General features: G+C 59.9%; 104 protein-coding genes, 2 tRNA genes and 3 pseudogenes (1 of these 109 cut by a window edge). 57 read left to right on the forward strand and 52 right to left on the reverse strand.

From position 1 onward, the window contains the following. From hutU to hutC, 3 genes are all read right to left on the reverse strand, one after another. A protein-coding gene (gene hutU / locus J2Y39_RS20005) for a urocanate hydratase (protein WP_310219330.1) crosses the window boundary here: on the reverse strand, window positions 1–930 show its 5' portion. 759 nt of this gene lie to the left of the window's left edge; the window shows 930 of its 1689 coding nt (coding positions 1–930); it begins with the start codon at window positions 928–930; its stop codon lies beyond the left edge, outside the window. A 472-nt stretch (window positions 931–1402) separates the two neighbouring features. After that, complete coding sequence (locus tag J2Y39_RS20010) at window positions 1403–1975, reverse strand: HutD family protein (RefSeq protein ID WP_310219332.1); 573 nt, start codon at window positions 1973–1975, stop codon at window positions 1403–1405. After that, the gene (gene hutC, locus J2Y39_RS20015) at window positions 1972–2682 is read right to left on the reverse strand and encodes a histidine utilization repressor (RefSeq protein WP_162803449.1); all 711 of its coding nucleotides are present in this window, start codon (window positions 2680–2682) and stop codon (window positions 1972–1974) included. Before hutC ends, J2Y39_RS20010 begins: the two co-directional genes overlap by 4 nt. 146 nt (window positions 2683–2828) lie before the next feature. Here hutC and J2Y39_RS20020 point away from each other — a divergent pair, with 146 nt between their 5' ends. Further along, window positions 2829–4193 carry a formimidoylglutamate deiminase gene (locus J2Y39_RS20020; protein ID WP_310219334.1) on the forward strand — a complete coding sequence of 455 codons (1365 nt, stop codon included), beginning with the start codon at window positions 2829–2831 and terminating at the stop codon, window positions 4191–4193. Window positions 4194–4314: 121 nt separating this feature from the next. Here the strand turns inward: J2Y39_RS20020 and J2Y39_RS20025 are convergent, their stop codons facing one another. Next, a complete protein-coding gene (locus J2Y39_RS20025) occupies window positions 4315–4884 on the reverse strand; it encodes a lipocalin family protein (protein WP_016772094.1) in 570 nt (189 codons plus the stop codon). Window positions 4885–4913: 29 nt separating this feature from the next. Next, entirely contained in the window at window positions 4914–5168 is a 255-nt protein-coding gene (locus J2Y39_RS20030) for a hypothetical protein (protein ID WP_016772095.1), read from the reverse strand. A 294-nt stretch (window positions 5169–5462) separates the two neighbouring features. Between J2Y39_RS20030 and J2Y39_RS26590 the strand changes: the two are divergent. After that, window positions 5463–6485 (forward strand): annotated as a pseudogene (locus J2Y39_RS26590) (cache domain-containing protein); the annotation flags it as partial. A gap of 93 nt (window positions 6486–6578) precedes the next feature. Further along, window positions 6579–7343 (forward strand): methyl-accepting chemotaxis protein, encoded by a 765-nt coding sequence (locus J2Y39_RS26595; protein WP_371915145.1) that lies wholly within the window; start codon window positions 6579–6581, stop codon window positions 7341–7343. Window positions 7344–7450: 107 nt separating this feature from the next. On the opposite strand, the gene J2Y39_RS20040 is transcribed toward J2Y39_RS26595, so the two are convergent. The 5 genes from J2Y39_RS20040 to J2Y39_RS20060 form a co-directional block, all read right to left on the reverse strand. Continuing rightward, window positions 7451–8053, reverse strand: a complete 603-nt coding sequence (locus tag J2Y39_RS20040) for a DUF924 family protein (RefSeq protein WP_252883024.1) — start codon at window positions 8051–8053, stop codon at window positions 7451–7453. Between the two features lie 3 nt (window positions 8054–8056). Then, window positions 8057–9067, reverse strand: coding sequence for a class 1 fructose-bisphosphatase (locus J2Y39_RS20045; protein WP_016772098.1), 1011 nt, complete (start codon window positions 9065–9067; stop codon window positions 8057–8059). A 291-nt stretch (window positions 9068–9358) separates the two neighbouring features. Next, a complete protein-coding gene (locus tag J2Y39_RS20050) occupies window positions 9359–10723 on the reverse strand; it encodes a DUF3999 domain-containing protein (RefSeq protein ID WP_310219337.1) in 1365 nt (454 codons plus the stop codon). Further along, on the reverse strand, window positions 10720–14301 hold the full coding sequence (locus J2Y39_RS20055; RefSeq protein ID WP_310219338.1) for a DUF2339 domain-containing protein: 3582 nt from the start codon (window positions 14299–14301) through the stop codon (window positions 10720–10722). Before J2Y39_RS20055 ends, J2Y39_RS20050 begins: the two co-directional genes overlap by 4 nt. 251 nt (window positions 14302–14552) lie before the next feature. After that, entirely contained in the window at window positions 14553–17003 is a 2451-nt protein-coding gene (locus J2Y39_RS20060) for a glycogen/starch/alpha-glucan phosphorylase (protein WP_041477535.1), read from the reverse strand. Window positions 17004–17262: 259 nt separating this feature from the next. On the opposite strand from J2Y39_RS20060, the gene J2Y39_RS20065 reads away from it, so the two are divergent. Further along, window positions 17263–17700 carry a YkgJ family cysteine cluster protein gene (locus tag J2Y39_RS20065; RefSeq protein WP_016772101.1) on the forward strand — a complete coding sequence of 146 codons (438 nt, stop codon included), beginning with the start codon at window positions 17263–17265 and terminating at the stop codon, window positions 17698–17700. A gap of 214 nt (window positions 17701–17914) precedes the next feature. Here J2Y39_RS20065 and typA read toward each other — a convergent pair whose 3' ends face one another. Further along, a complete protein-coding gene (gene typA / locus J2Y39_RS20070) occupies window positions 17915–19735 on the reverse strand; it encodes a translational GTPase TypA (protein ID WP_016772102.1) in 1821 nt (606 codons plus the stop codon). 139 nt (window positions 19736–19874) lie between these two features. Then, on the reverse strand, window positions 19875–21329 hold the full coding sequence (gene thiI / locus J2Y39_RS20075) for a tRNA uracil 4-sulfurtransferase ThiI (protein WP_024011233.1): 1455 nt from the start codon (window positions 21327–21329) through the stop codon (window positions 19875–19877). Window positions 21330–21656: 327 nt separating this feature from the next. On the opposite strand from thiI, the gene glnA reads away from it, so the two are divergent. The 5 genes from glnA (at window position 21657) to ntrC (ending at window position 27274) form a co-directional block, all read left to right on the forward strand. Next, a complete protein-coding gene (gene glnA / locus J2Y39_RS20080) occupies window positions 21657–23063 on the forward strand; it encodes a type I glutamate--ammonia ligase (protein WP_016772104.1) in 1407 nt (468 codons plus the stop codon). A 329-nt stretch (window positions 23064–23392) separates the two neighbouring features. Then, a complete protein-coding gene (locus J2Y39_RS20085; protein WP_310219341.1) occupies window positions 23393–23905 on the forward strand; it encodes a DUF4124 domain-containing protein in 513 nt (170 codons plus the stop codon). Beyond that, window positions 23902–24525 (forward strand): DUF4124 domain-containing protein, encoded by a 624-nt coding sequence (locus tag J2Y39_RS20090; protein WP_310219343.1) that lies wholly within the window; start codon window positions 23902–23904, stop codon window positions 24523–24525. Before J2Y39_RS20085 ends, J2Y39_RS20090 begins: the two co-directional genes overlap by 4 nt. Window positions 24526–24755: 230 nt before the next feature. Beyond that, complete coding sequence (gene glnL / locus J2Y39_RS20095; protein WP_024011230.1) at window positions 24756–25841, forward strand: nitrogen regulation protein NR(II); 1086 nt, start codon at window positions 24756–24758, stop codon at window positions 25839–25841. Next, complete coding sequence (ntrC, locus tag J2Y39_RS20100) at window positions 25838–27274, forward strand: nitrogen regulation protein NR(I) (RefSeq protein WP_016772108.1); 1437 nt, start codon at window positions 25838–25840, stop codon at window positions 27272–27274. The genes glnL and ntrC overlap by 4 nt, the downstream gene beginning before the upstream one ends. A 545-nt stretch (window positions 27275–27819) precedes the next feature. Here the strand turns inward: ntrC and J2Y39_RS20105 are convergent. The 4 genes from J2Y39_RS20105 to J2Y39_RS20120 form a co-directional block, all read right to left on the reverse strand. Next, window positions 27820–30291: a hypothetical protein gene (locus J2Y39_RS20105; protein WP_310219347.1), complete on the reverse strand. Its 2472-nt coding sequence runs from the start codon at window positions 30289–30291 to the stop codon at window positions 27820–27822. Window positions 30292–30539: 248 nt separating this feature from the next. After that, a complete protein-coding gene (locus J2Y39_RS20110) occupies window positions 30540–33005 on the reverse strand; it encodes a hypothetical protein (RefSeq protein ID WP_310219349.1) in 2466 nt (821 codons plus the stop codon). A gap of 119 nt (window positions 33006–33124) precedes the next feature. Then, window positions 33125–35116 carry a leucine-rich repeat domain-containing protein gene (locus J2Y39_RS20115; protein ID WP_310219350.1) on the reverse strand — a complete coding sequence of 664 codons (1992 nt, stop codon included), beginning with the start codon at window positions 35114–35116 and terminating at the stop codon, window positions 33125–33127. A 187-nt stretch (window positions 35117–35303) separates the two neighbouring features. Then, window positions 35304–35744 carry a hypothetical protein gene (locus tag J2Y39_RS20120; protein ID WP_310219352.1) on the reverse strand — a complete coding sequence of 147 codons (441 nt, stop codon included), beginning with the start codon at window positions 35742–35744 and terminating at the stop codon, window positions 35304–35306. Here J2Y39_RS20120 and J2Y39_RS20125 point away from each other — a divergent pair. Beyond that, window positions 35743–36198 (forward strand): tRNA (cytidine(34)-2'-O)-methyltransferase, encoded by a 456-nt coding sequence (locus J2Y39_RS20125; protein WP_016772113.1) that lies wholly within the window; start codon window positions 35743–35745, stop codon window positions 36196–36198. The genes J2Y39_RS20120 and J2Y39_RS20125 overlap by 2 nt on opposite strands. Window positions 36199–36293: 95 nt before the next feature. On the opposite strand, the gene secB is transcribed toward J2Y39_RS20125, so the two are convergent. The 3 genes from secB to J2Y39_RS20140 are packed head-to-tail and all read right to left on the reverse strand — an operon-like array spanning window position 36294 to window position 37506. Next, a complete protein-coding gene (gene secB, locus J2Y39_RS20130; protein WP_016772114.1) occupies window positions 36294–36779 on the reverse strand; it encodes a protein-export chaperone SecB in 486 nt (161 codons plus the stop codon). 57 nt (window positions 36780–36836) lie between these two features. Further along, window positions 36837–37091 carry a glutaredoxin 3 gene (grxC, locus tag J2Y39_RS20135; protein WP_016772115.1) on the reverse strand — a complete coding sequence of 85 codons (255 nt, stop codon included), beginning with the start codon at window positions 37089–37091 and terminating at the stop codon, window positions 36837–36839. Between the two features lies 1 nt (window position 37092). Continuing rightward, complete coding sequence (locus tag J2Y39_RS20140; RefSeq protein ID WP_016772116.1) at window positions 37093–37506, reverse strand: rhodanese-like domain-containing protein; 414 nt, start codon at window positions 37504–37506, stop codon at window positions 37093–37095. Between the two features lie 153 nt (window positions 37507–37659). On the opposite strand from J2Y39_RS20140, the gene gpmI reads away from it, so the two are divergent. The 5 genes from gpmI to J2Y39_RS20165 all read left to right on the forward strand — a co-directional run bounded on the left by gpmI (window position 37660) and on the right by J2Y39_RS20165 (window position 44349). Then, complete coding sequence (gpmI, locus tag J2Y39_RS20145) at window positions 37660–39189, forward strand: 2,3-bisphosphoglycerate-independent phosphoglycerate mutase (RefSeq protein WP_016772117.1); 1530 nt, start codon at window positions 37660–37662, stop codon at window positions 39187–39189. A 254-nt stretch (window positions 39190–39443) separates the two neighbouring features. After that, window positions 39444–40730 carry a murein hydrolase activator EnvC gene (locus tag J2Y39_RS20150; RefSeq protein WP_150637972.1) on the forward strand — a complete coding sequence of 429 codons (1287 nt, stop codon included), beginning with the start codon at window positions 39444–39446 and terminating at the stop codon, window positions 40728–40730. Between the two features lie 31 nt (window positions 40731–40761). Then, window positions 40762–42081, forward strand: coding sequence for a S41 family peptidase (locus tag J2Y39_RS20155; protein ID WP_039756590.1), 1320 nt, complete (start codon window positions 40762–40764; stop codon window positions 42079–42081). Between the two features lie 2 nt (window positions 42082–42083). Next, entirely contained in the window at window positions 42084–42860 is a 777-nt protein-coding gene (locus J2Y39_RS20160) for a divergent polysaccharide deacetylase family protein (protein WP_252883016.1), read from the forward strand. 115 nt (window positions 42861–42975) lie between these two features. Beyond that, the gene (locus tag J2Y39_RS20165) at window positions 42976–44349 is read left to right on the forward strand and encodes a Vps62-related protein (RefSeq protein WP_310219355.1); all 1374 of its coding nucleotides are present in this window, start codon (window positions 42976–42978) and stop codon (window positions 44347–44349) included. Here J2Y39_RS20165 and J2Y39_RS20170 read toward each other — a convergent pair. From J2Y39_RS20170 to J2Y39_RS20200, 7 genes are all read right to left on the reverse strand, one after another. Further along, window positions 44330–45085: an ABC transporter substrate-binding protein gene (locus tag J2Y39_RS20170; RefSeq protein ID WP_252879264.1), complete on the reverse strand. Its 756-nt coding sequence runs from the start codon at window positions 45083–45085 to the stop codon at window positions 44330–44332. The two genes, J2Y39_RS20165 and J2Y39_RS20170, sit on opposite strands and share 20 nt — an antisense overlap. A gap of 73 nt (window positions 45086–45158) precedes the next feature. Continuing rightward, complete coding sequence (gene hisF / locus J2Y39_RS20175) at window positions 45159–45929, reverse strand: imidazole glycerol phosphate synthase subunit HisF (protein ID WP_016772122.1); 771 nt, start codon at window positions 45927–45929, stop codon at window positions 45159–45161. Between the two features lie 93 nt (window positions 45930–46022). Continuing rightward, window positions 46023–46772 (reverse strand): 1-(5-phosphoribosyl)-5-[(5-phosphoribosylamino)methylideneamino]imidazole-4-carboxamide isomerase, encoded by a 750-nt coding sequence (gene hisA, locus J2Y39_RS20180; RefSeq protein WP_076565146.1) that lies wholly within the window; start codon window positions 46770–46772, stop codon window positions 46023–46025. A gap of 42 nt (window positions 46773–46814) precedes the next feature. After that, window positions 46815–47075: a DUF2164 domain-containing protein gene (locus J2Y39_RS20185; protein WP_056787227.1), complete on the reverse strand. Its 261-nt coding sequence runs from the start codon at window positions 47073–47075 to the stop codon at window positions 46815–46817. Continuing rightward, complete coding sequence (hisH, locus tag J2Y39_RS20190; protein WP_056787225.1) at window positions 47076–47714, reverse strand: imidazole glycerol phosphate synthase subunit HisH; 639 nt, start codon at window positions 47712–47714, stop codon at window positions 47076–47078. Then, window positions 47714–48307 carry an imidazoleglycerol-phosphate dehydratase HisB gene (hisB, locus tag J2Y39_RS20195; RefSeq protein ID WP_016772125.1) on the reverse strand — a complete coding sequence of 198 codons (594 nt, stop codon included), beginning with the start codon at window positions 48305–48307 and terminating at the stop codon, window positions 47714–47716. The genes hisH and hisB overlap by 1 nt, the downstream gene beginning before the upstream one ends. Before the next feature lie 273 nt (window positions 48308–48580). After that, complete coding sequence (locus J2Y39_RS20200) at window positions 48581–50245, reverse strand: OFA family MFS transporter (RefSeq protein ID WP_252868633.1); 1665 nt, start codon at window positions 50243–50245, stop codon at window positions 48581–48583. A gap of 228 nt (window positions 50246–50473) precedes the next feature. Here J2Y39_RS20200 and J2Y39_RS20205 point away from each other — a divergent pair. The 12 genes and pseudogenes from J2Y39_RS20205 to J2Y39_RS20260 all read left to right on the forward strand — a co-directional run. After that, window positions 50474–50691: pseudogene (locus J2Y39_RS20205) on the forward strand (acetyl-CoA sensor PanZ family protein); the annotation flags it as partial. A gap of 78 nt (window positions 50692–50769) precedes the next feature. Continuing rightward, window positions 50770–52986 (forward strand): AsmA family protein, encoded by a 2217-nt coding sequence (locus J2Y39_RS20210; protein ID WP_310219358.1) that lies wholly within the window; start codon window positions 50770–50772, stop codon window positions 52984–52986. Further along, window positions 52983–54050 (forward strand): A/G-specific adenine glycosylase, encoded by a 1068-nt coding sequence (gene mutY / locus J2Y39_RS20215; RefSeq protein ID WP_310219359.1) that lies wholly within the window; start codon window positions 52983–52985, stop codon window positions 54048–54050. The genes J2Y39_RS20210 and mutY overlap by 4 nt, the downstream gene beginning before the upstream one ends. After that, a complete protein-coding gene (locus J2Y39_RS20220; protein WP_095181067.1) occupies window positions 54047–54319 on the forward strand; it encodes an oxidative damage protection protein in 273 nt (90 codons plus the stop codon). The genes mutY and J2Y39_RS20220 overlap by 4 nt, the downstream gene beginning before the upstream one ends. 91 nt (window positions 54320–54410) lie before the next feature. Then, window positions 54411–54486, forward strand: a tRNA-Phe gene (locus J2Y39_RS20225). A 403-nt stretch (window positions 54487–54889) separates the two neighbouring features. Beyond that, window positions 54890–55864 (forward strand): 2,3-diaminopropionate biosynthesis protein SbnA, encoded by a 975-nt coding sequence (gene sbnA, locus J2Y39_RS20230; RefSeq protein WP_310219360.1) that lies wholly within the window; start codon window positions 54890–54892, stop codon window positions 55862–55864. 5 nt (window positions 55865–55869) lie between these two features. Beyond that, window positions 55870–56901, forward strand: a complete 1032-nt coding sequence (gene sbnB / locus J2Y39_RS20235; RefSeq protein WP_041477521.1) for a 2,3-diaminopropionate biosynthesis protein SbnB — start codon at window positions 55870–55872, stop codon at window positions 56899–56901. Then, the gene (locus tag J2Y39_RS20240; RefSeq protein WP_310219361.1) at window positions 56895–58676 is read left to right on the forward strand and encodes an FAD/NAD(P)-binding protein; all 1782 of its coding nucleotides are present in this window, start codon (window positions 56895–56897) and stop codon (window positions 58674–58676) included. The genes sbnB and J2Y39_RS20240 overlap by 7 nt, the downstream gene beginning before the upstream one ends. Further along, complete coding sequence (locus J2Y39_RS20245) at window positions 58673–59287, forward strand: glutathione S-transferase family protein (protein WP_095181070.1); 615 nt, start codon at window positions 58673–58675, stop codon at window positions 59285–59287. Before J2Y39_RS20240 ends, J2Y39_RS20245 begins: the two co-directional genes overlap by 4 nt. 15 nt (window positions 59288–59302) lie before the next feature. After that, window positions 59303–60727 carry an L-lactate permease gene (locus tag J2Y39_RS20250; RefSeq protein ID WP_310219362.1) on the forward strand — a complete coding sequence of 475 codons (1425 nt, stop codon included), beginning with the start codon at window positions 59303–59305 and terminating at the stop codon, window positions 60725–60727. A 27-nt stretch (window positions 60728–60754) separates the two neighbouring features. After that, window positions 60755–62233, forward strand: a complete 1479-nt coding sequence (locus J2Y39_RS20255) for a PLP-dependent aminotransferase family protein (protein ID WP_310219363.1) — start codon at window positions 60755–60757, stop codon at window positions 62231–62233. 22 nt (window positions 62234–62255) lie between these two features. Further along, window positions 62256–62603: a hypothetical protein gene (locus tag J2Y39_RS20260; protein WP_310219364.1), complete on the forward strand. Its 348-nt coding sequence runs from the start codon at window positions 62256–62258 to the stop codon at window positions 62601–62603. A 12-nt stretch (window positions 62604–62615) separates the two neighbouring features. Here J2Y39_RS20260 and J2Y39_RS20265 read toward each other — a convergent pair whose 3' ends face one another. Beyond that, a complete protein-coding gene (locus tag J2Y39_RS20265) occupies window positions 62616–62906 on the reverse strand; it encodes a YceK/YidQ family lipoprotein (protein ID WP_252868627.1) in 291 nt (96 codons plus the stop codon). 17 nt (window positions 62907–62923) lie between these two features. Next, window positions 62924–63208, reverse strand: a complete 285-nt coding sequence (locus J2Y39_RS20270; RefSeq protein ID WP_133337418.1) for a hypothetical protein — start codon at window positions 63206–63208, stop codon at window positions 62924–62926. Window positions 63209–63240: 32 nt separating this feature from the next. On the opposite strand from J2Y39_RS20270, the gene J2Y39_RS20275 reads away from it, so the two are divergent. The 5 genes from J2Y39_RS20275 (at window position 63241) to vapC (ending at window position 65878) form a co-directional block, all read left to right on the forward strand. Then, window positions 63241–64182 (forward strand): alpha/beta fold hydrolase, encoded by a 942-nt coding sequence (locus J2Y39_RS20275; protein WP_310219365.1) that lies wholly within the window; start codon window positions 63241–63243, stop codon window positions 64180–64182. Window positions 64183–64211: 29 nt separating this feature from the next. Then, entirely contained in the window at window positions 64212–64625 is a 414-nt protein-coding gene (locus tag J2Y39_RS20280; RefSeq protein WP_016772137.1) for a hypothetical protein, read from the forward strand. Window positions 64626–64631: 6 nt separating this feature from the next. After that, window positions 64632–65084: a hypothetical protein gene (locus tag J2Y39_RS20285; RefSeq protein ID WP_310219366.1), complete on the forward strand. Its 453-nt coding sequence runs from the start codon at window positions 64632–64634 to the stop codon at window positions 65082–65084. 165 nt (window positions 65085–65249) lie between these two features. After that, the gene (gene vapB / locus J2Y39_RS20290) at window positions 65250–65480 is read left to right on the forward strand and encodes a type II toxin-antitoxin system VapB family antitoxin (RefSeq protein WP_024011210.1); all 231 of its coding nucleotides are present in this window, start codon (window positions 65250–65252) and stop codon (window positions 65478–65480) included. Beyond that, window positions 65480–65878, forward strand: coding sequence for a tRNA(fMet)-specific endonuclease VapC (gene vapC / locus J2Y39_RS20295; RefSeq protein WP_016772140.1), 399 nt, complete (start codon window positions 65480–65482; stop codon window positions 65876–65878). Before vapB ends, vapC begins: the two co-directional genes overlap by 1 nt. Window positions 65879–65956: 78 nt before the next feature. Here vapC and gabP read toward each other — a convergent pair whose 3' ends face one another. Next, entirely contained in the window at window positions 65957–67348 is a 1392-nt protein-coding gene (gabP, locus tag J2Y39_RS20300; RefSeq protein ID WP_150637946.1) for a GABA permease, read from the reverse strand. Between the two features lie 543 nt (window positions 67349–67891). Between gabP and J2Y39_RS20305 the strand changes: the two genes are divergently transcribed. From J2Y39_RS20305 to J2Y39_RS20330, 6 genes are all read left to right on the forward strand, one after another. Continuing rightward, the gene (locus tag J2Y39_RS20305; RefSeq protein WP_236168220.1) at window positions 67892–68665 is read left to right on the forward strand and encodes an ABC transporter ATP-binding protein; all 774 of its coding nucleotides are present in this window, start codon (window positions 67892–67894) and stop codon (window positions 68663–68665) included. Between the two features lie 13 nt (window positions 68666–68678). Continuing rightward, complete coding sequence (locus J2Y39_RS20310; RefSeq protein WP_095181077.1) at window positions 68679–69431, forward strand: ABC transporter substrate-binding protein; 753 nt, start codon at window positions 68679–68681, stop codon at window positions 69429–69431. Window positions 69432–69508: 77 nt separating this feature from the next. Continuing rightward, window positions 69509–70204, forward strand: coding sequence for an ABC transporter permease (locus tag J2Y39_RS20315; protein WP_016772144.1), 696 nt, complete (start codon window positions 69509–69511; stop codon window positions 70202–70204). After that, the gene (locus J2Y39_RS20320; protein WP_016772145.1) at window positions 70201–70890 is read left to right on the forward strand and encodes an ABC transporter permease; all 690 of its coding nucleotides are present in this window, start codon (window positions 70201–70203) and stop codon (window positions 70888–70890) included. The genes J2Y39_RS20315 and J2Y39_RS20320 overlap by 4 nt, the downstream gene beginning before the upstream one ends. Next, window positions 70871–72127, forward strand: a complete 1257-nt coding sequence (locus tag J2Y39_RS20325) for a methyltransferase (RefSeq protein ID WP_252868625.1) — start codon at window positions 70871–70873, stop codon at window positions 72125–72127. The genes J2Y39_RS20320 and J2Y39_RS20325 overlap by 20 nt, the downstream gene beginning before the upstream one ends. 408 nt (window positions 72128–72535) lie before the next feature. Beyond that, a tRNA-Thr gene (locus tag J2Y39_RS20330) sits at window positions 72536–72611 on the forward strand. An 85-nt stretch (window positions 72612–72696) separates the two neighbouring features. On the opposite strand, the pseudogene J2Y39_RS20335 reads toward J2Y39_RS20330, so the two are convergent. Beyond that, window positions 72697–72798, reverse strand: a pseudogene (locus J2Y39_RS20335) (helix-turn-helix domain-containing protein); the annotation flags it as partial. Window positions 72799–72817: 19 nt separating this feature from the next. Here J2Y39_RS20335 and J2Y39_RS20340 point away from each other — a divergent pair. Both J2Y39_RS20340 and J2Y39_RS20345 read left to right on the forward strand, forming a co-directional pair. Beyond that, entirely contained in the window at window positions 72818–72862 is a 45-nt protein-coding gene (locus tag J2Y39_RS20340; RefSeq protein WP_252869526.1) for a hypothetical protein, read from the forward strand. 309 nt (window positions 72863–73171) lie between these two features. After that, window positions 73172–73990: a lipopolysaccharide biosynthesis protein gene (locus J2Y39_RS20345; protein WP_252868624.1), complete on the forward strand. Its 819-nt coding sequence runs from the start codon at window positions 73172–73174 to the stop codon at window positions 73988–73990. Here J2Y39_RS20345 and J2Y39_RS20350 read toward each other — a convergent pair. The 3 genes from J2Y39_RS20350 to J2Y39_RS20360 form a co-directional block, all read right to left on the reverse strand. Beyond that, window positions 73981–74661 carry an RES family NAD+ phosphorylase gene (locus J2Y39_RS20350; protein ID WP_252887135.1) on the reverse strand — a complete coding sequence of 227 codons (681 nt, stop codon included), beginning with the start codon at window positions 74659–74661 and terminating at the stop codon, window positions 73981–73983. The two genes, J2Y39_RS20345 and J2Y39_RS20350, sit on opposite strands and share 10 nt — an antisense overlap. After that, entirely contained in the window at window positions 74658–75065 is a 408-nt protein-coding gene (locus tag J2Y39_RS20355) for an MbcA/ParS/Xre antitoxin family protein (RefSeq protein ID WP_252887134.1), read from the reverse strand. The genes J2Y39_RS20350 and J2Y39_RS20355 overlap by 4 nt, the downstream gene beginning before the upstream one ends. A 219-nt stretch (window positions 75066–75284) precedes the next feature. Next, window positions 75285–75575: a type II toxin-antitoxin system RelB/DinJ family antitoxin gene (locus J2Y39_RS20360; protein ID WP_056787159.1), complete on the reverse strand. Its 291-nt coding sequence runs from the start codon at window positions 75573–75575 to the stop codon at window positions 75285–75287. 468 nt (window positions 75576–76043) lie between these two features. On the opposite strand from J2Y39_RS20360, the gene J2Y39_RS20365 reads away from it, so the two are divergent. Next, the gene (locus J2Y39_RS20365; RefSeq protein ID WP_310219367.1) at window positions 76044–76970 is read left to right on the forward strand and encodes a LysR family transcriptional regulator; all 927 of its coding nucleotides are present in this window, start codon (window positions 76044–76046) and stop codon (window positions 76968–76970) included. Here the strand turns inward: J2Y39_RS20365 and J2Y39_RS20370 are convergent. The 9 genes from J2Y39_RS20370 to J2Y39_RS20410 form a co-directional block, all read right to left on the reverse strand. Then, on the reverse strand, window positions 76887–77204 hold the full coding sequence (locus tag J2Y39_RS20370; protein ID WP_024011198.1) for an AzlD domain-containing protein: 318 nt from the start codon (window positions 77202–77204) through the stop codon (window positions 76887–76889). The genes J2Y39_RS20365 and J2Y39_RS20370 overlap by 84 nt on opposite strands. Next, complete coding sequence (locus tag J2Y39_RS20375) at window positions 77183–77899, reverse strand: AzlC family ABC transporter permease (RefSeq protein ID WP_016772152.1); 717 nt, start codon at window positions 77897–77899, stop codon at window positions 77183–77185. Before J2Y39_RS20375 ends, J2Y39_RS20370 begins: the two co-directional genes overlap by 22 nt. Beyond that, window positions 77896–78273 (reverse strand): GNAT family N-acetyltransferase, encoded by a 378-nt coding sequence (locus J2Y39_RS20380; RefSeq protein WP_008080517.1) that lies wholly within the window; start codon window positions 78271–78273, stop codon window positions 77896–77898. Before J2Y39_RS20380 ends, J2Y39_RS20375 begins: the two co-directional genes overlap by 4 nt. A gap of 79 nt (window positions 78274–78352) precedes the next feature. Beyond that, the gene (locus tag J2Y39_RS20385; RefSeq protein WP_041477502.1) at window positions 78353–79099 is read right to left on the reverse strand and encodes a 2OG-Fe dioxygenase family protein; all 747 of its coding nucleotides are present in this window, start codon (window positions 79097–79099) and stop codon (window positions 78353–78355) included. A 231-nt stretch (window positions 79100–79330) separates the two neighbouring features. Continuing rightward, on the reverse strand, window positions 79331–80635 hold the full coding sequence (locus tag J2Y39_RS20390; protein ID WP_150741768.1) for an OprD family porin: 1305 nt from the start codon (window positions 80633–80635) through the stop codon (window positions 79331–79333). Between the two features lie 463 nt (window positions 80636–81098). After that, window positions 81099–81311 (reverse strand): hypothetical protein, encoded by a 213-nt coding sequence (locus J2Y39_RS20395; protein ID WP_056787152.1) that lies wholly within the window; start codon window positions 81309–81311, stop codon window positions 81099–81101. Between the two features lie 245 nt (window positions 81312–81556). Beyond that, window positions 81557–82663 carry an agmatine deiminase gene (aguA, locus tag J2Y39_RS20400; RefSeq protein ID WP_310219372.1) on the reverse strand — a complete coding sequence of 369 codons (1107 nt, stop codon included), beginning with the start codon at window positions 82661–82663 and terminating at the stop codon, window positions 81557–81559. Then, the gene (gene aguB, locus J2Y39_RS20405) at window positions 82663–83541 is read right to left on the reverse strand and encodes an N-carbamoylputrescine amidase (protein ID WP_041477498.1); all 879 of its coding nucleotides are present in this window, start codon (window positions 83539–83541) and stop codon (window positions 82663–82665) included. Before aguB ends, aguA begins: the two co-directional genes overlap by 1 nt. Window positions 83542–83846: 305 nt before the next feature. Beyond that, complete coding sequence (locus J2Y39_RS20410; RefSeq protein ID WP_310219375.1) at window positions 83847–86759, reverse strand: aminotransferase; 2913 nt, start codon at window positions 86757–86759, stop codon at window positions 83847–83849. A 161-nt stretch (window positions 86760–86920) separates the two neighbouring features. Between J2Y39_RS20410 and rfbC the strand changes: the two genes are divergently transcribed. From rfbC to J2Y39_RS20430, 4 genes are read left to right on the forward strand one after another with little or no spacing between them, the layout of a single operon-like run. After that, window positions 86921–87466 (forward strand): dTDP-4-dehydrorhamnose 3,5-epimerase, encoded by a 546-nt coding sequence (gene rfbC / locus J2Y39_RS20415; protein WP_056787145.1) that lies wholly within the window; start codon window positions 86921–86923, stop codon window positions 87464–87466. Between the two features lie 42 nt (window positions 87467–87508). Then, window positions 87509–89317, forward strand: a complete 1809-nt coding sequence (locus tag J2Y39_RS20420) for an ATP-binding protein (protein WP_310219377.1) — start codon at window positions 87509–87511, stop codon at window positions 89315–89317. Beyond that, complete coding sequence (locus J2Y39_RS20425; RefSeq protein ID WP_041477494.1) at window positions 89314–90696, forward strand: sigma-54 dependent transcriptional regulator; 1383 nt, start codon at window positions 89314–89316, stop codon at window positions 90694–90696. The genes J2Y39_RS20420 and J2Y39_RS20425 overlap by 4 nt, the downstream gene beginning before the upstream one ends. Continuing rightward, complete coding sequence (locus J2Y39_RS20430) at window positions 90693–91148, forward strand: thioesterase domain-containing protein (RefSeq protein ID WP_056787139.1); 456 nt, start codon at window positions 90693–90695, stop codon at window positions 91146–91148. The genes J2Y39_RS20425 and J2Y39_RS20430 overlap by 4 nt, the downstream gene beginning before the upstream one ends. A gap of 203 nt (window positions 91149–91351) precedes the next feature. Here the strand turns inward: J2Y39_RS20430 and cysQ are convergent, their stop codons facing one another. Both cysQ and nudE read right to left on the reverse strand, forming a co-directional pair. Further along, on the reverse strand, window positions 91352–92179 hold the full coding sequence (gene cysQ, locus J2Y39_RS20435) for a 3'(2'),5'-bisphosphate nucleotidase CysQ (RefSeq protein ID WP_095181090.1): 828 nt from the start codon (window positions 92177–92179) through the stop codon (window positions 91352–91354). 7 nt (window positions 92180–92186) lie between these two features. Beyond that, the gene (gene nudE, locus J2Y39_RS20440; protein WP_016772166.1) at window positions 92187–92756 is read right to left on the reverse strand and encodes an ADP compounds hydrolase NudE; all 570 of its coding nucleotides are present in this window, start codon (window positions 92754–92756) and stop codon (window positions 92187–92189) included. Window positions 92757–92844: 88 nt separating this feature from the next. Between nudE and yrfG the strand changes: the two genes are divergently transcribed. Beyond that, window positions 92845–93507: a GMP/IMP nucleotidase gene (gene yrfG / locus J2Y39_RS20445; RefSeq protein WP_310219380.1), complete on the forward strand. Its 663-nt coding sequence runs from the start codon at window positions 92845–92847 to the stop codon at window positions 93505–93507. Between the two features lie 98 nt (window positions 93508–93605). On the opposite strand, the gene lysM is transcribed toward yrfG, so the two are convergent. Further along, window positions 93606–94046, reverse strand: coding sequence for a peptidoglycan-binding protein LysM (lysM, locus tag J2Y39_RS20450; protein WP_056787132.1), 441 nt, complete (start codon window positions 94044–94046; stop codon window positions 93606–93608). 137 nt (window positions 94047–94183) lie between these two features. On the opposite strand from lysM, the gene J2Y39_RS20455 reads away from it, so the two are divergent. The 4 genes from J2Y39_RS20455 (at window position 94184) to J2Y39_RS20470 (ending at window position 99166) form a co-directional block, all read left to right on the forward strand. After that, entirely contained in the window at window positions 94184–95071 is an 888-nt protein-coding gene (locus tag J2Y39_RS20455; protein WP_310219383.1) for a LysR family transcriptional regulator, read from the forward strand. Window positions 95072–95163: 92 nt separating this feature from the next. Then, the gene (gene fdhD / locus J2Y39_RS20460) at window positions 95164–96003 is read left to right on the forward strand and encodes a formate dehydrogenase accessory sulfurtransferase FdhD (RefSeq protein WP_016772170.1); all 840 of its coding nucleotides are present in this window, start codon (window positions 95164–95166) and stop codon (window positions 96001–96003) included. Continuing rightward, window positions 96000–98348, forward strand: coding sequence for an FdhF/YdeP family oxidoreductase (locus J2Y39_RS20465; protein ID WP_016772171.1), 2349 nt, complete (start codon window positions 96000–96002; stop codon window positions 98346–98348). The genes fdhD and J2Y39_RS20465 overlap by 4 nt, the downstream gene beginning before the upstream one ends. Before the next feature lie 332 nt (window positions 98349–98680). Then, on the forward strand, window positions 98681–99166 hold the full coding sequence (locus tag J2Y39_RS20470; RefSeq protein WP_039756448.1) for a glycine zipper domain-containing protein: 486 nt from the start codon (window positions 98681–98683) through the stop codon (window positions 99164–99166). Between the two features lie 55 nt (window positions 99167–99221). On the opposite strand, the gene J2Y39_RS20475 is transcribed toward J2Y39_RS20470, so the two are convergent. From J2Y39_RS20475 to J2Y39_RS20485, 3 genes are all read right to left on the reverse strand, one after another. Further along, window positions 99222–99641 carry a thioesterase family protein gene (locus tag J2Y39_RS20475; protein ID WP_071174077.1) on the reverse strand — a complete coding sequence of 140 codons (420 nt, stop codon included), beginning with the start codon at window positions 99639–99641 and terminating at the stop codon, window positions 99222–99224. Window positions 99642–99743: 102 nt separating this feature from the next. Then, a complete protein-coding gene (locus tag J2Y39_RS20480; RefSeq protein WP_056787124.1) occupies window positions 99744–100970 on the reverse strand; it encodes a 3-hydroxyacyl-CoA dehydrogenase in 1227 nt (408 codons plus the stop codon). Between the two features lie 124 nt (window positions 100971–101094). Then, entirely contained in the window at window positions 101095–103029 is a 1935-nt protein-coding gene (locus J2Y39_RS20485) for an ATP-dependent DNA helicase RecQ (RefSeq protein WP_056787121.1), read from the reverse strand. Window positions 103030–103300: 271 nt separating this feature from the next. Here J2Y39_RS20485 and J2Y39_RS20490 point away from each other — a divergent pair, with 271 nt between their 5' ends. From J2Y39_RS20490 to J2Y39_RS20500, 3 genes are all read left to right on the forward strand, one after another. Beyond that, window positions 103301–104443, forward strand: coding sequence for a hypothetical protein (locus J2Y39_RS20490; RefSeq protein ID WP_310219386.1), 1143 nt, complete (start codon window positions 103301–103303; stop codon window positions 104441–104443). A gap of 325 nt (window positions 104444–104768) precedes the next feature. Continuing rightward, entirely contained in the window at window positions 104769–105215 is a 447-nt protein-coding gene (locus J2Y39_RS20495; RefSeq protein WP_056787116.1) for a hypothetical protein, read from the forward strand. After that, window positions 105215–105487, forward strand: coding sequence for a type II toxin-antitoxin system mRNA interferase toxin, RelE/StbE family (locus J2Y39_RS20500; RefSeq protein ID WP_056787114.1), 273 nt, complete (start codon window positions 105215–105217; stop codon window positions 105485–105487). Before J2Y39_RS20495 ends, J2Y39_RS20500 begins: the two co-directional genes overlap by 1 nt. Window positions 105488–105664: 177 nt before the next feature. Here J2Y39_RS20500 and J2Y39_RS20505 read toward each other — a convergent pair whose 3' ends face one another. Together J2Y39_RS20505 and hslO are read right to left on the reverse strand one after the other, a co-directional pair. Next, window positions 105665–107206, reverse strand: a complete 1542-nt coding sequence (locus J2Y39_RS20505; RefSeq protein WP_016772179.1) for a phosphoenolpyruvate carboxykinase — start codon at window positions 107204–107206, stop codon at window positions 105665–105667. Window positions 107207–107387: 181 nt separating this feature from the next. Further along, window positions 107388–108290 carry an Hsp33 family molecular chaperone HslO gene (gene hslO, locus J2Y39_RS20510; RefSeq protein ID WP_056787111.1) on the reverse strand — a complete coding sequence of 301 codons (903 nt, stop codon included), beginning with the start codon at window positions 108288–108290 and terminating at the stop codon, window positions 107388–107390. Between the two features lie 107 nt (window positions 108291–108397). On the opposite strand from hslO, the gene J2Y39_RS20515 reads away from it, so the two are divergent. Next, on the forward strand, window positions 108398–109198 hold the full coding sequence (locus J2Y39_RS20515) for a phosphatase PAP2 family protein (RefSeq protein WP_095181097.1): 801 nt from the start codon (window positions 108398–108400) through the stop codon (window positions 109196–109198). Between the two features lie 97 nt (window positions 109199–109295). Here J2Y39_RS20515 and J2Y39_RS20520 read toward each other — a convergent pair whose 3' ends face one another. Beyond that, window positions 109296–109703, reverse strand: coding sequence for an RNA-binding S4 domain-containing protein (locus J2Y39_RS20520; RefSeq protein ID WP_016772182.1), 408 nt, complete (start codon window positions 109701–109703; stop codon window positions 109296–109298). Window positions 109704–109819: 116 nt separating this feature from the next. Here J2Y39_RS20520 and J2Y39_RS20525 point away from each other — a divergent pair, with 116 nt between their 5' ends. Genes J2Y39_RS20525 through rimK form a run of 3 tightly spaced genes read left to right on the forward strand, consistent with a single transcriptional unit; the run spans window position 109820 to window position 111997 of the window. Continuing rightward, window positions 109820–110599: an EAL domain-containing protein gene (locus J2Y39_RS20525; protein WP_095181098.1), complete on the forward strand. Its 780-nt coding sequence runs from the start codon at window positions 109820–109822 to the stop codon at window positions 110597–110599. Window positions 110600–110633: 34 nt separating this feature from the next. After that, on the forward strand, window positions 110634–111095 hold the full coding sequence (locus J2Y39_RS20530; RefSeq protein ID WP_172667902.1) for an ATP-dependent zinc protease: 462 nt from the start codon (window positions 110634–110636) through the stop codon (window positions 111093–111095). Beyond that, window positions 111092–111997, forward strand: a complete 906-nt coding sequence (gene rimK / locus J2Y39_RS20535; protein WP_024011184.1) for a 30S ribosomal protein S6--L-glutamate ligase — start codon at window positions 111092–111094, stop codon at window positions 111995–111997. The genes J2Y39_RS20530 and rimK overlap by 4 nt, the downstream gene beginning before the upstream one ends. Window positions 111998–112126: 129 nt before the next feature. Here the strand turns inward: rimK and J2Y39_RS20540 are convergent, their stop codons facing one another. Continuing rightward, a complete protein-coding gene (locus tag J2Y39_RS20540) occupies window positions 112127–113440 on the reverse strand; it encodes an ATP-binding protein (RefSeq protein WP_016770645.1) in 1314 nt (437 codons plus the stop codon). Window positions 113441–113469 lie beyond the last annotated feature (29 nt).

A 113469-nucleotide genomic window follows, 5' to 3' on the forward strand; every position in this document is an offset into this window, starting at 1 on the left:
GTGCACAGCCATCGACTGCTTCGCGGCTTTGATCACAGCGGCTGGTTCGGTCATGGCGCGGGCGCGGTATTCGTCCCAGCTCCAGCCGGCCGGCAGGTAACCGTTGAGCGGATCGTGGGCGCTGGTCTGGTCGGTGACCATGTCCGGGCGCACGCCGCGCTTGACCAGTTCCGGGAGAATTTCGGCAGCGTTACCGAGCAGGGCGATGGAAATCGCTTTGCCTTCTTTGGTGTATTTGTCGATGCGCGCCAGTGCGTCGTCGAGGTCTTTGGCTTGCTCATCGACGTAACGGCTCTTCAGGCGGAAATCGATGCTGACCTGCTGGCATTCGATGTTCAGCGAGCAGGCACCGGCCAGGGTGGCGGCCAGCGGTTGTGCGCCGCCCATGCCACCGAGGCCGGCGGTGAGCACCCAGCGGCCCTTGAGGTCAGCGTTGTAATGCTGGCGTCCGGCTTCGACGAAGGTTTCGTAGGTGCCCTGAACGATGCCCTGGCTGCCGATGTAGATCCAACTGCCGGCGGTCATCTGGCCGTACATGGCCAGGCCTTTGGCGTCGAGTTCGTTGAAGTGCTCCCAGCTCGCCCAGTGCGGCACCAGGTTGGAGTTGGCGATCAGCACGCGCGGCGCGTTGCTATGGGTCTTGAATACGCCGACCGGCTTGCCCGACTGCACCAGCAGGGTTTCGTCGTCATTCAGGTTGGTCAGGCTCTCGACGATCTTGTCGTAGCACTCCCAGTTGCGCGCAGCGCGGCCGATGCCACCATAGACCACCAACTCTTTCGGGTTCTCGGCGACTTCCGGGTCGAGGTTGTTCATCAACATGCGCAGCGGTGCTTCGGTCAGCCAGCTCTTGGCGGTCAGCGTGTTACCGCGTGCGGCGCGGATCTGCACGTCACGAAACTTGTTGCTGTTCTGGGTATTGTCAGTCACGAAAAAGACTCCTCAGCGATCAATTCAAACCAACCCTGGCAGTGGGCCGCAGCCTGCGCGCTGTGCTGCGCGACAAGCGAATCAGTGGACGCTGCGGAGAGTCTCGACCGACTCATACGCATACGTCTTTACTTGTACATACAAGCATATGCAATCAAGCGGCCAACTTGATGGATGAGTGTTCAGGAAAAATCAGGGGTAGGGCTGGAGAGCGCCTGAATCGAGGGTTCTGGCGTGAATGAAATTTTCTTCGCAGTTATTTTGGGGAGGTTGGGATTGGCTACGACAGCGTGGTTTTGCGCCACGCTGGGGCGTTCGGTAACAAGTTGGTGCGCGGAAGGGAAACAAGAGTGGGGATGGCTTTGGTGGCGAGGGGATTTATCCCCGCTGGGCTGCGCAGCAGACCGCTTTTTTTAATCAGGAATGGGGCCGCTTCGCGACCCAGCGGGGATAAATCCCCTCGCCACAGGGGTCAGTTTTGGAGAAGTTCGACTATGCAGCAAGCGCCATGGGTGGAGACTTCGACCAGCCCACTGTTACCGTCCAGTTGCAGGCAATCATGCCGACCGAGCTGTGAAACGCCGTCGCCAACACGCACGTCCATCAGCTCACTGACACTGAACACCAGCAGCGTCGATGCCGAGCTGAAGAACCGCTGCTCGCCGGCCAACCACTGCAACCGCGCGCTGTAACGTTGCGGCGCGTAGATCAGATTGAAGTCGCGAATCGCACCGCCGAGCAAGGTGCAGGACACCTGACTTTCGCCGCTGAAAGCAAACGGGTCCAAGGGTAACAGTGGACGGGTAGCGTCACCGTCGACGCACAGGGTCATGCCGTCGCCCTGCAACACGGTGATCACTCGCTGGTAACCGGCGAATGTCGAGAAACCGCCCGATTCGGTGATGTCGGCAATTGACAGGCGCCAGCCGAAACCGTCCAGGCCAGCGCCGGCATCACGGGTGATTTCCTCGGTGCTGCCGCCGCCGTTTTTCCACGGCATGCGCGGGTAGCCTTCGGCGCGTAGAACCTTCACTTGATAATTCATTTATGAAAGCGCCCTTCCAGACGATGGCGGGAACCGGGGTGGATCAAACGTGCCGCCGTCACCGGTTGACGCCCCGACCACGTACGCCGACGAATCAGCAGGCACGGTTCACCCTTTTCGATCTGCAGCAACTTGCACTCCGACGGCTCGGCAAGGATGGCTTCGACCACGTGCTCGCCCTCGGTCAGCGGCGCGACCTGGTTGAGATAGGCGTAGGGCGTTTGCAGAGTGAAATCCTGCTTGAGGTATTCCGGGGCGACCAAAGCGTTGACGAAACGGTCTTCGATTTGCACCGGAATGTCGTTTTCGTAGTGCACGATCAGCGAGTGGAAGACCTTCTGGCCTTCGCGCATATCCAGCGCCAGCGCGCGTTCGGAACCGGCGGCCTCTTCTTCGAGGGTGATGACCTGGCAAGTGTGGCGATGCCCGCGCGAGGCGATTTCGTCGGCAATGTTGTGCACTTCGAACAGCGCGGACTGGCTCTTCGGTTCGGCGACAAACGTGCCCACGCCTTGCATGCGCACCAGCAGGCCGTCGGCGGTCATCTCGCGCAGGGCGCGGTTGATGGTCATGCGGCTGAAGCCGAGCTGGCTGACCAGCTCGCTTTCGGAAGGCACGCGGTAGTGCGGCGGCCAATTACCGCTGTCGATCTGCTGGGTGATCATCTGTTTGACGCGGGCGTACAAGGGCGCCGGACTGTCGCCCATGTTCGCGGCCAACGGAGAAACTGGAGGCGGAGTCGGCACGGTTGATCCCTGTTCATTGGATGAAAGTGACTAGCTTGCCGGAGTTTACCGGGCAGGCAAACGTCTGTATATGTATATACAAATAACACACGATGGGGTGCCGAACGATGTCCGCCTTCTTTGCCGAACGCGCACTGCTGCCTAACGGATGGGCCAACAATGTACGTCTCGAGGTCAGCGCCGATGGCCTGCTGACCCGAATCCAGGCCGATTCCAGCGCAGACGAAGCCGAGCGGCTGCGCGGGCCGTTACTGCCGGGGATGCCAAATCTGCACTCCCACGCCTTCCAGCGTGCCATGGCTGGACTGGCCGAAGTGGCCGGCAACCCCAACGACAGTTTCTGGACCTGGCGCGATCTGATGTATCGCCTCGTCGGAAAAATCAACCCGGATCAGCTCGGCATCATCGCCCGTCAGCTGTACATCGAAATGCTCAAGGCCGGTTACACCTCGGTCGCCGAATTTCACTACGTGCACCACGACAGCAACGGCCAGCCGTATGCCGATCCTGCCGAACTGGCTTTGCGTATCAGCCAGGCCGCCAGCGAAAGCGGCATCGGTCTGACCCTGCTGCCAGTGCTCTACAGTCATTCCGGATTCGGCGGGCAGACGCCAAACGATGGCCAGCGTCGCTTTATCAACAGCACTGAAAACTATCTGAATCTGCAAGCGCGGTTGCAGCCATTACTGGCGCAGCAAAAGGCGCAATCGCTGGGCCTGTGTTTCCACTCGCTGCGGGCGGTGACGCCACAACAAATCAGCGAAGTGTTGGCGGCCAGTGACAAACAATGCCCGGTGCACATACACATCGCCGAACAGCAAAAGGAAGTCGACGACTGCCTGAGCTGGAGCGGTCGTCGTCCGTTGCAATGGCTTTACGAGAACACTGAAGTCGATCAGCGCTGGTGTCTGGTCCACGCCACTCACGCCAATCCGCAAGAAATCACGCTAATGGCCAACAGTCGCGCGATCGCCGGGCTGTGCCTGACCACTGAAGCGAATCTGGGCGACGGAATTTTTCCGGCGGTGGACTTTCTTGCCCAGGGCGGGCGCATGGGCATTGGCTCCGACAGCCATGTGTCGCTGAGCGTGGTGGAAGAATTGCGCTGGCTGGAATATGGCCAGCGCTTGCGTGATCAGCGGCGCAATCGCTTGTATGGCGCGCAGCAGCCGATGGTCGGTCGCACACTATATGACGCCGCGCTGGACGGCGGCGCGCAAGCGTTGGGGCAACCGATTGGTGCGCTGAAAGTGGGCAAGCGCGCGGACTGGATTGTCCTCGATGGCAACGATCCGTATCTGGCGACGGCCATTGGCGACGGGATTCTCAATCGCTGGTTGTTCGCCGGCGGCGATCGCCAGGTGCGCGATGTGCTGGTCAATGGTCAATGGGTGGTGCGCGATGGCCGGCATGCTGGCGAAGAGGAAAGCGCCCGAGCCTTCACCCAGGTCCTGCGCGATCTCTTGGGCTGACCCAAAACCAAACTGTGGGAGCGAGCCTGCTCGCGAACGCGGTGTATCAGTCAATATTCATGTCGACTGATACACCCTCTTCGCGAGCAGGCTCGCTCCCACATTTGATTTGTATAGCGGCTTAATTGGAGGTCTTGGCCATCTGCCGATCCGACGCCCGCCAGATCAGGCGTGTGGTGTCGTAACCCTGCTGACGCGCCTTGCTCAGCAATTCTTCCCGCACTACACCGTTGACGGTCGGTGTGCGTGACAGCAGCCACAAGTACTTGCGACTCGGATCGCCGACGATGGCGGTCTTGTAATCGTCGCTGACATACAACACCCAGTACTCGCCCTTCGCCACACCCGGCACCAGGCGCGAGAACCAGTTATCGAATTCGACCCAGAGCTTGTCGGTCTTGCCCGGCACTTGTGGATAAGCCGTGCCCTTGGCTTCTTCCCACTGCCACTCCGGGGTCAGGCAACGGTTGAGCACGCCGACATTACCGTCAGGCTTGAGGGTGTAATGGGCTTCGGATTGCGCGCAGTGGCGCTGGAAGTACATCGGCAAGCGTGCCAGTTCATACCAGGTGCCCTGATAACGCTTGAGATTGACGCTGTTGACGGTCTTGGGCGCCAACGGGTCGACGCCGGAAGTGGCGCAGCCAGCCAGTACCAGGCCAGCAAAAAGGATCAGCAATAACCGCTTCATTTTTTTCTCCGTGGGCGCGAAGCCCCGGTTTACTTCAGGCCTTGGCCGGAAAACATCAGCACTTTGTCACCGGCGTATTGCACGCTGATAAAGCTGTTCTTGTCGCCCCAGGTGCAGCTGGACATACCGAGCGCGCCCGAGCAATCGGTGGGCTTGCCGAGAAGGGTTTCCACTTCGGACTTGGCCATGCCGGCCGAGAGCTTGGAGTAGTTTTCCTGATTGACCTTGCTGCATGCGGCCAACAGCACGCAAAACGACAGCAGGGCGATAGATCGCAGCGACATGGTGAAACTCCTGGAACGAGGGGGGATGGCATGGTGCCAACCAGAAGCTTAGAAGAGAAAAGTGTCATCTGGTTCCGTGACCGAACGCCTATTTATCAGCCCGCCCGTCCGGCTTTTGTCGGTAAATCAAAAACTTTGTGAAGCCGTCGAGCATTTCGTCGACTTTCCCTGCAAACGCCTAATCTTTGGCGCGGCGCGGTCGAAAATAAGAGCAGCGCAACGCTGCCGAATATGGCAAATTGCCGCCCTTTCCTGACCAGCCCCTTCGCGGTAGTTCATTCGATGACCAGAAACATGAAATTCAGCCACAAGATTTTGCTGGCTGCTGCCCTTGTGGTGGCCGTTGCGTTCGCCTGTTTCATCCTCTTCAACGACTATCGCCAGCGTCAGGCATTGAGCAGCAGCACCGAAGCGACCATGCAGGAACTGGGTAGCCTGACCACCAGCAACATCCAGACCTGGCTGGAAAGTCGCATTCAACTGCTGCAATCGCTGTCGCAGCAAGTCGCCGTCGACGGCAACGCGCCCGCCAGCCTCAAGCGCATCATCGACCTGCCCGCCTACACCGGCAATTTCCAGCTCAGCTATTTTGGCGGTGCCGACGGCGTGATGTTCTCGGTGCCGGCCGGCAACCGTGCGCCGGACTACGATCCACGCGCGCGCGGCTGGTACAAAGCGGCCAACAGCGCGCAGCAGACCATCGTCACCGAACCGTACATTGCCGCTTCGTCGGGCAAACTGGTGATCACCGTCGCCACCCCGGTGCAGCGTCAGGGCCAAATGCTCGGCGTCGCCGGTGCCGACATCGATCTGACCAGCGTCAGCGCGATCATCAACTCGCTGAACTTCGGCGGCCACGGTCATGCATTTATTGTCAGCGCCGAAGGGAAAATCCTGATTCACCCGGACAGCAAGCTGGTGCTCAAAACACTGGCCGAGGCTTATCCGAACGGTGCGCCCAAAGTCAGCCCGGGCCTGAAAGAAGTCGAGTTCGACGGCAAGACCCAGTTGATCTCATTCACCCACGTCAACGGCGTGCCATCGGCTGACTGGTACGTGGCGCTGGTGCTCGACAAAGACACCGCGTTCTCGATGCTCAGCGAATTCCGCACCTCGGCACTGATCGCCATGGTCATCGCCGTGTTGATCATCATCGGCCTGCTCGGCATGCTGATTCGCGTGCTGATGCAACCGCTGCTGACCATGGGCCGTGCGATGCATGACATCGCTGAAGGCGAAGGCGATCTGACCAAACGTCTGGTGATTCACGGCAATGATGAATTCGGCGCGCTGGGTACGTCGTTCAACCGCTTCGTCGAACGCATTCATACGTCGATCCGCGAAGTGTCCTCGGCCACCGGCCAGGTCAACGAAGTCGCCCTGCGTGTGGTCGCTGCCTCGAACTCGTCGATGTACAACTCCGACCAGCAGGCCAGCCGCACCAACAGCGTCGCCGCCGCGATCAATCAGCTCGGCGCCGCCGCCCAGGAAATCGCCCAGAACGCCGCGCTCGCCTCGCAGCATTCCAGCGATGCGCGCAGCCTCGCGGTCGACGGCCAGCAGGTGGTGGATAAAACCATCCACGCCATGCAACAACTGTCGGCGAAGATCAGCGATTCCTGCGGCAATATCGAAACGCTGAACAGCAACACGGTGAACATCGGCCAGATTCTCGAAGTGATCACCAGCATTTCCCAGCAGACCAACCTGCTCGCACTCAACGCCGCCATTGAAGCCGCGCGTGCCGGTGAGGCCGGACGCGGTTTCGCCGTGGTCGCCGACGAGGTGCGCAACCTCGCGCACCGCACCCAGGATTCGGCGCAGCAAGTGCAGAAGATGATCGAAGAGCTGCAGGTCGGCGCACGCCAGGCGGTGAGCATCATGACCGAGAGCCAACGCGAGAGCGAAAGCAGCGTCGGCATCGCCAACCAGGCCGGCGAGCGTCTGGGCAGCGTGACCCAGCGCATCGGCGAAATCGACGGCATGAACCAGTCGGTGGCCACCGCGACTGAAGAGCAGACTGCTGTGGTCGAGTCGATCAACGTTGATATCAACGAGATCAACACGCTGAATCAGGAAGGCGTGGAAAACTTGCAGGCGACGTTGCGCGCGTGTTCGGACCTTGAGCAGCAGGCGGCGCGGTTGAAGCATCTGGTCGGCAGCTTCAGGATCTAAGCTGCAGCCTCAGGCCTCTTCGCGAGCAGGCTCGCTCCCACAGTGGAATGCATTTCAATTGTGGGAGCGAGCCTGCTCGCGAAAGCGGCATAAGCCGCACTGAAGATTCAGAATCTTGAGCCGGGCCTGGACAGGAACTCCAATTCCTCAGACGTAGACTCCCGCCCCAACACCGCATTGCGATGCGGAAACCGGCCAAACCGGGCAATCACCTTCCGATGCCGCTCGGCATAGTCCAGGTTATCGGCAAACACCGCCCGCTCCGACTCTGGCTGTTCAGCCACCAATTCAATAAATCTGGAAACGGCTTCGTTCTGCACCGCGAGGTTTTCGCAGTGCTCGAACACCAGATAAATGAACACACGCTGAATCGGTTTCAACTGCCGATCGAAATCCGCTGCAATGCCTTGAGCGACGAGCTTCTGAGCGCGCAGATCACCGGAAAAGGCTTTGGGAGTGTCGCGATAGATCATGCGCGGCAGCTGATCGAGCAGCAGCACTACCGCCAGCCAGCCTTCGGGACATTGCGTCCACTCAGTCAATTCGCCGGCCAGGGCCTGATCGACAAAGACCCCGAAACGCGTCTGCGCTTCGAGGTCCTGGCTGTTTCGCTTGCCGAACCACAACTTGCCCTTTTCGGCCGCCACTTCGTTGGCTGATTCGGCGTGTCCGAACCACCAGTCGAGCAACGGCTGCCAGGGCGCGTGCATGGTTTATTCCTTGTGGTAGGCCGTGGCGCGGGCGACTTCTTCTTTCGAACCGAGGAACACTGCAACGCGCTGGTGCAGGCCTTCCGGCTGGATGTCGAGAATGCGCTGGTGACCGTCGGTGGACGCGCCGCCGGCTTGTTCGACGAGGAACGACATCGGGTTGGCTTCGTACATCAGGCGCAGCTTGCCCGGCTTCGACGGCTCGCGGCTGTCGCGCGGGTACATGAACAGACCGCCGCGGGTCAGGATGCGGTGGACGTCAGCGACCATTGCCGCGACCCAGCGCATGTTGTAATTCTTCTTCAACGGACCTTCTTCACCGGCCAGCAGCTCGCCGACATAGCGCTGTACCGGGGCTTCCCAGTGGCGCTGGTTGGACATGTTGATGGCGAATTCCTGGGTGGTTTCCGGGATGGTGATGTCTTCGTGAGTCAGTACGAAGCTGCCCATTTCGCGGTCCAGGGTGAAGCCTTTGACGCCGTCGCCCAGGGTCAGCACCAGCATGGTCTGCGGGCCGTAGATGGCGTAACCGGCGGCCACTTGCTGGGTGCCTGGCTGCAGGAAGGCTTTTTCGTTCAGCGGCTCGTTCTGGCTCAGGTATTCGTTCGGGCAACGCAATACCGAGAAGATCGTGCCGACCGGGGCGTTGATGTCGATGTTCGACGAGCCGTCCAGTGGGTCGAAGACCAGCAGGTATGCGCCTTTCGGGTATTTGCCCGGGATCTGGTAGGCGTTGTCCATTTCTTCGGACGCCATGCCGGCCAGGTGACCGCCCCATTCGTTGGCTTCGAGCAGGATCTCGTTAGAGATCACGTCGAGCTTCTTCTGCACTTCGCCTTGCACGTTCTCGGTGCCCATGCTGCCCAGAACACCACCCAGGGCGCCTTTGGACACGGCGTGGCTGATCTCCTTGCAGGCACGCGCCACCACTTCGATCAAAAAGCGCAGATCGGCAGGAGTGTTGTTGCTGCGGGTCTGCTCAATCAAATAGCGACTCAAGGTAACGCGGGACATGGACGGCTCCGGTGGAATGGGGGGCGGAAAACCCGCGCAGTTTACAGGGAGTCTGAAAACCTAGCGAGCGAAGACGCCGGCTAACGTGCGCCTGGGTGTATTTGCCTGTATGAGACGTGATTGTTGGTGGAGAGTTCAGGTGTCGGATTCAGCGTAGTTCGGTTCGGCATGAGCGATTGAAGATTTTCAGTGTTTGCCCGGGCGCCTTCGCGAGCAGGCTCGCTCCCACAATGGAATGCATTGCCCTGTGGGAGCGAGCCTGCTCGCGAATGGCGCAAAGCGCCGCCATGCTCAGGTATTGGCTGGCGGCTTGCGCAACAGGCTGAACGCCATTGCCCCGAGAAACACCACACTAAGCAGCAACACCGCCCACAAGCCGAACTTCTTCCAGTTGGTCCCGGCCACCGCAGCCGTCGTCGCCGTTGAGGTTTGCGTGGCCTTCGCTTCGTCCTGCACCGTCGCCTTGCCCAGGCTCGCCAGCTTTTCTGGCTTGAAATCCGGAATCAACGTTGCCAGCGGCAGGTTCGCCGTTTTCACCGTGGCATTGCCCAAGGCCAGGCTGTACGGCCCTTCGCCCCGGGCGAGGAAGATCACCTGCGTGGCGCGCACCGCGTATTTCAGGTCCGGCACCTGCTCACCCAACCCGCCACCGCGCTCATCCACGGTCAGCTTGAGTTGCTGCACGGTCTGCCCGGACAGCGGGATTTCGTTCTGCACCACGTCCTGATTGTTCTGGCTCAGGCGATACAGCAAACCACTGCTCAGTGGCTGCCATGGCAAGCTGCTCTCGCGCCGGCCGGCCAACGTGACTGGCGCCAGACTGTTCGGCTGTTTCAGCTCGATCTGCACCCGCTCGACATTCAGCCCCATCGGCAACTGCCAGATGTATTCCCCGGACTTGGTGCTGCTGCCGGCCACGCTGGGCGACCAGACCAAAGGCAGCGGCAGGTTGCGCGGGTCGCTGCTTTTCAATTGCGCCGAAGTCAGGACGGGCGCCGAACCCGGCGACTCCCACAGCAGGCGCACATAGCGCGCGGTCTGCCCCGGCAGGGTCACTTCGTGCTGTTCGATGCGCTCATCGGAAAAGGTCAGCCGTGCCACCTGGCCCTCGCCCCATGACTGCCAGTGCTGCAGATCGTCGCTGGCCTCGATGCTGAAACGCTGGAAACCGTCGCGCTCGCTGGTCCAGTCGAGGATCAACTGCTGCAACGGTGCCTTGATCGCACTGGCATCGAGCAGCCAGCCGCGCAGCACTTCTTCGCCCGCCTCCAGTTGCGAGGACGGTTGCACTTCGACCAGGGTGCCGTTGGTGGTCGACTGCACGCGCACATTCGGCGCGCGCTCGCTGGCGTCGGCGGCGTTGTACAGCGGGAACCATTTGACCTCGTGCAGCTTGCCGTCGTCGCGGGTCTGCGCCGATTCGCGAGCCAAGGCGTAGGCCTGCGCTTCGCCGGCGGCGTTGAACACACGCAGGTCGCTGAGATCGGTCTGGCGCGCCTGCAATTGCGCGCTCAGCGGCAGGTCGAGGCGATACCACGGGCCATTGCCGCTCACCGTCAACGGCAACTGCGTGGCGAAGTCCGCCGGTTTTTCCTGAGCGCCAGCGACCATCACCACGCCCAGCGCCAACCAACCCAGATTCAGCATGCGACTCAAGATGCAACTCCTTCGGTTTCCGGCGCGGGTTTGTCCGCCGCCGGTTCAGCCTCGACGCGTTTGGGTGGCAGCGGCGCAAAGTAGCCGACCACCAGCAGCAACATGCCAACGCCGATAAACGAGACGATCCGGGCGAGGCCGCCACGGTTGCTCAGTTCGACAAAAATCAGCTTGGCCACCACCAGCGCGATCAGCGCCGCGCCGATCAGCCAGACTTCGCGGCGATGGCGCAGATGGCCGCCGATCATCAGCCCCAGCGCCATCAACGTCCAGACGATCGACAGGCCGGCCTGCACCAGCATCGACGCGAGCAGTTGATCAAGCTCGAACGGGATGCCGGCCCAGTGATGCGCGGCGCGGGTGACCAGTGCGGTGCAGAAGGCAAACAGCGACACACCGGCGATCAGTTGCGTAGCCTTGTCGGCATGATCCTGACGGATCGACAGCTGCGCGACGGCGCTGCGCGACCAGGCATAAACGCCGAACAGCGCAAACAGCAGACCCAGCTCCAATGGGTTGAGCAGCGGCACGTAAGGCAATGGTTCGGCATTGCCATCGCTGACGCCATTGGCCAGCCAGAACCACGCCAGCATCAGCACCGCCAGCGGTGCCGCCGCATACAAGCGGTACTCCCGAGCAAATGCGGCCACCGGCCACGGCCAGTTGCGCGGTGCAGCCATCAGCAACAGATAGAGGCTCGGCAGAATCGCCCAGCCCAGCCAGCGCCACGCGTTGTACTGCTCAGACAACAACAGCAGGCCGTAACGCAACTCCAGCGCCAGCACCCCAATCAACAGCCAGCAACCGAACACATGGGCCGCGCTCAATGCGCGCGCCGGCAACATCGAAGCCAGGCGGCGCAGGCTGAAGAAGTGCACAGCGAACAGCGCCGGCCACGCCAGCCAGCCGAAGTCGGCGGCCGGGTGGTAGCGCGAATGCCAAGCGCCGAGCAAAACCAGCGCCGCCGCCGGAATCAGTAAGGTGCAGAGCAACCCCAGCGCCGGCCATTTCAGACGCAGCGACAACAGCGTCCACAGCGCAACACTGATCGCAGCGACCAGCAGCAACAATGTGCCTTGCAGGTTCGGCGAAGCGAATCGCAGGATCTCGCTGACCCACGCCAGCGTCCACCAACCGGCGCCCCAGACCAGCAGCACTTGCGACAAGCGCTGCAAACTCAAGGCATCAAAAGCCGTGGCATGGTTGCCCAATTGCAAGCGCCACGCGCCGATCAGCGCGGCCAGCCCCAGCACCTGTGGCGTCCAGAAGCCGCCATGGGCCAACGGTTTCAACTCTTCGCTAGACAACGGCCCGAGCCATTCAGGCCCGGCGAGCAGAAACGCAGCGCCGCCGACCACCTGCAACAGCAGCCCGAAAACGAAACTCAGACGCTGTTGCAGGTACAGGCTCAGCCAGATGATCAGCAAACCGCTGGCCGCCCACACTGCACTCGCGGTTTGCCACGGCAGCACGAACAGCACCGCCAGATTGATCAGCACCAAGCCGGCCAGCAGCACCACCGACAAGCCGCGCAGCAGGCGCACATCGCCGCGCACCATCTCATCGCGAGCCGCGAGCAGCATGCCGCCAATCAAGGCCAGTCCGATCAAGGACGCACTGAGCAAACCGCTCCAGCCAGCGCTGAACACCGCCGCCGAATCTTCACCGGCAGTTTGCAGGCGCAGCAGGAACAACGCGCCGCCCAGCAACTGCACGGCAAACGCGGTAAACAGGAATGTGCGTGATTGAATCCGCAGCCCCACGAACAAAGTCGCCAACCCGGCCAAGGCCCAACTGATCGCCGTGCCCTGGATGAACAGGAACAACGGTGCCAGCAGATACAGGAACGTCAGGCCCAGACACGCCAGCACTGGCAGTCCTTGCCTTTCCCACGGCAATGTTTGCTCGGGCGTAGCCTTGCGCAGTTGGAAGAAACTGAACAGCAGCGCGGCGCCAAGCATCAGCGCGCCCAGCGGTGCGCCGTCGAGCAGGCTGCTCTCGCCGAGTTGCAGCTGGCTGAGAAACGCCAGTGCCGAACCCAGTTGCAGCAGTAAGGCAAAGGCCCGGGCAAACGGTCGATGCTGACGCAAGCCGAGCCAGAAAATCCCCGCGCCTTCCACGGCCCACGCCGCAGACGTCCAGCGCGCATCGAGCCCCAGCGGAATCGCCAGGCTGGCAAAAATCACCCCCAGCGCCAGGCAGGTTTCGCCCAGCAGCATCGCCCGCCCGCCCATCAAAACTTTGGCCAGTGCCATATAGATCATGCCCAGCGCCAGAGCACTGAACGCCGCCGCGAATTCGAGATGCTGCACCAGCGCAAACTGCAGACCGAAGCCAATGATCGGCGGGCCGAACAGCATGGTGCCGTCGACGTAATCGCCCTTGCGGGCCGACCATTGCAGCAACGCCTCGCGGTCAGCGTCCGGCGGGGCATCCGCCATCTCGCGCAATTTGCGCCGGGCGAACAGCAGGCCGATGGCGAGGTACATAAGGAAAAACACAATCAGAAACGGCTCGGTGCTCCACAGCAGTTCCGGGGTGTAGGAACGCAGACCCCAGGCGAAACCGATACCGAAGGTCCCGACAAAACCGATCAGGTTGAGCAGGCGCCAGGCCTTGAACCAGGCGATGGAGAGAATGCCGGCGTTGAGCAAGGCGAAATAACTGAACAGTGCGACGTGATTGCCTTCGCCGGTAGAAGTCAAAATCGGCGCGGCGAAACCGCCCAACGCTGCCGCTGCGGCCAACCCCAGTGCATCCTGAGTGATCGCCAGAATGGCCGAGAACACCGTCACCGCGACCAGCAAACCGAGTGCAGCGGACGGATCAAGCAACGGATGCAGACGCATCGCCGCAAACACCGTCAGGTACAACACCGCGATTCCGGTGCCTTGCAGCATCAACGCATAGTTGCTGTTGCGTCGGCGCAGCCACCAGCCCAGCGCAAGCAAGGCGAACGCCGCTGCCGCAACACCGGCGTAACGCAACTCGATCGGCACCACCATGCCTTCGGTGGCGTAACGCAGTAAAAATGCCAGACCGAAAAACAGCAGCACCACACCGACGCGCAGCACGGTGTTGCCGCCAAACAGCCAGTTGCGTGCAGCGCTGATGCCGCGTTCGATCAGGTTCGGGCCACGGGGTTCGGCGGTTTTTTGCGGTGGTGCAACGGGAGCCGGTTCGGCGCGCCAGGCATCGGCCGGCAGCGGCTGGCTGGTTTCGCGGGCGACGGCGGAGACCGGTTCGAGTTCGGGGGGCAGTTCCCAGATCAGTTCAAGGGTCGGGGCAGCCTGCTCAGCCACGTCGACGGGTGCGGCGACTGGCTCGGCTTCAGGTGGCGGCGCGGGCGTATGCGAGGGCGAACCCTCCAGCACAAACAGCCGCTGGGCCACGCCTTGCAAGGCTTCGCGCACCTGCTCGAGTTGACGCTGTTGCTCCGCCGCCTGCGAGCCGAGGCGCGCAATGCGTAGCGCCTGGCCGATGACCAGCCCCAGCAGCGCACCCAACAGCGCGCCGCTGAATGACTCGTCGAGCAGTCCACCGAGCACCAGCCCGATCAACATGAACATCCATTGCATGGTCGATATCCCTAAGCAGCCCCGGGGCGGGGCGAGTCCGGCGATGGCTTCAGTCTAGGCACAAACCGTGTGGGAGCGAGCCTGCTCGCGAAGGCGGATTGTCAGCCAACATTTCTGTTTAAGTCGACGATCGCTTCGCGAGCAGGCTCGCTCCCACAGGGTACGGCGGTGATTGATGCCTTTTAACCGGCGCTCAGTATATCGATCCGGCCCAACAAACGTTGGGCCTTGCGCAGATTTGTCGGGGAAAGTTACTCCAGCGCTTTCCAGATATCCGTGGCGTACTCGCGAATCGTCCGGTCGGAAGAGAACCAGCCCATCCGCGAGGTGTTGAGCACCGCCGAACGCCACCAGTTCTGCGAGTCGTGCCAGTGCGCATCGACACGCTTCTGCGCTTCCCAGTAGGAATCGAAGTCGGCGCAGACCAGGAAGCGGTCATAGTCGATCAACGAGTCGATCAGCCCGGTATAACGCGAGGTATCGTCCGGCGAGAACACACCGCTGCGAATCGCTTGCAGCACATCGTTCAAACGATGGGAGGCGGCGATGTCGGGTACGGCGCTGAACTCGTGGTTCTGCTTGCGCGCTTCAACCTGTTGCGCGCTGAGACCGAAGATGAACATGTGCTCGGCACCGATGCGCTCGCACATTTCCACGTTGGCACCGTCGAGGGTGCCGATGGTCAGCGCGCCGTTGAGGCCGAACTTCATGTTACTGGTGCCCGACGCCTCGAAACCGGCGGTGGAAATCTGCTCGGACAAATCCGCCGCCGGGATGATGCTTTCGGCCAGGCTGACGTTGTAGTTGGGCAGGAACACCACTTTCAGCAGGCCGCGCACGGTCGGGTCGTTGTTCACCACCCGGGCGATGTCGTTGGTCAGTTTGATGATCAGCTTGGCCTGGTGGTAACTCGCCGCCGCTTTACCGGCGAAGATCTTCACGCGCGGCACCCAGTCGACTTCCGGCTCGGCTCGAATCGCCTGATACAACGCCACGGTGTGCATCAGGTTGAGCAACTGACGCTTGTATTCGTGAATACGTTTGACCTGCACGTCGAACATCGCTGCCGGGTTGACCGCGATCCCGAGGCGCTCGTGAATCAGATAGGCCAGCGCCTTCTTGCTGTGCAACCGCTGCTCGGCGAAGGCTTTGCGGAACGCGGTTTTCTCGGCGAACGGTTCAAGTTCGAGCAGGCGCTCTTCGGGATGGTCGAGCACATCCGGGCCGAGGGCGTCGATCAGCATCGAGGTCAGTTCCGGGTTGGCCTGATACAGCCAGCGGCGGAAGGTGATGCCGTTGGTTTTGTTGTTGATCCGCTCCGGATAGAGCTTGTGCAGTTCGGCGAATACGGTTTTGCGCATCAACTGCGTATGCAGACCGGACACGCCGTTTACGCTGTGGGAACCGAGGAACGCGAGGTTGCCCATGCGCACCCGGCGGCCGTTGTCTTCTTCGATCAGCGACACCGCGCGCAGCACGTCGAAGTCGTGAATGCCCTTGGCCCGCAGCGAATCGATGTGCTGTGCGTTGATCAGGTAAATGATCTGCATGTGCCGTGGCAGCATGCGTTCCATCAGCCCGACCGGCCAGGTTTCCAGCGCTTCCGGCAGCAGCGTGTGGTTGGTGTACGACAGCGTGTCGACGGTGACTTGCCATGCTGCGTCCCACGCGACGTCGTAGACGTCGACCAGTTGGCGCATCAGCTCGGCCACTGCAATCGAGGGGTGAGTGTCGTTGAGCTGGATCGCCGCGTGATCACCGAGGGTCAGCACCGAGGTGTGCATGTTGCGGTGACGGCGCAGCAGATCCTGCAGCGAAGCGGCGACGAAGAAGTATTCCTGACGCAGGCGCAGCTCTTGCCCGGCTTCGGTGCTGTCGGCCGGATAAAGGACGCGGGAGATACTCTCGGCGCGGGCCACTTCCGCCACGGCGCCCAGGTGGTCACCGGCGTTGAAGCGCTCCAGGTGCAGATCTTCCATGGCGCGGGCACGCCACAGACGCAGGGTGTTGACGCTCGCCCCGCGCCAGCCGACCACCGGCGTGTCATAAGCAATTGCGCGCACGGTTTCCGCTGGCGACCAGACCTGACGAGTCTTGCCGGAGGCATCGGTGACGGTTTCGACGCTGCCGCCGAAGCCGATCGGGTACGCCACTTCCGGCCGTTCAAATTCCCAAGGGTTGCCGAAATCCAGCCAGTGTTCGGTCTGTTCCTGTTGCCAGCCATCGACAATCGCCTGACGAAACAAGCCATGCTCATAACGAATGCCATAGCCATGGCCGGCGATGCCGAGGGTCGACATGCTTTCCATGAAGCACGCCGCGAGACGACCGAGGCCGCCATTGCCCAGCGCTGCATCGGGCTCCAGCAGACGAATGCGTTCCAGATCGACGCCCAGTTCGGTCAGCGCTTCACGGGCGACGTCGAGCAGGCCGAGGTTGCTCAGGCTGTCGTAGAGCAAACGGCCGATGAGAAATTCCAGCGAGAGGTAATAAACCCGCTTCTGGCCTTTGCGGTAGATCTGCCGGGTGTGATCCATCCAGTGTTCGACCATGTGATCACGCGCGGCCAGGGCAATGGCTTCGAACCAGTCATGGTCGAAGGCATGATCGGGGTCTTTGCCCACGGCGTAGGTGAGTTTGGTCAGGACGGCGTCGCGGAATGCGGCCACCTCTGCTTCGCGAACTAGTGGTTCTTGAGTCATCAACAGGACCTCGAGCGAGCGGGAATTTTCTGAGCCTAGACGGTCTGACCGGCGCTAACGGCTCTGGTTCGGCAGTATTTGCGCGGACTGTGCGCCAGTGCGACATAACCCTGGCGGATGAGCCAATGAATGCAGGGGCCGTGCCGTCCTGTCGGGCAAAATGCGGCCGCTGCGAAAATATCCGGCGAAAGGTTGTTCAAAATTCCACCGCTCCCGGTATTATCGCGCGCCCTGATGCATACACGCCTGGTAACTCCCGATGATGAAGCCCAACCTGATCGCCGCCGCCGAGATTGATCGTCTCGATACGTGGGCCAAATATTCGGCACCGATGTGCGGCTCGTGCATGTCCAGCTGCTGCACGCTGCCGGTCGAAGTGAAGATCAAGGATCTGGTGCGTATCGGCGTGGTCGACGAGTTCGAACTGGGCGATCCGCCGAAGAACATCGCCAAGCGCCTGCAAAAGGAAGGTCTGGTCGAGCGCTTCAATCAGAAGTCAGGAATCTTCACCCTCCAGCGCATGAGCAACAACGACTGCTATTACCTGGATCGTAAAACCCGCCTGTGCACCATTTATGACAAGCGCCCGGACACTTGCCGCAACCACCCGAAGATCGGCCCGCGGCCGGGGTATTGCGCTTATAAGCCGAAAGAAGTCGAGCGGGTGCAGAATTTCCGGGCCATCGACAAATTTTGATCGCTGCTGAAGTTTACGGCGGCTGATCGGCCGCCTTCGCGAGCAGGCTCGCTCCCACAATAGAGATCAGTGAACACAGATTTTCTGTTCACCCGAAATCCCTGTGGGAGCGAGCCTGCTCGCGAAGAGGCCAGCGCAAATACCGAATAAAAGCCAGACAAACAAAAACGCCCCCGGTCTCGCGACCGGGGGCGTTTTCTATTCCAGGGCTGGATTACGCCTTGGCTTTCTTCGCAGCGCGGGTACGCTCGCTTTCGTCGAGGATCTTCTTGCGAAGACGGATCGACTTAGGCGTAACTTCGCACAGCTCGTCTTCCTGGATGTATTCCAGAGCCTGTTCCAGGGTGAAGCGAACAGGTGGGACCAGAGCGATGGTTTCGTCTTTACCCGAAGCACGCATGTTGTCGAGCTTCTTGCCTTTGGTTGGGTTGACACCCAGGTCGTTGTCGCGGCTGTTCTGACCAACGATCTGACCGTTGTAGATCTCCTGGCCGTGTTCTACGAACAGCTTGCCACGAGCCTGCAGGGTTTCCAGCGAGTAGGTCAGAGCCTTGCCGGTTTCAACCGAAACCAGAACGCCGTTCTGACGGCCGGACATGTGGCCCGACTTCACTGGAGCGTAACGGTCGAAGATCGAGGTCAGGATGCCAGCACCGTTGGTCAGGGTCAGGAACTGGTTACGGAAACCGATCAGACCGCGAGCAGGGATGTTGTATTCCAGACGAACACGGCCCTTGCCATCCGGCACCATGTTGCTCAGGTCGCCCTTACGCAGACCCATCTCTTCCATGACCTTGCCCTGGGATTCTTCAGGGATGTCGATGGTGACGTTTTCGAACGGTTCCTGCTTCACGCCGTCGACTTCACGGATGATCACTTCAGGGCGGCCCAGGGCCAGCTCGAAGCCTTCGCGACGCATAGTTTCGATCAGTACCGAGAGGTGCAGCTCACCACGGCCGGAAACCTTGAACTTGTCAGCCGAGTCGCCTTCTTCAACGCGCAGTGCAACGTTGTACAGCAGCTCTTTGTCCAGACGATCCTTGATGTTACGGGAGGTCACGAACTTGCCTTCTTTACCGCAGAATGGCGAGTCGTTTACCTGGAAGGTCATGGAAACGGTTGGCTCGTCAACGGTCAGCGGCTTCATCGCCTCGACGGTGTTGATATCGCACAGAGTGTCCGAGATGAACAGCTCGTCGAAGCCGCTGATGCAGACGATGTCGCCGGCTGCTGCTTCGTCAACGTCGATGCGGTGCAGACCGTGGTGACCCATCAGCTTCAGGATACGACCGTTGCGACGCTTGCCGTCAGCGCTGATAGCGACAACCGGGGTGTTCGGCTTGACGCGACCACGAGCGATACGGCCAACACCGATAACACCCAGGAAGCTGTTGTAGTCCAGAGCGGAGATCTGCATCTGGAACGGGCCGTCACGGTCAACGGCCGGAGGCGGAACGTGGTCGACTACTGCCTGGTACAGCGGAGTCATGTCTTCCGCCATGGCGGTGTGGTCCAGACCGGCAATACCGTTCAGGGCCGAAGCGTAAACAACCTGGAAGTCCAGTTGTTCTTCGGTCGCACCGAGGTTGTCGAACAGGTCGAAGATCTGGTCCAGAACCCAGTCCGGACGCGCGCCTGGACGGTCAACCTTGTTGATGACCACGATTGGACGCAGGCCGGCTTCGAAAGCCTTCTTGGTCACGAAACGGGTTTGCGGCATAGGGCCGTCTTGAGCGTCAACCAGCAGCAGAACGGAGTCGACCATCGACATTACGCGTTCAACTTCGCCGCCGAAGTCGGCGTGGCCCGGGGTATCCACGATGTTGATGTGGTAGCCGTTCCAGTTGATGGCGGTGTTCTTCGCCAGAATGGTAATACCGCGCTCTTTTTCCTGGTCGTTGGAGTCCATCACGCGCTCGTCGTTGAGCTCGTTGCGCTCCAGGGTGCCGGATTGACGCAGGAGTTTGTCTACCAGGGTGGTTTTACCGTGGTCAACGTGGGCAATGATGGCGATGTTGCGTAGATTTTCGATCACTTGTGTATCTCGATCAGAGGATTCGGTTTGCTGACAAGTCATGGCAGCGATTAGCAGTAGTGTCCGGCATGGCCGTTACAGCTTGACGGCGGTGTCGGGGGGCCGGTGACGCAGGCCACAGGCAAACAGCCCCGGGCACTTAGCTCGGTCGATAAACGCGCACATTGGCATGCCCCTCACTGAGCAAATGGTGGGCATGCAGGCGACTCATCACGCCTTTGTCGCAATACAGCAGGTACTGGCGAGTAGGGTCCAGTTCCTTGAAACGTGCGTTCACTGCATAGAACGGCATCGTCTGTACCTCTATGCCGGCGAGCTCCAGCGGGTCATCCTCGGCGGCATCCGGGTGGCGGATGTCGATGACGATCTGACCGGCCAGCGCTTCGCTGACTTCTTCAATTTGCAAATCCTGGCCCAACTCGTCGATTACCCGATCGATCGGCACCAGTTTGGCGTTGGCGAGCGCGCGCTCGAGTACCGCCATGTCGAATTCTTTCTCTTCGTGCTCAACCCGGCCACGCTTGGCGGCGGTCTTGGGGTTGACCGAAATCACGCCGCAGTATTCCGGCATGTGCCGGGCGAAATCGGCGGTGCCGATCTCGTTGGCGGTGTCGATGATGTCCTGCTTGTGCGCGACGATCAGCGGCCGCAGCACCAGCTTGTCGGTCACGCAGTCGATCACCGACAGGTTCGGCAGCGTCTGGCTCGACACCTGGGAGATCGCTTCACCGGTCACCAGTGCATCGATGTGCAGGCGTTCGGCGATCTCGGACGAGGCGCGCAACATCATACGCTTCAAAACCACGCCCATATGACTGTTATCGACTTTGCCGAGAATTTCGCCCAGCACTTCCTCGAACGGCACACTGACAAATAGCACGCGTTGCGAGCTGCCGTACTTCTTCCAGATGAAGTGCGCGACTTCCATTACGCCCAATTCGTGGGCACGCCCGCCGAGATTGAAGAAGCAGAAGTGCGCCATCAGGCCGCGACGCATGATCTGATAAGCCGCCACGGTCGAATCAAAGCCGCCGGACATCAATACCAGCGTCTGCTCCAACGCACCCAGCGGGTAGCCGCCGATGCCGTTGTGCTGGCTGTGAATCACGAACAACCGTTTGTCGCGAACTTCGATACGGACTTCGATTTGCGGTGCTTTAAGGTCGATTCCGGCCGCACCGCACTCGCGACGCAGCTTGCTGCCGACGTATTTTTCCACGTCCATCGAGCTGAAGGCATGCTTGCCTGCGCGCTTGCACCGCACCGAGAAAATCTTCCCGGCCAGTGCATCGCCGTAGTGCTGTTTGCACTTTTCGGTGATGTCGTCGAAGTCGCCCAGCGGGTACTCGTCGATCTGCAGAAAATGCGCGATACCCGGCATGCAGGTCAGGCGCTCGCCCATCTCTTTCAAGGCTTTGGGGTCGGTAACGCGGGTTTCCAGCTCGAGATTGTCCCACACGCCGTTCACCACCACGGCCGGGTCCAGGTCACGGAGCACGGTGCGGATGTTCTTGGCCAACTGGCGGATGAATTTCGTCCGGACAGGTCGGCTTTTGATGGTGATCTCGGGGAAGACTTTTACGATAAGTTTCATGAAAACAGCGCGCGAACGGCCAGCCGAAAAAGGGGGGCGCGGATTATAGCGGAAATTGCTCAAGGTTTAACCAGTTAATGTGCAGAAGGTTTTACTTGCACCAAAACAGGTCATTTATGAATTTAAACGCAACATTAAGGGGCGGGATTTGTCGATTCAGAACCTCGCACGCCTTAATAAGCGTGAATTTGGGGCAAAAAACCCATGCTGGGGCACTGGCATGCAATTTGCTCCCTTGTGAGGCAGGTTGCCTTGGCAGAGTATTCGCGCCGGCATCACCATTATTAAGGGCATCCACTACCCGCCCTAATTCACCCGGAGGACACTATGTCGAAGTCGGTTCAACTCATCAAAGATCATGACGTCAAGTGGATTGATCTGCGCTTCACGGACACCAAAGGCACTCAGCACCACGTGACCATGCCGGCTCGCGATGCGCTGGATGACGACTTCTTCGAAGTCGGCAAGATGTTCGACGGTTCCTCCATCTCCGGCTGGAAAGGCATCGAAGCCTCCGACATGATCCTGATGCCGGTCGACGAAACTGCCGTGCTCGATCCGTTCACCGAAGACCCAACCCTGATTCTGGTGTGCGACATCATCGAGCCTTCGAGCATGCAGGGCTACGATCGCGACCCACGTGCGATCGCCAAGCGCGCCGAAGAGCACCTGAAAGCCACCGGTATCGGTGACACCGTATTCGCCGGTCCGGAGCCTGAGTTCTTCATCTTTGACTCGGTGAAATTCAAGTCGGACATCTCCGGCTCGATGTTCAAGATCTACTCCGAGCAAGGTTCGTGGATGTCCGACCAGGACATCGAAGGCGGCAACAAGGGTCACCGTCCAGGCGTGAAAGGTGGCTACTTCCCGGTTCCACCATTCGACCACGACCACGAAATCCGTACCGCCATGTGCAACGCACTGGAAGAAATGGGTCAGTCGGTTGAAGTTCACCACCACGAAGTGGCAACTGCCGGCCAGAACGAAATCGGCGTCAAGTTCAACACCCTGGTGAAGAAGGCCGACGAAGTTCAGACCCTGAAATACGTTGTGCACAACGTTGCTGACGCTTACGGCCGCACCGCGACCTTCATGCCGAAGCCACTGTACGGCGACAACGGTTCGGGCATGCACGTACACATGTCGATCTGGAAAGACGGCAAGAACACCTTCGCAGGTGAAGGCTATGCCGGCCTGTCCGATACCGCTCTGTACTTCATCGGCGGCATCATCAAGCACGGTAAGGCCCTGAACGGCTTCACCAACCCGGCGACCAACTCGTACAAGCGTTTGGTGCCAGGCTTCGAAGCTCCGGTAATGCTGGCCTACTCGGCTCGCAACCGTTCCGCTTCGATCCGTATTCCTTACGTGTCGAGCCCGAAAGCCCGCCGTATCGAAGCACGCTTCCCGGATCCGGCTGCCAACCCGTACCTGGCCTTCGCAGCACTGCTGATGGCCGGTCTGGACGGTATCCAGAACAAGATCCACCCAGGCGATGCCGCCGACAAGAACCTGTACGACCTGCCGCCTGAAGAGGCGAAAGAGATTCCACAGGTTTGCGGCAGCCTGAAAGAAGCCCTGGAAGAGCTGGACAAGGGCCGCGCGTTCCTGACCAAGGGCGGCGTGTTCTCCGACGACTTCATCGACGCTTACATCGCGCTGAAATCGGAAGAAGAAATCAAGGTTCGCACCTTCGTGCACCCACTGGAATATGAGCTGTACTACAGCTGCTGATCCGGTAGCGCTGCGTAAAGCGGCGTGACACAAGAGGCCTCCTTCGGGAGGCCTTTTTTATTGCCCGGCGCAACGCATTTTCCATGTGGGAGCGAGCCTGCTCGCGAAGGCGGTGGGTCATTGATCGTTCCCACGCTCCGCGTGGGAGTGCAGCCCGTGACGCTCTGCGTCACTGGACGCGGAGCGTCTCAGGAGGCATTCCCACGCAGAGCATGGGAACGATCCATGTTTTGGCTACCAGTCTTTTCAATTCCAGTTATTAACGGTTTTGGCCAACCGCCCCACCTGTCCTATGCTGCTACCCACAGTTTCCAACCCCGGTCGATTTCATGGGTCGCACGCTTCTCTACATTCTGCTGCTGATCGCCCTGCCCGCCGCTGCGCAGATCTACAAGTACACCGACGCCAACGGCAACACTGCTTACAGCAATCAGCCGCCGGACGGCGTGCAGGCGCAACCGGTCGAGTTGCCGCCGCTCAATCGGGTCGAGCCGCAAGCACCGAGTGCGCCGCAAGCACCCACCGCAGAACAACCGCAACCACCGCGCAACGCCTATGAAATCCTCGAACTCGCCGGCCTGCCCACTGACGAGGCGCTGCGCGCCAACAACGGCACCTTCACGGTCAATGTTCTGATCAAGCCGCGTCTGCAACCGCCGCATCAATTAAGGCTGCTACTCGACGACCAGCCCTATGGCCAGCCGAGCAACGTGCCGGTTCTGCAACTGGTCAACATCGATCGCGGCGAGCATCGCCTGGCCGTGCAAGTGATCGACGGCCAAAGCGTCGTTCAGCAGAGCCCGCCAGCGGTCTTCACCGTGCAACGGGTACACACGCCATGATCCGCGCGGGGCTGGCACTCATTCTGGCGCTGATGTCGACGTACACCTTGGCGGAGGTCTTTACCTATGTCGACGCGCAGGGCAACCGCGTCTATACCGACCAGCCACGCGCCAACGCCAAGCGAGTGCCGATCGCGACGAGCAATCGCATGGCTGTCCCTGCCAACACCGCAGCACCGATCACCACAGCGAAAAAATCCGCCGAACCAGCGCCCTTTCACTACGACATGCTGCGCATTCTGATCCCGGAGCCCGATGCCACTCTGCGCAGCAGCGCCGGCGAGCTGATCGTCAGCGTCACCAGCGAGCCCGGCCTGCAAAGCGGCCATCGTTATCGCCTGCTGCTGGATGGCAAGGCCACTGGCGAGCCCGGCGTCAGCCCGGTATTTGCGCTGAGCAATATCGATCGCGGCAGCCACAGCCTTTCGATCGAAATCCTCGACGCCGCCGGGCGTACCTTGGAACGCACCGCCAATCAGCCGTTCCACATGCTGCGCATTTCCCTGGCGCAGAAACGTCAGGTCAAACCCTGCGTTCCCGACGACTATGGCGTGCGCCCGGAGTGCCCGCTCAAGGACAAACCTGAAGAGCCGAAAAATCCATTCCTGCGCTTCTTTTAACCTCCGCCAGCCGCGCGCACTCTATTGGTGCACTAAACTGCATCTCGCCCACAACCCAACCCATTTTGGTTCGAAACTTCCCGTTTGAGCTGGCTTCGTGCCATACAAACGCGCGTCAAACGCCTGTTTCAGGGGTTAAACGCTTCTTTTCGGAGCCTTGGTTTGGTTTTTGCATTTTCCCGACATCAGCGCTTTGTTCTCGCGCACGCCTTGCTCCAAAAGGGGTCCAGATGACCATAAGCGACGCTATTCACCGTTTGCTGCTCGACAACCTGACCACGGCGACCATCCTGCTCGACGCCGAATTGCGCCTGGAGTACATGAACCCGGCGGCGGAGATGCTGTTGGCCGTCAGCGGTCAGCGCAGCCACGGCCAGTTCATCAGCGAGCTGTTCACCGAATCCCCTGAGGCGCTCAATTCCCTGCGCCAGGCGGTCGAGCAGGCGCACCCTTTCACCAAGCGTGAAGCGATGCTCACCGCCCTCACCGGCCAGACGCTGACCGTGGATTACGCGGTCACGCCAATCCTCAGCAACGGCGAGACTTTGCTTTTGCTTGAAGTGCACCCGCGTGATCGCCTGTTGCGCATAACCAAGGAAGAGGCGCAGCTGTCCAAGCAGGAAACCAGCAAGATGCTGGTGCGCGGCCTCGCCCACGAGATCAAGAACCCTCTTGGCGGCATCCGTGGCGCAGCGCAATTGCTGGCCCGCGAACTGCCGGAGGAAAGCCTGCGCGATTACACCAATGTGATCATCGAAGAGGCCGACCGCCTGCGCAATCTGGTCGATCGCATGCTCGGCTCGAACAAACTGCCATCGCTGGCCATGTGCAACGTCCACGAAGTGCTCGAACGCGTCTGCCATCTGGTCGAAGCCGAAAGCCAGGGCTGCATCACCCTGGTGCGTGATTACGACCCGAGCATTCCCGACGTCCTGATCGACCGCGAGCAAATGATTCAGGCGGTGCTGAACATCGTGCGCAACGCGATGCAGGCGATCAGCAGCCAGAACGAGCTGCGCCTGGGCCGCATCAGCCTGCGCACCCGCGCCATGCGCCAGTTCACCATCGGCCACATCCGCCATCGTCTGGTGACCAAGATCGAGATCATCGACAACGGTCCCGGCATTCCGGCGGAACTGCAGGAAACCATTTTCTTTCCCATGGTCAGCGGCCGCCCGGATGGTACCGGGCTGGGCCTGGCCATTACCCAGAACATCATCAGTCAGCACCAGGGCCTGATCGAGTGTGAGAGCCATCCAGGCCACACCACCTTCTCGATCTTCCTGCCACTGGAACAAGGAGCCACATCGACATGAGCCGTAGTGAAACCGTGTGGATCGTCGATGACGACCGTTCTATCCGTTGGGTCCTGGAAAAAGCCTTGCAGCAGGAAGGCATGACCACCCAGAGCTTCGACAGCGCCGATGGCGTGATGAGTCGTCTCGCCCGGCAGCAGCCGGACGTGATCATTTCCGATATCCGCATGCCGGGCGCCAGTGGCCTGGATCTGCTGGCGCGGATTCGCGAACAGCACCCACGGCTGCCGGTCATCATCATGACCGCTCACTCCGATCTGGACAGCGCTGTCGCCTCCTATCAGGGCGGTGCTTTCGAGTACCTGCCCAAGCCGTTCGACGTCGATGAAGCGGTATCGCTGGTCAAACGCGCCAATCAACATGCCCAGGAACAGCAAGGTCTGGAAGTGGTGCCGGCGCTGACCCGCACCCCGGAAATCATCGGCGAAGCGCCGGCGATGCAGGAGGTGTTTCGCGCCATCGGGCGCCTGAGCCACTCCAACATCACCGTGCTGATCAACGGCGAATCCGGTACCGGTAAAGAACTGGTGGCCCACGCCCTGCACCGCCACAGCCCACGCGCGGCCTCGCCGTTCATTGCACTGAACATGGCGGCGATCCCCAAGGATCTGATGGAATCCGAGCTGTTCGGCCACGAGAAAGGCGCGTTCACCGGCGCGGCGAATTTGCGTCGCGGTCGTTTTGAACAGGCGGACGGCGGCACGCTGTTTCTCGATGAAATCGGCGACATGCCGGCGGACACCCAGACGCGTCTGTTGCGCGTGCTGGCCGATGGCGAGTTCTATCGCGTCGGCGGCCATGTACCGGTCAAGGTCGATGTACGCATCATCGCTGCGACACACCAGAATCTCGAAACACTTGTCCACGCCGGCAAATTCCGTGAGGACTTGTTCCACCGCCTGAACGTGATCCGCATCCACATCCCGCGCCTGTCGGATCGTCGTGAAGACATTCCAACCCTGGCCCGGCACTTCCTCAGCCGCGCCGCGCAGGAGCTGGCGGTGGAGCCGAAGCTGCTGAAAAGCGAGACCGAGGAATACCTGAAAAACCTGCCGTGGCCAGGTAACGTGCGCCAGTTGGAGAACACCTGCCGCTGGATCACCGTCATGGCCTCCGGTCGCGAAGTGCACATCAGCGACTTGCCACCGGAACTGCTCAACCTGCCGCAGGATTCGGCGCCAGTGACCAACTGGGAACAGGCCCTGCGCCAATGGGCCGATCAAGCCCTGGCCCGTGGCCAGTCGAGCCTGCTCGACAGCGCAGTGCCGGCGTTCGAGCGGATCATGATCGAGACAGCACTGAAGCACACCGCAGGACGTCGGCGTGATGCGGCGGTGTTGCTGGGTTGGGGGCGTAATACCCTGACGCGCAAGATCAAGGAACTGGGGATGAAGGTTGATGGTGGGGATGATGATGAGGGGGAAGAGGGTTAAGTCTCCGGTTCTGCGCTGAACCCATTCGCGAGCAGGCTCGCTCCCACAATTGAAATACGCTCCTCTGTGGGAGCGAGCCTGCTCCGGGCGGCGCTCCGACGAAGCTTTTGGCGCCAGCATGCACCGCATCAATGCACGATGACCCGGGATCGCGCAGAGCCATATCGCCACCCCCGCATCTGAAAGTGCCGAAAAACCCAGACTTGAAATAAACGAAAGCCCCGTATTCCGGGGCTTTCGCGTTTGCGAAGCATTTTTTGTTACAGCAAATCAAAACCTGGCACGCCGCCTGCAATATCTATCTCAGGTGATTCGATTCACCACCCGTTTCGGGGACCTTGGTACAGGCAGGCCGGGGATTCCCCTCTTTACACCGGGCTCACAGCGCAAAGCAGCGAGCCCACCGTTTTGGGATCCTTGGTACAGGCAGGCCGGGGGTTCCCTCTTTACACCGGGCTGACGCCGCAAGCGAAGCCCATGCTTTTGGGAACCCTGATACAGGCAGGTCAGGGATTCCCGCTTTTACACCGCAATGCGTCCCGCCCCTATTCGAACCTGGGGCGCTCGGGCACATGATGTGGGGGCTGGTTTTGCCATGTCGGGTCAAACCTCCTTACTTCCTCCTCCAGCCTGTCCAGCATTTTCCCCGGGCTGGGTTCAGTAGACGCAATGTTCAGCAAACTTTCTTGCTCACCTACGCTGGCCTTTTGGAAGCTTTCAATAAACGACCAGAACCGGCGCTGCAAAAGCAGACGCTCAACCTGAAATTCCGGCGTACGCACCAGATTTCTGAGTTGTTTGATCATTGCGGGGTTCGCTTGAAGGACAAATGAATCCCACAGGGCAGACTTTTCAGCGCGTTGCGTTTGGGGGACATGGTGCAGCCATGGACTGTCCGCCAAATCAGCCTCGATTCTCCCCAGCCACAGATCGGTACCCGTCTGCCGACGTGCAGCTATCAATCGTCGAAGAGAAGCGGGGTCGGCAATCGGACTGCCAGTCAGGTCAAACCCTTTTCTCAGCTCAATGGTTTCGGGAATGGCTCTGATCGCGGTATAGGCCAGATTCAAACGTGTCCTGGGAATATCGGATGTCACGCCGTCCGGGAATTCTCTTATACGAGTTCGGTGGAGATCGACTTCCCGCAACGCCGTCATTCCCCGCAGTGAGGGCGCCACAGCCAGCCGACTTTCCGACAAATTCAATATCTCCAGCCGCGACGGACCGTTCTGCAAACCAAGCCCGGGCGGCGGCGAGGTTATGAACGTATTGGCCAGATTCAACTCTCGCAATCCGGACATGCGAGTCACATCAGGTGCTTCTGTCAAATCGGGATTATGGTACAGGTCAAGCACCTCCAACCGTGACGCCACGGGCCATTGATCCAGCCCGACAGGGGGACGACTCAAACCACAGGAACGTGCGCGCAAGACCCGCAACTCGCTCATGCCACGCACTGAAAAAAGCGGCCAGATACTGCAGTGCGTCAGGCTCAACTCCCGCAAACGGGTCAATCGCGTGAAATGCTCAAGGCCGTCCGACGGGAGCCATAGTCTGGCTTCCTGCATCGTCAGGACTTTCAACGTCGGGAGTTTATCGATTTCGGCCAACAGTTCATGACACTTGCCATTGAATCTGCGGATTTCGAGGGTTTCAATGTGGGAAAGCATCGAGAACAATTTTCCCAGACTTTTCGAAGGACTTCCTTCCAGGCCTAGAGATACGACGGATCTGAGCGGAACGGAACAACCCGGTAGCGCCAGATTGCGCCGACTTCCCAGGTCGAGCTCCAGCTTGAAACCGACCAGTCGCCCGTCGCGGTAGACTTTTTCCGAATGCTCTCCCTGCCATTTGAACAACCGACGCACGTTGGCCCCTATTGCCAGCCGGCGCCTGCGTTCGGCAATGTCCTGGCCTTTGTAACCCGTCTCCCAGGCAGTGATCTCACGGTTCAATCGAGGAAACTCCAGCTCAAGCCGCTTGAGTTCGACTTCTGCCACACCCGCTTCCCCATACCTTGCGATGAAATCATCGGCATGTTGATCCGTCGCATCAGCAAAATAGCGTCTGACCAGTGTCCGTGTGGTCGCAACCAGAACCGGCGGCTGCCCCCCGGAGGGGCCTGCGCCGGTGAGCCAGGGGCGGTGAAAGTTGAACGGGTTGGCAGGTGCTTGAGCAGCGCCATCCATCCCACCGCGCAAACCTGTGAGGATGCAAACCCAGGTGTTCTGCTCGCTGCGGGTGATCGCCAGGGTTTCACCGCCCAGGCTGGCGCGGTAAATGTTCACGCTGTCGGCAGCGACGGGATCGTTGGGTTTGACCAGGCGCCAAACCCTGTATTCCGGGCGGGAGGCATCCAGATCCTGCATCACCTGATACGCCTGCTCATGGATGACCACATAGAGTTTGCCATCGTGACGTATCACGCCGTCGCTGCCCGATTGTGCGCTACTGACATCCAGCCCGGCATGAAAGCCATCCAGGCTTTGGGCGGTCAGGGGGTTGGTGCGGGTGCTGAAGTCGCTGTGCGGATGCCAGATGCCGCTTTCGCTATCGCGCAACATCCATGGGCCGGAAGGATACAACTCGCCGGGATGTCGAGCGCGATACCATCCCGTATCCGGATCAGCTGCGACGAGAATGAGGCCACTGCCAGGGACGTCAACATAACGGCGATTTTTGTACAGCCTGAAGCCTTCGCCATCAGCGTCAGGCAATTCGGTGGTTGATGTTATCCGGTAAGTCTCCAGCGACCGGTGTATCACAGGAGAGATGGCAGCAACCTCCGGTGCCGGGCGAACCTCGACCACCGGCGCCGGCAGGATCGTATTCGGGCCTGCGTCGTCGCCAGGTTTGGTGCTAAGCGACTTCAGATCATCGACACCAGCCCAGGGGACCGTGCCATCGCGGACGGGCATATCCGCCGCTGTGAAATCCTTGTCCGAGCTTCGCTTCGGGAACGTGTGGACATCCGTATCAACGTGGGTGCTGCCCCCGCGAGGTGGTTTTAGTGGCATGTTTTTTCATCCTTGAAAAGTCGCCCCGCCATTCATGCTCAGGCGGGGGGGGTCGGCATCCTGCCGGTTAGCTGGGAAGACCAACGATAGCCTGCGTTAACGTTGACGCGCAGCGGAAAAACAGACGGCTCCGGTGGGAAATGACGCTAGCAAATGTGGGAATGGCAGGGCAGGCCGAACGTCATCAGCCTGCGCTTTTGTGCAGGGGTGATGATGCCGGCATCGTGCCGCCTGCGGTTTGCCCCCCCCTATGCAAGCCGCGGCCGCTTGGGCAAATGATGCGGGGGCTGGTGCTGCCAGGTTGAGTCGAACTTCGTCATTTCCTCTTCGAGCCTTTCCAGCATTTTTCCGGGACTGGACTCCGTTATCGCGATGTCCCGCAAAGCGTCTTGCTCACCAAGACTCGCCTTTTGGAAATGTTCCAGAAACGCCCAGACCCGACGCTGCAGAAGCGGCCGCTCAACCTGAAACTCAGGCGTACGGACCAGCTCTCTGATTTTGCCCATCATGGCAACATTCGTCGGATCGATTAACGAGTCCCAGAGGGAAATCCGGGCGGCGCGTTGCGCTTGTGGAACATTGTGCATCCAGTGGTCTATGACCAGATGGCTCGAAGCTCGTCCCAACCAGATGTCCGTACCTGTTTGCCGACGTGCAGCAATCAACCGCCGAAAGTAGACAGGATCGGAAATCAACGTGCCGGTAAGGTTGAAACCTTCCCTGAGTTCAACAGCTTCGGGGATTGATTCGATCCGGGTATAACTCAGATCCAGACGTGCTCGGGGAACCTCGGAGTTCACGCCGTCCGGGAAAGTTTTTATCGCGGTATGGCTCAGGTCAACCTCCAGCAATGCCGACATTGCGCTGAGCGACGGCGCCACAGCGAGTGGGGTGCTGGATAAATTCAAGACCTGGAGTCGCGAAGGACCGCTCTGCATGCCAAGCCCGGGTGGCGGCGCGGATATGCGGGTATGGGACAGATCCAATACTCGCAATTCGGACATCTGGGTCACATCAGGCGGATGTCGCAGTTCGGGATTGTGGTACAGATCAAGCACCTGCAACCGTGACGCCACGGCCACCTCATCCAATCCGAAAGGCAGACGGAGCAAGCCACAGGAACGTGCGCGCAATACCCGTAACCCGGTCATCCCTCGCACTGAAAGATCGGGCCAGATACCACAGTTGATCAGGCTCAACTCTTCCAGCCCGGTCAATGTGGCGAAGTGGTCGAGGCCTGTCGACGACAGCAACAGACTGCTTTCACGAATTTCCAGGACTCTCAACTGTGGGAGCTTGTCGAGTTGGGCAAGCAATTTCTGGCCGTCGATTCTGCGTGTTTGCAAGGTGTCCATGCGCGGGAACATCGACAACAGATCTCCCAGATTCCTAGAGGTGCGTCCCTCCAGGCCAAGAGACACAACAGATCCGAGTCGAATCGAAAAAACCGGAAGGGCGAAATTCCCCCGCGCGCCCAAATCCAGTTTCAACCTGAAGCCGATCAGCCGGCCATCCCGGAAGACTTTCTCCGAACTGTCGCCCTGCCACTTGAACAATCGACGCACGCTGGCACCTATTGCCAGTCGCCGAATGCGCTCGGCACTGCTGTCACCCCTGTAGGCAGTCTCCCACGCAGTGACCTCACGGTTGAGTTGAGGAAACTCAAGCTGTAGCCGTTTGAGCTCCACCTCAGCCGCACCTGCCTCAGCAAATCGGGCAATGAAATCATCGGCATGCTGATCGGTGGAGTCGGCGAAATAGCGTTTTACCTGCGCCCGCGTGGTCGCGTCTGCGACCGCCGCTTGCCCCCGTGAAGGGCCGGAGTCAGTGAGCCAGGGGCGATGAAAGTTGAACGGATTGGCACCTGCAGCCTCATTGCGCTGCATGCCCCCGCGTAAACCAGGAAGGATGGAAACCCAGGTATTGCGCTCGTTCCGGGTAATGGCCAGCGTCTCACCGCCGAGGCTGGCGCGATAAATGTTTGCGCTGTCGGTGGCGCCGGGATGACTGGGATCAACCAGACGCCAGACCTTGTATTCCGGGCGAGACGCAGCAAGATCCTGCAAAACCTGATACGCCTGTTGATCAATGACCACGTAGAGCTTGCCAGCGTGACGTACCACGCCGTCGCTGCCGGGGGCGACGCCGCTGAGATCCAGCCCGCTGCGAAATCCCTGCAAACCCGCAACGGTCAGAGGATCGGTGCGTGCGTTGAAGTCGTTGTGCGGATGCCAGAGGCCGCTGCGGCTATCCCGCAACATCCATGGACCGGTGGGCAGCAACTCGCTGGGGAGTCGAGCGCGATAAAATCCGCTGTCCGGATCCACCCCTACCAGAACGATGCCGCCGCCAGACACATCCACATACTGACGTTTTTTGTACAGCCTGAAGCCGTCACCGTCAGCTGCCGGCAGTCCGGCCGGTGATCGCATTGCGTAACTGTCCAGCGACCTGGCGATGACGGGAGGACTTGGATTGGTGTGCGGCGCAGGGCGAACCTCGACCATCGGCGTCGGCAAGGTCCTGTCCGCGCCGACAACATCGCCCGGCAAGCTGCCCCGCAGCTTCGGATCATCGCCACGAACCCAGGGGGCGGTGCCATTGAGATCGGGAGTGCGCACCAGTGCGAAATCCTTGTCCAGACGTCGGGTCATAGCCGGGTGAACATCCGTGTCCACGCGGGTGCTGCCACTGCGGGGTGGTTTTACTGGCATGTTTTCATCCTTGAAAGTCGTCCCTGGCATTTATCCCAGAGACGATGGGGGGGTGGCATTGCTGTTACAGACGGGTCGAGGTTTGCCGCTTTTGCATCGGCACTGCGTACTCCTGCGAGTTACTCGAACCTGGGACGCTTGGGCAAAGGGTGCAGCGGCTGACTCTGTCGCCCTCCGTCATAGTTGCGGATTTCATTCTCCAGCCTGTCCAGCATTCTCCCGGGACTCGTTTCCGTATAAAGAATGGCGTCGAGCCTGGCCCGCTCGTTGACTTCGGCGCTGTCATACATTTCCAGAAACCACCACACGCGCCGCTGCAGAAGCGGGCGTTCAACGTGAAACTCGGGCGTTCGACTCAGTCGACGAAGAATGCCGGTCACTGCCAGTGGCATTGCGGCGTTATGCCTGTCCCACAGCGCTTGTTTTTCCGCTATCTGTTCCTGTGGCACATTGCGTAGCCAGAGATCGGCAGTTACATCGCTGCTTTCCTGCCCAAGCCAGATATCGGTGCCTGTCTCTACACGTGCTCGTATCAACCGCCGTAAAGAGGCCGGGTCCATTATCGGATTGCCGATGAGATTGAAGCCCGCTCTGAGCTCCACGGATTCGGGGATCGACCTGATGTGATTGTCCGCAAGATTCAGTTCTCTTGCGGGAATCCTGTCGGTAATGCCCTCGGGAAATCTTTGCAATCGTGTATTGGAAAGATCCAGCTCCTGCAGTGCGGTCATGTGTTCGAGTGAGGGGCTGATCGAAAGCGGATTGCCCCCCAGTCTCAACACTTCAAGCTTCGACGCCACGTCGATGGCATCAAGTCCGGAAGGCAGCAGGTGTATTCCGGTGCGGCTCAGATCCAGCACCCGCAGTTCAGTCATGCCTCTGATGTCAGCTGCCACTTGCAAAAAGGTGACTTGCTCCTGATGCCGCATCTGCATGTCCAGGCTGTTCACCGGGGCCTCGAATGTGTTGCAAAGCCATAGCTCGTTTAGCCTGGCAAGGCCTCGTACGGAAAAGTCAGACGTTAGTTCACAGTCCTGAAGGTGCAGCCTTTGCAAACGCGGGAATCTTTTCAATTGCTCGGCAAATCGCGAATCCAGCCTGAATTTCGAATAAGCCCGTTCGATCACGTTCCAGCCTTGAAACCGCCCTTCCACTTCGATTGCCTGACTGGTAATGGTCAGACTTTCAAGATTGGGAAACTGTGCGCAAAACACGTCCGGGTCCAGCCGGCCACGGCCTCTTAAAGTCAGAGAAATCACTGAGCTGAATTTCAAGGAAAGCGGTTTTTGAACTGGCCATATCGTCAGATCGATTTCCAGCTTGAAGCCCACATGCCGCCCGTCACGGTAGACGCGCTGTTCGGGCTGACCTTGCCATAGGTACAACTGGCGAAACGTCGCCCATATATTCCGCGCCTCATGTAACTCCTTGTCCGATGAAATGCGACCTCGACTGATCGGCAGGTCAAAACGCGTCGAGTCCAATTGCGCCAGCCCAAGCTGAATATGCTTGAGCTCAAGCTCTGCCACGTCCTTGTCATCGAACCGGGCGATGAAGGCATCCGCGTCCTCGTCGGTCGTGTCGGGCAGGTACTTGCGGATCTGCTCCCGGGTAGTTGGTTCCACGACTTCACGCGCATACCAAAGTCCGCTGTGCACATCGCGCAGCATCACCGGGCCGGATGGGAGCAACTCGCTTGGCCGCCGGGCTCGATACAGACCCGTCGCAGGATCCACTGCGACAGGCACCAGGTCGCCGTTGACCAAGTCTGCGTAGGTTCGCCGACTGATCACCCGCAAACCCTCACTGTTGACCTGTGGAAGTATCGCTCGGGCGTTGGTGACGTAATTGTCCAGCGAAGGCTGGGTGGCGGGAGGGCGAATACCTTCTGCGAGTGCGCGCACCACAACGGCCGCGGCAGGGGGTATGGCATCCAGGGTCGCATCACTGGATGATTCGGCGCGCGGCAGCAAATGATGCGAAGCAAAATTCACATCGACGCCTGTGCGACCCGGGTGGCCGTGGAGCGAAATGTCGGCGTCCGCAGCCCGATGCGGGCTGCCCGGAACGTCCACGTGGGTACCGCCACCGCGAGGGGGTTTTACTGGCATGTTTTCATCCTTGAAAAAGACGCCCCATGCAGTCGAGCAAGGGGACGACGGGTTTCGGCATCCTGCCGTTTGAAGGGGCAAACGATAGCGTGGACGAGCATCGGACGGAGATGGGAAAGGGAGACGGCCGCAGTGGGAAACGACCTCAAACAGTGTCGGAGCGCGCCCCAGTGATGAGGACTTGCCCCTAGGGCTCGCTCAAGCGGATCTCCAGCCGCCAACGATCATCGACCTCGCTGCCAACCCAGCCGCCCTGCAACGGGCGCGCTGCCAGCACCGTCAGCAATAACCCTCCATCGCTTTTGCGCGTGCGCCAGTTGACGTCCTTGCCGTTGAGCCTGAGCTGGCCCTTCTGCGCCCGACCCTCGGCCTGAAACAGCAGCGCGACGGTGCCATCGATGATCTCGCCGTGCAGTTTCGGCTCGTTGTTGAACCACACCACCAGGCCGCCATCGGTGACCTCGACACGCTCCAGCACGCTTGGATCGGGCGTGGTCAGACGGCCGATCATCAAGCCGATCATCAAGCCGACAATCGCCAGCGAGCCGATGACTCGCGGGAATAGTTTCGAACGGTTGTCCACAGGCGGCGTAGAATGCCGCTCATCTTTACCTTCGGAGCCGTGCATGTTTCACGTCATCCTTTTTCAACCAGAAATTCCGCCGAACACCGGCAACGTTATCAGGCTGTGCGCCAACAGTGGCTGCCACCTGCATTTGATCGAACCACTGGGTTTCGAGATGGACGACAAGCGCCTGCGCCGTGCCGGTCTCGACTACCACGAATATGCCACGTTGCAGCGTCACGCTGACCTGGCCAGCTGTCTGGAAAGTCTGGGTAACCCGCGCGTGTTCGCCTTCACCACCAAGGGCTCGCGGCCGTTCCATGATGCCGCGTTCGTGCCCGGCGACGCGTTTCTGTTCGGCCCGGAAAGCCGTGGCCTGCCGGCGGACGTGCTCGACGCCCTGCCCGCCGAACAGCGCCTGCGCCTGCCGATGCGCGAAGGCTGCCGCAGCCTGAACCTGTCCAACACCGTGGCGGTCGCCGTATACGAAGCGTGGCGGCAGAACGACTTCAAATAGTTTTCGCCTGACCAAAACAATCGCGGGCAAGCCCGCTCCCACAGGAATGTGCAAACCTGTGGGAGCGGGCTTGCCCGCGATGCGTATCCGAGCCTTTATTGAACGGTCGGGGTCTCGCCGCTTTCCTGCATGCGCTGCAGCTCTTGCGCGTACAGGGCGTCGAAGTTCACCGGGGCCAGCATCAGCGCCGGGAACGAACCGCGGGTGACCAGGCTGTCCAGGGTTTCGCGGGCGTACGGGAACAGGATGTTCGGGCAGAATGCACCGAGGGTGTGGCTCATCGAAGCCGCGTCCAGATTCTTGATCAGGAAGATACCGGCCTGTTGCACTTCAGCGATGAAGGCCACTTCTTCACCGTTTTTCACGGTAACGGAAAGGGTCAGCACCACCTCGTAGAAATCGCCTTCCAGCGCTTTCTGGCGGGTGTTCAGATCCAGACCGACCGCCGGATCCCACTGCTGGCGGAAGATCGCCGGGCTTTTCGGGGCTTCGAAGGACAGGTCGCGTACGTAGATGCGCTGCAAGGAGAATTGCGGTGCGGTTTCTTCTTCGCTGGCTGCAGTGTTCTGTTGGTCAGTCATCTCAGATCCTTATCGATCTTGGGTCTTTTAGGGAGTGCTGTACGTGGGTGCAGCCGTTCAGCCCTTGAGCAGCGCGTCGAGTTTGCCGGCGCGCTCCAGGGCGTATAAATCATCGCAACCGCCGATGTGCTTTGCGCCGATCCAGATTTGCGGTACGGACGTGCGCCCGGCCTTTTTGGTCATTTCGGCACGCAGCTGCGGCTTGCCATCGACCTTGATCTCTTCGAAGGCCACGCCTTTGCTGGCGAGCAGATGCTTGGCGCGCGAGCAGTAAGGGCAGTAATCGCTGGAATAGACGATGACTTCGCTCATGTCATTTCACCAGCGGCAGGTTGTCGCCTTTCCAGCTGGAAATCCCGCCGGACAGCTTGGCGGCGGTGAAGCCGGACTTCATCAGTTCGCGGGCGTGGGTGCCGGCGGTCTGGCCGAGGGCATCGACCAGAATGATGGTCTTGGCCTTGTGTTTTTCCAGCTCGCCGACGCGGGCGGCCAGTTTGTCTTGCGGGATGTTCACCGCGCCGACGATGTGGCCAGCGGCATAATCCTTGGCCGGACGGATGTCCACCACCACGCCTGCGTCTTTATTGACCAGTGCGGTCAGTTCGCCGGTGCTCAGGCTCTTGCCGCCGCCCTGCATCGTGTGCGCCAGCAACAGAGCCAGAAGTACGACGAAGATACCGACAAGAATGTAGTGGTTAGTGGCAAATTCAATCAGGTGAGCAACCATCGAAGGAGGTTCCAGGGCGTTAAAATGTCGGCCAGTATACACAGCCACTATGGTCGGCCAAACCCCGTCCGGCGGTGACGCGGTCGGAACTTCGCTTTAAACTCCAACTCCGTTTTCCATCGCCCTCTTCTTTATCAGCCACGAGTGGATTCCATGACGACTACGCCCAAACCTTTGGTCCTGATGATTCTCGACGGCTTCGGTCACAGCGACAGCCCCGAATCCAATGCCGTGTTCGCGGCGAAGAAACCTGTGCTGGATCGTCTGTGGGCCACCGTGCCGAACGGCTTGATCTCGGGCAGCGGCATGGACGTCGGTCTGCCGGACGGCCAGATGGGCAACTCCGAAGTCGGCCACATGAACCTCGGCGCCGGGCGCGTGGTGTATCAGGACTTCACCCGTGTGACCAAAGCGATCCGCGACGGCGAATTCTTCGAAAACCCGACCATCTGCGCCGCTGTGGATAAAGCCGTGGCCGCCGGCAAAGCCGTGCATTTCATGGGCCTGCTGTCCGACGGCGGCGTGCACAGCCACCAGGATCACCTGATCGCCATGGCCGAACTGGCCTTCAAGCGCGGCGCCGAAAAAATCTACCTGCACGCCTTCCTCGACGGCCGCGACACGCCGCCGAAAAGCGCTGCCTCGTCGATCGAACTGCTCGACGCGACTTTCCAGGCCTTGGGCAAAGGCCGGATCGCCAGCATCATCGGCCGCTATTTCGCCATGGACCGTGACAACCGTTGGGATCGCGTCGCCCAGGCCTACAACCTGATCGTCGACGGCAACGGCGAATTCAACGCCGCCACCGCTCAGGAAGGTCTCGAAGCCGCCTACGCCCGTGGCGAAAGCGACGAATTCGTCAAAGCCACTTCCATCGGTGAGCCGGTGAAAGTTGAAGACGGCGACGCCGTGGTGTTCATGAACTTCCGTGCAGACCGCGCACGCGAGCTGACCCGGGTGTTCGTCGAAGACGATTTCAAGGAATTCGCGCGCGCCCGCCAGCCAAAACTGGCCGGTTTCGTCATGCTTACCCAGTACGCCGCAAGTATTCCGGCACCGTCGGCCTTCGCCGCCGGCAGCCTGGAAAACGTTCTTGGTGATTACCTGGCAAAAAACGGCAAGACCCAGCTGCGCATCGCTGAAACCGAGAAGTACGCTCACGTGACCTTCTTCTTCTCCGGCGGTCGTGAAGAACCGTTCCCGGGCGAAGAGCGCATCCTGATCCCGTCGCCGAAAGTCGCTACTTATGACTTGCAGCCGGAAATGAGCGCGCCGGAAGTCACCGACCGTATCGTCGACGCGATCGAAAACCAGCGTTACGACGTGATCGTGGTCAACTACGCCAACGGCGATATGGTCGGCCACAGCGGTGTGTTCGATGCGGCGGTAAAAGCGGTCGAGTGCCTGGACACCTGCGTCGGTCGCATCGTTGAAGCGCTGGAAAAGGTCGGCGGCGAAGCACTGATCACCGCCGACCACGGCAACGTCGAGCAAATGGCCGATGAATCCACCGGTCAGGCGCACACCGCGCACACCACCGAGCCGGTGCCGTTCATCTACGTCGGCAAACGCGACCTGAAAGTGCGCGAAGGCGGCGTGCTGGCGGACGTAGCGCCGACCATGCTGATGCTGCTGGGTCTGGAAAAACCGGCGGAGATGACCGGTACCTCGATCCTGGTCTGAGCCGAATCCGGAAAACACCGCAAAAACCCTGTGGGAGCTGGCTTGCCAGCGATAGCAATCTGACAGCCAGCATTTATGTTGAATGTGCAGCCGCCATCGCTGGCAAGCCAGCTCCCACAGTGGTTTGTGCTGGGTTCGAAGATTATTTTCAGCTGTATCTCCAGCCAGTTATCACACAGCCCCAATTGGGCGTTTTTTTTGCAGCCTCGGGCGGGCATACTAGGCCGTCCCTTACCCTGGTGCCGCCCGCCCCTATGCTTCGCGTCCTGATCGCCCTTGCTCTGACCTGTCTGCTCCAGCCGGCCTTCGCCGACGAGCGCGCGCAAACCCAACAGCAGTTGGAGGCCACGCGTCAGGATATCGCCGAGCTGAAAAAACTCTTGGGCAAGCTGCAGGAAGAAAAGTCCGGCGTGCAGAAAGAGCTCAAGGGCACTGAAACCGAGATGGGCAAGCTGCAGAAGCAGGTCGACGCGCTGCAGAAAGAACTGCAGAAAAGCGAATCCGAGCTACAGCGGCTCGATGCAGAGAAAAAAAAACTCCAGAGCGCGCGCACTGAACAGCAGCGACTGATCGCCATTCAGGCCCGAGCGGCGTACCAGAACGGCCGCCAGGAATACCTTAAGCTGCTGCTCAACCAGCAGAATCCCGAGAAATTCGCCCGCACCCTCACCTATTACGACTACCTGAGCCAGGCACGCCTGGAGCAGTTGAAGAACTTCAACGAAACCCTGCGCCAGCTGGCCAATGTCGAAAAAGACATCGGTCTGCAGCAAGCGCAGTTGCTGGTGCAGAAAAGCGACCTCGACACGCAGCGCGAAGCACTCGAGAAAGTCCGCAAGGAGCGCCAGCAGGTTCTCGCCAGACTCAATGACGACGTCAAGGCCCGCGACCAGAAACTCGCCGCCCGCGAGCAGGATCAGGCAGACCTGTCTAAAGTCCTTAAAACCATTGAAGAAACCCTGGCCCGACAGGCTCGTGAGGCAGAAGAGGCGCGGCAGAAAGCGCTGATCGCCCAGCAGGAAGCGGAAAAAAAGCGTTTGCGTGAGGCGCAGGCTGAAAACAGCGACGCCCCACGAAAACCCGCCAGATCAAGCCCCGGCGCGCTGGTATCGAGCAGCGGCGAAACGTTTGGCGGGCCTTTTGCTGCAACGCGGGGAAAACTTCCGTGGCCGGTTGATGGTCGATTACTCGCACGCTTCGGTGAAAGCCGTGGCGACGACGCCCGCACCAAGTGGGATGGCGTGATGATCAGCGCCTCCGCCGGCAGCCAGGTGCACGCCGTACACGGCGGGCGCGTGGTGTTCGCCGATTGGCTGCGCGGTGCCGGTTTGCTGGTGATTCTTGATCACGGCAACGGTTTTCTGAGTCTTTACGGCCACAACCAGACGCTGCTCAAGTCGGCGGGTGATGTGGTCAAGGCGGGCGAGTCGATTTCCACTGTCGGTAACAGTGGCGGTCAGGACACGCCAGCGCTGTATTTCGCAATTCGTCAGCAGGGTCACCCGAGTGATCCGGCGCAATGGTGTCGTGCGCAAGGATAAGCGCACCACCTAATTCAGGAGTTCGTTCGACATGCTGCATTTGTCCCGCCTTACCTCGCTGGCCCTGACGATCGCCCTGGTGATCGGCGCGCCTCTGGCGTTCGCCGCGCAACCGGCCCCGACCGTCGCTCCGGCAGGCACTGCCGCGACCGCCAAGGCGCCGTTGCCACTGGAAGAGCTGCGCACCTTCGCCGAGGTCATGGACCGGATCAAAGCCGCGTACGTCGAGCCTGTGGACGACAAGACCCTGCTGGAAAACGCGATCAAGGGCATGCTCAGCAACCTTGATCCGCACTCGGCGTACCTTGGCCCTGAAGATTTCACCGAGCTGCAGGAAAGCACCAGCGGTGAGTTCGGCGGCCTGGGCATCGAAGTCGGCGCCGAAGACGGCTTCATCAAGGTTGTCTCGCCGATTGATGACACGCCAGCGTCGAAGGCGGGCATCCAGGCGGGTGACTTCATCGTCAAGATCAACGGCCAGCCAACCCGTGGCCAGACCATGACCGAAGCCGTCGACAAGATGCGCGGCAAGATCGGCCAGAAAATCACCCTGACCCTGGTTCGCGATGGCGGCACGCCGTTCGACGTGACACTGGCCCGTGCAGTGATTCAGGTCAAGAGCGTCAAGGCGCAGCTGCTGGAATCGGGCTACGGCTACATCCGCATCACCCAGTTCCAGGTCAAGACCGGCGAAGAAGTCTCCAAGGCTCTGGCCAAACTGCGCAAGGACAACGGCAAGAAGCTCAACGGCATCATCCTCGACCTGCGCAACAACCCGGGTGGTGTGCTGCAATCGGCGGTTGAAGTGGTCGACCATTTCATCACCAAGGGCCTGATCGTCTACACCAAGGGCCGCATTGCCAACTCCGAGTTGCGCTTTTCCGCCACCGGCAAGGACGAGAGCGAAGCGGTACCGATGGTCGTGCTGATCAACGGTGGCAGTGCCTCGGCTTCGGAGATCGTCGCCGGCGCCCTGCAGGACCAGAAACGTGCCGTGGTCATGGGCACCACCAGTTTCGGCAAGGGCTCGGTGCAGACCGTGCTGCCGCTGAACAACGACCGCGCGCTGAAGATCACCACCGCGCTGTACTTCACGCCGAACGGCCGCTCGATCCAGGCTCAGGGCATCGTGCCGGACATCGAAGTGCGCCGCGCGAAGATCACCAACGAAGCCGACAGCGAATACTTCAAGGAAGCCGATCTGCAAGGTCACTTGGGCAACGGCAACGGCGGCGCCGACAAACCGAGCGGCTCCGGCGGCAAGGCCAAAGCGATGCCGCAGGATGACGATTACCAGTTGGCCCAGGCCCTGAGCCTGCTCAAAGGCCTGAGCATCACGTCCGGCCGCTGAGGATGTTGCTGCGTTCCCTCTGCGTTCTGTTGTGCTGTCTGGCGGGTCTTGCCCAAGCAGAGCCCGCCAGTTCCTCGCCGCACAAGGCCTACCTGACACTGATCATCGATGACCTGGGGCAGAACCTGCCCCGGGATCGTCGCGTGCTCGCCCTGCCCGGCCCGGTCACGGCGGCGATCATGCCCGATACCCCCCACGCCACGGAATTTGCCCGCGAAGCTCATCGCGCCGGCAAGATCGTCATCCTGCACATGCCCATGGACCCGGCCACCGGGCCTTACGCCTGGCACCCGGAACTGCCCCTCGAAGAACTGCAGAAACGCCTGAATGCTGCGTTCGAAAAAGTCCCGTTCACTGCCGGCATCAACAATCACATGGGCAGCCGCATGACCGCGCAGCCTGCGGCGATGGCGTGGTTGATGGGCGAATTGCAGCGTCGGCACAAGTTCTTCGTCGACAGCCGCACCAGCGCGCAGACCGTCGCTGCGCAGCAGGCGCAGAAAATCGACCTGGCCAGCGTTTCCAGAGACGTGTTTCTCGATGATGAGCGCACCGAAGCGGCCATTGCCACTCAGCTACAGACCGCAATCGCCTTGGCGCACAAACAGGGTTCAGCGGTGATGATCGGCCATCCGTATCCGCAGACCCTGGCGGTGCTGGAGCGCGAATTACCCAAGCTCAAAGCGCAGGGCATCGACTGGATCGATATCAGGCAGATGATCAGCGTGCGCAGCAACCGCGCCATGGCTGGCCATGGCAAGGATGGCGTTTACCGGTAACACCCGGTCACGTTGCAATACATAGTTACCACCGAACGCCCCTCCCCCTTCCGGATAGTGAGACCTGCAACAGGTCGCGACTCCTTTGAGTCGCTTGCAACTATCAGGAGTGCCCATGACAAACAACGCCCCGATTATCCCGCCCGTTGGGCGGACTGAACCGATCCGCATCGATAACCTGCTGATCAACTTCACAACAGAATTTCTGCGCATCTGGGATACCAACGGTTTGTCGGCCAGACCCGCGTCGTTCTGGCGCCCGACCCCGGCTCCCGACGCGCTGCCCGGTTACTTCCCCTTGGGCGACTTCGTCACCAGAGGCGTTGGCAACATCAACGGTGAACGCGTGGTCGCGGTTGTTTGTGAGGCAGACATTGCCAGCAATGCCCCCACCAAAGGCAGGGCACTGCGACGTCCCGATGATTACGAGCTGGTCTGGAAGGACTCCGGATCAGGCTCGAAAAGAGATCTGTCGATCTGGCGACCGCTAGCTCCCGCAGGCTACGTAGCGCTGGGGTCGGTGTGCTCGAACGATCATGAAAAACCTTCGCTCAACGCGGTGCGCTGCGTTCGGGAAGACCTGGTGATCGCGTCGAATACCACCGATCTGATCTGGGACGACAAGGGCAGCAAGGCCCGACAGCGCGTCAGCACCTGGAGCGCCGTTCCTCCAGCCGCTTTGCCGGGCGAAGTCTATTTGGCATCGGGGAGTTTTTTCAGCCTGAGTGACTACAGCCGACCGGCCAGTTTCCCGGTCTACTGCTTGCGCTTGCAGATCGGCCTGCAGATGTCTACACGTCCATCGCCACCGGTGCTCTGCGGCGAGACGCCAACACCTGTAGAGCCAACGGACGATGCGACTTACACCGCCAGCCTCCCCTGGTTCACGGTCAACGATCCGCGTTACACCGCCGCTGAGCAATGGCGTCACTCGCCCTTCTATCTGCTTGAACGCAAGGATCGCTACATCCTCGTCGGTCACGCACGCAACAGTGGCAACGACAGCCAGATATTCAGGTGGAATGCGCAGCGCGCCCAGCGTACTGGCGGCTTGCGTACTTTCACCCAGACCACATCCATCGAATTCGGCGCCCAATGGCAAACCCGACAGCACGGCGCGCTGATGTTTTCCGCACGGCTGGGCCACGATTTCACCCAATGCGAACTGCATTCGAATGAATGGCTCAATACTGCGACCATCGAAGTGGTTGCGGTGGTGGACAAAAACCGCTCCGTGGCGGCTTATCTGGCGCAGAGCGAATACAACCTGGTGCGCGCAGACGGCACGGCAGTGACGGAGGGTTTCAGCTACACCGATGGCAATAGCCTGCACATCAGCCAGTACGCACCTACCGAGCCTGCAATCATCGTCGCTTCGGAGCCAGAGGCGGTCGAAGATCAGACTGTGCTTGTGCCTGCGACCGAGGGCGAAATCAGCACCTCCCTGCCAGAGCCCGAGGAGTCAGCCGTTACAGATAGCGCGCCATGATTTCATCGACCACGCCTTCCTTGCGCAACTGATCCAGCGCGGTCTGTAGCCTGTTGACCACCTCATCGGAGACGTCCTTGTTCAGCGCCAGATACAACTCGGCGCTGTTGAAGCGCAGCACGGTCTTCAGGCCGGTCACGCCATCCTGCCGCGCCAGATAACGGCCGGCAGGATCACCCGTGGCCCACAGATCGATCTGGCCATTGAGCAGTTTTTTTGCGTTGTCCTGATCGCGCAGCACTACTACCGGTTTGAGGCCTTGCTTGGTGAGCGTCTCGGCAATCGCATCGCCCTTGTAGGCGCCGATCTTGTATTTGCGCGCATCATTGAGGGTTTCGAGGGTGATCTTGCTGTCAGCCTTGGCCAGCAGGATCCAGTCGTCCGGGCCGATTGGGCCGACCCATTTGAACAGTCTTTCGCGATCGGGCAGGCGCGCCATGACGAAGGCCCCGTAGCCGGGATTCTCCAGGGCGAGTTTGTAGACACGCTCCCAGGGGAAACGCAGGGTCAGGCTGTAAGTGAGGCCGGCGCGCTGGAACATCTCGCGAACGATGTCCGTGGCAATGCCGTTGATGTTGTCGCCCTGGGCGAAATTCTTGCCGTTCTTCGCCATGTTGTACGGCGGGAAGTTCTCGGTGAGCAGTACCAGATCGGTGTCGGGACTGGTTTCGGCCCGGGCATTGCTGATGAGCAACAACGAGGCGCTGGCGAGAACAACAAGCAGGCGTTTGATCATGTCGGGCTACCGGAATCCATGGCGTGCCCAAGAGTGCCTTGGGCGCGCCATGCTGTCCACTGGCCTGTACGCTTTAGCGCATGACGATGCCGCGATGCGACATGTAGGCCTTGGCTTCCTGCACAGTGTATTCGCCGAAGTGGAAAATACTCGCCGCCAGCACCGCACTGGCATGACCTTCGAGAATGCCATCGGCCAGATGCTGCAGATTGCCGACACCACCGGAAGCGATCACCGGAATGCCCAGCGCGTCGCTGATGGCGCGGGTCACGCCGAGGTCGAAACCGTTTTTCATGCCGTCCTGATCCATACTGGTCAGGAGGATCTCGCCGGCACCGAGGCCTTCCATTTTCTTCGCCCACTCGACTGCGTCGAGACCGGTCGGCTTGCGCCCGCCGTGGGTGAAGATTTCCCAGCGCGGGGTTTCGCCGGGACCGGAAACTTTCTTGGCGTCGATGGCAACGACGATGCACTGCGAGCCGAAATGCTGCGCGGCCTCGCCGACGAACTCGGGGTTGAACACGGCGGCGGTGTTGATCGACACCTTGTCCGCGCCGGCATTGAGCAGATTGCGGATGTCTTGCACGGTACGCACACCACCGCCGACGGTCAGCGGGATGAATACCTGGCTGGCCATGCGCTCGACGGTATGCAGCGTGGTGTCACGGCCATCGACGCTGGCGGTGATGTCGAGAAAGGTAATCTCGTCGGCGCCCTGCTCGTCGTAGCGACGGGCAATTTCCACCGGGTCACCGGCGTCGCGGATGTTCTCGAACTTCACGCCTTTGACGACCCGGCCGTTGTCCACGTCCAGGCAAGGGATGATGCGTTTGGCTAACGCCATGGGCTTAATCTCCGATTAAGAGTTGCAAGCTTCAAGCTACTAGCTGCAGGAAAGAGCCGATCGCGGTCGAGTTTCTAACTTGCAGCTTGCAGCTTACAACTTGGAGCTGGCCGCGTAGCCATCACAAAAAGCTTGAGCCTCTGCAACATCCAAAGTGCCCTCATAGATCGCGCGGCCCGTGATCGCGCCGATGATGCCCGGTGCCTTGGCGTCGAGCAGCGACTTGATGTCACCCAGGTTATGGATGCCGCCGGAAGCGATCACCGGAATCCTGGTGGCAGCGGCCAGCGCAGCGGTGAACGGTACGTTGCAGCCCTGCATCATGCCGTCTTTGGCGATGTCGGTATAAACGATCGAGGATACGCCGTCGGCTTCGAACTGCTTGGCCAGGTCGATGACCTGTACGGTGCTGATTTCCGCCCAACCGTCGGTGGCAACGAAGCCGTCTTTGGCATCCAGACCCACGATGATCTTGCCTGGGAACGCACGGCAGGCTTCAGCGACGAACGCGGGATCCTTAACGGCTTTGGTGCCGATGATCACGTAGCTCACGCCTGCCTTGACGTAATGCTCGATGGTTTCCAGCGAACGAATGCCGCCACCGATCTGGATCGGCAGGGTCGGGTAACGCTTGGCGATTGCGGTAACCACTTCGCCGTTGACCGGCTGGCCTTCGAACGCGCCGTTCAAGTCGACCAGATGCAGACGGCGGCAACCGCCCTCCACCCACTTGGCAGCCATGCTCACCGGGTCATCGGAGAACACCGTGGAATCTTCCATGCGGCCCTGGCGCAGACGTACGCAGGCACCGTCTTTGAGATCGATAGCGGGAATAATCAGCATCTGGCAAACCTTAAAATTGGAATGTTCAGCTTGGCTCGGGAATCAGTTTTTCTCGAGCGCCCACAGGTCGCTTTCGATGCTTTCAAACCGTTCCTTGAGGTGGGTCTGCACATCGAAAATCGCCCTGTTGTAATAGTGCGGAGCAATCTCGCGGGTAAACAGCTCAAGAATTTCCGCCGCTTCGAACGAACCCAGGTCCAGTTCGAAACGGTCTTCCATGAACCGCTGGATCTTGCGATTGGCCTCGCTCTCCTGCTCGGGAGTGAGGGTCAGGATCGGCGGTCTGGATTTCTTGACAGCCATTTACCAGCGACCGTCCCACGCAGCGAAGTTCTGCAGCAGTTGCAAGCCGTGGGTATGGCTTTTCTCCGGGTGGAACTGCACGGCGAAACGCGAACCGTCGGCCAGCGCTGCGGCGAAATCGACACCGTAATGGCCGCTGCCTACAACCTGACGCGCATTGGCGGCGGCGATGTAGTAGCTGTGCACGAAATAGAAACGCGCCAGGTCGGGGATGTCGTGCCACAGCGGGTGACTGATCTTCTGCTTTACCTCGTTCCAGCCCATGTGCGGGACTTTGAGGTGCTCGCCGTCTTCGTGCAGATCCTTGCCGAAGAATTTCACCGCGCCCGGAAACAGGCCGATGCAGTCGACGCCGGCGTTCTCTTCGCTGGTATCGAGCAAGGCTTGCATGCCGACGCAGATGCCGAGGAACGGCCGATCCTGGCTGACCTCACGGACCAGCGAGTCGAAGCCGAGGCGACGGATCTCCGCCATGCAATCGCGAATCGCGCCAACGCCCGGGAATACCACACGGTCGGCTTCTCGAATCACGTTCGCGTCGCTGGTAATCAGCACCTTGCCGGCGCCGACGTGCTCAAGAGCCTTGGCCACCGAGTGCAGATTGCCCATGCCGTAGTCGATAACTGCAACCGTCTGCATTACAAAACGCCTTTGGTCGACGGCATTTGCCCGGCCATGCGTTCGTCCAGCTCGACGGCCATGCGCAGGGCGCGGCCGAAAGCCTTGAACACGGTTTCGATCTGGTGGTGAGTGTTGGTGCCGCGCAGGTTGTCGATGTGCACACTGACCAGCGCGTGGTTGACGAAGCCCTGGAAGAATTCCTGGAACAGGTCAACGTCAAAACCACCGACGGTGGCGCGGGTGTACGGCACGTGCATCTGCAGGCCCGGGCGACCGGAGAAATCGATCACCACGCGCGACAGCGCTTCATCGAGCGGCACGTAGGCATGGCCGTAGCGACGGATGCCTTTCTTGTCGCCGATGGCTTTGGCGAACGCCTGGCCGAGGGTGATACCGACGTCTTCCACCGTATGGTGGTCGTCGATATGCAGATCGCCCTTGCATTCGATATCCAGGTCGATCAACCCGTGACGGGCGATCTGATCCAGCATGTGCTCAAGAAAAGGTACACCGATATCGAATCGGGCCTTTCCGGTGCCATCAAGGTTGATCGAGGCTTTGATCTGGGTTTCCAGAGTGTCGCGCTCGACAGACGCCTTACGTTCGGCCATCACCAGCTCCGCAAAATCATTGGGCGAAAAAGGCAGCCATTATAGGCACGCAGGAGGCAAACAGAAACACGAGAGGTGAGATGCCTGACGGATAGAACGCCCGGCTGTCGCGGGTAGACATGTCCATACAAGCCATTACAGGCATGCCAGAAACAAATGTGGGAGCGAGCCTGCTCGCGAATGCGGCAGGCCAGCCAACATTGATGTCGACCGGTGCTCCGTCTTCGCGAGCAGGCTCGCTCCCACAGGTTCGGCGTTTATTCAGCTAACACCTTAGTGAAACAGTACCGCCGTCTTCTGCAGGGTCACCCACACACCCCACGCCAACGGAATACCCACCAACAGCCATGCCGCGATCGCCAGAGGCTTGGTGCCCGGCGCCGCTTTCCACTCCAGAACGGTGCTGGCGTCAGCACCTTTGTCGTGGCCCAGCGCCTGTTCGGCGGCCAGTTCAGCGTCGGTCATGAAGTACTTGTCGGCCACCGGGCGCACCATCAGATTGCACAGAAAGCCCAGAACCAGCAGGCCGGCGAGGATGTACAGGGTGATGTCGTAAGCGGCAGCGCGTTCCACGCCGATGCTCAACTGATATTCACGCAGGTAGTTCACCAGCACCGGACCGAGCACACCGGCAGCGGCCCAGGCAGTCAGCAGACGACCGTGGATCGCACCGACCATCTGTGTACCGAACAGGTCGGCCAGATACGCCGGAACGGTGGCAAAACCACCGCCGTACATCGACAGGATGATGCAGAACGCCGCCACGAACAGCGCAACGTTGCCCAGATGGCCCATGTTCGGAATCAGCGCGTACAGGGCAAAACCCAGCGCGAAGAACACGAAGTAGGTGTTCTTGCGGCCCAGGTAGTCGGAGAACGAGGCCCAGAAGAAGCGGCCACCGATGTTGAACAGGCTCAGCAGACCAGTGAAGCCCGCTGCGATCGCCGCGATCGAGGCCAGTTGGCCAGCGTCGAGCTGACCGAACGGCACATCGACGCCCAGCAGTTTGCCGCCGAACACTTCCTGCAACAGTGGCGAAGCCATGCCGAGGATACCGATACCCGCCGACACGTTCAGGCACAGCACCAGCCAGACCAGACGGAATTGCGGAGTTTTCCAGGCTACATTCACGTGGACGTGACGGTTGGTGATCATGGCGTTGGAAGCTTTCTTCGCCGGAGCGGTCCAGCCTTCAGGCTTCCAGCCGGTTGGCGGCACGCGGTAGGACAATGCGCCACCGATCATGAACACGAAGTAAATGGCCGCCATGGCCACGAAGCTCTGCCATACGCCCACGCCTTCTGGCGATGCGAAGTGGCTCATCAGTGCAGTCGCCAACGGTGCACCGACCATCGCGCCGCCACCGAAGCCCATGATCGCCATGCCGGTTGCCATGCCGCGCTTGTCCGGGAACCACTTGATCAGGGTCGACACCGGCGAGATATAGCCCAGGCCCAGACCGATACCGCCGATCACGCCGGAGCCGATCCACATCAGCCAGATCTGGTGGGTATAGATACCCAGCGCGGAAATCAGCAGACCGCCGCACCAGCACAAGGCCGAGACCACGCCCGCTTTACGAGGCCCGGCGTGTTCCAGCCAGCCACCCCAGATCGCTGCCGAGCAGCCGAGGAAGATGAAGAACAGCGTGTAGATCCAGCCGAGCATGGAGATCGGCCAGTCGCAGTTCGACGAAAATACCTGTGCGATGAAGCTCATGTCCGGCGCGCAAGCCACCGGCGCGGTAACGCCCAGCGCCTTGGACAGCGGCAACCAGAACACCGAGAAGCCGTAGGCCATGCCGATGCACAGGTGAATGGCCAAAGCGGCCGGTGGAACCAGCCAACGGTTGAAACCGGGCTTGGCGATGATGCGTTCCTTGGACAGGAACGCAGGCTGGTCGGCTTTGAGGCCGTCCGCCGTGATGCTCGTGCTCATTGTGTATCCCCCAATTGTTAGTATGGTTCGCCAGCCACTGCTCACCCTCGGCCTTATGCACGCAGGCATGACCGTTTTTTTAGGTGAAGCTCCTTGAAGGCGCGACGTTAAGTCGCAGACGGGCGGACGAACTGGCGAAGGTTACCATTCTCAGGTGACAGAAAAACCAAACTGATATCACCTTTTTTCAAGTCATCTGTTCTCGTACGACTCGGGAAGCCGCCAACCCCGCGTCTGCAAAGGCACCACGCCGCTTGCTACTTGTCCCATTTATGCGTGCGAAAAGTTACCCGTCGTCTGGGCGTGACTGAACGACGGGTGAACCAAGCGCAAAAAATGGCGTCGCAAGCGGGGGCCGGATTGCGCCCTCTGGCGCCCGCCGGGCATCCTCAAGCGCAGGCCCTGTGGCGAAGTTGCAGGTGCCGCCGCCGACCCTCGGCAGATGACGCCACACCGAACCGGGCGCCGGCAGCGCTATACTCCCCGGCCATATGACCAATTCGACTAACTACAAGGACTCGCCCATGAAAGCGTTCGGCAAAATCCTGGGTCTGGTACTTCTCGGGCTGTTGCTGATCATTGTGGCGGCAGGCTTTGCCCTGACCCACCTCTTCGATCCCAACGACTATAAAGACGAGATCCGCCAGATTGCCCGCGACAAGGCCCACATCGAGCTGACGCTCAATGGCGATATCGGCTGGAGCCTGTTCCCGTGGCTTGGTCTGGAACTGCACGAAGCCAGCGTCGCCACCCTGGCCAAGCCTGCCGAACCGTTTGCCGACTTGCAGATGCTCGGCCTGTCCGTGCGCGTGCTGCCGTTGTTGCGCCGCGAAGTGCAGATGAGCGACGTGCGCGTCGAAGGCCTCAACCTGCGCCTGAACCGCGACAAGAACGGCCACGGCAACTGGGAAGACATCGGCAAGGTGCCTGTGGCGCCTGGCTCGACTCCACCCGCCACACCGGGCGCGACCACCAGCGAGCCGACCGTCGCCGTGGAAAAACCGGCGCAGCCGATCCGCCTCGACATCGACAGTCTGACCGTCAACAACGCCCGCGTTGAATACAACGATGAGCTGACCGGCAAGCAGTTCAGTGCCGAAAGCATTCAGTTGAGCACCGGCCCGGTGCACGACTCGACCAATATCCCGGTAAAAGCCACCGCGTTCCTCGGCACCAACCAACCGGTGCTGCGCGTGCGCACCGAGCTCAACGGCGAGCTGCGCTTCGAGCGCGCCCTGCAACGCTACAAGTTCGAAGACTTGAAGCTGACCGGCGAACTCGCTGGCGATCCGCTGCAAGGCAAAACCATGACCTTCTCCGCTCAAGGGCAGTTATTGCTGGATAAAGCAGCGAACGTCGCCGAATGGACCGGCATCAAAATTTCCGCCAACCAGTTGCGCGCCCTGGGCGAGTTGAAAGCCAACGACCTCGACAAGACGCCACAGATCAGCGGCGGCATTTCCATCGCCCAGTTCGATTTGGCGAAATTCGTCGACAGTATCGGCCAGACACTGCCGGCGATGGGCGAAGGCAGCCTGAGCAAGGTCGAACTGGTCAGCCGCGTTGCGGCCACCCCGACCAGCCTGTCGTTCGACAACATCAACCTGAAACTCGATGACAGCAGCTTCAGTGGCCGCATCGCCGTCGAGGACTTCGCCAAACAGTCGCTGCGCGCGATTCTCAAGGCCGACACGTTCAACGTCGACCGCTACCTGCCACCGAAATCGGCTCAGGCCAACAGCGCCACGCAAACCCGTCAGGCCGAAGTCGCCAGCACCGAGGCCGGCGCCGTCGCAGGCACCACGCCGCTGCCGGACAAACCGAGCAAAACCGCCTGGAGCACCGAGCGCCTGCTGCCGGTCGAGCGCCTGGCCAAACTCGACGTCGATGCCGACCTGACCTTCGGCCAACTGACCCTCGACAAGCTGCCGATCCAGAACGCCGCGCTCAAAGCCACCGGCCAGGGCGGCTTGCTGACGCTGACTAACCTGAGCGGTGATCTGTACAACGGCGGCTTCGTCGCCAACGGCACACTCGACGTGCGCCCAAGCGCGCCAGTGCTGAACCTGCAGACCCGGCTCAACCGCGTGCCGGCGGAAAAAATCATCGAAAGCCAAGGCAAAAATCCGCCGGTCAAAGGGCTGGTGACGCTGACCAGCAGCCTCACCGGCAGCGGCAACAGCCAACAGGCGCTGATCGACACGCTCAACGGCAACGCCAGTTTCGTCATCAACAACGGCGTGCTGCTCAACGCCAATCTCGAACAGCAATTGTGCAAAGGCATCGCCACCCTCAACCGCAAGACCCTTAGCGGCGAGCCTCGGGGCAAGGACACGCCGTTCGAGGAGCTCAAGGGCAACCTGACCGTGCGCAACGGCGTCGCCAGCAACCCCGACCTGAAAGTGCGCATCCCCGGCATGACCGTCAACGGTGACGGCGACATAGACCTGCGCGTGCTCGGCATGGATTACCGCGTCGGCATCATCGTCGAGGGCGATACCAGCGCCATGCCCGACCCGGCCTGTCAGGTCGGCGAGAAGTTCGTCGGCATCGAGTGGCCGCTGCGCTGCCGTGGCCCGCTGGAACTGGGCGCCAAGGCCTGCCGTGTCGACAATGACCGTCTTGGTCAGGTCGCCAGCAAAATGGCCGGCAACAAACTCAGCGAAAAGATCGACGAGAAACTGGGCGACAAAGTCAGTCCGGAACTGAAAAACGCATTGAAGGGGCTGTTCAAGCGATGACAGCGGAGCAGTTTTCCACGGCGGTGCTGGAATGGTTCGACCGCCATGGCCGCCACGATTTGCCGTGGCAGCAGGACATCAATCCATACCGGGTCTGGGTGTCCGAGATCATGTTGCAGCAGACTCAGGTCAGCACCGTGCTCAACTATTTCGAGCGTTTCATGGCGGCGCTGCCAACAGTCGAAGCGCTGGCCGAAGCGCCGGAAGACGAGGTGCTGCACCTCTGGACCGGGCTGGGTTACTACACTCGCGCACGCAATCTGCAGAAGACCGCGAAGATCGTCGTCAGCCAGTACGCTGGCGAATTCCCGCGCGACGTGGAAAAACTCACCGAGCTGCCGGGCATCGGCCTGTCCACCGCCGGGGCGATCGCCAGCATCAGCATGGGCCTGCGCGCGCCGATCCTCGACGGCAACGTCAAACGCGTGCTGGCGCGCTTCACTGCGCAAGAGGGCTACCCTGGCGAGCCAAAAGTGGCCAAACAGCTCTGGGCCAACGCCGAGCGTTTCACCCCGCACGATCGGGTCAACGCCTACACACAGGCGATGATGGATCTCGGCGCCACACTCTGCACGCGCAGCAAGCCGAGCTGTCTGCTGTGCCCGCTCAAGCGTGGCTGTGAAGCGCACATACTTGGTCTGGAAACACGTTATCCGATTCCCAAGCCACGCAAGGCCATCCCGCAGAAACGCACGCTGATGCCGATGCTCGCCAACGGCGAAGGCGCGATTCTGCTTTACCGCCGCCCGTCAACAGGACTGTGGGGCGGATTGTGGAGCCTGCCGGAACTGGATGATCTGGAAGATCTGCAGCATCTGGCCGATCAACACTCGCTGACCATGGGCCAGCAGCAGGCGCTGCCGAACCTCATTCACACCTTCAGCCACTTCCAGTTGTCCATCGAACCGTGGCTGGTTCAGGTGCAGGAAGCCAGCCATCACGTGGCCGAGGCCGACTGGCTCTGGTATAACCTCGCCACCCCGCCGCGCCTGGGCCTTGCTGCCCCGGTCAAGACCTTGCTCGAACGCGCGGCCGCCGTATTGAATGCAGGAGAGTCGCCATGACCCGCACCGTAATATGCCGCAAGTACAAAGAAGAACTGCCCGCGCTGGAGCGCGCCCCTTTCCCGGGCGCCAAGGGCCAGGACATTTTCGACCACGTCTCGGCCAAGGCCTGGGCCGACTGGCAGAAACACCAGACCCTGCTGATCAACGAAAAGCGCCTGAACATGATGAACGCCGACGATCGCAAATACCTGCAGGGCGAAATGGACAAGTACTTCTCCGGCGAGGAATACGCCAAGGCCGAAGGCTACGTGCCGCCAGCCGAATAACCCGCAGATTTCGTAAGCGACGGAATTAATTTAAGAAATCTTCAAAAAGTCGTTGACGTAAATCCGAAAAACCCTTTTAATGCGCCCCGTTGCCCAGATAGCTCAGTCGGTAGAGCAGGGGATTGAAAATCCCCGTGTCGGCGGTTCGATTCCGTCTCTGGGCACCAAATACCGAAAACCCTGAATCGCAAGATTCAGGGTTTTTTTATGCCTGCGATTTGACCCCCCTCCTCTCTTCCCCCTTCGATACACCCGGATTCCAGCTGTACTGGAAAAAACCCGAAATCTGTATCTCTCCGTGTAGATGGCGTTTCGCCAATACTTCAAGCAAGCCTTGGCGAGCCAATGACTGGCTCCACTTTGCGCCCCGCAACACTCTGGGTTTCTGTAGCCCTCAGAGCGCAAAACCTGATTTTTTGAATCGATCGGCGTCGCCCGCAAGGTCACTTCCTGTCCAGCAAAAAAATCTGAACCCAACCCACAGGCGGACTGCAGTTACTGCTTTTCAAACATTCCAGGATGAATGCTGGCGCCCCCGTGCGCCCGGCAAAAGAGCGAAACGGACGACGTATGATCAAGCAACTCATCAATGAAGACAGTTATGTGCAGATCGGCGATCTTTGCAGCGCAACGATCCAGCTGAAAATCGAAGGACTGAATCCCGCCGGCTCCATCAAGCTGAAGACCGCGCACGCGCTGATCACTGATCTTGAAGTCCGCGGACTGATCAACCACAAGACCCGCCTTATCGAATCCTCATCGGGGAATCTGGGCGTTGCGCTGGCCATGGTCTGCGCCGCCAAGGGCTACAAGTTCGTTTGCGTAATCGACCCGAATATTTCCGCGCCGAACCGCAAGCTGATTCACGCCCTTGGCGCGCAAATGCTCATGGTCGATCAGCGTGACGAGAACGGCGGTTACCTGAATTCGCGGATTCGCCTGATCGAACAACTGGTCGCTGACAACGCCGACTACATCTGGCTCAACCAGTACAAGAATCCGACCAACCCCCTCGCCCACTATCAAGCGACTGCCAGGTCCATCGCGCGCAAGTTTCCCCAGGTGGATTACCTGTTCGTCGGCGCGGGCACCACCGGCACGCTGATGGGCTGCAAGAACTACTTCGCCGAACATCATCCGCAGACCAAAGTCATTGCCGTCGATACCGTCGGCTCGGTGACGTTCGGCCTGCCGGGCGGCACGCGCCATATCCCGGGGCTCGGCACCAGCCGCCTGCCGGAGATATTCGAGTCGTCGGGCATTCACGACTTCCTGTCGATTCCCGAGGAACAGACGATCAAGGTCTGCCGTTGGCTGGCGCAACGCTACGGCCTGCTCTTCGGCGGCTCCACCGGCACTGTGCTCGCCGGCATCCGCCAGTGGGCGCCGCATATCCGGCCCGACGATGTCGTGGTGGCGATCTCCCCCGACATGGGTGAGCGCTATCTCGAAACCATCTACTCCGACGACTGGGTCACCCAGCGGATCGGCGCAACCGCACTGCAGCCCCTTTTCCCTGAAATCGCTTTGGCACTCTCGGCGTAATCCTCATGACCACACAGAATCCGATCCAGCCGTTCCACGTCATCCCCGGCGCTGTCGTCAAAGACATCCTCAACGGGCTGCGGCATGCAACCATCGACATGGTGGCGCAGACCTACCTGACCCACGAGCGTGGCGAAACCGTTAACCCCGACAGTTACTTTTTGCGTTTCCCTGCGCAACCGGCGAACCGGATCATTGCGCTGCCGGCGGCCATCGTCGACAGCGAGGGCGATCAATCCGTCTCCGGGATCAAGTGGATTGCCAGTTATCCCGACAACATCAAGTCAGGCATTCCGCGCGCATCTGCCGTGCTGATTCTCAACGACCCGCAGACCGGTTATCCCTACGCCCTGCTCGAAGGTGCGCTGATCAGTGCCGTGCGCACGGCGGCGTCGGCGGTATTGGGTGCCTGGTGGCTGAATGGCCAGAACCGCCACGCGGCGACACTTTCGATCATTGGTGGCGGGGTAATCTCAAGAAATATCCTCGAGACTTTCGTCGCGGACGACTGGTCCTTCGACAGCGTGGGCATTCACGATCTCAACGCCGAATCGGCGCAAGCCCTCGCGGAATTTGGCGAACAACTGGGCCTGCCGGATGTGCGTCTGCTGTCGCTCGAAGACGCACTGACAGCCGACATCGTGGTGTTCGCCACCAGCGCGGGCGAGCCCTACGTAAAAGGCCAGGGCACGTTCCGCCCGGGGCAGATTGTTCTGAACATCTCGCTGCGGGATATCGGCGCCGAAATCATCGAGGAAAGTTACAACTACTTCGACGACATCACCCATTGCCTGAAGGCCAATACCTCACCGCATCTGGCCGAGCAGCAATACGGCCATCGCGACTTTGTCACCGGCACAGTGGCGCAGCTGATTCGCGGTGACCTGCATGTCGCCCAAGACAAACCGCTGATCTATTCGCCATTCGGCATGGGCATTCTCGATCTCGCGATTGGCCGGATGATCCACGACATTGCGGTGGCAGCCGGGACGGCAATTGCCATCCCGTCATTTTTTGGCGAGGAGCGCAGATGGTGAACGCGCCTGTGCACATCGGCCTGATCGGCTGCGGTTCGCGCGGATTGTCGGTATTCGAGCGCCTGTTGAGCCGCGCCGAGGAACGTCCGCAACAACCGGTCGTCATCGACATCTTCGAGCCCAACGTGCTCGGCAGCGGCGCGCACTGGCCCGATCAACCGGACTACCTGTTGCTCAACACCGTCGCCGGTCAGCTCGGGGTATTTCCCGACGCAGCAGCGTTCGGTGATCTGACCGACGCCCGGGAACGACCAGGGCCGGACTTTCTCGCGTGGTGCAGAGCCCGGCGCGTCAAGGTTGACCCCGACAGCGGCCTGCTCGCCGCCGACGGTCGCGACGTCGAGCCGGAGGATTTTCTGCCACGGCACCTGCTCGGCGCTTATCTGGCCGACGCCTTCTCGCGGATCCTCGCGACCGCACCCGCTTGGGTCACGGTCAATCTGAATCGGCATCAGGTCACGGCGGTCGAGCGCAACGAGAATCAGCAATACCTTCTGCTAACCGCCGACGGCGCTGCGGTGACGGTGGATCGTCTGGTGCTGACCGTTGGCCACACCGGACGCCTGCGCCTGGCGGGGCAGAACCGGGTCGACAACGTTTACCCGCTGCCGGGCAGCCTCACCACCGTCGAGCCCGGCGAAACGGTGTTGATCGAAGGGTTGGGCCTGGGCGCCATGGACACCCTGGCGGCGCTGACGGCTGGCAGAGGCGGGATCTACAAACCCATGGCTGATGGCAGTCACACTTACCAGCCTTCGGGTCAGGAGCCGGTGATCTTCATTCAGTCGCGGGACGGGCTGCCGTTTCGCACGCGTCCCAATGGCTTGATCGGCTGCCCCCGCCATAGCGCCGTGCTGCTCACGAGCGAGCGTATCGAATCGTTGCGGGTCAACGCGCACAACCGCCGACTGGATTTCGAACGGGACATTCTGCCGCTGATGCTGCTGGAGATGCGTGCCGCTGCGGTCGCCGTCCTGCATAAACCCTCAGCGCCGCAACAGCTGCTTGAGCAGCTCAGAACCGTCAGCGTTGTCGGCCCTGCCGGTGTGGCCGCTTGTGAAGCCTTGCTGCGCGAGTTCGAAGCGATTGCCGGCGCAATCAGTCCGCTGGAGCTGATCTGCCACGCACTGCCCGACAGCGTGACGCCTTACAACTATCACGCATGGATTTACGACACCCTCGAAGCCGACTTGCATGAAGCACGTCTGGGACGCGGCGCGTCGCCGATCAAAGCCGCCATCGAAGTCTGGCGCGACTTGCGCGACCGGCTGCGTGAGGCGGTCGATTTCGACGGGCTCACCGAAGATTCGCATCGGCAGTTCTATGGCCGCTGGCACAAGGCGATCAACCGTCTGGTCGCCGGCCCGCAAAAGGAGCGCCACGCCGATCTGCTCGCGCTGTGTGATGCCGGTTTGCTGACCTTCCTCAAGCCCGGCTCACGCCCGGCTATCGAACACTTCAAGCGAGTCGCCGGTTACGTCCAGAGCAGCGGCGTCAGCCACAGCGACTGCGCACCTGTGCGCGACCTCGCGCGCCTGGGCCTTGTGCGTCCACGCACCGATGTGCCGGGCATCGACGGCATCGATGTCGACGCGGCGTCCAACCCCAAGTCGAACAGCGGCGAAGCGGTGCGTGACATCTGGGTGCTGGGACCGCTCGCCGAAGGCTCTTGCTATTACAACCACTACGTCACCTCGGCGGGCGCACCTTCGCGGCTGTTCATGGACGCCCATCGAGTCGCCACCGCCATCCTTGAGACAGGAACTCGCGCATGAAACTCTACTATCAGACGCATTCGCCGTACGCCCGCAAGGTGTTGGTGCTGGCTCACGAACTTGGCATCGCATCGAGCCTTGAGGTGATACATCACGAGACCAGCCCGACTTCACCGAACGCGACCATTTACCAGGCCAACCCCTTGGGTAAAGTGCCGGTGCTGATGCTGCCCGACGACACCGCACTGTTCGATTCCATCGTGATTTGCGAATACCTCGATGACCTGAGCAACGGCCGTAAATTCATCCCGGCCAGCGGCCCCGAGCGCTACAAGGCGCTGCGCCTGCAGGCATTGGCGCAGGGCATGTGCGACGTCGGCATCAAGCTGCGCTGGGAAGTCGAGCGGCGCCCCGAGGCTTTGCGCTATCCGGCGTACGCGGACGGCCAGGCCTACAAACTCAAGGAGGCGTATCGCTTCATCGAAGAACACGTCGACCTCAATGGCCCGATCACCGTTGGCCACATCGCCTTGGCGACCGCGCTGGACTGGATCGCTTTCCGTCAACTCTCGGACTTCTCGGCGCAAACACGCCTGAGCGAGTGGTATCAGACGTTCTGCCAGCGCGCGTCCATGCGGGCGACCGAGTACAGCGGACAGACGCACGATTAAGCCAAGGAAACCGCTATGAGCTCTCTCTTGCTGCAAATGTCACCGATCGCGCTGGTGATCGCGCTGATCCTGATCGTCCGGCGTCCGCCGGTACAAGCGGCGCTGGCCGGTGTGGTGCTGGTGCTGGTGCTGTGGGCGCTGGGCGCTGCCGGGCCGGTGTCGGCGGCGATCTCCTCGGCGATTTTTCAGGACACCACGATCCTGTTTCTCAGCACCGCGTGCGTCATCGTCCCGGGGCTGGCCTTCGTCATTCTGGTCGAGCGCGGCGGCGCGCCACAGGCCATCGGCGCGTGGGTCAAGGAACTCGGCTGGACACCCCCGGCGCAGGTGATTTTCATCGTGCTGGGCCTGGCGCCGCTGCTGGAAGCGATGACCGGCTTCGGCGTTTCGCTGATCGCCACGGTGCCGCTGCTGATGGGGCTTTTCACTCGCCAATCGGGGATGAAAATTGCCCTCGCCGGCATGGTCATCATGCCGTGGGGCACACTGGGTCTGGCAACGGTGATCGGTGCCTTGCTGGCACATTTGCCGGCGCAAACCCTCGGTAGCCATTCGGCGCTGATCAGCGCGCCAGTGTTCCTCTGCCTGGCGTCGCTGGCCTTGTGGCAGGCCGGCATCCGCAGGATCACAGCGTGGCTGGGGCTGCTTGTCGTGACGGCCCTGTTTGTTGCCGTGCTGTTTGGCGTCAACCTGTGGCTCGGCCCGGAAGTCTCCGGTGTGCTGGCCGGGCTGGCCGTGGCTTGCGTCGGCCTGGGCATCTCCTGGGCGCAACGGAAAAAACTGGTGCGCTGGCCGAGCGCGGCATGGCCTTATCTGGCCTTGCTGGGAGTGATTGTGGCGTCGCGCGGACTGTTCGTGCTGTCGGGCTGGGATGGCCTGTGGGTTGTCAGGGGCGAACACGTTTCATGGAAGCCGCTGGCGTCTCCAGGGCTGGCGCTGCTGATCGTGACCGTGCTGATGGCGTTCAGGCAAACCGCGGGCGCGGGTTTCTCGTGGCAAGCGCTGTTCAACCGGGCGAAGTTTCCGGTCACGACAATCTTCCTGTTCCTGCTGCTGTCTCAGGTGATGGTCAACGCTGGATTCCTCGTCGAGGCGCAAAGCGCGTTGCAATCCATGTCGGGTATTTCGCTGGCACCAACGATCGCCCTGCTGGCAGGGATTGCCGGCTATGTCACCGGCTCCAACGTCGGCGGCAACACGCTGGTGATGCCGTCCATTGCCGCGCTGAGCAGCGAACACGGGGCGTGGCTGGCGGCAATGGTCAACAGCGCCGCCGGCCATGGCGCACTTGGCTCGCTGTCGATTCTGTCATTGATCACCGGACTTGCCGGGGCCAACCGCCAGGAAGAAAACAGCCTGATCCGCTTCGCCTTCGGTCTGGTGGCGCTGAACATCGTCATAGTTGCTGCAACGGGGATCGTTTTGCTCTACTTTCTGTGAATTGTTTCGAATCATCACAGAGAACTTATGGACAGGTTTGATTTGCCGGACAAGCGCTGGCGGATAGTCAAGGACTGGATTATTCGCCAGATCGACAGCGGTGACCTGGCGGCCGAAGCGAAACTGCCGTCAATCCGCGTTCTGGCGCGGATGTTCGAGACCAGCATCACCACGGTGCAGCGGGCGCTGGCCGATCTCGAGGCCGACGCCTACGTCTCGACGGTGCCGCGCGTCGGCTACTTCGTCTCGGCATCAGGGCGGGCAAAACCGTCCGGCGCTTTCGACTTTTCCAGTGTCACCGTCAACGTCAATCATGCGGTGGTTGCGATGCTCTCCGAGGCGGCCTCGCGCACCACCGCATCGCTGAATTCGGCCGTCCTGCACAGCGATCTCACGCCCAACGTGCTGCTCAACAAATGCCTCTCGGTGTTGGCCGCCAGGACCGACAACGCGCTGAGCGGTCTGGTCGCGCCACCCGGCCTGCCGGCGCTGCGACGGCGCATCGCCGGGCTGATGCTGACCCGCGGTGTAGTCTGCGGGCCGGACGATATTCTGGTGACGTCGGGCGACACCATCGCTCTCGAACTGGCCCTCGAAGCAGTCGCGTCGAAAGGCGCTACAGTCGCCATCGAAACCCCGACCTATTACGGCATCCTGCAGACCATCGAACGCCTGGGCATGCGCGCCCTGCCGATCCGCACCGACGGCCGCACGGGCCTGGATGTCGATCATCTGGAAGAAGCCCTGAAGCAAAAAAAGGTCGCGGTGATTTTTCTCAACCCGACGCTGCAGAATCCGCGTGGCTTCATCATGCCCGACGAAGCGCGCGCGCGACTGTCCAGGATCGCCCGGGAAGCGGATGTGCCGATCATCGAAGACGACATCTTCTTCGACCTGGTGCCCGAAGCTGATCGACCGCGCGCCCTCAAGAGCTACGACAGCAGCGGCCAGACGATCTACTGCTCGTCCTTTTCCAAAACCATCGCGCCGGGTTATCGCGTCGGCTGGTGTCTGGCCGGCAAATACCGCAATGCCATCCTCGCGCAGATGTTTTCGCGCAACCTGGCCGTTTCCAGCCTTGCGCAAAACGTCCTCAATGAATTTATCGGCCGTGGCTACATGGACGAACACTGCGCCAGATTGAGATCGCAACTGTCCTCGCTGGCGAGTTTTGTCGAAGCGCTGGTGCGCACGGATTTCCCGTTAGGGACCGTCTATGTGCCACCGCGCGGCGGCTTCATCCACTGGGTCGAAATGCCTGCACACACCGACATGCCGGCGCTGCAGCAATTGGCCACGGAGCGTGGTTGCCACGTGGCTGGCAGCGGGATCTTTTTCGCCGATGGCCAGGCTTCCACAGGCGTGCGCATCTGCCTCGGCACTGCGCTGACCCCGGCGGTGATCGGCATTCTCAAGGTGATCGCCGAATGCGCCCACCTTGCCGCACGCCCGACGAGCCCGCGGCAGATGCCGACTGAACAGCTGCAAGAGCTGGCAGTTTCCTGACCGACTTGCGCGAGCCTCGCTTATGAATCAGAAAAGAACCCGTATTCGCTTGCCGCATCCCCCGCCGTATCGCCCGAGCCACTGGACATTCTGGCTGACGGTGCTCGCTGGCGTGCTGATTGCCTTAGCCGTGTGTCTTTCGATCTACATGCTTATCGAAAGCTGGATCAGCGGTTCCATCACCACCAACAATCGCGGACCGCGCAGCACCTACACCTTGGCACTGCAACCTCGGCGATACTGGTTCGAGTTCATGTGGCAGAGCTTCTGGACGGCGTTCATGTTGGCCATCGGTGTGTTCGGGCTGTGGATTTATCGCAAAGGACGGGTGCGTGAGCAGAGGTCGAAGGGCAAGCGCACAAGTCAATAGTGCATGCCGCCTTCACAGAGTGTTGATGTAATCGACGGGCAACAAGACTGTATCCACAGCGGCATCCACTGGCAGGGATACAAGAGTGATGACCGGGCAGACGATCATCATGTAACAGATGATCGCTGCCGGCATGCCATCGCTGCCTCCTCCCCGAACACCGAGCAGGTGTAGGCCGCCATCGACCCCTCGGTAATATTCGGCGTCGGACAGACCATCATTCAAGCGCCCGATAAACGTTCCGCAGCCAACCAACAGCAGTGCCAGGCCTATGACACAGCCAATTCGCAGAATCCCTTTCAAAACAGCGCTTCCTTACGTCACAAAATACTGGGCGCGGGATTGTACTCGCGCCTTTCGCTCGTGACTGCTTTACCTGCTGACTCGGCATATCGGTTAAACCAGATTGCCTGTTGCGCGACGGCGCATTCGAACGCTGTCATGTTGGCATTACGCCGCTGCGCGTTGCATGAACTGGAGCGGATGTGAAATGAACTGTCTCTCGGACTTATGTAAATCGTGACGCAGCGCGTCACGAATTCGATCACATTGAATTCGGAACGCACTGCGTTCCGTATGTTGCTCGGCGCCAGTTCCAGGCTCATTCTCGATCCACCTTCGCAAAGGCCGAGCCCTTATGAACAAATGCCTTTCGACCGACCCGGTAACCATTGGCGAATCGTTCATAGAGAACGCAGCCGACGGCTACGCACTCGGCGGCTTCACCTGGCGCCACAGTTCGCCCGATCCACAGCGCCCGGTGGTCGTCATCAACGCCGCCACCTCCGTGCGCTGTCGCCATTACTCAAGGTTCGCAGCCTATCTGTTCAGTCACGGCTGCGATGTGATGACCTACGATTACCGGGGCATTGGCGAATCACGCAGCGAATCGATCAAAGGGCTGCGCGCTTCGTGGACTGACTGGGGCGCTCTGGATTTCGAAGCGATGCTCAAACGCGCGCAGCGGGAGTTTCCCGGTCAGCCAATCGATGTGGTCGCCCATAGTTTCGGCGGTTGCGCGGCGGGCTTGGCGGAGTCGGGCAAGGTGATCCGACGGTTGGTAACCGTCGGTGCGCAGTTCGCTTATTGGCGCGATTACGCCCCTGAACAGCGCTGGCGGATGTTCGGCAAGTGGCATGTGATCATGCCTTTGATGACGCTGCTCTGCGGCTATTTTCCAGGCAAGCGGATCGGCTGGCTGGAGGACACGCCAACCGGCGTAGTCTGCGACTGGAGCACACCCACTGCACGGTACGAGGATCGTCCAAGCGGTCGGGTGCTGATGAAAAAGGCGGGCGCCCTGCCCTTCGATGGCGTCCGCGCGCAGACCCTCGCCATCAGCCTCAGCGATGATCCTTACGGAACGATCCCGGCGATCGAACGCCTGCTCGGCTACTTCAGCAACGCGGCAAAAACCCATCTGCGCATTGCGCCGCAGGACATCGGCGAACGACAAGTCGGACATTTCGGCTTTTTTCGCAGCGCATACCAAGCCACACTATGGCCCATTGCTCTGACCTGGCTGCAGACCGGCGCACTGGCCGCCGATACACCCGGCCGACAAGTGCCACGCAGCTGAGCCCCTCTCAACGCACGACGGAACACATCATGGCCTCCGCCAACAAGCAGCAAAAACGCGCCACCCGGGCCAAAGCCAAGGCCAAGCAGAACCGCACCAAGCGCGCCGAAGCGCCGGTCGAGCTCGACCCGAACGACGACCGCATCGATTTCGAATCGGTGGACCTGACCGAGCTGTTCAAGAAAATGATCGACGCCGAGAAGATCAGCCAACAGGCCATGTGCACCGCGTTCCTTGAAGATCCGCTGCTGGAACTGGTCTATGAGCAGGAAGGTGAGGAAGGCGCGATGGATTTCATCCTCGCAGCGCTGATCGAGTATCGCCAGTGGTCGCAGGAAACCGACGAGGCCGGCGCGCTGGCGTGGATCGAATCTCCGGCATTCCAAGCTGACTACGTAGCGGCATCCGACGCGATCGCTGCACAAACCCAACAGAAGAACTGAGCTCCCATGGCATCCCTGAACAAGCAACAGAAACGCGCCAAACGCGCCAAGGCCAAAGCCAAGCAGATCCGTATGGTCGGGCGCAAACCGCTGGATCAGGACGAAGACCTCGGCCACCTCGCCGAGCCGATCCCGGAATACACCCTGGCGATGTTCAGCAAAATGCGCGATGCCGAAGCCGTCAGCCGCAACGAAATGCTGCTGACCCTGCTGCGCGAACTGGCCTTCATCATCGTCGACCATCCTGAACTGCTCGACATGGAAAACGCCGACAACGAAGGCATGGCCGCCACCCACCTGGCCGCCGACATGCTCATCGACTACCGCATGTGGGCCGACGGCATGACCATCGAACAAGCCCAGGCCTGGCTGAGCGAGCCGCAGTTCATTACGGATTTCGGGGTGGCGCTGGATGCTTATGGGAAGTCGGTAGACACCCAGGAAGGCAAGAGCGAATAAGCCCTTCTCAGAAACAAAAAACGGCCGCTAGTCATCCTTGACAGCGGCCGTTTTTGTTTGGATGACCTAGCTACTCTTTGTCCGGTGACGATGTATATCCCATTGACATATCCCCAGCACGATCTATCCTGAGCTAATCACAGGAACAGACCCGGGAGCTCGAATATGGAGCAGACCACAATTTTCATGAGCAACAGAAGTCAGGCAGTCCGACTGCCAAAGGCAGTTGCGATGCCCGGCGACGTTAAACGAGTGGAAGTCATCGCGATTGGCAGAACACGCGTCATTACGCCTGCTGGAGAAAGCTGGGATAGCTGGTTTGATGGCGACAGCGTCAGCCCTGATTTCATGGCTAACCGTGAGCAACCCACTGAACAGGAGCGCGAGTCGTTCTGATGATCAAGTACATGCTGGATACAAATATCTGCATCTTCACCATCAAGAACAAACCACAAATTGTCCGGGAAGCCTTCAATCGACATTCCGGGCAGTTGTGCATCAGCGCTATCACGCTTATGGAGCTTATTTACGGTGCTGAAAAGTCGGCGGCCCCGGAGAAAAATCTGGCAATTGTTGAAGGATTTGTCGCGCGACTGGATGTCTTGCCTTTCGATAACGACGCAGCCGCACAGGCCGGGATGGTTCGATCTGAACTCGCGAAGGCTGGAACGCCGATCGGGCCATACGACCAAATGATCGCTGGCCACGCACGCTCACTTGGACTCATTGTAGTGACGAACAACGTACGGGAGTTTCAACGCGTTTCCGGTTTGCGAATCGAGGACTGGGTTTAACCTGACTGGAAAGCTCAGAAACAAAAACGGCCGCTAGTCATCCCTGACAGCGGCCGTTTTTACATCACGCGTTACGACTCAGTTCAACACCACCGCACCACGTTTCTCCAGCTTGCGCCGGCGCGACACCAGCAGACCGGCAGCCACCACCATCAGACTCAGCAGGCCCGTGGCAAGGATTTCCACGCGGTGGGCTTCCTGGAACAGCATGATGGTCAGCGCGGCGACGATGAAGATGATTACCGCCCAGGTCAGACCCGGGAACAGCCACATGCTGAAGACGATCTTCTCGCCGCGCGCCATGCGCTGCTTGCGCATGCGCAGTTGCGAGAAGGCGATCACCAGGTACACCAGCAGGGCGATGGCGCCGGAGCTGGCCAGGAGGAATTCAAACACCGCTGCCGGAGCCACATAGTTGGCGAAGGTGCAGAGAAACGCTGCGCCGGTCGACAACATCACCGCCCAGTAAGGCGTACCGCTCTTGTTGGTGCGGGTCGACATGGCCGGGGCGTCACCGCGCTTGCCGAGGGAGAACAGCATGCGCGACGAGGTGTACAGCGCCGAGTTCAGGCAACTGGTCACTGCGACCAGTACGACGATGTCGACGATCATCTTGGCGTTGGGAATGCCCATGCGCTCAAGTACGGTCTGGTAGGAACCGAGGTTGGCCAAGGTAGAATCGTTCCACGGCACCAGCGCAACCACGATGAAAATCGACACCAGATAGAACAGGCCGATCCGCCAGATCACCGAGTTGGTCGCCTTGGAGATCTGCTTGCCTGGGTCCTTCGATTCCGCCGCCGCGATGGTGACGATCTCGGTGCCCATGAACGAGAACATGGTGGTCAGTATCGCGCCCAGCACAGCGCCCATGCCGTTGGGCAGGAAGCCGCCACTGTCGAACAGATGCGACACACCGCTGACCTGACTGGTCGGCAGGAAACCGAAAATCGCTGCAAGGCCGAGGCCGATGAAGCCGATGATCGCAAGCACCTTGATCAGGGCGAACCAGAACTCGAACTCACCGTAATTCTTCACGCTGAACAGGTTGGTCACGGTCAGCAGCATGGTGATCACCAGCGCGAAAGCCCAAATGTCGACACCCGGGAACCACGCATGCAGGATGGTCGCGGCGGCGTTGGCTTCCAGCGGAATCACCAACACCCAGAACCACCAGTACAGCCAGCCGATGGTGAATCCGGCCCAGTGACCGATCGCGCGATCAGCGTAAGTCGAGAACGAACCGGTGTCCGGCGAAGCCACGGCCATCTCGCCGAGCATGCGCATCACCAGCACCACCAGAGTACCGGCAGCGGCGTAGGCCAGCAGCACGGCCGGGCCGGCGGCAGCGATGGCGTGGCCGGAGCCGACGAACAGACCGGCGCCGATCACACCGGCGATCGACAACATGGTCACATGACGCGGTTTGAGCCCCTGTTCGAGGCCAGTGGAGCTTGGGGTACTGCTCATAGAGACTACCTTTGCAAGGAAAGCGAGTGCGTCCGGCGCGTCTGTAAATTCTTTCTCGTAAAAAGAATCCAACGGCCTGTTCCTTATTCTGCACGCAATATTTGCGCCAAAATGTTTCAAGTCCTTGAGGGCCGGGGGCTCCGGCATCCGGTGCAAGTCCTTGAGTTTAATGGCTATTCGCCAGAACGTTACCCGGCGACTCACTTTCAAGACGAATTCGCGCACCAGAAACACACAGATAAAGTGTGCGGCGCACAGAAAAAGGGCGAATAAGGAACGTTCGGCCGGATAGCGCTTCCAACACCCCGCCAAAGCTGGCAACATCGCGCCTTTTTTTACGCGGCACCCACGGGTTTGCACGATCAAACACCCGTTCGGTTGTTGACGGGGCGACAGTCTGCTGCGCCGATGCGACAACCCGCCACATGCCACCCGTTTACCGCTCGTAGCGCTGTTGGCTGCCATTGAAACGCTATGCTAGCTTGGCCGCCTCGCCAGGAAGGCCCGCCAACAGCAGGAGCGCAACATATATGAGGAACGCACATGGCTGAGGCCACGCCCGCGCTTGAAATCCGCAACTTGCACAAACGCTACGGACAGCTGGAGGTGCTCAAAGGCATCTCGCTGACCGCCCGCGACGGCGACGTGATCTCGATCCTCGGCTCTTCCGGTTCCGGCAAGTCCACGTTCCTGCGCTGCATCAACCTGTTGGAAAACCCGCACCAGGGCCAGATCCTGGTGGCCGGTGAAGAACTCAAGCTTAAAGCCGCGAAGAACGGCGAACTGGTCGCCGCCGACGGCAAACAGATCAATCGTCTGCGCTCGGAGATTGGTTTTGTATTTCAAAACTTTAATCTGTGGCCGCACATGAGCGTGCTCGACAACGTCATCGAGGCCCCGCGCCGCGTGCTCGGCCAGAGCAAGGCCGAAGCCATCGAAGCCGCCGAAGCGTTGCTCGCCAAGGTCGGCATCGCCGACAAGCGCCACGCCTACCCGGCGCAATTGTCCGGTGGTCAGCAACAACGCGCAGCGATCGCCCGCACGCTGGCGATGCAGCCGAAGGTGATCCTGTTCGACGAACCGACCTCCGCGCTTGACCCGGAAATGGTTCAGGAAGTACTTAGTGTCATCCGCGCATTGGCCGAAGAAGGCCGCACCATGCTGCTCGTGACCCACGAAATGGGCTTCGCCCGCCAGGTTTCCAGCGAAGTGGTGTTCCTTCATCAGGGCCTTATAGAAGAGCAAGGATCGCCACAGCAGGTGTTCGACAACCCGCTTTCGGCGCGCTGCAAACAATTCATGTCCAGCAACCGCTAACGGAGCAACATGCATGCAGAATTTCAAAAAGGTCTTCCTGGCCGCCGCCGTCACCCTCGCGTTCAGCGCCGGTGCCATGGCTGAAACCCTGAAGATGGGCATCGAAGCGGCCTACCCGCCGTTCAACAATAAAGACGCCAGCGGCCAAGTGGTCGGCTTCGACAAGGAAATCGGCGACGCCCTGTGCGCGAAGATGAAAGCCGAATGTTCCGTCGTCACTTCCGACTGGGACGGCATCATTCCGGCGCTGAACGCGAAGAAGTTCGATTTCCTGATTTCCTCGCTGTCGATCACCGAAGATCGCAAAGCCGCAGTGGACTTTACCGACCCGTACTACTCGAACAAATTGCAGTTCATCGCGCCGAAGAACGTCGACTTCAAAACCGACAAGGACTCGCTCAAGGGCAAAACCATCGGCACCCAGCGCGCAACGCTGGCCGGCACCTGGCTGGAAGACACCTACGGTGACGATATCAAGGTCAGCCTCTACGACACCCAGGAAAACGCCTACCTCGATCTGACCTCCGGCCGTGTCGACGCGATCCTCGCCGACAAGTACGCCAACTATGACTGGCTGAAAACCGACGCTGGCAAGAACTACGAGTTCAAGGGCGACCCGGTAGTGGAAAGCGACAAGATCGGTATCGCCGTGCGCAAGGGTGACAACGAACTGCGCAACAAGCTGAACGCCGCCCTGAAGGAAATCGTCGCCGACGGTACCTACAAGAAAATCAACGACAAGTACTTCCCGTTCAGTATCTATTGATCTGACCTGTGGGACCGGCGCCGTAATCAAGCGGCGCCGGCTCCCGACTTTGCCTGCCGCAATTTGAACAGAAACCCATGATTATCGACCTCTACGGATTCGGCCCGGCGCTCGCCGCTGGTGCGCTGATGACCGTCCAACTGGCCCTCACCGCCCTGTGCCTGGGCCTGGTGCTCGGCCTGCTCGGCGCCTTGGCCAAGACTTCCCCGTACAAGCCGCTGCAATGGCTTGGCGGTACCTATTCGACGCTGGTGCGCGGCGTCCCGGAATTGCTCTGGGTGCTGTTGATCTACTTCGGTACGGTCAACCTGATGCGCGCCCTCGGTGAGTACTTCGGCAACCCCGACCTGCAACTCAACGCTTTTGCCGCCGGTGTCATCGCACTGGGTTTGTGCTTCGGCGCCTACGCCACGGAAGTGTTTCGTGGCGCCCTGCTGGCCATTCCCAAGGGCCACCGTGAAGCCGGCCAGGCCCTGGGCCTGTCGAAATGGCGGATTTTCACCCGGCTGATCATGCCGCAGATGTGGCGCATCGCCCTGCCGGGCCTGGGCAACCTGTTCATGATCCTGATGAAAGACACCGCGCTGGTATCGGTCATCGGTCTGGAAGAAATCATGCGTCACGCGCAGATCGGTGTGACCGTGTCAAAACAACCATTCACCTTCTATATGGTCGCGGCGATCATGTACCTCGGCCTGACAGTGCTGGCGATGACCGGCATGCACTTGCTGGAAAAACGCGCCGCCCGCGGCTTTGCGAGGAGCGCGCAATGAACTGGGAAGTCATCATCAAGTGGCTGCCAAAACTAGCACAGGGCGCGACCCTGACGCTGGAACTGGTCGCCATCGCGGTCATTGCCGGCCTGCTGCTCGCCATTCCGTTGGGCATCGCCCGCTCTTCGAAGCGCTGGTACGTGCGCTCGCTGCCTTACGCCTACATCTTCTTTTTCCGGGGCACGCCGTTGCTGGTGCAGCTGTTCCTGGTCTATTACGGCCTGGCGCAGTTCGACGCGGTGCGTGAAAGCGCGTTGTGGCCCTACCTGCGCGATCCGTTCTGGTGCGCGACCGTGACCATGACCTTGCACACGGCGGCGTACATCGCCGAGATTCTGCGCGGTGCCATTCAGGCGATTCCACCCGGTGAAATCGAAGCCGCGCGGGCCCTGGGCATGTCCAGGCCCAAAGCGATGTTCTACATCATCCTGCCCCGTGCTGCGCGCATCGGCCTGCCGGCCTACAGCAACGAAGTGATCCTGATGCTCAAGGCCAGCGCCCTGGCCAGCACCGTGACCCTGCTGGAACTCACCGGCATGGCCCGCACGATCATTGCCCGCACTTATCTGCCGGTGGAGATCTTCTTCGCCGCCGGTGTGTTCTATCTGGTCATGGCTTACGTGCTGGTTCGCGGCTTCAAGCTGCTGGAACGCTGGCTGCGCGTCGATGCCTGCCAAGGCCGCTGATACTTCCCACGTGCTGACGGGCGAGGCCCTACTCGCCCGTTTCACGGCGCTGGATGCTTTTCTGATTGAGCATCAGGCGCTGTGGAAACCTCGACCGTTCACTCACCTACAACTTCCATGGGAAGCGTCCTACCCGGAGTTGTCTGCGTGGCTACGCAAGCGATCGCTGGAAGCCGCAGAACGCGCGCATAACCATCCTGCTGATCTTGTCGATGCGCCAGAGCCGTTCGCTTCATTGGCGAAGTTGTCGGCAGAGTTGAGTGCGGTCGGTGAGTTGCCGGGGCATGCGCTTGAGGCTGCCGGGCATCGCTTGAATGTCGATGTGCCCGGGCGCAAGTGGCAGCAGATCGAGGCGTTTGCCGGTCGCTTGTCTTTCGCTTCGCCACCGACGCATTGGTTGGATTGGTGTTCAGGCAAAGGGCACTTGGGACGGCGCTTAATGGGGTCGGGGCAGCAACTGACTTGCGTTGAATACGATCCTTTATTGGTCGCCAGCGGTCAGGCACTGAGTCAGCGTCATCACTTGCACGCCCTGCATGTCGAACAGGATGTACTCGCGGCAGACGCCCCGGCCGTATTGAACGCCGCCCACACCCCCGTCGCCCTCCACGCCTGCGGTGATCTGCACGTGCGCTTGATGCATTTGGCCAGTGCTGCCGGCTGCCAGCAAATGGCGATCGCACCGTGCTGTTACAACCGCATCAGTCGTAACGAAGACCAGGCCTTGTCCTGCGCAGGATCGGCATCGCTTCTACAGCTCTCGCTGGAAGATCTGGCGCTGCCGATGAACGAAACCGTCACCGCCGGTGCAAGAGTTCGACGCCAGCGTGACACTTCCATGGCCCGAAGACTGGCCTTCGACTTGCTGCAACGGCAACTGCGCGGCGTCGACGAATACCTGCCAACGCCCTCCCTGCCCAGCGCCTGGCTGGACAAACCGTTCGCTGCTTACTGTCGCGATCTGGCTGTGCTCAAAGAGTTATCCACAGTCGGCGAGCCAGATTGGCCCGAACTCGAAGCAGCCGGTTGGCAGCGGTTGGCCGAAGTTCGCAATCTCGAATTGCTGCGCGGATTGTTCCGCCGACCGCTGGAGCTTTGGCTGAATCTGGATCGGGCGCTTTTCCTCGCAGAACAGGGATACGTCGTACGCCTCGGCACCTTTTGCAACATCTCACTCACACCGCGTAACTTACTGCTGCTCGCCGAACGCGCTGAAAATACTACAGCCTGTGGATAACTCTGTTGATGGATTTTCCGTGGATCCAATATCTGTGCCTGTTTCGTCGCGTTAACAACACTGGTCATTTTTTGTTCACATGAATAAAAAACCTGTAAAACAGGGATTTGCGAACAAGATGAGAATGGGTTCACAACACCTCGCATAAGCCAGTATCCGCGCCTCTCAGTTGTGCATAAGCTGCCAATCAAAACGACATAACCGACGAATATTGGGCTAGCCGAGTGAATAATTGCGAGGTCATGAAAGCCGAAGCTGACCCGTACGCCCTGTATAAATGTCTTACTACGCGTGAGGTACAAAAGCAGCGCATAAATTTGCGCAGGGCCTGATTTTTCCGGAATGCAAAAATAGTCTGAATTCAGGGGTTTACAGGATCTACCCAACCGCTATAATCGTCGCCCACACGCCGGTATAGCTCAGTTGGTAGAGCAACTGACTTGTAATCAGTAGGTCCCGGGTTCGACTCCTGGTGCCGGCACCATACAAAACAAAGCCCCTGCAGAAATGCAGGGGCTTTGTTGTTTCTGAGTCAGCCAAGACGTCCAAAATGGGGATCGGGCAGGATGCAAATCCCGCAACGCCTCAGGATGCTGACTTGCGACCCGCAAGAGAGTCTGCGCTGCACCCGTCGGTTGCCTGCGCCCCTGCTCCCAATTCTGCAAAGTCCGCGCTTATGCCTCGCAGTATCTGCACGAGCTAAGCAAGGCATTGATCGATGATGTGGGGAAGTAATGGATTCGCCACCAGAAAGGCATTGATGCAAACCGCCATTCGAAGCCCTCGTTGATGCGAGGGCTTTTTGCATTTCAGGCCTGCCGAAAACATGCCGGCCTTCCTCAAGATCCCTTGATGCGCGGACATATCCGACTTCCCTCCTGCATCTATCCAGATAACCCGCCAGCCACTGGAGCGTTCTTGGCCAACGCATCGGCCGCCCCGCAGCCAATTGGGAACTAACGCCGAGCGCAACACTCCCTTACAAAGCGCGGCGCTGTGGAAGAGTCATCCCGCTTCATCACGTCAGCACAACGGACTGAATGCATGACATGGACCAAGAGACCATCGATGAACTCAACATCAGAAACGCCAAACGGCTCCGCACGTTCGCAAATCAGGGACTTTTCTGACTGTCGAAACATTGCTCACGGCGCTGCATTCATCATCGTTTCGGGCAGCTCCGCGAAAGATTTTCCCATCGAACAGTTTGCCGACATCCCGATGATCACGGTGAACGGTGCGATATCCATGTTCATGGGAACAGGCATAAAGCCGTTCTTCTACGCATGCACCGATACCAGTTTTTCGCTACAACAACCTGAACTGTTTGCCTATGCGATGCGCACTAGTCAGCGTGTAGCTGTGTGGGCTAACCAGGCTCAGGAACTGATTGTTGAACCGACAGGTGATCTCTATTTGCTCAAGAAAGCGCCCAAACCAACCTTGACTGAATGGCTACTGCGCAACAACCAGGATCTGGTACGTAATCGAGCTGTTTGGGGTAGTCGAAACCGCAGTATCGGGTTCAGCAAAAACCTGGCCCATGGTTTTTTTGATGCCCGCACAGTCTTGTATCTCGCACTCCAACTTGCCTATCACGCAGGCTTTTCAAAGGTGATTTTGGTGGGAGCGGATATGAACCAGTCCGCGGGGCGCTTTTACGAGACTGATGGAAGCTCTATCTCGCCGTGCGGTCTGGATCAGCATTTTCATTCCAGAATACTTCCATCTCTGAAACTCATGTCCGACAAAGTCGTCGGCAAAGAGTTTGCCGTTTACAACTTGTCGCCCTCTTCGCGAATTCCTTCCGGCGTCATTCCGGTCAAAACACTCGACGAAGTCAAAGCGATAATTCAGACCTGACTGACCTCGAACACAAACGAAATTCTGCCCTCACTTGCGCTCCAGAAATAGCGCAAGTGTTTACCCTGCTTCGGAATCGAAACCGCAGGCGGACGGAACGCCGCAACGCATTCATGCCCAGGCAACCGCACGCTGTTATAAAGCAAGCCCCACGACTCGGCGTCGCGCAGTTGCCGCGCGAACAGCTGTGATGGGCCATAGGCTTCAGGATCAGGCTGATGCAGATGATCAAAGCCATGGCGAACGTCGTGCAGCGGCTTGATCACCTGATTGATGTAAGTACGCATGGTCAATTCGAGATCGGCTTCCTGGGTCGCCGCGAGAAAGCGTTCCTGGTGAAAACAGGTTTCAGCGATGGCCGCAGCCTGGCTGCTGGCGGCGTAATAGACGCCGAAGGTGCCGTCACTGAAACGGCTGCGTTTGCCGACGTGAGTGAACGCGGCCATCACCGGGCTGGAACCGGGGCCGGACAGACGATCTTCGGGACGTACGCGAGCGAGTACGCCGGCCTGTTCGATCAGGCGATCATTGGTCAGCGCTTCGATGGCGTAGGCAACTTCGAGGTCCTCGGGGTCGAGGACGTCTTCGAACAGCGCAATCGGCGGGAAGCTGCTGTTGACGATGCGATACGCCCGCGGCCATGGCACATCCACCGGCGCCGGCGCTTTCAACCGCGCACTCCGTCGAGGTAGCGGCGTACATCGGCGATATCGACCACCCGGCCCGCCAGCATGTAATCCAGCGCGGTTTTGCCATTGAACGGTGCCGCGTTGTTCGGGCTGCTGACCCACTTGTAGGCGCGCTCGCGGCTATTGCTGAAGATGATGCTCAGCGCCTTGTGAATGCCCATCAGATAAGAGATGCGCTCGAGGGTGTCATGGGGCAAGCGTGTGTTTGGCAGGTGTTTGTATTTATAGAATGTGGTGTTGCCGACTCCACCGAGCAGGGTGCGTTGTTGCTCGGCGCTACAGCCCCAGCGCTCCATGAGGTTAAAGAAGAACTTCAGCGCGACGCGACCGGCTTCGGGGGCGTCGAGTTGTTCGCGTGGGGTGAGAGCTGGGGATGAGGTAGGCATAGACGCCTCCTGATTTTTTGTCTTAGCTGAAGACTAGTACATAACTGTAATTTTTTAGCGTTTTGATACACAAATGAACGAATCGTAACAATCAAACGCTCAGAAGCCGGAGTTAAGCCGGCTTATGTTTTTCTGCGCTATTTAAACAGTTCTGAATGACTCCCTAAACGATCCCAAGACTTCTTGAATTCAGAAGTCTGTGCACACTGTTTAGGCCGATCAGCGCGTTTTTGCGTTTTCTCCTGTTTCGCCATCAGCATTCCTTAGCATGTCGTCTATCGAGTCGAAACGCTGACGGATTTCTCGTGCTTCCATCATTGCGCGGGCCGTCTTCTCCGATGGAACTCGCACCTCGAAGGGAAGCCCCTGAGTAGCAACAACCTGTCGCAGAAAAAGTCGCATGGCGTCGCTAATGCTCAGCCCGCAAGCGTTCAAGACTTCAGTGGCACGCGCTTTCAAATCCTCATCAATGCGGCAGCGCACATCGGTAGTTTTCAGTAGTGCAGCCATTTCAATTACCTCATCGTGGTTTTGTAGCTACATCAGCGCTACCTCTGCATTGTGTTCGGAGTGATCTTTGTGGGTCAATGCGAAGTTGATAGGTGGTTATCTACCACCATGGCTCGCATGCCAGACATCCATTTCAACTCCTTTGACTGTTGGGCGCTATCAGCTGAATCGTTACTTTACCTGAGCCCTATCTGCGTATGACGCAGGCAAAAAGCTAGGAAGATGTAAGCTGTTTCTCTTCGAAAAAAATCTCCCCGCGCACCAAAACCACGCACTTTTTTGACCTTCATCACCCCCACTTCACCAAAAACCCCGATCCTCTGTCAGCCTCCAGCCATCGGCAGGGAAATCAATTCGCTACTAAATCCGCGACAACTATGCTCAGGTACAGGAATATAGCCGGCATATGGCGCCGGATCGGCAGTCTCGTAAACAACAATACCCAGCCCACTTCAGAGGGCATTACCCATGGATAGCAGAACCTTACGCAACCTCATGCGCATCGTGCAGACCGGCTCCTTGTCGGCCGCAGCCGAGCATTCGTGCCTGACTGTGCAGGCGTTGGCCGCGCAGTTGAACAAGGTCGAAGAGCAGTTCGGTTTCCGCTTGTTTCGACGTTCCAACAAAGGTCTGACGCTGACGCCGCAAGGCACCGAGCTCACGCCGTATATGGACAGAGTGCTGATCGCCACGCGACAGATGGAAGAAAAAGTCGAGGCACTCAAGGTGCCAGGCCAGCGCCCCTTGAAGGTCGCGTTGAACAACACGTTATCGGCTGACTTCAACCGGCGCATGATCGGACGCCTGATCGAAGTATTTCCCGATTACCAGATGGAATTCAGCTACGCCGAGTCGATGGAAAACCTCAGCAAGCTGAAGAATGAGGACTTCGATCTGGCGGTGTTGATCGGCCCACAGCGCCCGGGGTTGCCGAGCATCGTCCTGCCGGATGTGCAGGTGCAGGTGGTCGGTGCGCATTGCGGCCAGGAAAACGATCCACTGACGTTACTGGGCAACAAGTTTCAGGTGCGTCCCGCAGAGGATTGTCCGTATTCCCACAGCTTCTTGCGGTTTCTCGACGCCGGGCTGGGCAATCACGAGAACGGCCAGCGCATGGTCTATTCCTGCAGCGAAACCCTGACGCTGTCGTTGATCACGCAGATGGATGCGGTCGGCATGGTCTCGCGTGAAGCGGCGCAGAAGAACGGTCTGACGATTTTTCCCGGTTTCGAGGATTTCCTCGAAGTGCGCCTGGCGGTAAACAATCCGGAGCTGTCGCACCAGGCGCTGAACGACGTCGTTGATCTGCCGCTACATGAACGAGCCGAGCGCAATATACGCAGCCGTCCCCACCGCCACACTGAGAAAGAGGTTTTTGCTGAAATACGCACATAGCAACGTCGGAATCGCGGCATAGAATTCCGGGCGATCGAGCTGGATCTGCCGATCCTTGATCAACAGGGGTGTGAGGCTGATCGCAGCGACGATCGCCACCGGCAGATATTCCAGCGCCCGCGCCACGAAGGGCGGCCAGTGTTCGGTGTTGATCTGCAGTGGCAAGGCGCGCGGCAGGAATGTCACCGCCATCATCAGCACCACCACCAGAATCAGGAACGTTTGGTCAGGCATACACCCACTCCGCAGCCCACGAACGTGGCGATAAATACGTTGAAGGGCGAACTGCCGATCAGGCTCAGCGCACCCATGCAGACCACGGCGGCAGCGGCGGCAATCAGTTTGTTGCGCGTGTTGCACAGCGAGACCAGCACGTAGAGCATCATCGCCGTCAGCGCGTAGTCGAGCTGATACTTGATCAAGTGCGCCGCGTACTGCGCGCAGACCGCACCGAGCAGACCGCCGAGCACCCACGAGGTGTGACAGAACAGGTTGAAGCCGATCAGGTAACGCACATTGACCGGTGCGCCCGTGCCAAGCTTGACGCTGTGAAAGGCGAAGGATTCATCCGTCAGGCCACCGGCGTAAGCCCAACGCTCCATGCGGCTCAAACCAAGGGCGCGCAGCGCCTTGGCCATGTACACCGACATCAGCATGTGCCGCGCATTGATCAGGAAAGTGGTCAGCACAATGGTGGTCAGCGAGGCGCCGCTGGAGATCAGCGCCAGCGCGGCGAACTGCGAGGCGCCGGCATAGACAAACAAGCACATCGCTACTGGCAGCCACATCGGCAGACCGGCGTTGACCGCCATCAGCCCGAAGACAAACGACACGGTGAAATACCCGGCGACCACCGGGCTGGCTTCGGCAAACGTGCGCGACGGCTGATGAGTCGCCATCAGCGGCGCGCTGCCGGACCTTTCATTCATAGATCCCTCTCAAATGTTCGTTCGCCGTGAGGCTCGCAAAAACCCTGGGCAGTCCAGAATCGCTTGCCCGCGAGGTTAGCATCGTCGACGAACAGAAACATCCGCAGCACCCCGACCCGTTTCATGTCGGACGACGCTGCTTCAACCAGACGCTGGCCCACGCCCTGGCTGCGGTAGCGCGGGCTCACGGCCAGATGATTGATCGTGCCGCGACTGCCGAGCATGCCGCCGAGCACCGCGCCGACGATCTCGCCAGCCACATCGAACGCCAGATACGCCGTGGTGGTTTTCTGGATCAACACGCCGCGCAGGCATTTGGCGTCCTGCCATTCGCAGAACGACACTTCGTCGAACTGGCGGAAGAAGCGCTCCATGCGTTGCGCATCCTTGGCGGTGGCCCGGCGCAGTACCACTGGCGTCGAGCACTCGACGCCGTCGATTGGGGTGATCTGATTAGCGAACAATGTCGAAAGCGGTCCCGGGCCGCGAGAAGGAAATCGCCAGAATCTGCCGGTACGCCATGGCATGGGTGTGGGTATTGCGCGCCGGGGTCACGTAGTGGCGCATGTCGCGATCGAGGAAGAAGGTGGTATCGAGAATTTCCTCGTAGGTGGTCGCCGCCAGTTGATGCTCGTGAATGTCGTACAGTCGACTCTCGGCACCCTCTACGTTACTGCGGCCCCAGAAGTGCACACCGCTGAACGGATAGCCGTCGCAATGAATACCTTCAGGAGTGATTTCCAGCTGTTTGCCGGGTTTGATCTCGATGCGGATCTGATGGATCTGGCACTGCCAGATTTCATCGTGCAACTCTTCCGGCAGGACACTTTTGTACACTTCGAAATCGGTGTCGATCAGGCTGCGCATCACCGGCGAGGAGATCACTTCCTCGGAAAAGTCCTGGAAGTGGCGCACCACGCCACCGACGTAAGCGTTGTTCTCTTTCGATTGCACATAGGCGCGATGCTCAAGTTGCTTGAGCTCGCGAGTTTTCGGGTTGTATTCAAAGTCGCTGTAACGACGATAACGCATGCCGGCTTCGGCCTGACCGTAGTAGCTGTCTGGCTCCATGTTTTCCCAACTTTTGGTCAGTCTGACGAAGTCGGCAAAATGACCGTAGAGATTGAAGTCACCACCCTGGACGTTGACAAACTTGTCGCGCCGTAGCGATTCGCCCACTTCTCTGTTCAAAACGATCATTACCAAATTCTCCGCTGCGTTGAACGCCCTAATCTATTGGGTGGAGAATTTGCGTCCATGAGAAAGAATTTCAGGCATTTGAAGCACTGCTTGAAACGGAATCTGCAGCGCTTGAAAAACGACTTTTACATGACAAGAACACCGGTTATTTGCGGTTTTCGCTGAAAAACCGGCGAAAAAAAACCCCGAACGAATCGGGGTTTTCTCATTTTTCTTACAGCGGATCGATCATCAGAAGATGTTGATCGGATAGTCCACGAATACACGCAGCTCGTTACCGCTGACGTTGTACTCGCTGGATTTCTGCGACACCCGCAGGATCGAGCTGCGCAACTTCACGCTCAGGTCTTTGGCCGGGCCACTCTGCACGACGTACTTGAACTGGTTGAAAATTTCGCGCTCGGTGCCGCCTTCGCTGGTGGACGTGGTGATGTTGTCGCCGCGCACGTAAGCGAAGTTGTAGCTCAGACCCGGAACGCCGAACGAACCAAAGTCCAGACCGTAACCCAGCTGCCAGCTGCGTTCGTCTTCGGCGTTGAAGTCAGACCAGTAGGAGTTGGCCAGATAGATGGAGTTACCACCGTCGCCGACACGGCCCTGATCTTTCTGGTAGCCGCCGTAGGCATAACCGAGGTTGCTGTCGCCGGTGGAACGCTGGTGCGCCACGGTGAACGAGTGCGGGCCGGTGGCGAAGGTGGCTGCCAGGCTCCAGATCTTGTTGTCGCGACCGGTGACGATGCTTTCGCCCGGTACGGTGTTTTCGCGTACGTACGAGCTGTCCAGCTTGGTGCGATAGCCGTTGAAATCCAGGGTCAGCGACTGATCCTTGTTGAACGGAATCACATAGTTGGCGTTCACGTACTGTTTCTTCAAGACGTCCTCAACGTCGGAGGCGTACAGCGCGCCTTTGAAGTTTTCGGTGAACTGATAGCTGCCGCCCAACACGTTGATCGACTTCAGACCGCCGCTGTCACGGCCTTCATCGCTCTTGCGCGATTCGGCGGTGAAGCGACCGGCGTTCAATTCCAGGCCTTTGATCTCACGGGAGGTGATCAAAGTACCGGTATAGCTTTCCGGCAGCAGACGCACGTTGTCGTAGCTCAGCACCGGCAGGGCCGGCATCTGGTCGCCGTAGGTCAGTACAGTGTTGGACACACGGAACTTGACCGCAGCACCGCCCTTGGCAATGTCGTGGTTCGCGCGACCATCATTTTCCTGCCTGAAGAAGTCGATGCCGCCGGCGCCGCTACGGCCCTTGCCGCCGTCCAGGCGCAATGCGTACAGACCGAAAGCGTCCACGCCGACACCAACGGTGCCTTGGGTGAAGCCCGACGAGAACGTACCGATGGCCGCTTGGCCCCATTCGGCCTTGTCCTTGTTACCGTCTTTGTAATCACGATTGATGTAGGCGTTGCGCAACAGCACTTTAAGGCTGCTGTCTTCAACGAAACCCTTGGATTCGGCCTGGTCGTTAGCCATGGCCTGTGTAGCACTCAACATCCCCAGTGCGATCAGACTGATTCGCTTGTTCAACATTTTGTTTTCCTTATTACGGGTTGAAACGCGCTGTGTCGAACGGCTGAAACGGCGCTTTCTGCACTCTTGTATTCACCCCGAAACAAAAAAGCCCGCCGACGTAACGTCCTGGCGGGCCTGCTCCTTATTTTGAGTCATGGCGGTTAGCCACAGGCGTTGGGCCGAATCGTAGCCGCGCCCTGAACTGTGTGTCAATTTCAAGAATCGTCTTTAAATAGGCGAAAAACGTCTAAGAAACGTATTTTTTTTGCTGGGCTGTTGCAGAAAAAACGGATTAAACAGGGAGTTCTGAACTGTGGGAGCAAGCCTGCTCTGGAAGCGCTGGATCAGTTAACAAAGTCATTGGCAGTGCTGACGCCTTCGCGAGCAGGCTCGCTCCCACCTTTGAAAGCCTGTGGATAAAAATCAGGCCAAAAAAAGCGCCGCCATCCCGGCAGCGCTTTTTGACCAATCCCTGTTGTTCCTATCCTTCCATCACATCCCACAAGGCTTCCAGCTCGGCCTCGCTGAACAGGCCAGCGGGGTAGCGCTCGATCATCATCCGGCGCGGATCAGGTTCTCTGATCTGACGCGTTCCATTGGACTTCAACCAGTGCGCGACAAGCTGGAGCGATTCGCCGTTGACGGCCATGGGATGCACAGTCCGCTCGCTGATTACGTTCACTTCGGCGTTCATTTCAGCGCTCTCTCCCCGTTCGTGAGCGGCTACGTTATCCAAGGTTTGTGACAGAACTGTTGAAGTTCCCCTCCCTCCCTAGTGCATCAGGAGCAATACAAGAGCTATGCCAAGGCGACTCGAATGTGGACCGGCGGATACAAACAAGCCCGCGGTCCTGACGGGCTGCGGGCTTGCTTTCATGGGTAGCGAGCTAATCATTGCCTGACTGATTTGTTAATCAACTCAAGCTGTTACGACTCAACTCACTCTTTGTGCGGCGCTGGCTGCTGTTGGGTAAGGCAGTGAATATTGCCGCCACCCAGTAACAGTTCACGGCCCGGCACCATCACCACTTCGTGCTGCGGGAACAGCTTCTGCAGAATTTCCCTGGCCGGGGCATCCATCGGGTCGTCGAAGCTCGGCGCGATGATGCCGCCGTTGACGATCAGGAAGTTCACGTAGGAGCCGGCCAGGCGCAAGGAAGGGTTGCGCTCCTGCGAACCGTCCACCGGATCGACCCCGGCGCATTCTTCTTCGGTCGCATAGAGCGGCCCCGGAATCGGCATTTTGTGCACCGTGAACGGGCGGCCCTTGGCGTCGGTGCTGCTTTGCAGCACTTTCATTGCGGCCTGGCAGCGCGGGTAGTTCGGATCCTGCGGATCATCGGTCCACGCCAGCAGCACTTCGCCCGGACGCACGTAGCAGCAGAAGTTATCCACATGGCCGTCGGTTTCATCGTTGAACAAGCCATCCGGCAACCAGATGATCTTGTCCACAGACAGGTTGTCGCTGAGTACGGCTTCGATTTCTTCGCGGCTCAGGTGCGGGTTGCGATTGCGGTTGAGCAGGCATTCTTCAGTGGTGATCAGCGTGCCTTCGCCATCGACATGAATCGAACCGCCTTCGAGCACGAAACCTTCGGTGCGGTAACGTGGACTGCGTTCGATCTCGAGGATCTTGCCGCCGACCTGCGAATCACGGTTCCACGGTGCATACAGGCCGCCATCGAAACCGCCCCAGGCGTTGAAATCCCAGTTCACACCGCGCACTTCGCCATGGTTATTGATAACGAAGGTCGGGCCGCTGTCACGAACCCAGGCATCGTCGCTGGACATTTCCACCACGCGGATATTCGGCACATCGAGGCGCGCGCGGGCGTTTTCGTATTGGCCGGCGGAGACGGCAACGGTCACCGGCTCGAAGCGGGCGATGGCTTTGGCCACTGTGGCGTGCGCGGCCTGCGCCGGTTTGCCACCCAGACGCCAGTTGTCCGGGCGCTCGGGCCAGATCATCCAGGTCTGGGTTTGTGGCGCCCACTCGGCCGGCATGTAGAAGCCGTCGGCGCGCGGGGTACTTTTCAATGTGGTCATCAGGACTCCAGGGAACCGTCGAGGGTTTTCAACGCGCCGTACAGATTCGGCCGGCGGTCGCGGAATGAACCCCACGCGCTGCGAATATGTTCCAGCTCGTCGAGGTTGAACGTGTGCACAAGAATACCTTCTTCGGTTTTATTCAGCTCCTGCACTTTTTCGCCGAACTGGTTGGCGATGAACGAAGAGCCATAGAAGGTGATGTCGTAGCCGTCCTGCTCTTCATTGCCGATGCGGTTGCTGGCAACCAGCGGCATCAGGTTGGCGCCGGCATGGCCCTGCTGCACTCGCTGCCAGTGGTCGCGCGAAGAAATGGTCTTGTCGTGCGGCTCGCTGCCGATCGCGGTTGGATAAAAGAGAATTTCCGCGCCTTGCAGGGCCATGCTGCGCGCCGCTTCCGGGAACCACTGGTCCCAGCAGATGCCGACGCCGATTTTCGCGTAACGGGTATTCCACACCTTGAAGCCGGTGTCCCCCGGGTTGAAGTAATACTTCTCGTGATAGCCCGGGCCGTCCGGAATGTGGCTTTTACGATAAATCCCGAGGTTGCTGCCGTCGGCGTCGATGATCGCGATGCTGTTGAAGCGTGCACGCCCGGCCAGTTCGTAGAAGCTGATCGGCAGCACCACTTGCAGCTCTTTGGCAATTTTCCGGAAATGCTTGATGGCGACGTTTTCTTCAACCGTCGTTGCCAGTTGCAGGTAATCCGGATTGGGCTTCTGGCAGAAGTACGGTGCCTCGAACAGTTCCTGGATGAGGATGATCTGCGCGCCTTTGCCGGCGGCTTCACGGACCAGTCTTTCAGCGGTTTCGAGGTTGGCTTCCAGGTCCCACGAACAGGCCATCTGCGTGGCGGCGACGGTAACGATACGGCTCATGAATCATCTCCGGGCTAGTGCTTTGACGGTCGAAGAATTCAACCGAAAAGAAAACGCGCGCACCGGACAAGAGATCGCCATGCCGGAGCAATGGCGAATTTATAACCGATAAATATCGGCTTTAAAAGCTATAAATCATTAATCTATCCGCTTTAACGCTAATTAAATCGATAGAAATCGAACTTAAGACCGAAAACAAATGTGGGAGCGAGCCTGCTCGCGAATGCGCTGCGTCAGTCACCGCATGTGGCGACTGATACACAGCTTTCGCGAGCAGGCTCGCTCCCACAGGGGATGTGCCTTGCTTACAGGCCTTCGCTCAACACCCGATCCAGCATTTCGACGAAGAAATCCACGCTCTGGCGCGACGTCACCATCGGTGGCTTGATCTTGAGGATGTTCAAGTCATCGCCCGTCGGCTGCATGAAGATCCCCAACTCGCGCAGGCGGTCACACAGCAACGCTGTCTCGGCGGTTGCCGGCTCCAGCGTCTGCCGATTGCGGATCAGCTCCAGCCCCAGATAAAACCCGGAGCCGTGTACCGCGCCGACCAGCGGATGTTTATCGATTAACGCTTCCAGGCGCGCCTTGAAGTAACCGCCGACGACCTGGGCGTTTTCCCAGAGCTTTTCCTCCTCCATCACATCCAGCACCGCCATGCCGATCTGGCAACTGACCGGACTGCCGCCCGCCGACGAGAAGAAATAACCTTCGGCCTCCAGCGCCTCGGCGATTTCCCGGCGGGTGATCACCGCGCCAAGTGGCTGGCCGTTACCCATGCCTTTGGCCATGGTGATGATGTCCGGCACCACGCCCTGCTCTTCGAAGCCCCAGAAAAAGTGGCCCATGCGCCCGTAACCGACCTGCACTTCGTCAGCGATGCACACCCCGCCCTGCGCGCGGACCTTTTCATACACCTGCGGCAAATAGCCCGGCGGTAAAGAAATACCTCCGGCATTGCCGTAGACCGGCTCGCAGATGAAACCGGCCAGTTGCCGCTTCTGCTCGGCCAGTTTTTGCAGATGATGCTCGACGCTGCGCACGTAATCCGGCGCCGAATCGGCGCCACGGAACTCGCCGCGATACGTGTTCGGCGCTGGCACTGGGTGAACCCAGTCCGGGCGACTTTCCAGCGCCTTGGGGTTGTCGGCAATCGATGTCGAAACCGCATCGGCGCCGACCGTCCAGCCGTGATACGCCTCGAGCACGCTGATCATGTCGCGCCCGCCGCTGTAGGCCCAGGCCAGACGAATCGCCAGGTCATTGGCCTCGCTGCCACTGTTGACCAGGAACACGCGATCCATGCCCTTCGGCGCCAGCTTGAGCAAGCGCTCGGAAAACTCGGCCACCGCCGCATAGTTGAAGCGCGAATTGGTATTGAGCAACGACCACTGCCGCGCCGCGACCGCCGCCATCCGAGGGTGACCATGGCCGAGAACCGCGACGTTGTTGAGCATGTCCAGATAGGATCGGCCGTGCATGTCGATCAGGTGATTGCGCCAGCCGCGTTCAATACGTGGCGGGTCAACGTAATAGTGTTTTTGCGTGCGGGCGAAACTGGCATCGCGGCGTTCAAGCAGGGTTTGCGCGTCCAGCTCAGGCTCGGCGTCGCAGGCCAGCCCGAGCAACGTCGCCGGCGACGGGCACACCGCCTGCCATGCGGATGCACGCGACGGCGTGCAGAACAGCGGCGCGTCGAGTTCTGCTCCCCGGCACATCTGCACGAGCAGCCGCCCCGTGACCGCACCGAGCTTCTGGCCTCGATCCAGTGCCGCGCCATGGCCAAGAACTGCCGTCACGCCCCACAGGCGAACGCTGAACTGCGGGCCATCGAGTTGCAGCGCCCCGTTTACCGCTTGATTCAGAACGCCGGCGAACGGTGCTTGAACTTCGGTTCCGGTCGGCACACGCAATTCAACATGCAACGGGAACGTATCCGGTTCAGTCGCACTGTCCGGGCGGGTGCGTGACAAGCGGTACTGGCCATAACGCGTCGCCGCCAGCCCATGCACCGCTGCGGCTTCTGTCAGCAAGCGCTGATCAATGCCCGGCTGCTCCCAATTGCCCGCTTCGAAATGCGGACTCAACACGCCCAGATCGATCAGCGCAAATTCACGCCCGACCAGCCCGGGCAACAATGGTGCAAATTCTGTGTTTTCAGCCTCCGGCACGGTCTGTCCCACGGCGGTGAGAATCGCCGCTTCCATCAGCTCCAGTGGCACCGAGGTCGCGACGCGGAAGATTTCCCACTCGTGGCTGAGATTGTCGCGGCTATAAGTATTGGCGGGATCGATGCTCACCTGTTGCTCGCCACTGAGCACCAGCACCGCCGCCCGCGCCACGATCAAGGGCCACAGCGCTTGCAGTTCTGCGTACTGCAACGGATTGACCGCGTGATACGCCTTGACCGCCGGCAGGATGACAAACGGATCGCCATCGGCGTGATGCAGCAAAGCCGCACAGGTCACGGACAAATCAGTGATGCGCCAGGTGCGCACCAGATCACCGAAGTCGATCACCCCCTGCAATTGCCAATGCCGCTGGGCATCACGCGCCCAGACGACGTTGTCATCGGTGATATCCATGTGAATCGCCTGCACCGGCAGCTTGTCCAGCAGCGGCTGCAAACGGCGCTCGGCCTGCTCGGCGGCAGCGCTGATCACCGCACGCTGCTGCACGTCCGAGATCACCGGCAACAGATGACTGATCAAAGCGTTGGCGTGACGCGCGTCCCACTGCAAGGTGCGTTCAAGGCCCGGGTGATCGAAGCCTGCGAGCGCCAGATCCATCTCGCCACAGAGTCGGCCAAACCCGGCAACCACGTCCTGGCCAAGATGATCGAAATCGGTCAACGGCTGCCCGTCGATGTACTCCAACAACCGCACATGCACCGTTTCGCCATTGGCTTGCAACGACAACAGATCCGCACCGTTATTGGCTGCGATGACGCGCGGCACCTTGATCGCCGAGTGCTCGGCCAGATAATTGAGGCCTGCGTGCTGGGCTTGCAGTTCCACAAGAGCGTAGTCGCCACGACAGACTTTCAACACGAAGCGCCCATTTGCGCTGTCGACGCGGTAATTCAGATCCTGCTGGCTGCCCAGCGCCTGCAACGTGCCGCTGAGCCCGTAATGTTCGGCCAGCCATTGCAGCGCCTGCGCCTCTGAAACCTGCGGACCGGGCAAACTGGCGCGATGAATCAACGTGGCGAGCGGCATGAAACGACCCCTGAAATTTTATTAGGCGCTTATATCGCCATTGCCTTGGCGGTTACGCAACCCCCAGCGTGACTGAACGGCCCAATTCAAACCGAACGCTCGCGCCCTGCAGCACTTTGCGCAAGAATGTCGGCCATTCACACCTGTCTATGGAAATCCTCATGAATGTCATCACCACCGATCTGCCCGGTGTTCTGATCATCGAACCCAAGGTGTTCGGCGACGAGCGCGGTTTTTTCTACGAGAGTTTCAATGCCAAAGCGTTTCAGGACGCCACCGGTCTGGATACGCAATTTGTGCAGGACAACCATTCGCGCTCGCAAAAAGGCGTGCTGCGTGGCCTGCATTACCAGTTGCAGAACACCCAGGGCAAACTGGTTCGCGTGACCGCGGGTGAAGTGCTTGATGTGGCGGTGGACATCCGTCGCAGTTCGCCGCATTTCGGCAAGTCGGTGGCGGTGCGCCTGTCGGCGGAAAACCATCGCCAGCTGTGGGTACCGGAAGGTTTCGCTCACGGTTTCGTGGTGCTGAGCGAGTTCGCCGAATTTCTCTACAAGACCACCAACTATTACGACCCGTCCTCCGAGCGCAGCATTCGCTGGGACGACCCGGCGCTGGGCATCGACTGGCAACTGGACGAAGCGCCGAAGCTGTCGGCCAAGGACCAGGCGGCTGCGCTGCTCAAGGACGCTGACGTCTTCGCCTGAGGCCGGGCATAATGCGCCTGTCCCTACAGGCGTATCCGGCACATGAAACCACCGCTTCCCCGCAGACCCCGCTGGCGCAGCCTCGCGCTGTTGGCCCTGTGCCTGGCGCCGCTGCTGTGGCCGCTGGAACATCTTGCCGAGCGCTATTACCGCAGCGAACTCGCCGGGCAGAATCGCCAGACCCTCGATCTCTACGTCGCCAACCTGCTCGGCACCCTGCATCGCTATGAAGTGTTGCCGCAGATTCTCGGCGATCTGCCGGCCCTGCGCGCAGTGCTCGGTGCGCCGGACGACGGCGTGACCCAAGGCAACGCCAATCGCCTGCTGAATAACATCGCTGCGCAGACCGGCGCTGAAGTCATGTATCTGATGGACACCTCCGGCCAGACACTGGCGGCGTCGAACTGGGACAAACGCGACAGCTTCGTCGGCCGCAACTTCGCCTTCCGCCCGTATTTCAGTGAAGCCATGGCCGGGCGCCTCGGACGCTTCTTCGGCCTCGGCACCACCTCGGCCAAGCGCGGTTATTTCTTCGCTGCGGCTGTGCGCAGCGGCGAGAAAATCATCGGCGTGCTGGTGATCAAGGTTGACCTCGACCACACGGAAAGCCTGTGGGGCAAAACCCCGGAACAACTGCTGGTGACCGACCATAACGGCGTGGTCATCCTGACGTCGCGCCCGGAATGGCGTTTCCGCTCCACTCGCGAGTTGAGCGATGCCGAGCGCACCGCGATCACTGCGATCCAGCCCTATCCGACCCGTGAACCCAGGCCGCTGAACCTGAGCCCCGACGCCTGGCTGACGCAGACCCACGACATCGCCGAGACCGGCTGGAGCGTGAGCATCCTCGCCCCGCGCACGCTGATCGATCGTCCGGTGCGCACGGTGGTCGCGATCGGCGGCGCCACACTGTTGGTGGTGATGCTGCTGGTGGGTTTGATGATGCAGCGTCGCCGGCACTATCTGGAGCGCATCGCCTTCGAAGCCAAGGCCCGCCGCGAACTGGAAGGCCGGGTGGCCGAACGTACCAGCGATCTGGAAGGTCTCAACCGGCGTTTGAAACAGGAAGTGCTCGAGCGTGAGCAGGCGCAGCAGGAGCTGGTGCGCGCTCAGGACGATCTGGTTCAGGCCGGCAAATTGTCGGCACTGGGGACCATGTCGGCGAGTATCAGCCACGAACTCAATCAACCGCTGGCAGCGATTCGCAGTTATGCGGAAAACGCCGAAGTGCTGCTCGATCATCAGCGCACCGAGGACGCGCGCGGCAACCTCAAGCTGATCAGCGAACTGACCGGGCGCATGGCCTCGATCATCGCCCATTTGCGTGCCTTCGCTCGGCGCGATCGCCACGCACCGGAAAGCGTCGCTCTGCAACCGGCGCTGGACGATGCGCTGGCATTACTCGCCAAACGTCGGCGCAGCATGGAAGTCGAACTGATTCGCGACCTGCCCGCCGCGACGCTGTGGGTCGAGGCCGGCGAAACCCGATTGCGCCAGGTTCTCGGCAACCTGCTGGCCAACGCCCTCGATGCGCTCACCGAAAAAGGCCCGCCGCGCAAGCTGTGGCTGAGTGCCGAAGCCACCGCCGACGGCGTCAATCTATACATTCGCGACAACGGCCCCGGGTTCTGCATGGAAGCTCTTGGCCGCGCCAGCGAGCCCTTTTACACCACTAAGACCCGCACACAGGGTCTGGGTCTGGGACTGGCCATTTGTGAAACGCTGATGCGCGCATTTGGTGGCGAGCTGTCGTTCGCCAACCACAAACAAGGCGGTGCCCTGATTACCCTGCGCCTGCGCGCCGGCGCGCCCGGAGTCAGCCTGCAACCGTCCGAGGATCGAAGTGCATGACCATCGACAATCGCATCCAGGTAGTGTTGATCGACGACGATCCGCACTTGCGCCAGGCTCTCGGCCAGACCCTGGACCTGGCCGGCCTGAAAATTCTGCCGCTGTCCGAAGCCAAGGGCCTCGCCGCACAGCTTGAGCGTGACTGGCCAGGTGTGGTGGTCAGCGACATTCGCATGCCGGGCATGGACGGCCTCGAGCTGCTCAGTGAATTGCACGCACAGGATCCCGAGTTGCCGGTGCTGCTGATCACTGGCCATGGCGACGTACCGCTGGCGGTGCAGGCGATGCGCGCCGGCGCTTACGACTTTCTGGAAAAACCCTTTGCCAGCGATGCACTGCTCGACAGCGTCCGTCGCGCCCTCGCGCTACGGCGGCTGGTGCTGGACAACCGCAGCCTGCGTCTGGCCTTGAGCGACCGCAACGAATTGAGCGCGCGGCTGGTCGGCCATTCGACGCCGATGCTGCGCCTGCGTGAGCAGATCGGCGCGCTGGCGGCGACCAAGGCCGACGTGCTGATCCTCGGCGAAACCGGTGCCGGCAAAGAAGTCGTGGCCCGCGCGCTGCACGACTTGTCGAGCCGCCGCAACGGTCCGTTCGTAGCGATCAACGCCGGCGCCCTGGCGGAATCGGTGGTGGAAAGCGAACTGTTCGGTCACGAGCCCGGCGCCTTCACCGGGGCGCAGAAACGTCGCATCGGTAAATTTGAATTTGCTAATGGCGGCACGCTGTTTCTCGACGAAATCGAAAGCATGAGCATGGACGTGCAAGTGAAACTGCTGCGCATGCTCCAGGAGCGGGTCGTCGAGCGCCTGGGCGGCAATCAGTTGATCCCGCTGGACATCCGCGTCATCGCCGCGACCAAGGAAGACCTGCGCCAGGCGGCGGATCAGGGCCGCTTCCGCGCCGACTTGTATTACCGCCTCAACGTCGCGCCGCTGCGCATCCCGCCGTTGCGCGAACGCGGCGAAGACGCACTGGTGTTGTTCCAGCATTACGCCGATGAAGCCAGCGCCCGTCACGGCTTGCCGCCCCACGAGCTGCAACCGGCACACCGCGCCCTGCTGCTGCGCCACACTTGGCCAGGCAATGTACGTGAACTGCAAAATGCCGCCGAACGCTTCGCCCTCGGCCTTGAACTGGCACTGGACAACAGCGCTGATGGCAGCGGCGGCGCGCCTGTAGAAGTGGTCAGCGGCGGCCTCAGCGAGCAAGTCGAAAACTTCGAAAAATCGTTGATAGCCGCCGAACTGGCGCGCTCGCACAGCTCGGTGCGCAGCCTCGCCGAAGCTCTGGGTATTCCGCGCAAGACCCTGCATGACAAGCTGCGCAAACACGGTCTGAATTTCGGCGACAGCAGCCACGGGGAAGACAACGAATGAGCAGCGAAAGCGAATACCTGCAAACGGTGCTGCATCACGACATTCCGCTGACCGCCGAAATGGGCCTCGAGGTGCTTGAGTGGCGCGAGCAGCAACTGAGCCTGCACCTGCCGCTCGCGCCCAACGTCAATCACAAGAGCACCATGTTTGGCGGCAGCCTGTATTGCGCAGCGGTGCTGGCCGGTTGGGGCTGGTTGCATTTACGTTTGAAGGAAGAAGGGATTGCCGACGGACATATCGTCATTCAGGAAGGGCAGATCAGTTATCCGCTGCCGGTGACGGGAGACGCCATGGCCATTTGCCCGGCGCCGGAGGCCGCGGTGTGGAAACGCTTTGTGGCGATGTATCGGCGTTATGGACGGGCGCGGCTGACGCTGGATACGCGGATACTGAATGCGGGAAGTGAGGACGAGGCGGTGAGATTTACCGGGCAGTACGTTTTGCACCGTTGAAGATCAACAGCCCCTCACCCTAGCCCTCTCCCGAGGGAGAGGGAACCGATACGGGGATGCTACAGATTTACGTCGACCTGAAACTGCTTCGCCGAATCCACAATCGACTCGATTCTCCAGGTCGATGCATAGCGCCAGACAACTCGGTCGGCTCCCTCTCCTGGGGGAGAGGGCTGGGGTGAGGGGAATTGCGGATCAGGCAGTTAGCCTCGGGCCAACTCCAACAACCGTCCGCGCCACGCAGCCTTCGCCGGCAGCGCCAGAAAGAACTCGTTCAACAGCGATTCTCGCGGCGGATAACTGAACGCTTCACCCTTCAAATCCAGCACCTCGCCCCCCGCCCCTTCCAGCACGCCCTGCGCTGCCGCCGTGTCCCACTGCGAAGTCGGCGCCAGTCGCGGATAGCAATCAGCAGCACCTTCGGCCAACAGACAGAACTTCAAGGAACTGCCGATATTGGCCAGTTGCAACTCACCAAGGCTCGCGCTCAACCCGGCCAGCAAACGCTCTTGCTCGGGACTTGAATGTCGACGGCTGGCCACCACAGTAAACGCCTCGCCCGGCGCAGGCACATCGCGCACCTGAATCGCCGTCGGCGTACCGCCCTCGTCGCCACGCCAGGCTCCAAATCCGGCGCCGCCGACATAAAAACGACCGTTGGTCGGCATCGTCACCACACCAAACACCACCCGGCCATTTTCGATCAGCGCGATGTTGACGGTGAATTCCTCGCTACCGCTGATGAACTCCTTGGTACCGTCCAGCGGATCCACCAGCCACCAGCGTTGCCAACCGGCGCGCACGCTTTGCGGGATGTCGGCGTCCTCTTCGGACAGCACCGGAATGCTCGGATCCAGCGCCGTCAGCCCGGCAACGATAAGGTGATGGGCGGCCAGGTCGGCGGCCGTGACCGGCGAATCATCGGACTTGGCCGTGACTTCAACGCCGGCGCGCCAGAACGGCAGAATCGCCTCGCCAGCCTGTAAAGCCAGCGCAACCACAGGTGCCATCAGCGGATGGGGAAAATTCATCGACGTCTCACTCATAGCTGAACACCCCGCGCTGGCTCAGCAGGTCGCGGGTCAGATACAGCGCAGCCAAGGCGCGGCCCTCGGAAAATTGCGGATTCTGCGCCAGTGCCGACAGTTCGCGCAGGTTGACCTTGTCGACCCGCATCGGCTCCGGTTCATCACCTTCCAGCCGCTCTTCATACAGGTCGGTGGCCAGCACCACCTGGATTTTCTGGCTCATGTAACCGGGCGACAGCGACAGCTCGGTCAGATGTTCCAGTTGACGTGCGCCATAACCGGCCTCTTCCTTGAGTTCCCGCTCAGCGGCCGCCAGCACGTCTTCGCCCGGCTCGATCAGGCCTTTGGGCAGAGACAGTTCGTACTCGTCGGTGCCGCCGCAGTATTCCTCGATCAACACTGCGTGTTCGGCATCAAGCATCGCGACGATCATCACCGCGCCGTAGCCCGCACCCTTGCCGACCAGACGCTCGTAAGTGCGCTCCACGCCATTGGAAAATCGCAGCTTGAGTTCTTCGACGCGAAACAGGCGACTGGTGGCGACGATCTCGCGGGCGAGTACGGTGGGTTTCTGGCGCATGCAAAGCTCCTTGGCGTGAACGCGCTACTATAACGCGGCTTTCCCGATTGTTTGCGTCGGATATCTTTTCACCGTTCGAGACGTTGCCATGCCTTCTTTACCGTGGTCCGACATCGATACCGTTCTGCTCGACATGGACGGCACGCTGCTGGATCTGCACTTCGACAACCATTTCTGGCTCGAACACCTGCCCCAACGCTACGCCGAACTGCACGGCATCAGCCGGGCCATGGCCGAGCTGGAATTGCAGCCGTTGTTCGAGCGCCACGCTGGCCAGTTGCAGTGGTACTGCCTGGATTTCTGGAGCGCAGAACTGAAATTGTCGGTGCGTGAACTGAAACAGGAAACTGCCCACTTGATCGCCCTGCGCGCCGATGCCGATACCTTTCTCGGCGCAATCAAACGCGCCGGCAAACGGGTGATCATGATCACCAATGCGCACCGCGATTCGCTGTCGTTGAAACTGGAACGGATTGAACTGGCAGCGTACTTCGAGCGGCTGATCAGTTCGCATGACTATGGTTATCCCAAGGAGAACCCGCAGTTCTGGGATGCCTTGCAGGCGGACATAGGTTTTGATCCGGCGCGCAGCCTGTTTATCGACGACACCTTGCCGATCCTGCGCAGTGCGCGGGATTTTGGCGTGGCGCACTTGCTGGCGGTGAAAGAACCGGACAGCCGCAAAGGGCCGAAGGACACAGCGGAGTTTGCCGCAGTCGAGGATTACCGCGATTTGATTGCAGGGCTTTGACCCCTGTAGGAGCTGCCGCAGGCTGCGATCTTTTGATCTGCTTTTTTTAAAGTCCAAGTCAAAAGATCGCAGCCTTCGGCAGCTCCTACATGATTGCGTTATTTCGGAATGCGCAGTTTTTGTCCCGGATAGATCTTGTTCACATCCTTGAGCATCGGTTTGTTGGCATCGAAGATTTTCTGGTACTGGTTGGCATTGCCATAGACGCGCAGGGAGATCGCACTGAGCGTGTCACCTGCCTTGACCTCGACAAACTCGGCAGCCACGACGACCGGTCCGGTCACCGTGATCTGATCATCGACACTGCCTACGCCCGCAATGTTGCCCAGCGCGAGCAGAATCTTTTCCTTCTCTTCCTGGCTCGCCACTTCACCGGTCACCGTCACCTTGTCGCCATCCACGGTCGCCTGCACGTTGGGATTGCCCAACCCGACCTTGCTGATATGTTCCTTCAACTGCTCACTCGCATTGGCATTGCCTGGGGTCAACAGATCAATCAGCTTCTCACCGGCCTCTTTCACAAAGCTCAACAGACTCATAGCGCACACTCCTTGATTTGGGTTCCAGTCGTCCAAGCCTAGACCACCCCGGCCAAACCCGGTTCCAGTCCGACCAATGACGCTGCCGCGCCGCTGGCGGTAGAATCGCCACACCCCGCCAACCGCCCGGAGCGAAGATGGACATCAAGCAACTGAAATTCCTCATCGCCCTCGACGAAACCCGCCATTTCGGCCAGGCCGCCGCGCGCTGCCACATCACCCAGCCGACCCTGTCGATGCGCTTGCGCAGCCTCGAGGAAGAACTCGACCTGCCATTGGTCAATCGCGGCCAGCGCTTCGAAGGCTTTACCGCACCGGGCGAACGCGTGCTGGCGTGGGCGCGCACGGTGCTGGCAGCCTATGACGGCTTGCAGGCGGAAGCGGCGGCCTGTCGCGGCAATCTGATCGGTACGCTGCGCCTGGGCGTGGTGCCGCTGTCGAGTTTCGATCCCTTGCCGCTGATGCAACGTCTGCACGCGGCGCACCCGGACCTGCGCTTCGAGCTGTCGTCGCTGAGCTCCGAGCAGGTGCTCGAACACTTGGCGAACAACCGCATCGACATTGGCGTTTCGTATCTGGAGCGTCTGGACAGCGAGCGGTTCGATTCGCTGGCCTTTAACGAGACGCGCATGGGCCTGCTCTATGACGAGCGCTCGTTCAGTTTCGGCGATGAACCCCTGAGCTGGGAATCGCTGATCGAACTGCCGCTGTGCATGCTTACCAGCGGCATGCATTTTCGCCAGTCCATCGACCACAACTTCCACAGCCGTGGCCTGACGCCGCAGCCGCTGTTGCAAACCGACGCCGTGCATCAACTGCTGCAAGCAGTCCACGGCGGCTTTTGCTGCGCAATCATGCCCCTTGATGGCGGCGCGGAAACCCTCGCCGATCACCTGCGCCTGCAACCGATCGAAAATGCCCACACCCTCGCCCCGCTGGGCCTGATCATGCGCCGTGGCGCGCCGCGTTCAGCGCTGGCAGAAGCCTGTTTCGCGATTTATCAGAAATCGTCAAAAGACGCTTGATCGACGGCATCTATCGGTAGATCGGTAATAGCGATTAGACGCGACAACTTGCCGCGCCTAGTCTTGACCTAGATCAAACCGTCGGTGATGCCATGAACGCCAAGCGTCCAGCCTGCGCGGCGCCAGCAATTGAAACGCCCGCGCCAGCCGCCAGCCAGACCTACAGCTACAGCGATCTACCCTTTGAGGCATCGGCCAGCACCGCGCTGGCCGAGGAAGTCGCGTTGGCGATCGCCTACAACGGCATCAGCCAGGCGGTGATGCTGGTGACCCCGACCGATCTGGAAGACTTCATTGTCGGCTTCAGCCTCGGCAGCGGCATCATCGAAGACGCCAGCGATATCTACGATCTGCAACTGACAGGCGCAGGCTCGGCGCAATACGCGCAAGTGACCATTGCCAACCGCGCGTTCTGGAACCTCAAACAGCAGCGTCGGCAGTTGGCCGGCACCAGCGGCTGCGGACTGTGCGGCGTCGAAGCGGTCGAACAGGCACTGCCTGATCTCAAGGTATTGCCGGGCGCAGCCTTGCCACCGATCGAATGGCTCGACGGTTTGCGCCAGCGCATCGGCGCTTTTCAGCCGCTCGGTCAGCACTGCGGCGCGGTGCATGCGGCGGTGTTCATGAACGCCAGTGGTGAACTGCTGCTCGGTCGTGAAGACATCGGTCGGCATAACGCGCTGGACAAGCTGATCGGCGGACTGATCCGCCAGAAGATATCCACAGAGGGCGGGCTGGCGATCGTCACCAGCCGTTGCAGCCTCGAATTGATCCAGAAAGTCTTGCGTGCCGGCATCCAGACCCTGGTCAGCCTGTCGGCGCCTACCGGCCTGGCCGTGCAATGGGCCCGGCGCCACAACCTCAATCTCATCCACCTGCCGCAGAAGAGTGCGCCGCGGGTGTACAGCCCCGCGATGGAGAATCAAGCGTGAGCCAACATCATCAAGCCGACCAGAAACCTGTCCCGCGCTACAAGCCTTACAAAGGTGCCGCCGGCGGCTGGGGCGCCCTGATCAGTGTGGCCCAGGCGTGGCTGACCAGCGACAACGCCCTGAAAAACCTGCGCATGATGCTCAAGACCAACCAGAACGGCGGCTTCGACTGCCCGGGTTGCGCTTGGGGTGATTCGCCGGAGAGCGGCATGGTCAAGTTCTGCGAGAACGGCGCCAAAGCGGTGAACTGGGAAGCGACCAAGCGTCGCGTCGACGCGAAATTCTTCGCCAAGCACAGCGTCACTTCCCTGTTGGAACAAAGCGATTATTGGCTGGAATATCAGGGTCGCCTGACCGAGCCGATGGTCTACGACGCCGAGTCCGATCGCTACAAGCCGATCAGTTGGGAAGATGCCTTCGCTCTGATCGGCAAGCACCTGCGCAATCTGCCGAGCCCGGATCAGGCAGAGTTCTACACCTCGGGGCGTGCCAGCAACGAAGCGGCGTATCTGTATCAACTGTTCGTGCGGGCTTACGGCACCAACAATTTCCCTGACTGTTCGAACATGTGCCACGAGGCCAGCGGCGTGGCGTTGGCGCAGAGTGTCGGCGTCGGCAAAGGCACAGTGACCTTCGACGACTTCGAACACGCCGACGCGATTTTCGTCTGGGGCCAGAACCCTGGCACCAACCATCCGCGCATGCTCGAACCGTTGCGTGAAGCGGTGAAACGCGGCGCCCAGGTGGTGTGCATCAATCCGCTGAAAGAGCGCGGTCTGGAGCGTTTTCAGCATCCCCAGCACCCCATCGAAATGCTCACCAACGGCGACAAGCCGACCAACACTGCGTACTTCCGCCCGGCACTCGGCGGCGACATGGCGGTGCTGCGCGGCATGGCCAAGTTCCTCCTGCAATGGGAACGCGATGCGCAGAAGGCGGGCGAGCCGGCGGTGTTCGACCATGATTTCCTCAATGCTCACAGCGCCAACGTGCTGGAGTACCTCGCCACGGTCGACGATACATCGTGGGAGCAGATCGTCGAGCAATCGGGCCTGACCCTGGTCGAGATCGAGCAAGCAGCGCGCATGTACGCCAAAGGCAAGAACGTGATCATGTGCTGGGCCATGGGCATCACCCAGCACCGTCATTCGGTGCCGACCATTCAGGAAATCGCCAATCTGATGCTGCTGCGCGGCAATATCGGCAAACCTGGCGCCGGTCTGTGCCCGGTGCGTGGTCACAGCAACGTGCAGGGCGACCGCACCATGGGCATCAACGAGCGTCCACCGGTGGCGTTCCTCGATTCGCTGGAGCGTCGCTTCCAGTTCAAGGTGCCGCGTCATAACGGTCACAACGTGGTCGAGGCAATCCATGCGATGGCCGAAGGTCGCGCCAAGGTGTTCATCGGCTTGGGCGGCAACTTTGCCCAGGCCACGCCGGACAGCTCGCGCACCTTCGAAGCGCTGCGCAACTGCGACCTGACAGTGCAGATCAGCACCAAACTCAACCGCAGCCACCTCGCTCACGGTAAAGACGCGCTGATCCTGCCGTGCCTGGGCCGTACCGACATCGACATTCAGACCGAAGGCCCGCAAGCGGTGACCGTGGAAGACTCGTTCAGTATGGTCCACGCTTCCAACGGCCAGTTGCAGCCGCTGTCGAACCAGATGCGCTCGGAGCCGTCGATCATCGCCGGCATCGCTGCCGCGACTTTGGGCAGCCAACCGGTGGACTGGAACTGGCTGGTAGCCGATTACGGGCGCATTCGCGAACTGATCGCCGACACCATCCCGAGTTTCAAAGACTTCAACGACAAGATCAAAAACCCGGGCGGCTTCTATCTGGGCAACTCGGCTGGCGCCCGCAAGTGGAATACGCCATCGGGCCGTGCCAATTTCCGCGCCAACCAGTTGCCGAAAGATCTGGTTCACGAACGCACCCGTGCCACTGGGCAGGTGCCGGATCTGATCCTGCAATCGATGCGTTCCCACGATCAGTACAACACGACGATCTATGGTCTCGACGACCGTTATCGCGGCGTGAAGGGCCAGCGTGACGTGCTGTTCGCCAACGAGGCCGACATCATTCGCCTGGGCTTCCGTCCTGGGCAGAAGGCCGACATCGTGTCGATCTGGGACGACGGTCGCGAGCGTCGGGTGAAAGGTTTTACATTGTTGGCGTTCGATATTCCTGCGGGGCAGGCGGCGGCGTACTATCCGGAGGTCAATCCGCTGGTGCCGCTGGAAAGTACGGGGGATGGCAGCCACACGCCGACGTCGAAGTTCATTGCGATCCGGCTGGAAGCGGCGAGTGAGACTGGGTTGATCATGGCTAAATCCGCTTAACCGCGGAGCCAGATCCGGCCCCTTCGCGAGCAGGCTCGCTCCCACACTTGGAATGCATTTCAAAGGTGGGAGCGAGCCTGCTCGCGAGTGCGATCGACCTGTCAACAGATCTGCCGTGGCAAAGATTTTCGACCGCCCACAAAAAAGGCCGTTTCTGCATGAAAACGGCCTGTCCGAAGTAGCTAAAGACCGGCGAAAATCGGTTAAGTTCCGGTGAAAAAACAGTAACTTGCAATATTGTATACAAGTCGTGTTATTCGTCGGATTTTGATTGTCACGCCCATTGCAGAGCTTCAGGATCGGCGCCGTCATCCCTTTGAGGCTCATCCTCTATGAAGTTCTCCTCGATTCTCTTGTTGTCCCTTGGCCTGGTCAGTGGCTTCGCTTCTGCCGGAGGCACCACCGAAGCAGGTGTGGGCGGCGCATTGGGCGGGGTTCTTGGCTCGGTCGTCGGTCAATCGTTAGGCGGCAATACAGGTTCCACCATCGGCGCAGCCCTGGGCGGCGCGGGTGGTAGTGCGGTCGGTGCAGACAAGCGCAGCCGTGGCGAAGCGGCCATCGGCGGTGCACTGGGTGCAGCCGGCGGTAACGTGGTTGGCCGTAGTCTCGGCGGCACCACCGGCAGCCTGATCGGCTCCGCCGCTGGTGGCGGCGCAGGTGGCGCACTGGGTAACTACATGGGCAACAAGAGTGACGACGATGATCGTCGTTACGACCGTCGCCATGATGACCGTCGCTACTACCGCGACCGTGGTCATCCAGGTCGCGGCCATGCCTACGGCCACCGCAAGCATCACAAGTACTATCGCCACCACTAAGGCGAAGGCTTGAACAAAAAATCGCAGCTTTTGGGCTGCGATTTTTTTTGCGCGTCTAGACCACCAGCCGCTCCAGCGCCCCGCGCAAACCGGCAGGAATCGGCACCGGCTGATTGCTCGCCCGATCGACAAACACATGCACGAACCGTCCCGCCGCACACGCCTCGCTTTCGCCGACCTTGAACACAGCCAATTCATATTGCACCGAACTGTTGCCCAGCTTGCCGACCCGCAGTCCGATCTCGATCAGATCGGGGAAAGCGATCGAGGCAAAGTAATCGCAGGCGGAACTGACCACGAATCCCACCACTTCGCCGTCATGAATATCCAGGCCACCGACCTGAATCAGGTAGGTATTCACCGCCGTGTCGAAGAAGCTGTAGTAGGTAACGTTGTTGACGTGACCGTAGGCGTCGTTGTCGTGCCAGCGTGTGGTGATGGGCTGGAAGTGGGGGTAGTCGCAGCGTTGATTCATGCAGGGTTCTCGCATTCTCTTAATTGAATTTGATCGTGATGACGAACACTTTACCTGTGGGAGCGAGCCCGCTCGCGAAGGCGTCAGCACAGCCGACTGGTGTCAACGATCAGCAAACCCCTTCCCCTGCGCCGCCAGTTCGCCAATCAACCGCGCCGGCTTCCACTGATCGCCCTGGCGTGTCTCCAGCGCCAGCAAGCGCTGATGAATATCCGCCAGCCCCTGCTGATCCGCCCAGGCCATAGGCCCACCCTTATCCGCTGGAAAACCATAGCCGTTCAAGTACACCAGATCGATGTCATGGGCCGAGCCGGCAATGCCTTCCTGCAGTATCTTCGCGCCTTCGTTGACCAGCGCCAGCAAACAGCGCTCAAGGATTTCTTCGGGACCGATGTCGCGACGCTGGAAACCCAGCTCTTCGCTGACCCGCAGTACCAATGCATCGACCTCGGGATCATGCTCGGCCTGGCGACTGCCCGGCTCATAATGGTAATAACCGTTACCGGACTTTTGCCCGAACCGGCCCATCTCGCACAGGCGGTTATCCACCTGAACTTCGGGCGCATCCTGCCCCTTGCCAGCTAGCTCCCGAGCACGCCATTCCAGATCGATGCCAACCACGTCGTACATGCGAAACGGCCCCATGGCGAAGCCGAAGCCTTGCAGCGCGGCATCCACCTGCTGTGGATAAGCGCCTTCGAGAAGCATCTTGCGCGCTTCGAGTACATACGGATGCAGCATGCGATTGCCGATAAAACCGTGGCAGTTGCCGGACAACACGCTGACCTTGCCCATGCGCTTGCCGAGTGCCAGCGCGGCCTCCAGCACCGCTGGCGAGGTCTGCGCACCGCGCACGATTTCCAGCAGCTTCATGATGTGCGCGGGGCTGAAGAAATGCAGACCCAGTACCTGTTCCGGGCGGCGGGTCGCAGCCGCGATGGCGTCGATGTCCAGCGCCGAGGTGTTGCTCGCCAGCAGCGCCTCAGGCTTGAGCAGGCCATCCAGCGCGCGAAAGATCTTCTGCTTCAGTTCAAGGTTCTCGTACACCGCTTCGATCACCAGATCGACGTTGCGGATCGCCGCGTAATCCGCCGCTGCAGATACGCGAGCCATTCGCGCATCCGCCTCGGCCTGATCAATGCGGCCCTGGTGCACGTTGTGTGCATAAGTTTGCGCGACCGTCGTCAGCGCCTGCTCAAGCATCTGCGGATTGTTATCCACCCATTGCACGTTCACGCCGGCACTGGCCAGGCACATGACGATGCCACGGCCCATGGTGCCCGCGCCGATCACGGCAGCCTGCTGAATCTCGAAGCTTGTCTGGCTCATGTTGTTCTCTTGTGAGTGGCCCGAAGACAGATTCCAACCTTAGTCAGGCAACGGCGGTTTTTGAAGTTTATTAGCGTGATGATCGACATTCAGCGGATGGATGCAGCGCCCACAGACTCTCTGCTTAATCGAGCAAGTGACTGTCCGCCCACTCGCGGACCTTTGCGTAGGGATACTCTTCCAACGCAGCAAAACCCGGTATCGCCCGCGCCTTGAGTTTGGTGAACAACGGCACGCTGATTCCGCACAGGAACCGTGTGAGGCGTTCGGCCGTCGGAAGGCTGCCTGTGTGCTGCTCATGCCTGTGGATAAATTCACCACACAATTGCGCGAAGTTTTTATCCACAAGTGCTGGCAACGGCGGCGGCTCCGGCAATCGCGCGATCTGGCCGTGACATACCGAACAATGCCCGCAATGTTCAGGGGCATTGTGGTCACCGAAATACTCGGCCAGGCGATAACCCAGGCAGCGTTCGGTGGCGAACACCTCAAGCATGGCGTGAATCCGCGCCACCTCAGTCCGTTCATGGCGAGTGAAATACTCGTGCAGCTCAGCGCTCAGGGCGTCGCTGTCAAAATCAATTTGCAGCAGGCTGTAAACCTCGGTCATTTGCTTGCTTTCAAGCTCGACCCAGCCTTTTTCCTGGAAGTAATCAAGCGCTGTCACTACGCGATTGCGCTCGGCGGAATACTGCGAAAACATCGCCTCGAAATCTACTGTGGCCCAGGTGCGTGCTCGCGTGGACGTCCTGATGATCGCCGCAACGAAATCCCTGCGCTCGCCTTCGAAGCGCTGGAGCAATGCTTCAGGCTCAAGCAGATATTTGAAGCGGTATTCAGCGTAATAAGCGTAGCGCGGCGCGATCAGGCCTCGCAGTTCCAGCTGCACCAGCAAAGTCTTCAACGGCAACGAGCGAATGTTGCTCTGATCCGCCAATGGCCCAAGCAAAAACTCCCATTGTCCGTCCGGCACTGAGGCTTTGAGCTCTTCGAGCACATAATGAATCCCGTCGCGTTCGGGCGTATCACCGTAGACGAAGTTTTCCAGCACATTGAGGCTGTCGCGGTTGGCCAGTACCAGGCAGTCGGAGGGCTGCCCGTCACGCCCGGCGCGGCCGATTTCCTGGCTGTAGTTTTCGATGGATTTGGGCAGATCGAAATGCACGACGTTACGGATGTCGCTCTTGTCGATGCCCATGCCGAAGGCAATGGTGGCGACAATGCAATTGGACTGCCCGGCCATAAAGCGACGTTGAATGTCTTCACGCTGATCGTGGGGCAAACCTGCGTGGTATGCCTCGGCCTGAATTCCGTTGCGTTGAAGATGCTCGGCGATGTGCTCGGCGGTCTTCTGCAACGTCACGTAGACAATGCTCGGTTGCCCGGGACGCTCGGTCATCCATTCGACCAGACGCCGGCGTTTGTCCTGACCGCGTACAGGCTCGACCAGCAAATTGAGGTTGGGCCGATAGAAACCAGTGGTCACTACATCGTCCGGAGCGATGGCGAATTTGGCCTGCATGTCGGCGATGACTTTTGGTGTCGCCGTGGCGGTGAGCAGCAAAGCCTGCGGAATGTTGAACTGACGCTGGTAGTCGGGCAGTTTCAGATAGTCCGGCCGAAAGTTGTGGCCCCATTCGGAAATGCAGTGCGCCTCGTCGACCACCAGCAACGAGATCGGCACCTGCTGCAGGAAATTGCGGAAGCGCTCGTTCTTCAACCGCTCGACGGAGATCATCAGAATCTTCAGCTCGCCCGAACGCGCACGGGCCATGACGTCGTTGGCATCCTCGCGGCTCTGCGCCGAATCGATACTGCCTGCCGAGATGCCGCGGGACTTGAGAAACGCAAGTTGATCCTGCATCAACGCCAGCAACGGCGAGACCACCAATGTCAGGTGTGGCAGTAAAAGTGCCGGCAGTTGGTAGCAAAGCGATTTGCCGGAGCCGGTGGGAAAGATCGCCGCCGCCGAACGCCCCGCCAGCACCGCGCTGACAGCGGCCTCCTGACCGGGGCGAAACTGTGGATAACCAAAAACCTGTTCCAGGGTGTGGTGCATTTACTGTCACTCCTTTGACTGCTGCCATGCCCAAAGCCTAGCGGGCGATCGCAGCGAGTCGAGAAAAGGTCGGGGTTGAATCGATACTGAATGATACATGGGAAGCGAAAACCAAGCGTTTAACAATCGAAGCGCCTCGACATACTTTCGAAAAGCTCAGCTACATATATAACAAACTTCACATTACAAACGCAGACACAACAGCGCCCTTTATTTTTAACACCACCTAAAACTAACTTGACTGCTCTTATACATAAGCAAGAGCAACGAAATGACAACTCTAACAATATTTTTCTGCGGCACCGGCTCCAACAAATTTGATGACAAACATAAAAGCTTCTGGGACGGCGAAATCGTTTCTACGCTCGCTGCACACCACAGCGGACGCGAATTTGCCGAGTGGATCGTCGTCGATGGCCCTGGCAGCGGCAATATGCAAGCCGACGACCTGTTCACCAAGACCTCTGAATACGGCCTGTCCGGCACGCTGTTCGGCAAAGGCTGGGATGAAAACGTGCAGCACGCTGTGAACATTATCAAAGGCAAATGCGACTGGCAGCGTAAACAACTGACCGAGTTAGAATATAACCGTCTGAAAGCCGCAGGCATTCCTATTGAAGATGTGAAAGTGGAAGGCTCCTGGTTCTGGCGCCAGTATAACTATGGCGATCGGAGTATCACGCAACAGAAGTTGCAGGAACAGATCATCAAGACTTTGCGCAAGAACGGCGTTATTCCCGCGCGAGTCAATCTGGTCGGCTGGAGCCGTGGCGGTATCAGTTGCCACATGCTCGCCAATGCGATGTTCCAGGACGCTGCACTCAAACATATTCCGGTGAATATATTTGCGATTGATCCAGTCCCGGGCATCGGCAACTTCCAGGAAAACCGCGTCAAACTTCAATCCAACGTCAAGGAATACATCGCCTTCTATGCCCGCGACGAGCGCTCAAAAGGCTTCAGCTGCGTGATCCCGCAAACCGCTACCGGCACCAAAACCTCGATCTATCCAATGGCCGGTCGCCACGCCACCCTCGCCGGCAACGCCACGGCCCTCGGCGGCGATCCCACCAACAGCAGCGACCTCAATGCGCTGATCGAGCCCGGCCGCATCGTTCGCCATCTGGCGGAAACCTGCCTCAAGCGTTGGGGCGTGCCACTGAGCAAAACGCTCAACCTGAGCGATGCCGACCTGCTGCGCTTCACCGGCACCATCGTCAGCGACGAAGCCCGCTACAAGAAGATGCACAGCCAGTCCTACACCTATTTCACCGAACAGGACAAAGGCGAGCGCTATGTCTCGCTGGGCAGCAAAGGCGTGCCGTTCTCGGCAGTCAAAGGCACGATCTACCGGCCGGCAACAGGACTGACCACAAGCCTGCTGGATATTTCTGGCTACCAACATTTGCGTTGAAAAGCGTTTAAGAATCGGTAGCAACGTCTGGCGAATTGTTCGTCCCGTTCCTACTTCACGCAATGCCTTGTCGGCTATCGCGAGCGGGTGGTGCGAACCTATAGTCGTGGGTGTCGCTGCTTTTGGCAGCGACACCCACATCACCCACGCCCTGTACCTGCTGACACAGGACGGCTGGGACCTGCTGCAAGTCAGATGCCCCCGGCCAAGTAACAAACGAAACATCATCGCTGCACACGCCGTGTCCAGCACCAGGAGTCAAAATTTGCAAACTACTATTGATTGCGTACGATGGGAGCCATTACTCAGCGAAGGGCTCGCATTTATGGCCAGCACTGAAATCATCGATCACAGCGCCCTCGTTCGCTTGGTCGAAAACGGTTCTGTGAGCGGCACAATTATCGTCGCGAAACCAGGAGGCTGGTCGGTCGAGATTCGGCAAGGCAGCCGCAAATGCGCGCTGACAGCACAACGCAGTGGTCAGGTGCGCCTGTTCAAGAGGCTGGAGACGCTTGTGACCTATCTGCAGGGCTTGGGCATCAGCCAATTCAACGTGGATGCCTCCGGCTATGACCCGCTGCAACTGAAAACCTACGCCAGGCCTGATCGCTCTGAAGCGTTGAAACAAGCCCATGAAGCGGCCGCTTATGAGGAATGGTTCAAGCGACAGGTGCAGATCAGCATCGATGATCCAAGGCCAAGTATCAGCGATGAAGATGCTCGCCGAATATTCGCCGCCAAGCGTGATGCCCTGCGTCAACGAGGGCGCTGATGAGGTTGGTCTGGCGCCCGGAAGCGCTTGCTGACCGAGACCGGATAATGGACCGAATCGGTCAGGACAACCCAGACGCTGCTGCGGATCTCGATGAAATGTTCGAATCAAAAGGGGAAATAGCAAGACAGCGCCCAACCTTGTACCGAAAGGGCAGGGTCCTCGGAACACGTGAAATCGTTGCGGCCGCCAACTACGTCATCGTCTACGCAATCAAAAAAGACCGGGTGGAAGTGCTGCGTGTCATGCATGCACGGCAGCAATGGCCTTAATTAGAGGATCATGTTGCAGTACTGTTGAGTGGCATTACTCTGGCCGTATCAGGCCAAAAATGAATGAATACTGCTACATGGCAAGTGACGAACCGCCGTTGAGATGAGCTTACCCAAATCTTCGCCCATGAAAAAACCGCCCCAAAGGGCGGTTTTTTATTCACTGCAAACTACTACTTACAACTTCGGCCCAGCCGCCTTGATCGCGTCGCTCACTTCGAACTTCTTGAAGTTCTCGATGAACAGACCGGCCAGTGCTTTCGCTGCCTCGTCGTACGCAGCCTTGTCAGCCCAGGTGTTCCGTGGGTTGAGCAGGTTGGTGTCGACGCCCGGAACGGCCAGAGGCACGTCGAGGTTGATGGTGTCCAGGTGCTCGGTGGCAGCACCGATCAGAGCGCCGCTCTGGATCGCTGCGATCACCGCGCGGGTGGTCGGGATGTTGAAGCGTTGGCCGACGCCGTAGCCGCCGCCGGTCCAGCCGGTGTTGACCAGGTAGACCTTGGAGCCGAAGCCGCGGATGCGCTTGATCAGCAGTTCTGCGTATTCACCAGCCGGACGCGGGAAGAACGGTGCGCCGAAGCAGGTGGAGAAGGTCGACTTGATGCCGCTGCCCGAACCCATTTCAGTCGAGCCCACCAGTGCGGTGTAGCCGGAAAGGAAGTGGTAGGCCGCTTGTTCTTCGTTGAGGATCGACACTGGCGGCAGTACGCCGGTCAGGTCGCAGGTCAGGAAGATCACCGCGTTTGGCTCGCCACCCAGGTTCTTCTCGGAACGCTTGGCAACGTGCTCCAGCGGATACGCCGCGCGGCTGTTCTGGGTCAGGCTGACATCGGCATAATCGGCGTGCTTGGCGTCGTCGATGACGACGTTTTCCAGCACCGCGCCGTGCTTGATGGCTTTCCAGATAACCGGCTCGTTCTTCTCGGAGAGGTCGATGCACTTGGCATAGCAACCGCCTTCGATGTTGAACACCACGCCTTCGCCCCAGCCGTGTTCGTCGTCACCGATCAGGTAACGGCTTTCGTCGGCCGACAGGGTGGTTTTACCGGTGCCCGACAGACCGAAGAACAGGGTCACGTCACCGTCTTCGCCGATGTTGGCAGCGCAGTGCATTGGCAGCACGTCAGCGGCCGGCAGCAGGAAGTTCTGCACCGAGAACATGGCTTTCTTCATCTCGCCGGCGTAACGCATGCCAGCGATCAGCACTTTCTTCTGCGCGAAGTTGATGATCACGCAACCGTCGGAGTTGGTGCCGTCACGCTCAGGCACGCACTCGAAGTTGGCAACGTTGAGCACTTGCCATTCTTCACGGCCAGCCGGGTTGTACTGGGCCGGGTTGATGAACAGGCAACGACCGAACAGGTTCTGCCAGGCAGTCTGTGTGGTCATTTTCACGGCCAGGTAGTGATCTTCCGCCGCGCCTACATGCACGTGGGAAACGAAGTGCTCTTGCGCGTTGTTGAAGGCCTCGACGCGAGCCCACAGGGCATCGAACTTGTCGGCCGGGAACTTGCGGTTGATCGGGCCCCAGGCAATAGCGGCCTGGGTGGAAGGCTCTTCAACGATGAAACGGTCGACTGGCGAGCGGCCGGTGCGGTGACCGGTGCGAACAACCAGAGCGCCGGTATCGGCAAGCTCGCCTTCACCGCGATTCAGGGCTTCTTTTACCAGATCATCAACACTCAGATCGGTGTACACGGCGTTATTGGCTTGCGTCATGAGGTTCCCCGTCGGCCAGTGGCCGAGTGTGCTCCAAACGTTTTGTAGTAGAAAGTCGTGCACTACTACCGCGAAAAAAGTGGGCCGGATTATGCCAGAAAAGCCCAAAAAGAGTAGGGTCCTCCCGTCGTAACGGCGATATTCCGTCATTCCGCAGTGAATTTACCTGCGCTGAACCGTTTTAGTGACGGGTATCTGACGGCGTATCGACGCCCGCGCCAGCGAACAATTGAGCAATATCGGCTGCGTCAAACAGGTACTGCTGATTGCAGAACTGGCAATCGATCTCGACTTTGCCGCCCTGCTCGGCGGCCAGCGCCAGCGCATCTTCCAGCCCAAGACTGACCAGCGCATTGCCGGAGCGTTCCCGCGAGCAGCTGCAACTGAAGCGCAGATGCTGCACATCAAACAGACGTACCTGCTCTTCGTGGTACAGGCGATGCAGCACGGTTTCGTTGTCCAGACTAATGAGCTCATCAGCGCTCAAGGTGCTGGCCAGTGCGGTGAGATGCTGCCAGCTGGCGGCGCGTTCCTCTTCGTCTTTCAAGCGATCGGCGGGGAGTTGTTGCAGCAACATGCCACGGGCACGACGACCGTCGGCGAAGAGCTTGAAGCGGGTGCCGACCTGTTGCGACATGACGAAATAGTTGGTGAAACAGTCCGACAGGGTCTCGCCGTCAAGATCAACAATGCCCTGATAGCGCTGGCCAACAGTCGGGTCGACGGTCAGGGCCAGAACGCCGTTCGGCATCAAGTCGGCAAGGGTCGCGTCAACCGCGATCTGCTCGGCGTCGTAACGCGCCAGGCCACGGATTTCGCGCTCGCTGGAACACTCGATCATCAGCAGCGGAATCGGCCCTTCCGAGCGTGCCTGCAAAATCAGCAAGCCATCGAACTTGAGCGTGCCGACCAGTAACGACGCGGCCGCCATCAGTTCGCCGAGCAACTGCGCGACCGGCTCCGGGTACGGGTGTTTGGCGAGGACTTCGGCGTAGCTGCGCTCCAGCGCTACCAGTTCGCCGCGAGTGTCGCTGTCATCGAAGATGAAGCGTTGAGTGAAATCGGTATCCGCTAGGTCGGTCATAGGTCTGGGTATCTGAATGTGATGACAAAATGGTTACAAAACGTGAAAATTTGCGCTTGCTGGCACTTTTTTTGGTGCCGGCGCTTTTTCGCCATGGGAGGCATTTTATGAACAATCCGGGTTTGTTCCAATCAAGGTGGAACCTCGGCCGGCTGGTTCTGTGTAACGTAGTGCCGCTGGCGCTACTGGCTTTCTGGTTATGGCCTACCGGTCAGATGCTGTGTGTGATTTTCGACGAGTGGCTGTTCCGCTCGTTGAATGCGCCGCTGGCCAGCAACCCGATATGGCTCCACATCTGGGCAATTGCAAGTCTGCGCCCGTTCGACATCGTCGTCGGACTGATTCTGCTGACGCTGCTGATCAAGGGCGATTGGGTTTTCAGGGCGATCGACGTGCGTCGCGCGTTCTTCGGTTTTTTCTCGATCCTGCTGCTGATGGTGGTGATCCGCGCGCTGTTTTCCAAATTCGCCGATCACATGGGCTGGCAGCACAGCAGCCCGTCAATGGTGCTTGAGGGCGCCGTGCACATCAGCGATTACTTTCCGCATCTGGAAAAAACCTGGGAGCTGAAGGACCGCTCGGGCCAGAGTTTTCCCGGTGATCATGCCTCGGTGTTGTTGATCTGGGCGTTGTTCATGGGCGTGTTCAGCCGCACCGTCGGACAATTTCTAACGGTCTGGGGTCTGGCCGTATTGTTCATGTTGCCGCGTCTGGTGGCCGGCGCGCATTGGGGTCAGGACGACTACATCGGCGGTGTGCTGCTGGCGGTGTGGGCGTTGGGCTGGGGTTACTACACGCCGTTTGCCTATCACGCGTCGAACCTCTGGTTGAAGCTGACCGCGCCGATTTTCGCGTTGCTGGGCAAGCTGCCGATGGTGTCGCGGATGAGTATGGTGCGTAGCGCCTGATACCGCGTCGTACTCGATTCGCGAGCAGGCTCGCTGCCACAGACGACTCGATCGAATGTGGGAGCGAGCCTGCTCGCGAAGAGGCCGGCACAACGTTTCAATCTTCGTTGCTGCTACCGCGAAACTTGAACAGATCCCGCCGCTGTTTCTTGCTCGGTTTGCCATCGGTGCTCACGCCCAACGAGCCCGCCTTGCGCATCGCCGCAGCCGCTTCACGCTTGGCGACACTCGCTTCGGTCTCGGCATACAAGGTTTGCGCCTCGGGTGCGCCACGCCGCACGATCGACAATGCCTCGACCCTCACCGTGCGCACTTCGAAGCCGGTGCGAATCTCGAACTCATCACCAATGCGCGGCTCCTTGCCCGGCTTGCAGCGCTCGCCACGACAATGCACCTTGCCGCTTTCGATTGCTGCTTTGGCCAGAGCACGCGTCTTGTAGAAACGCGCCGCCCATAACCACTTATCGAGACGGACCTTGTCGTCCTCCTCCTGCTTCTGTCCCATATGAATTCCTCGCTCAGCCAGTAGTCGGAACTGTACTACCGTTTCTGTCGGGCGCAAGAACTCGGCCCTCCAGATTGACTGTGATCTTCGCCGCCCGACCGGCCTGGAGTGACCGCGTGACTAAATTTCCAACTTCGTTGACCTCACCTAGGGGCGGTTGCCAGGGCTGCCAGCAAAGCGAACCGCTGGATTTCGATTTTGCCTTCGCCTACCAGCCGATTGTCGACCTGCGCGATCAATCGGTATTTGCCCACGAAGCGCTGGTCCGAGGCGTGTCAGGGGAAGGTGCACTGTCGGTGTTAAATCAGGTTACAGAAGACAACCGCTACCGTTTCGACCAGCTCTGCCGGACCCGCGCCATCGAAGGTGCGGCGAGCCTAAATATGCAGACACACTTGTCGATCAACTTTTTGCCCAACGCCGTCTACCGTCCAGAGCTATGCATTCGCAGCACACTGGAGGCCGCACGCAAACACAACTTTCCGATCGACCGACTGATTTTCGAAACTCTGGAAATCGAGCACGTAGATAATTATCGCCATTTGACCAATATTCTGCGTGAATACCGCGAATTCGGCTTCAAGACCGCCATCGACGATTTCGGTGCCGGCTATTCGGGGCTCAATCTGCTGGCCGATTTCCAACCAGACCTGATCAAACTCGACATGGCGCTGATCCGCGATATTGACCAGGATCGTGTCCGTCAGGTGATCGTTCGGGGGATTGTCACAATGTGTGCGGAGTTGGACGTTACAGTCATTGCCGAAGGCATAGAAAGCGCCGGGGAACGGGATTTCCTCGCGGACTGTGGAATATTCCTGATGCAGGGCTACTGGTTCGCCAGACCTGCGTTCAAAGCGTTGGCCCAGGTGCCGGACGGGGCCTGGAAGCGTTAACCCTTGGTTTTTTTCTTTGAAGACATTTGATCATTTGACCGTTGTCGGTCTGCGCGAGTGGGTGGCGCTCCCGGGTTTGGGAGTTGCGGGCCTGCGCGCAAAAATCGACACCGGCGCCAGCACCTCCAGCCTGCACGCCACCGACATCGAGCCTTTCGAACGCGACGGCGAGAAATGGGTGCGCTTCACTGCGCATCTCGGCACGGTGGTGCAGTTGCGTCACCGGCGCTGCGAAGCGCCGTTGGTCACGCGCAAAACCATCAAGAGCTCCAACGGCCATGCCCAGGTGCGCTATGTGATCAGCACCACGCTGGCCCTGGGTGATCGGGTCTGGCCGGTGGAGTTCACTCTGGCCTGCCGCAAGTCCATGCGCTATCGCCTGCTGCTCGGTTCCAAAGCCCTGATCGATGGCCAGTTGGTGGTCAATCCGGGCATCAAATATGTACAAGACAAGCCGGTGTTCCCGGTATCTACCTCCTCCACAGGTGTTGCATGAAGATCGCTGTGCTGTCGCGTAATCCGCGTCTGTATTCCACCCGCCGTCTGGTCGAAGCCGGAATCGAGCGCGGGCATGAAATGGTAGTGATCGACACCTTGCGCGCCTACATGAATATTGCCAGCCACAAGCCGCAGATCCATTACCGCGGCAAACCGCTGGAAGGTTTTGACGCGGTGATCCCGCGGATCGGCGCATCGGTGACGTTCTACGGCTGCGCGGTGTTGCGTCAGTTCGAAATGATGGGCGTATTCCCGCTCAACGAGTCGGTGGCAATTGCCCGCTCGCGGGACAAATTGCGTTCGCTGCAGCTGCTGTCGCGGCGCGGCATCGGTTTGCCGGTCACCGGTTTTGCCCACTCGCCTGACGACATTCCCGACCTGATCGCCATGGTCAACGGTGCACCGCTGGTGATCAAGGTACTGGAAGGCACTCAGGGCATCGGCGTGGTGCTGTGCGAAACCGCGACGGCGGCAGAGTCGGTGATCGAAGCGTTCATGGGCCTGAAGCAGAACATCATGGTCCAGGAATACATCAAGGAAGCCGGCGGCGCGGATATCCGCTGCTTCGTGGTCGGCGACAAGGTGATCGCCGCAATGAAGCGCCAGGCCAAACCGGGCGAGTTTCGCTCCAACCTGCATCGCGGTGGCAGCGCCAGCCTGATCAAGATCACCCCGGAAGAACGCATGACCGCGTTACGCGCTGCCAAGGTCATGGGCCTGGCGGTGGCGGGTGTGGATATCCTGCGTTCCAATCACGGTCCGCTGGTGATGGAAGTGAATTCGTCGCCGGGACTGGAAGGCATCGAGACCACCACTGGCAAGAATGTCGCCGGAATCATCATCGAGCATCTGGAAAAGAATGGCGGGCCGAATATGACCCGCACCAAGGGCAAAGGTTAACCCAGAGATATTCGGCGGCTGGAAAGCCGCCTTCGCGAGCAGGCTCGCTCCCACAGTTGATCGCATTCCAAAATGTGGGAGCGAGCCTGCTCGCGAAGGGGCCATCCGCCCTCTTGAAGATCTCAGCGCTTAAACAGCATCACGCGGCAACATCAACCCCAACGGCAATCTCACCCGCGCCTCCAGTCCACCCCCGGACCGGTTGCGCAATTCGACATTGCCGCCATGCATCGCCGCAATCCTTTTCACGATCGCCAGCCCCAGCCCGGTGCCTTTGCCACCGCGAGCCCGATCACCTCGGGTAAACGGGTTGAAGATCGCTTCAAGCTCGGACGGATCAATTCCCGCGCCACGGTCCATCACACTCAGCACCACATACGGCGCGCTGGTATCTCCCGATACATACGCCGCTACTTCAACGCCGGTACCGGCATGGTTCAAGGCATTGCCGATCAGGTTGTTGAGCAGGCGTTTCATCGACACCCGACGCAGCGGAAACGGCTGGATCGGTTCCAGGCGCAGGCGCACTTTCTCTTCGTTCTGGTTGTATGGCGCGGCGACTTCGCGCACCAGATCGCTGAGGTCGACCTCTTCCACCGACTCGTCACGACCGTCGCGAATGAACGCGAGGAACTGGTCGAGAATCGCGTCCATGTCCTCGATGTCGCGGACCATGTCGTCGGTGAGGTCGGTGTGATCGCCCATCAGTTCCAGCGACAGGCGCAAGCGCGTCAGCGGTGTGCGCAAGTCGTGGGAAACCCCCGCCAGCATCAGCTCCCGCTCACGTCCGGCCTGTTCGACGTCCTCGGCCATCTGGTTGAAGGCGCGATAAACCTCGGTCATTTCGCTCGGCGTATCACTGATCGGCAGACGTACGCTGCGGCCCTGGCCGAGTTGCCGCGCGGCATACACCAGGCGCTTCAACGGCTGGTTGAGCTGGCTGACGAAAATCCATGCCGACGCCGTAGAAAGCAGGCCGATGGCGAGGAACCAGCCGAGCACGTTCCAGATCTTCTGGCCGCGCAGCGGGTGCGGATACAACGGCACTTTCAGCCAGCCATCGCCCAGGCTCGGTGCCCTCACCCACAATGCCGGCGGCGAGTGCATGCGCAAACGCACCTCGGTGTCGGCACCCAGTTCCGCCTGCATCTGACGTTGGTAGATTTCGCTGTACGGCCAGTGCTGTTCGCCTTCCGGCACACCGGCGCCGACCACCCGAATCAGGGTCGCGGCATCGGCAATTTTTGCGCGGTTCTCTTCGTCGGCGGCCCAATAGGCGCGCAGCGTCAGAGCGACGCCATGGCTGTATTGGCGATCCACCAGCACGTCCTCGTTCATCAACAGATAAACCAGGGTCAGCGCCTTGGAAAACAGCACGACGATCAGCACCAGCCAGAGGGTGCGGGAGAAAAAACTTTGGGGGAACCAGACGGGGGTTTTCATCTTTAACCGCTACACACTTGCAGGAGCGA

The sequence above is a fragment of the Pseudomonas sp. 2957 genome (assembly GCF_031456345.1).
GTDB classification, from domain to species: Bacteria; Pseudomonadota; Gammaproteobacteria; order Pseudomonadales; family Pseudomonadaceae; genus Aquipseudomonas; species Aquipseudomonas siliginis.

What these genes read in the sequence shown, in the direction of transcription:
- cysQ (WP_095181090.1), bottom strand. Translation starts at nt 92,179, where the DNA reads ATGAATTTTCCCCATCCGCTGATGGCACCTGTGGTTGCGCTGGCTTTA.
- J2Y39_RS20410 (WP_310219375.1), bottom strand. Translation starts at nt 86,759, where the DNA reads ATGCCGCTCGCCACGTTGATTCATCGCGCCAGTTTGCCCGGTCCGCAG.
- J2Y39_RS20485 (WP_056787121.1), bottom strand. Translation starts at nt 103,029, where the DNA reads ATGCACCACACCCTGGAACAGGTTTTTGGTTATCCACAGTTTCGCCCC.
- J2Y39_RS20160 (WP_252883016.1), top strand. Translation starts at nt 42,084, where the DNA reads ATGTTGCTGCGTTCCCTCTGCGTTCTGTTGTGCTGTCTGGCGGGTCTT.
- J2Y39_RS20375 (WP_016772152.1), bottom strand. Translation starts at nt 77,899, where the DNA reads ATGAATGAAAGGTCCGGCAGCGCGCCGCTGATGGCGACTCATCAGCCG.
- secB (WP_016772114.1), bottom strand. Translation starts at nt 36,779, where the DNA reads ATGACTGACCAACAGAACACTGCAGCCAGCGAAGAAGAAACCGCACCG.
- J2Y39_RS20155 (WP_039756590.1), top strand. Translation starts at nt 40,762, where the DNA reads ATGCTGCATTTGTCCCGCCTTACCTCGCTGGCCCTGACGATCGCCCTG.
- J2Y39_RS20140 (WP_016772116.1), bottom strand. Translation starts at nt 37,506, where the DNA reads ATGGTTGCTCACCTGATTGAATTTGCCACTAACCACTACATTCTTGTC.
- J2Y39_RS20115 (WP_310219350.1), bottom strand. Translation starts at nt 35,116, where the DNA reads ATGCCAGTAAAACCCCCTCGCGGTGGCGGTACCCACGTGGACGTTCCG.
- J2Y39_RS20110 (WP_310219349.1), bottom strand. Translation starts at nt 33,005, where the DNA reads ATGCCAGTAAAACCACCCCGCAGTGGCAGCACCCGCGTGGACACGGAT.
- J2Y39_RS20165 (WP_310219355.1), top strand. Translation starts at nt 42,976, where the DNA reads ATGACAAACAACGCCCCGATTATCCCGCCCGTTGGGCGGACTGAACCG.
- vapC (WP_016772140.1), top strand. Translation starts at nt 65,480, where the DNA reads ATGATCAAGTACATGCTGGATACAAATATCTGCATCTTCACCATCAAG.
- J2Y39_RS20480 (WP_056787124.1), bottom strand. Translation starts at nt 100,970, where the DNA reads ATGAGCCAGACAAGCTTCGAGATTCAGCAGGCTGCCGTGATCGGCGCG.
- J2Y39_RS20490 (WP_310219386.1), top strand. Translation starts at nt 103,301, where the DNA reads ATGACAACTCTAACAATATTTTTCTGCGGCACCGGCTCCAACAAATTT.
- fdhD (WP_016772170.1), top strand. Translation starts at nt 95,164, where the DNA reads ATGAACGCCAAGCGTCCAGCCTGCGCGGCGCCAGCAATTGAAACGCCC.
- gpmI (WP_016772117.1), top strand. Translation starts at nt 37,660, where the DNA reads ATGACGACTACGCCCAAACCTTTGGTCCTGATGATTCTCGACGGCTTC.
- J2Y39_RS20250 (WP_310219362.1), top strand. Translation starts at nt 59,303, where the DNA reads ATGAGCTCTCTCTTGCTGCAAATGTCACCGATCGCGCTGGTGATCGCG.
- J2Y39_RS20090 (WP_310219343.1), top strand. Translation starts at nt 23,902, where the DNA reads ATGATCCGCGCGGGGCTGGCACTCATTCTGGCGCTGATGTCGACGTAC.
- hslO (WP_056787111.1), bottom strand. Translation starts at nt 108,290, where the DNA reads ATGACCGACCTAGCGGATACCGATTTCACTCAACGCTTCATCTTCGAT.
- hisH (WP_056787225.1), bottom strand. Translation starts at nt 47,714, where the DNA reads ATGCAGACGGTTGCAGTTATCGACTACGGCATGGGCAATCTGCACTCG.
- sbnB (WP_041477521.1), top strand. Translation starts at nt 55,870, where the DNA reads ATGACCACACAGAATCCGATCCAGCCGTTCCACGTCATCCCCGGCGCT.
- aguB (WP_041477498.1), bottom strand. Translation starts at nt 83,541, where the DNA reads ATGAGCCGTATCGTTACCGTCGCCGCCACGCAGATGGCCTGTTCGTGG.
- J2Y39_RS20085 (WP_310219341.1), top strand. Translation starts at nt 23,393, where the DNA reads ATGGGTCGCACGCTTCTCTACATTCTGCTGCTGATCGCCCTGCCCGCC.
- J2Y39_RS20210 (WP_310219358.1), top strand. Translation starts at nt 50,770, where the DNA reads ATGAAAGCGTTCGGCAAAATCCTGGGTCTGGTACTTCTCGGGCTGTTG.
- J2Y39_RS20315 (WP_016772144.1), top strand. Translation starts at nt 69,509, where the DNA reads ATGATTATCGACCTCTACGGATTCGGCCCGGCGCTCGCCGCTGGTGCG.
- J2Y39_RS20010 (WP_310219332.1), bottom strand. Translation starts at nt 1,975, where the DNA reads ATGAATTATCAAGTGAAGGTTCTACGCGCCGAAGGCTACCCGCGCATG.
- J2Y39_RS20390 (WP_150741768.1), bottom strand. Translation starts at nt 80,635, where the DNA reads ATGTTGAACAAGCGAATCAGTCTGATCGCACTGGGGATGTTGAGTGCT.
- grxC (WP_016772115.1), bottom strand. Translation starts at nt 37,091, where the DNA reads ATGAGCGAAGTCATCGTCTATTCCAGCGATTACTGCCCTTACTGCTCG.
- gabP (WP_150637946.1), bottom strand. Translation starts at nt 67,348, where the DNA reads ATGAGCAGTACCCCAAGCTCCACTGGCCTCGAACAGGGGCTCAAACCG.
- J2Y39_RS20185 (WP_056787227.1), bottom strand. Translation starts at nt 47,075, where the DNA reads ATGGCTGTCAAGAAATCCAGACCGCCGATCCTGACCCTCACTCCCGAG.
- J2Y39_RS20025 (WP_016772094.1), bottom strand. Translation starts at nt 4,884, where the DNA reads ATGAAGCGGTTATTGCTGATCCTTTTTGCTGGCCTGGTACTGGCTGGC.
- glnA (WP_016772104.1), top strand. Translation starts at nt 21,657, where the DNA reads ATGTCGAAGTCGGTTCAACTCATCAAAGATCATGACGTCAAGTGGATT.
- mutY (WP_310219359.1), top strand. Translation starts at nt 52,983, where the DNA reads ATGACAGCGGAGCAGTTTTCCACGGCGGTGCTGGAATGGTTCGACCGC.
- J2Y39_RS20280 (WP_016772137.1), top strand. Translation starts at nt 64,212, where the DNA reads ATGGCCTCCGCCAACAAGCAGCAAAAACGCGCCACCCGGGCCAAAGCC.
- J2Y39_RS20305 (WP_236168220.1), top strand. Translation starts at nt 67,892, where the DNA reads ATGGCTGAGGCCACGCCCGCGCTTGAAATCCGCAACTTGCACAAACGC.
- J2Y39_RS20370 (WP_024011198.1), bottom strand. Translation starts at nt 77,204, where the DNA reads ATGCCTGACCAAACGTTCCTGATTCTGGTGGTGGTGCTGATGATGGCG.
- J2Y39_RS20245 (WP_095181070.1), top strand. Translation starts at nt 58,673, where the DNA reads ATGAAACTCTACTATCAGACGCATTCGCCGTACGCCCGCAAGGTGTTG.
- J2Y39_RS20310 (WP_095181077.1), top strand. Translation starts at nt 68,679, where the DNA reads ATGCAGAATTTCAAAAAGGTCTTCCTGGCCGCCGCCGTCACCCTCGCG.
- J2Y39_RS20320 (WP_016772145.1), top strand. Translation starts at nt 70,201, where the DNA reads ATGAACTGGGAAGTCATCATCAAGTGGCTGCCAAAACTAGCACAGGGC.
- J2Y39_RS20255 (WP_310219363.1), top strand. Translation starts at nt 60,755, where the DNA reads ATGGACAGGTTTGATTTGCCGGACAAGCGCTGGCGGATAGTCAAGGAC.
- J2Y39_RS20060 (WP_041477535.1), bottom strand. Translation starts at nt 17,003, where the DNA reads ATGACTCAAGAACCACTAGTTCGCGAAGCAGAGGTGGCCGCATTCCGC.
- J2Y39_RS20470 (WP_039756448.1), top strand. Translation starts at nt 98,681, where the DNA reads ATGAAGTTCTCCTCGATTCTCTTGTTGTCCCTTGGCCTGGTCAGTGGC.
- J2Y39_RS20425 (WP_041477494.1), top strand. Translation starts at nt 89,314, where the DNA reads ATGACCATCGACAATCGCATCCAGGTAGTGTTGATCGACGACGATCCG.
- rfbC (WP_056787145.1), top strand. Translation starts at nt 86,921, where the DNA reads ATGAATGTCATCACCACCGATCTGCCCGGTGTTCTGATCATCGAACCC.
- J2Y39_RS20475 (WP_071174077.1), bottom strand. Translation starts at nt 99,641, where the DNA reads ATGAATCAACGCTGCGACTACCCCCACTTCCAGCCCATCACCACACGC.
- J2Y39_RS20520 (WP_016772182.1), bottom strand. Translation starts at nt 109,703, where the DNA reads ATGGGACAGAAGCAGGAGGAGGACGACAAGGTCCGTCTCGATAAGTGG.
- J2Y39_RS20430 (WP_056787139.1), top strand. Translation starts at nt 90,693, where the DNA reads ATGAGCAGCGAAAGCGAATACCTGCAAACGGTGCTGCATCACGACATT.
- J2Y39_RS20355 (WP_252887134.1), bottom strand. Translation starts at nt 75,065, where the DNA reads ATGCCTACCTCATCCCCAGCTCTCACCCCACGCGAACAACTCGACGCC.
- J2Y39_RS20270 (WP_133337418.1), bottom strand. Translation starts at nt 63,208, where the DNA reads ATGAGCCTGGAACTGGCGCCGAGCAACATACGGAACGCAGTGCGTTCC.
- aguA (WP_310219372.1), bottom strand. Translation starts at nt 82,663, where the DNA reads ATGACCACATTGAAAAGTACCCCGCGCGCCGACGGCTTCTACATGCCG.
- J2Y39_RS20055 (WP_310219338.1), bottom strand. Translation starts at nt 14,301, where the DNA reads ATGCAATGGATGTTCATGTTGATCGGGCTGGTGCTCGGTGGACTGCTC.
- hisB (WP_016772125.1), bottom strand. Translation starts at nt 48,307, where the DNA reads ATGGCCGAACGTAAGGCGTCTGTCGAGCGCGACACTCTGGAAACCCAG.
- J2Y39_RS20365 (WP_310219367.1), top strand. Translation starts at nt 76,044, where the DNA reads ATGGATAGCAGAACCTTACGCAACCTCATGCGCATCGTGCAGACCGGC.
- glnL (WP_024011230.1), top strand. Translation starts at nt 24,756, where the DNA reads ATGACCATAAGCGACGCTATTCACCGTTTGCTGCTCGACAACCTGACC.
- vapB (WP_024011210.1), top strand. Translation starts at nt 65,250, where the DNA reads ATGGAGCAGACCACAATTTTCATGAGCAACAGAAGTCAGGCAGTCCGA.
- rimK (WP_024011184.1), top strand. Translation starts at nt 111,092, where the DNA reads ATGAAGATCGCTGTGCTGTCGCGTAATCCGCGTCTGTATTCCACCCGC.
- J2Y39_RS20045 (WP_016772098.1), bottom strand. Translation starts at nt 9,067, where the DNA reads ATGTCCCGCGTTACCTTGAGTCGCTATTTGATTGAGCAGACCCGCAGC.
- J2Y39_RS20360 (WP_056787159.1), bottom strand. Translation starts at nt 75,575, where the DNA reads ATGGCTGCACTACTGAAAACTACCGATGTGCGCTGCCGCATTGATGAG.
- J2Y39_RS20395 (WP_056787152.1), bottom strand. Translation starts at nt 81,311, where the DNA reads ATGAACGCCGAAGTGAACGTAATCAGCGAGCGGACTGTGCATCCCATG.
- J2Y39_RS20105 (WP_310219347.1), bottom strand. Translation starts at nt 30,291, where the DNA reads ATGCCACTAAAACCACCTCGCGGGGGCAGCACCCACGTTGATACGGAT.
- J2Y39_RS20260 (WP_310219364.1), top strand. Translation starts at nt 62,256, where the DNA reads ATGAATCAGAAAAGAACCCGTATTCGCTTGCCGCATCCCCCGCCGTAT.
- ntrC (WP_016772108.1), top strand. Translation starts at nt 25,838, where the DNA reads ATGAGCCGTAGTGAAACCGTGTGGATCGTCGATGACGACCGTTCTATC.
- J2Y39_RS20065 (WP_016772101.1), top strand. Translation starts at nt 17,263, where the DNA reads ATGATGAAGCCCAACCTGATCGCCGCCGCCGAGATTGATCGTCTCGAT.
- yrfG (WP_310219380.1), top strand. Translation starts at nt 92,845, where the DNA reads ATGCCTTCTTTACCGTGGTCCGACATCGATACCGTTCTGCTCGACATG.
- J2Y39_RS20500 (WP_056787114.1), top strand. Translation starts at nt 105,215, where the DNA reads ATGAGGTTGGTCTGGCGCCCGGAAGCGCTTGCTGACCGAGACCGGATA.
- J2Y39_RS20020 (WP_310219334.1), top strand. Translation starts at nt 2,829, where the DNA reads ATGTCCGCCTTCTTTGCCGAACGCGCACTGCTGCCTAACGGATGGGCC.
- J2Y39_RS20325 (WP_252868625.1), top strand. Translation starts at nt 70,871, where the DNA reads ATGCCTGCCAAGGCCGCTGATACTTCCCACGTGCTGACGGGCGAGGCC.
- sbnA (WP_310219360.1), top strand. Translation starts at nt 54,890, where the DNA reads ATGATCAAGCAACTCATCAATGAAGACAGTTATGTGCAGATCGGCGAT.
- J2Y39_RS20380 (WP_008080517.1), bottom strand. Translation starts at nt 78,273, where the DNA reads ATGGAGCGCTTCTTCCGCCAGTTCGACGAAGTGTCGTTCTGCGAATGG.
- hisA (WP_076565146.1), bottom strand. Translation starts at nt 46,772, where the DNA reads ATGCTGATTATTCCCGCTATCGATCTCAAAGACGGTGCCTGCGTACGT.
- J2Y39_RS20345 (WP_252868624.1), top strand. Translation starts at nt 73,172, where the DNA reads ATGACATGGACCAAGAGACCATCGATGAACTCAACATCAGAAACGCCA.
- J2Y39_RS20150 (WP_150637972.1), top strand. Translation starts at nt 39,444, where the DNA reads ATGCTTCGCGTCCTGATCGCCCTTGCTCTGACCTGTCTGCTCCAGCCG.
- J2Y39_RS20040 (WP_252883024.1), bottom strand. Translation starts at nt 8,053, where the DNA reads ATGCACGCGCCCTGGCAGCCGTTGCTCGACTGGTGGTTCGGACACGCC.
- J2Y39_RS20455 (WP_310219383.1), top strand. Translation starts at nt 94,184, where the DNA reads ATGGACATCAAGCAACTGAAATTCCTCATCGCCCTCGACGAAACCCGC.
- hisF (WP_016772122.1), bottom strand. Translation starts at nt 45,929, where the DNA reads ATGGCGTTAGCCAAACGCATCATCCCTTGCCTGGACGTGGACAACGGC.
- J2Y39_RS20240 (WP_310219361.1), top strand. Translation starts at nt 56,895, where the DNA reads ATGGTGAACGCGCCTGTGCACATCGGCCTGATCGGCTGCGGTTCGCGC.
- thiI (WP_024011233.1), bottom strand. Translation starts at nt 21,329, where the DNA reads ATGAAACTTATCGTAAAAGTCTTCCCCGAGATCACCATCAAAAGCCGA.
- J2Y39_RS26595 (WP_371915145.1), top strand. Translation starts at nt 6,579, where the DNA reads ATGTACAACTCCGACCAGCAGGCCAGCCGCACCAACAGCGTCGCCGCC.
- J2Y39_RS20420 (WP_310219377.1), top strand. Translation starts at nt 87,509, where the DNA reads ATGAAACCACCGCTTCCCCGCAGACCCCGCTGGCGCAGCCTCGCGCTG.
- J2Y39_RS20125 (WP_016772113.1), top strand. Translation starts at nt 35,743, where the DNA reads ATGTTTCACGTCATCCTTTTTCAACCAGAAATTCCGCCGAACACCGGC.
- lysM (WP_056787132.1), bottom strand. Translation starts at nt 94,046, where the DNA reads ATGAGTCTGTTGAGCTTTGTGAAAGAGGCCGGTGAGAAGCTGATTGAT.
- hutC (WP_162803449.1), bottom strand. Translation starts at nt 2,682, where the DNA reads ATGGGCGACAGTCCGGCGCCCTTGTACGCCCGCGTCAAACAGATGATC.
- J2Y39_RS20120 (WP_310219352.1), bottom strand. Translation starts at nt 35,744, where the DNA reads ATGCACGGCTCCGAAGGTAAAGATGAGCGGCATTCTACGCCGCCTGTG.
- J2Y39_RS20495 (WP_056787116.1), top strand. Translation starts at nt 104,769, where the DNA reads ATGGCCAGCACTGAAATCATCGATCACAGCGCCCTCGTTCGCTTGGTC.
- J2Y39_RS20275 (WP_310219365.1), top strand. Translation starts at nt 63,241, where the DNA reads ATGAACAAATGCCTTTCGACCGACCCGGTAACCATTGGCGAATCGTTC.
- J2Y39_RS20540 (WP_016770645.1), bottom strand. Translation starts at nt 113,440, where the DNA reads ATGAAAACCCCCGTCTGGTTCCCCCAAAGTTTTTTCTCCCGCACCCTC.
- nudE (WP_016772166.1), bottom strand. Translation starts at nt 92,756, where the DNA reads ATGCGCCAGAAACCCACCGTACTCGCCCGCGAGATCGTCGCCACCAGT.
- J2Y39_RS20200 (WP_252868633.1), bottom strand. Translation starts at nt 50,245, where the DNA reads ATGAGCACGAGCATCACGGCGGACGGCCTCAAAGCCGACCAGCCTGCG.
- J2Y39_RS20505 (WP_016772179.1), bottom strand. Translation starts at nt 107,206, where the DNA reads ATGACGCAAGCCAATAACGCCGTGTACACCGATCTGAGTGTTGATGAT.
- J2Y39_RS20385 (WP_041477502.1), bottom strand. Translation starts at nt 79,099, where the DNA reads ATGATCGTTTTGAACAGAGAAGTGGGCGAATCGCTACGGCGCGACAAG.
- J2Y39_RS20220 (WP_095181067.1), top strand. Translation starts at nt 54,047, where the DNA reads ATGACCCGCACCGTAATATGCCGCAAGTACAAAGAAGAACTGCCCGCG.
- J2Y39_RS20515 (WP_095181097.1), top strand. Translation starts at nt 108,398, where the DNA reads ATGAACAATCCGGGTTTGTTCCAATCAAGGTGGAACCTCGGCCGGCTG.
- J2Y39_RS20030 (WP_016772095.1), bottom strand. Translation starts at nt 5,168, where the DNA reads ATGTCGCTGCGATCTATCGCCCTGCTGTCGTTTTGCGTGCTGTTGGCC.
- J2Y39_RS20285 (WP_310219366.1), top strand. Translation starts at nt 64,632, where the DNA reads ATGGCATCCCTGAACAAGCAACAGAAACGCGCCAAACGCGCCAAGGCC.
- J2Y39_RS20170 (WP_252879264.1), bottom strand. Translation starts at nt 45,085, where the DNA reads ATGATCAAACGCCTGCTTGTTGTTCTCGCCAGCGCCTCGTTGTTGCTC.